At 27.4% G+C, this 115,343-nt stretch carries 84 protein-coding genes, 1 tRNA gene and 1 other RNA gene (2 of these 86 only partly in view); 36 read left to right on the top strand and 50 right to left on the bottom strand.

Translation table 4 applies throughout. The annotated features are described in order from the left end of the window. The 7 genes from AC0B4T_RS01990 to AC0B4T_RS01960 all read left to right on the top strand — a co-directional run. A protein-coding gene (locus AC0B4T_RS01990; RefSeq protein ID WP_465102910.1) for an MIP family Ig-specific serine endopeptidase crosses the window boundary here: on the top strand, window positions 1-692 show its 3' end. It extends 1,324 nt beyond the left edge of the window; the window shows 692 of its 2,016 coding nt (coding positions 1,325-2,016); its start codon lies off the left edge, out of view; the stop codon is at window positions 690-692. Beyond that, window positions 692-3,175: an Ig-specific serine endopeptidase MIP gene (mip, locus tag AC0B4T_RS01985; RefSeq protein ID WP_465102909.1), complete on the top strand. Its 2,484-nt coding sequence runs from the start codon at window positions 692-694 to the stop codon at window positions 3,173-3,175. Before AC0B4T_RS01990 ends, mip (AC0B4T_RS01985) begins: the two co-directional genes overlap by 1 nt. A gap of 29 nt (window positions 3,176-3,204) precedes the next feature. Continuing rightward, entirely contained in the window at window positions 3,205-5,637 is a 2,433-nt protein-coding gene (mip, locus tag AC0B4T_RS01980) for an Ig-specific serine endopeptidase MIP (protein WP_465102908.1), read from the top strand. 83 nt (window positions 5,638-5,720) lie between these two features. Further along, window positions 5,721-6,419, top strand: a complete 699-nt coding sequence (locus tag AC0B4T_RS01975; RefSeq protein WP_465102907.1) for an NERD domain-containing protein — start codon at window positions 5,721-5,723, stop codon at window positions 6,417-6,419. Next, on the top strand, window positions 6,403-8,553 hold the full coding sequence (locus AC0B4T_RS01970; RefSeq protein WP_465102906.1) for a helix-hairpin-helix domain-containing protein: 2,151 nt from the start codon (window positions 6,403-6,405) through the stop codon (window positions 8,551-8,553). Before AC0B4T_RS01975 ends, AC0B4T_RS01970 begins: the two co-directional genes overlap by 17 nt. Before the next feature lie 37 nt (window positions 8,554-8,590). Next, window positions 8,591-10,417 (top strand): tRNA uridine-5-carboxymethylaminomethyl(34) synthesis enzyme MnmG, encoded by a 1,827-nt coding sequence (mnmG, locus tag AC0B4T_RS01965; protein WP_465102905.1) that lies wholly within the window; start codon window positions 8,591-8,593, stop codon window positions 10,415-10,417. After that, window positions 10,417-10,851 carry a 23S rRNA (pseudouridine(1915)-N(3))-methyltransferase RlmH gene (locus tag AC0B4T_RS01960; RefSeq protein ID WP_465102904.1) on the top strand — a complete coding sequence of 145 codons (435 nt, stop codon included), beginning with the start codon at window positions 10,417-10,419 and terminating at the stop codon, window positions 10,849-10,851. The genes mnmG and AC0B4T_RS01960 overlap by 1 nt, the downstream gene beginning before the upstream one ends. A 23-nt stretch (window positions 10,852-10,874) precedes the next feature. On the opposite strand, the gene AC0B4T_RS01955 is transcribed toward AC0B4T_RS01960, so the two are convergent. Next, window positions 10,875-11,594 (bottom strand): class I SAM-dependent methyltransferase, encoded by a 720-nt coding sequence (locus AC0B4T_RS01955; protein WP_465102903.1) that lies wholly within the window; start codon window positions 11,592-11,594, stop codon window positions 10,875-10,877. Between the two features lies 1 nt (window position 11,595). Continuing rightward, window positions 11,596-13,320 carry an LppA-related lipoprotein gene (locus AC0B4T_RS01950; protein ID WP_465102902.1) on the bottom strand — a complete coding sequence of 575 codons (1,725 nt, stop codon included), beginning with the start codon at window positions 13,318-13,320 and terminating at the stop codon, window positions 11,596-11,598. 207 nt (window positions 13,321-13,527) lie between these two features. On the opposite strand from AC0B4T_RS01950, the gene rpoB reads away from it, so the two are divergent. Together rpoB and AC0B4T_RS01940 are read left to right on the top strand one after the other, a co-directional pair. After that, the gene (gene rpoB / locus AC0B4T_RS01945) at window positions 13,528-17,151 is read left to right on the top strand and encodes a DNA-directed RNA polymerase subunit beta (protein ID WP_465102901.1); all 3,624 of its coding nucleotides are present in this window, start codon (window positions 13,528-13,530) and stop codon (window positions 17,149-17,151) included. Continuing rightward, window positions 17,144-21,586: a DNA-directed RNA polymerase subunit beta' gene (locus AC0B4T_RS01940; protein ID WP_465102900.1), complete on the top strand. Its 4,443-nt coding sequence runs from the start codon at window positions 17,144-17,146 to the stop codon at window positions 21,584-21,586. Before rpoB ends, AC0B4T_RS01940 begins: the two co-directional genes overlap by 8 nt. Before the next feature lie 67 nt (window positions 21,587-21,653). Here the strand turns inward: AC0B4T_RS01940 and AC0B4T_RS01935 are convergent, their stop codons facing one another. Next, window positions 21,654-22,115: an NUDIX hydrolase gene (locus tag AC0B4T_RS01935; RefSeq protein WP_465101559.1), complete on the bottom strand. Its 462-nt coding sequence runs from the start codon at window positions 22,113-22,115 to the stop codon at window positions 21,654-21,656. Window positions 22,116-22,135: 20 nt separating this feature from the next. Then, an RNA gene (gene ffs, locus AC0B4T_RS01930) (signal recognition particle sRNA small type) lies at window positions 22,136-22,229 on the bottom strand. Between the two features lie 166 nt (window positions 22,230-22,395). Here ffs and AC0B4T_RS01925 point away from each other — a divergent pair. The 3 genes from AC0B4T_RS01925 (at window position 22,396) to AC0B4T_RS01915 (ending at window position 25,748) form a co-directional block, all read left to right on the top strand. Continuing rightward, window positions 22,396-23,433 carry an NAD(P)-dependent oxidoreductase gene (locus AC0B4T_RS01925; protein WP_465102899.1) on the top strand — a complete coding sequence of 346 codons (1,038 nt, stop codon included), beginning with the start codon at window positions 22,396-22,398 and terminating at the stop codon, window positions 23,431-23,433. Beyond that, window positions 23,426-24,460 carry an aquaporin gene (locus AC0B4T_RS01920; protein WP_465102898.1) on the top strand — a complete coding sequence of 345 codons (1,035 nt, stop codon included), beginning with the start codon at window positions 23,426-23,428 and terminating at the stop codon, window positions 24,458-24,460. The genes AC0B4T_RS01925 and AC0B4T_RS01920 overlap by 8 nt, the downstream gene beginning before the upstream one ends. A gap of 106 nt (window positions 24,461-24,566) precedes the next feature. Then, window positions 24,567-25,748, top strand: a complete 1,182-nt coding sequence (locus AC0B4T_RS01915; protein WP_465102800.1) for an IS3 family transposase — start codon at window positions 24,567-24,569, stop codon at window positions 25,746-25,748. A gap of 127 nt (window positions 25,749-25,875) precedes the next feature. On the opposite strand, the gene AC0B4T_RS01910 is transcribed toward AC0B4T_RS01915, so the two are convergent. Beyond that, window positions 25,876-27,024, bottom strand: coding sequence for an IS3 family transposase (locus tag AC0B4T_RS01910; protein WP_465102614.1), 1,149 nt, complete (start codon window positions 27,022-27,024; stop codon window positions 25,876-25,878). A 226-nt stretch (window positions 27,025-27,250) separates the two neighbouring features. Here AC0B4T_RS01910 and AC0B4T_RS01905 point away from each other — a divergent pair, with 226 nt between their 5' ends. Continuing rightward, window positions 27,251-28,432 carry an IS3 family transposase gene (locus tag AC0B4T_RS01905; protein ID WP_465102897.1) on the top strand — a complete coding sequence of 394 codons (1,182 nt, stop codon included), beginning with the start codon at window positions 27,251-27,253 and terminating at the stop codon, window positions 28,430-28,432. Between the two features lie 184 nt (window positions 28,433-28,616). On the opposite strand, the gene AC0B4T_RS01900 is transcribed toward AC0B4T_RS01905, so the two are convergent. After that, on the bottom strand, window positions 28,617-31,043 hold the full coding sequence (locus tag AC0B4T_RS01900) for a putative immunoglobulin-blocking virulence protein (RefSeq protein WP_465102896.1): 2,427 nt from the start codon (window positions 31,041-31,043) through the stop codon (window positions 28,617-28,619). 178 nt (window positions 31,044-31,221) lie between these two features. On the opposite strand from AC0B4T_RS01900, the gene AC0B4T_RS01895 reads away from it, so the two are divergent. Together AC0B4T_RS01895 and AC0B4T_RS01890 are read left to right on the top strand one after the other, a co-directional pair. Beyond that, on the top strand, window positions 31,222-32,088 hold the full coding sequence (locus tag AC0B4T_RS01895; protein WP_465102895.1) for a hypothetical protein: 867 nt from the start codon (window positions 31,222-31,224) through the stop codon (window positions 32,086-32,088). Window positions 32,089-32,371: 283 nt separating this feature from the next. Next, a complete protein-coding gene (locus tag AC0B4T_RS01890; RefSeq protein ID WP_465102894.1) occupies window positions 32,372-32,755 on the top strand; it encodes a hypothetical protein in 384 nt (127 codons plus the stop codon). 325 nt (window positions 32,756-33,080) lie between these two features. Here AC0B4T_RS01890 and AC0B4T_RS01885 read toward each other — a convergent pair whose 3' ends face one another. The 10 genes from AC0B4T_RS01885 to AC0B4T_RS01840 all read right to left on the bottom strand — a co-directional run bounded on the left by AC0B4T_RS01885 (window position 33,081) and on the right by AC0B4T_RS01840 (window position 41,354). Next, window positions 33,081-33,689 carry an IS30 family transposase gene (locus AC0B4T_RS01885; RefSeq protein ID WP_465102893.1) on the bottom strand — a complete coding sequence of 203 codons (609 nt, stop codon included), beginning with the start codon at window positions 33,687-33,689 and terminating at the stop codon, window positions 33,081-33,083. A 37-nt stretch (window positions 33,690-33,726) separates the two neighbouring features. Then, a complete protein-coding gene (locus AC0B4T_RS01880; RefSeq protein ID WP_465102743.1) occupies window positions 33,727-34,875 on the bottom strand; it encodes an IS3 family transposase in 1,149 nt (382 codons plus the stop codon). Window positions 34,876-34,896: 21 nt separating this feature from the next. Continuing rightward, on the bottom strand, window positions 34,897-35,568 hold the full coding sequence (locus AC0B4T_RS01875) for a hypothetical protein (protein ID WP_465102892.1): 672 nt from the start codon (window positions 35,566-35,568) through the stop codon (window positions 34,897-34,899). A 406-nt stretch (window positions 35,569-35,974) separates the two neighbouring features. Beyond that, window positions 35,975-37,288: a 23S rRNA (uracil(1939)-C(5))-methyltransferase RlmD gene (gene rlmD, locus AC0B4T_RS01870; RefSeq protein WP_465102891.1), complete on the bottom strand. Its 1,314-nt coding sequence runs from the start codon at window positions 37,286-37,288 to the stop codon at window positions 35,975-35,977. Beyond that, the gene (gene rsmD / locus AC0B4T_RS01865) at window positions 37,272-37,814 is read right to left on the bottom strand and encodes a 16S rRNA (guanine(966)-N(2))-methyltransferase RsmD (protein ID WP_465102890.1); all 543 of its coding nucleotides are present in this window, start codon (window positions 37,812-37,814) and stop codon (window positions 37,272-37,274) included. The genes rlmD and rsmD overlap by 17 nt, the downstream gene beginning before the upstream one ends. A gap of 47 nt (window positions 37,815-37,861) precedes the next feature. Further along, on the bottom strand, window positions 37,862-38,473 hold the full coding sequence (gene nusG, locus AC0B4T_RS01860) for a transcription termination/antitermination protein NusG (protein ID WP_465102889.1): 612 nt from the start codon (window positions 38,471-38,473) through the stop codon (window positions 37,862-37,864). Between the two features lie 22 nt (window positions 38,474-38,495). Then, window positions 38,496-38,708 (bottom strand): preprotein translocase subunit SecE, encoded by a 213-nt coding sequence (gene secE / locus AC0B4T_RS01855; protein WP_465102888.1) that lies wholly within the window; start codon window positions 38,706-38,708, stop codon window positions 38,496-38,498. Between the two features lies 1 nt (window position 38,709). Continuing rightward, window positions 38,710-38,862, bottom strand: a complete 153-nt coding sequence (rpmG, locus tag AC0B4T_RS01850; RefSeq protein WP_465101577.1) for a 50S ribosomal protein L33 — start codon at window positions 38,860-38,862, stop codon at window positions 38,710-38,712. Between the two features lie 44 nt (window positions 38,863-38,906). Beyond that, the gene (locus tag AC0B4T_RS01845; protein ID WP_465102887.1) at window positions 38,907-40,640 is read right to left on the bottom strand and encodes an MnuA family membrane nuclease; all 1,734 of its coding nucleotides are present in this window, start codon (window positions 40,638-40,640) and stop codon (window positions 38,907-38,909) included. Window positions 40,641-40,748: 108 nt separating this feature from the next. Continuing rightward, window positions 40,749-41,354: an FMN-dependent NADH-azoreductase gene (locus AC0B4T_RS01840; RefSeq protein ID WP_465102886.1), complete on the bottom strand. Its 606-nt coding sequence runs from the start codon at window positions 41,352-41,354 to the stop codon at window positions 40,749-40,751. Window positions 41,355-41,610: 256 nt separating this feature from the next. Here AC0B4T_RS01840 and AC0B4T_RS01835 point away from each other — a divergent pair, with 256 nt between their 5' ends. Continuing rightward, complete coding sequence (locus AC0B4T_RS01835) at window positions 41,611-42,759, top strand: IS3 family transposase (RefSeq protein ID WP_465102885.1); 1,149 nt, start codon at window positions 41,611-41,613, stop codon at window positions 42,757-42,759. Window positions 42,760-42,882: 123 nt separating this feature from the next. Here AC0B4T_RS01835 and AC0B4T_RS01830 read toward each other — a convergent pair whose 3' ends face one another. The 8 genes from AC0B4T_RS01830 to dnaE all read right to left on the bottom strand — a co-directional run bounded on the left by AC0B4T_RS01830 (window position 42,883) and on the right by dnaE (window position 52,206). Then, a complete protein-coding gene (locus AC0B4T_RS01830) occupies window positions 42,883-43,653 on the bottom strand; it encodes a hypothetical protein (protein ID WP_465102884.1) in 771 nt (256 codons plus the stop codon). Between the two features lie 246 nt (window positions 43,654-43,899). Further along, entirely contained in the window at window positions 43,900-44,901 is a 1,002-nt protein-coding gene (gene gap / locus AC0B4T_RS01825) for a type I glyceraldehyde-3-phosphate dehydrogenase (RefSeq protein ID WP_465102393.1), read from the bottom strand. 153 nt (window positions 44,902-45,054) lie between these two features. Then, window positions 45,055-45,915, bottom strand: coding sequence for a methionyl-tRNA formyltransferase (fmt, locus tag AC0B4T_RS01820; protein ID WP_465102883.1), 861 nt, complete (start codon window positions 45,913-45,915; stop codon window positions 45,055-45,057). After that, window positions 45,908-46,804, bottom strand: coding sequence for a hypothetical protein (locus AC0B4T_RS01815; protein ID WP_465102882.1), 897 nt, complete (start codon window positions 46,802-46,804; stop codon window positions 45,908-45,910). The genes fmt and AC0B4T_RS01815 overlap by 8 nt, the downstream gene beginning before the upstream one ends. After that, window positions 46,797-47,768 (bottom strand): replication initiation and membrane attachment family protein, encoded by a 972-nt coding sequence (locus tag AC0B4T_RS01810; RefSeq protein ID WP_465102881.1) that lies wholly within the window; start codon window positions 47,766-47,768, stop codon window positions 46,797-46,799. Before AC0B4T_RS01810 ends, AC0B4T_RS01815 begins: the two co-directional genes overlap by 8 nt. Before the next feature lie 70 nt (window positions 47,769-47,838). Continuing rightward, window positions 47,839-48,375: a nucleoside/nucleotide kinase family protein gene (locus AC0B4T_RS01805; protein WP_465102880.1), complete on the bottom strand. Its 537-nt coding sequence runs from the start codon at window positions 48,373-48,375 to the stop codon at window positions 47,839-47,841. Window positions 48,376-48,377: 2 nt separating this feature from the next. Next, window positions 48,378-49,274 (bottom strand): 5'-3' exonuclease, encoded by an 897-nt coding sequence (locus tag AC0B4T_RS01800; RefSeq protein ID WP_465102879.1) that lies wholly within the window; start codon window positions 49,272-49,274, stop codon window positions 48,378-48,380. Further along, on the bottom strand, window positions 49,264-52,206 hold the full coding sequence (dnaE, locus tag AC0B4T_RS01795; RefSeq protein ID WP_465102878.1) for a DNA polymerase III subunit alpha: 2,943 nt from the start codon (window positions 52,204-52,206) through the stop codon (window positions 49,264-49,266). Before dnaE ends, AC0B4T_RS01800 begins: the two co-directional genes overlap by 11 nt. 263 nt (window positions 52,207-52,469) lie before the next feature. On the opposite strand from dnaE, the gene AC0B4T_RS01790 reads away from it, so the two are divergent. Next, complete coding sequence (locus tag AC0B4T_RS01790; RefSeq protein ID WP_465102877.1) at window positions 52,470-54,080, top strand: hypothetical protein; 1,611 nt, start codon at window positions 52,470-52,472, stop codon at window positions 54,078-54,080. A 78-nt stretch (window positions 54,081-54,158) separates the two neighbouring features. On the opposite strand, the gene AC0B4T_RS01785 is transcribed toward AC0B4T_RS01790, so the two are convergent. From AC0B4T_RS01785 to AC0B4T_RS01770, 4 genes are read right to left on the bottom strand one after another with little or no spacing between them, the layout of a single operon-like run. Continuing rightward, complete coding sequence (locus AC0B4T_RS01785; RefSeq protein WP_465102876.1) at window positions 54,159-55,796, bottom strand: MHO_4530 family protein; 1,638 nt, start codon at window positions 55,794-55,796, stop codon at window positions 54,159-54,161. Window positions 55,797-55,798: 2 nt separating this feature from the next. After that, a complete protein-coding gene (locus AC0B4T_RS01780) occupies window positions 55,799-58,006 on the bottom strand; it encodes an ATP-dependent helicase (RefSeq protein ID WP_465101592.1) in 2,208 nt (735 codons plus the stop codon). Window positions 58,007-58,014: 8 nt separating this feature from the next. After that, window positions 58,015-58,647 (bottom strand): RDD family protein, encoded by a 633-nt coding sequence (locus AC0B4T_RS01775; RefSeq protein ID WP_465102875.1) that lies wholly within the window; start codon window positions 58,645-58,647, stop codon window positions 58,015-58,017. A gap of 3 nt (window positions 58,648-58,650) precedes the next feature. After that, the gene (locus AC0B4T_RS01770) at window positions 58,651-59,673 is read right to left on the bottom strand and encodes a glycosyltransferase family A protein (RefSeq protein WP_465102874.1); all 1,023 of its coding nucleotides are present in this window, start codon (window positions 59,671-59,673) and stop codon (window positions 58,651-58,653) included. Window positions 59,674-59,850: 177 nt separating this feature from the next. On the opposite strand from AC0B4T_RS01770, the gene AC0B4T_RS01765 reads away from it, so the two are divergent. Beyond that, window positions 59,851-61,038 carry a phosphoglycerate kinase gene (locus AC0B4T_RS01765; RefSeq protein ID WP_465102873.1) on the top strand — a complete coding sequence of 396 codons (1,188 nt, stop codon included), beginning with the start codon at window positions 59,851-59,853 and terminating at the stop codon, window positions 61,036-61,038. A gap of 48 nt (window positions 61,039-61,086) precedes the next feature. Here the strand turns inward: AC0B4T_RS01765 and AC0B4T_RS01760 are convergent, their stop codons facing one another. From AC0B4T_RS01760 to AC0B4T_RS01725, 8 genes are all read right to left on the bottom strand, one after another. Further along, window positions 61,087-61,350, bottom strand: coding sequence for an HPr family phosphocarrier protein (locus tag AC0B4T_RS01760; protein ID WP_099309444.1), 264 nt, complete (start codon window positions 61,348-61,350; stop codon window positions 61,087-61,089). 66 nt (window positions 61,351-61,416) lie between these two features. Then, a complete protein-coding gene (locus tag AC0B4T_RS01755) occupies window positions 61,417-62,853 on the bottom strand; it encodes a phospholipase D-like domain-containing protein (RefSeq protein ID WP_465102872.1) in 1,437 nt (478 codons plus the stop codon). A 102-nt stretch (window positions 62,854-62,955) separates the two neighbouring features. Next, entirely contained in the window at window positions 62,956-63,738 is a 783-nt protein-coding gene (locus AC0B4T_RS01750) for a Nif3-like dinuclear metal center hexameric protein (protein ID WP_465102871.1), read from the bottom strand. A 1-nt stretch (window position 63,739) separates the two neighbouring features. Then, entirely contained in the window at window positions 63,740-65,161 is a 1,422-nt protein-coding gene (locus AC0B4T_RS01745) for an RNA polymerase sigma factor (protein ID WP_465102407.1), read from the bottom strand. Between the two features lie 9 nt (window positions 65,162-65,170). After that, window positions 65,171-67,036 carry a DNA primase gene (gene dnaG, locus AC0B4T_RS01740; protein ID WP_465102870.1) on the bottom strand — a complete coding sequence of 622 codons (1,866 nt, stop codon included), beginning with the start codon at window positions 67,034-67,036 and terminating at the stop codon, window positions 65,171-65,173. Between the two features lie 9 nt (window positions 67,037-67,045). Next, the gene (locus AC0B4T_RS01735; protein WP_465102869.1) at window positions 67,046-68,407 is read right to left on the bottom strand and encodes a glycine--tRNA ligase; all 1,362 of its coding nucleotides are present in this window, start codon (window positions 68,405-68,407) and stop codon (window positions 67,046-67,048) included. A 54-nt stretch (window positions 68,408-68,461) separates the two neighbouring features. Further along, window positions 68,462-68,938: a hypothetical protein gene (locus AC0B4T_RS01730; RefSeq protein WP_465102868.1), complete on the bottom strand. Its 477-nt coding sequence runs from the start codon at window positions 68,936-68,938 to the stop codon at window positions 68,462-68,464. Further along, the gene (locus tag AC0B4T_RS01725; protein WP_465102867.1) at window positions 68,898-70,541 is read right to left on the bottom strand and encodes an MAG5620 family putative phospho-sugar mutase; all 1,644 of its coding nucleotides are present in this window, start codon (window positions 70,539-70,541) and stop codon (window positions 68,898-68,900) included. Before AC0B4T_RS01725 ends, AC0B4T_RS01730 begins: the two co-directional genes overlap by 41 nt. Before the next feature lie 101 nt (window positions 70,542-70,642). Here AC0B4T_RS01725 and ychF point away from each other — a divergent pair, with 101 nt between their 5' ends. The 8 genes from ychF (at window position 70,643) to AC0B4T_RS01685 (ending at window position 81,518) form a co-directional block, all read left to right on the top strand. After that, window positions 70,643-71,743 carry a redox-regulated ATPase YchF gene (ychF, locus tag AC0B4T_RS01720; protein WP_465102866.1) on the top strand — a complete coding sequence of 367 codons (1,101 nt, stop codon included), beginning with the start codon at window positions 70,643-70,645 and terminating at the stop codon, window positions 71,741-71,743. An 88-nt stretch (window positions 71,744-71,831) separates the two neighbouring features. Continuing rightward, a complete protein-coding gene (locus AC0B4T_RS01715; protein ID WP_465101604.1) occupies window positions 71,832-72,185 on the top strand; it encodes a PTS glucose transporter subunit IIB in 354 nt (117 codons plus the stop codon). Then, window positions 72,185-75,925 (top strand): AAA domain-containing protein, encoded by a 3,741-nt coding sequence (locus tag AC0B4T_RS01710; RefSeq protein WP_465102865.1) that lies wholly within the window; start codon window positions 72,185-72,187, stop codon window positions 75,923-75,925. Before AC0B4T_RS01715 ends, AC0B4T_RS01710 begins: the two co-directional genes overlap by 1 nt. 20 nt (window positions 75,926-75,945) lie before the next feature. Then, window positions 75,946-76,293, top strand: a complete 348-nt coding sequence (locus AC0B4T_RS01705; protein WP_465102864.1) for an ArsR family transcriptional regulator — start codon at window positions 75,946-75,948, stop codon at window positions 76,291-76,293. Further along, on the top strand, window positions 76,271-78,037 hold the full coding sequence (locus tag AC0B4T_RS01700) for an ABC transporter ATP-binding protein (protein WP_465102863.1): 1,767 nt from the start codon (window positions 76,271-76,273) through the stop codon (window positions 78,035-78,037). The genes AC0B4T_RS01705 and AC0B4T_RS01700 overlap by 23 nt, the downstream gene beginning before the upstream one ends. Before the next feature lie 2 nt (window positions 78,038-78,039). Next, window positions 78,040-79,887 (top strand): ABC transporter ATP-binding protein, encoded by a 1,848-nt coding sequence (locus AC0B4T_RS01695; protein WP_465102862.1) that lies wholly within the window; start codon window positions 78,040-78,042, stop codon window positions 79,885-79,887. 559 nt (window positions 79,888-80,446) lie between these two features. Beyond that, window positions 80,447-81,316, top strand: coding sequence for a DegV family protein (locus AC0B4T_RS01690; protein WP_465102861.1), 870 nt, complete (start codon window positions 80,447-80,449; stop codon window positions 81,314-81,316). Next, window positions 81,309-81,518: a hypothetical protein gene (locus tag AC0B4T_RS01685; RefSeq protein ID WP_465102860.1), complete on the top strand. Its 210-nt coding sequence runs from the start codon at window positions 81,309-81,311 to the stop codon at window positions 81,516-81,518. Before AC0B4T_RS01690 ends, AC0B4T_RS01685 begins: the two co-directional genes overlap by 8 nt. Window positions 81,519-81,586: 68 nt before the next feature. On the opposite strand, the gene AC0B4T_RS01680 is transcribed toward AC0B4T_RS01685, so the two are convergent. From AC0B4T_RS01680 to lon, 11 genes are all read right to left on the bottom strand, one after another. Further along, complete coding sequence (locus AC0B4T_RS01680) at window positions 81,587-83,662, bottom strand: transglutaminase domain-containing protein (RefSeq protein WP_465102859.1); 2,076 nt, start codon at window positions 83,660-83,662, stop codon at window positions 81,587-81,589. Between the two features lie 75 nt (window positions 83,663-83,737). Beyond that, window positions 83,738-86,323, bottom strand: a complete 2,586-nt coding sequence (mip, locus tag AC0B4T_RS01675; RefSeq protein ID WP_465102858.1) for an Ig-specific serine endopeptidase MIP — start codon at window positions 86,321-86,323, stop codon at window positions 83,738-83,740. Between the two features lie 9 nt (window positions 86,324-86,332). Further along, window positions 86,333-87,724, bottom strand: a complete 1,392-nt coding sequence (locus tag AC0B4T_RS01670; RefSeq protein ID WP_465102857.1) for an MSC_0618 family F1-like ATPase beta subunit — start codon at window positions 87,722-87,724, stop codon at window positions 86,333-86,335. Then, window positions 87,724-89,253, bottom strand: a complete 1,530-nt coding sequence (locus tag AC0B4T_RS01665) for an MSC_0619 family F1-like ATPase alpha subunit (RefSeq protein WP_465102856.1) — start codon at window positions 89,251-89,253, stop codon at window positions 87,724-87,726. Before AC0B4T_RS01665 ends, AC0B4T_RS01670 begins: the two co-directional genes overlap by 1 nt. 8 nt (window positions 89,254-89,261) lie before the next feature. Continuing rightward, window positions 89,262-91,433 (bottom strand): MSC_0620 family F1-like ATPase-associated subunit, encoded by a 2,172-nt coding sequence (locus AC0B4T_RS01660; protein ID WP_465102855.1) that lies wholly within the window; start codon window positions 91,431-91,433, stop codon window positions 89,262-89,264. Beyond that, window positions 91,426-91,884 (bottom strand): MSC_0621 family F1-like ATPase epsilon subunit, encoded by a 459-nt coding sequence (locus AC0B4T_RS01655; protein WP_465102424.1) that lies wholly within the window; start codon window positions 91,882-91,884, stop codon window positions 91,426-91,428. The genes AC0B4T_RS01660 and AC0B4T_RS01655 overlap by 8 nt, the downstream gene beginning before the upstream one ends. Continuing rightward, a complete protein-coding gene (locus AC0B4T_RS01650) occupies window positions 91,884-92,780 on the bottom strand; it encodes an MSC_0622 family F1-like ATPase gamma subunit (protein ID WP_465102854.1) in 897 nt (298 codons plus the stop codon). Before AC0B4T_RS01650 ends, AC0B4T_RS01655 begins: the two co-directional genes overlap by 1 nt. Further along, complete coding sequence (locus AC0B4T_RS01645; protein ID WP_465102853.1) at window positions 92,780-93,298, bottom strand: MSC_0623 family F1-like ATPase-associated protein; 519 nt, start codon at window positions 93,296-93,298, stop codon at window positions 92,780-92,782. The genes AC0B4T_RS01650 and AC0B4T_RS01645 overlap by 1 nt, the downstream gene beginning before the upstream one ends. A gap of 3 nt (window positions 93,299-93,301) precedes the next feature. After that, window positions 93,302-94,819: an MSC_0624 family F1-like ATPase-associated membrane protein gene (locus AC0B4T_RS01640; protein ID WP_465102852.1), complete on the bottom strand. Its 1,518-nt coding sequence runs from the start codon at window positions 94,817-94,819 to the stop codon at window positions 93,302-93,304. Window positions 94,820-95,037: 218 nt separating this feature from the next. After that, the gene (locus tag AC0B4T_RS01635) at window positions 95,038-96,507 is read right to left on the bottom strand and encodes an amino acid permease (protein WP_465102851.1); all 1,470 of its coding nucleotides are present in this window, start codon (window positions 96,505-96,507) and stop codon (window positions 95,038-95,040) included. A 1-nt stretch (window position 96,508) separates the two neighbouring features. Next, window positions 96,509-99,148: an endopeptidase La gene (gene lon / locus AC0B4T_RS01630; RefSeq protein WP_465102850.1), complete on the bottom strand. Its 2,640-nt coding sequence runs from the start codon at window positions 99,146-99,148 to the stop codon at window positions 96,509-96,511. Window positions 99,149-99,432: 284 nt separating this feature from the next. Here lon and nadE point away from each other — a divergent pair, with 284 nt between their 5' ends. The 8 genes from nadE (at window position 99,433) to AC0B4T_RS01590 (ending at window position 109,169) form a co-directional block, all read left to right on the top strand. Next, window positions 99,433-100,224: an NAD(+) synthase gene (gene nadE / locus AC0B4T_RS01625; protein WP_465102849.1), complete on the top strand. Its 792-nt coding sequence runs from the start codon at window positions 99,433-99,435 to the stop codon at window positions 100,222-100,224. Window positions 100,225-100,233: 9 nt separating this feature from the next. After that, window positions 100,234-100,968, top strand: a complete 735-nt coding sequence (locus AC0B4T_RS01620) for a YebC/PmpR family DNA-binding transcriptional regulator (RefSeq protein WP_465102848.1) — start codon at window positions 100,234-100,236, stop codon at window positions 100,966-100,968. Next, the gene (locus AC0B4T_RS01615) at window positions 100,968-101,999 is read left to right on the top strand and encodes a ZIP family metal transporter (RefSeq protein WP_465102847.1); all 1,032 of its coding nucleotides are present in this window, start codon (window positions 100,968-100,970) and stop codon (window positions 101,997-101,999) included. Before AC0B4T_RS01620 ends, AC0B4T_RS01615 begins: the two co-directional genes overlap by 1 nt. Window positions 102,000-102,630: 631 nt before the next feature. After that, window positions 102,631-103,812, top strand: coding sequence for an IS3 family transposase (locus tag AC0B4T_RS01610; RefSeq protein WP_465102846.1), 1,182 nt, complete (start codon window positions 102,631-102,633; stop codon window positions 103,810-103,812). A gap of 140 nt (window positions 103,813-103,952) precedes the next feature. Continuing rightward, window positions 103,953-105,953: a GGDEF domain-containing protein gene (locus AC0B4T_RS01605; RefSeq protein ID WP_465102845.1), complete on the top strand. Its 2,001-nt coding sequence runs from the start codon at window positions 103,953-103,955 to the stop codon at window positions 105,951-105,953. Then, entirely contained in the window at window positions 105,934-106,395 is a 462-nt protein-coding gene (gene rplI, locus AC0B4T_RS01600; RefSeq protein ID WP_465102844.1) for a 50S ribosomal protein L9, read from the top strand. The genes AC0B4T_RS01605 and rplI overlap by 20 nt, the downstream gene beginning before the upstream one ends. After that, a complete protein-coding gene (locus tag AC0B4T_RS01595; RefSeq protein ID WP_465102435.1) occupies window positions 106,382-107,866 on the top strand; it encodes a replicative DNA helicase in 1,485 nt (494 codons plus the stop codon). Before rplI ends, AC0B4T_RS01595 begins: the two co-directional genes overlap by 14 nt. 7 nt (window positions 107,867-107,873) lie before the next feature. Next, window positions 107,874-109,169 carry a CNNM domain-containing protein gene (locus AC0B4T_RS01590; RefSeq protein ID WP_465102843.1) on the top strand — a complete coding sequence of 432 codons (1,296 nt, stop codon included), beginning with the start codon at window positions 107,874-107,876 and terminating at the stop codon, window positions 109,167-109,169. 24 nt (window positions 109,170-109,193) lie between these two features. Here AC0B4T_RS01590 and AC0B4T_RS01585 read toward each other — a convergent pair whose 3' ends face one another. The 3 genes from AC0B4T_RS01585 to AC0B4T_RS01575 all read right to left on the bottom strand — a co-directional run bounded on the left by AC0B4T_RS01585 (window position 109,194) and on the right by AC0B4T_RS01575 (window position 114,049). Continuing rightward, the gene (locus AC0B4T_RS01585) at window positions 109,194-111,614 is read right to left on the bottom strand and encodes an MAG1360 family OppF-related protein (RefSeq protein WP_465102842.1); all 2,421 of its coding nucleotides are present in this window, start codon (window positions 111,612-111,614) and stop codon (window positions 109,194-109,196) included. Between the two features lie 3 nt (window positions 111,615-111,617). Continuing rightward, entirely contained in the window at window positions 111,618-112,619 is a 1,002-nt protein-coding gene (locus tag AC0B4T_RS01580; RefSeq protein WP_465102438.1) for an ECF transporter S component, read from the bottom strand. 245 nt (window positions 112,620-112,864) lie between these two features. Continuing rightward, a complete protein-coding gene (locus AC0B4T_RS01575) occupies window positions 112,865-114,049 on the bottom strand; it encodes an IS30 family transposase (RefSeq protein WP_465102841.1) in 1,185 nt (394 codons plus the stop codon). A gap of 354 nt (window positions 114,050-114,403) precedes the next feature. On the opposite strand from AC0B4T_RS01575, the gene AC0B4T_RS01570 reads away from it, so the two are divergent. Together AC0B4T_RS01570 and AC0B4T_RS01565 are read left to right on the top strand one after the other, a co-directional pair. Then, window positions 114,404-114,477, top strand: a tRNA-Trp gene (locus tag AC0B4T_RS01570). Between the two features lie 291 nt (window positions 114,478-114,768). Continuing rightward, window positions 114,769-115,343 carry the 5' portion of a hypothetical protein gene (locus AC0B4T_RS01565; RefSeq protein ID WP_465102840.1) on the top strand. 19 nt of this gene lie beyond the right edge of the window, so 575 of the gene's 594 nt are visible here — the first part of the coding sequence; its start codon is at window positions 114,769-114,771; the stop codon falls past the right edge of the window.

Genomic DNA, 115,343 nt, shown 5'->3' with positions numbered 1-115,343 from the left:
TCGCTGTTGAAATCAAATATTCTTCATTAAATAATTCAGAACATAAAGAATTGAAAGACCACATTGATAAAGCAATTAAATCATTTGATGATGATTTAAAATCGTTAAAACATGATGGAGATACTTTATACATCCCATTTGACTATGCTTCTTCATATCAAAAAAATAATCGTAGAGCTTTAAAACCTGAAAGAATTTATATTGGTGGATATCCTAAAGCTAGTGACCTTGGATCTGTATTTATGACTAATACTTCAACTGATTTAAACCACGATATTACATACAGAAATAATACATTCACAAACAATTTAACAGTTTCACCTGTATTTGATTCAAAAAGAGCAACAGTTCCTTTTGGCTACAGTTTCAATGTTGATAATTCTTCACTATACTATGGTGCCAGTGGTTCAATGGTGCTTAATGAATATGGAGTTCCTGTAGGTATTTATTCAACAGTTGACAATACTGATGGTGCATCAGATTTATCAAAACGTGGCGGATTTATCCAGTTAATTATGACCCAAGATAATCCAGCTACAAACTTTGCATACAATCTTATTGATGGAAGTGATAAATCCAAATATCCAAAACAAGAAAAATCATATCGTCAAAATCTTGCTAAACTTACAACTTTAACATCTAAATACCCTAAAACAGCTTTATTCCCTGAAGGAATAATTAAAAACAGCTAATGAAAAAGAAATTTTTTCTTAATTTAGGTTCAATTTTAAGTATTGTAAGTTTTGGAGCATTGGTATCTTGTAGCACAAGTGACCCAGTGCAAAACCCCGAACCTGTTAAACCAAATCCTGATCCAGGCAATGACACAGGACAAGACTCCACTGGAACTATAAATACTAACGGTGATTTTGAAACCTTTAAGACATCAATTGCTAACAAAACTTTTAGTGATTTATTTAAAATAACTGGAACAAGTTTTGGTTTAGATGATATTAAAGCTAATTTTACTAAAGACCAATTCATTGAAAAAGTTGTTTCTGGTGATTTAAAGGTTACTTTAAAAAATGATGATACAACGTTAAAAATCGTTAATGCTATATCAGTTGAAAACCAAAATAGAGCTGCACTAATTTTTGCTTATAAAAATAATTCAAATAACTTAGTTCAATTTGATATTGATGGCTTTCTTGACAAAAATAGTAATTCACTATCAACAAATAACAATCAACCAGTTAGTGACTGAACAATCTACCGAGAATCAACCCAACAAGAGCGATATGATCAAGACATGAAAGCATATGATCAATTACTCGCAAGTGGAGCACAAGCCCGTGAATTAGGTGCAACAACTCAAACCAAAGAACAGTATGATAAATTAGCTAAAGAATTAAACTTAGCAAATTATGATCGCTCAAACTTATTAGGTTTTACCATTCCTAAATATGATGCAGATGGAAAGGTTTTAGGTCTTGACATGAAACTGCAAGAACAAGGTAAAGCAGATTCATGAGTTGATAGTTATGGAAGAATTAAAGGTTTAAATGCTGGTTTAGCTCGGACAATTACTAACCAAACTTATGCTAATATGGCCTTATCTTCATATAACCTTAAATTAACAAACTGAGCCGTTTCTGCTCATGAAGCTGATCGATTAATTGCCAAAGAAATTTTCGTTCCAGATCCATTTGTTCATGAATATTTAATTAAAATGTTGTCAAATGAGGAAATTAAAAGTGACTTACTTGAAAAATTAAAGCGTAATTATGATGATGCCGATACAGTTGTGGTAATTCACGATAAAGCCTTTGAACAATTAGCTTCTGAAATTGGGCTTTATCCTGCACGTCAAAGATATGAAGATGAATTCAATAAACACAGAAGATCTTTATTAATTGACAAAATTAATAAAACAGTATTAGATAAAAAAATTAAAAATAAGCTTATTTCTACTGTTAACCACGCAAAAAGAAATGAAAACTTTAACCATTTACAACATTTATGAGAAAGTTTTACACCTAATGCAGGTACCGCTTGAATTATGGACTATGAATTGCCAAAAGATGGTAAATATCCAACTAAATGATATTTTGCAACTAACCTGCACGTCATTGATGCAATGGACCAAATTCATTTTAAAAACTTTCAATTAACTGTTTTACATGAAGAAATGACTTCACTATACAATAAATTACGTACAATTCCATTAGATGATCGTTTCAAATCATATGACTTTAATGACGATAATTCAAAGGCAATTACAAGAATTTTTGATGGCCGCGATTATTTAACTAAGGATCCAGTAGATTTTTTAGCTGACAAAACTTTTGATAAAAAAGAATTTATTGATATTGCAATTTTTGAAATAGACTTTGAAAAAACCAACTACACAGAAGAAGATATTAAATTTATAACAAATAATTATGCTAATAAAGATGATCGTAAGATCTCATTTGTTAACTATGATTATTTAAATCAATATTCAAAAATTGATATACCTTTAGCTACGCGTAATATTGAAGATCTTAAAAAATATGATAATTTATACATCTTAGGTTATCCAAAAACTAAAACAGATCACTTTGAAGATTACTTTATTGACCAATATGAAGACAAGACTCTTTATGAACAACAATGGTTTACATATAGTTTATGAACCAATGCTTCTTATGACCTTTATAAAAAACCAGGACCAACTGATGATGAAAAATCTAAAACAACTTATGAATTAGGTTATGGACTTTCTTACACCCTAGGTTATCGTACATTCACTGATAAACCTGGAGTTGTTGATCAGTTTATATCTGCTCCAATCATTGGATCTACTCCATATACCTCACCACAAGATGATAAACAATATGTCGCAATGAACCTAGCTTATGCACCACGTCGCTATATCCCAGGAGGAGGTGCAAGTGGTTCGCAGGTAAGAATTCAAGATAACAAGGTTGTTGGAATTTTCCACAGTGTTAATCAATATGCAGGATCTGGACTTGCGGCCGCTTTCAGAAGTGATGGGTTTGATTATAAAGGGTTATATGGTGAATATAATTTACCTCAATATGATGTAATTTATGGCACGGGTAAAGATCAAAAAAATTCATATCGAAATGAAATGCTTAAAGCAGGTAAAGGAAATACTTGATTATTCAAAAATGGATTTAATTTAGAAAATGTTCCTGAAGAATTTAAATTTAAGCCAACAATAAATAATTAATAAACATAAAAAAATACAAATGAGGCAAAATGAAAAAGAAATATACTTTACTTTTTTCTTCACTTAGTTCTTTAGGATTTTTAACAACTGCTTTATCATGCACTAATAAAGAACCTACTCCTGAAGATGGCAAACCGAAAACAGGTGATGCAAACTCCAAACCAAAAGAAGAATTAACCTTTGCACAATTTTCTGAATCTCTTAAAGGCAAAGACTTTGACCAACTTTTTAAAGTAGAAGGTTCATTTGTTGATCCAAATAACTATAAAGAAAACTTTAATAAAAATGATTTTTCTTCAAAAGTTGTTACTGGTGAAGTTAAAATAAATTTAAAAGATGGTAATACTGACCTAAAAGTTTTAAATTCAATTGCATCAGATACTGATAATAGTGTTGAAATTATCTTTATATATAAAGATAATATTAACGATACTTTAAAATATCGAGTTAATGGATTTAAACAACAAAGTTATATTATTCAACCACCTAAAAAATCTGATTCAGAATGGAGTAAATATCTAAATGCAACTCAGCAAGAGCGTTATGAAAAAGATATGGTTGATTATGATAGAGGCCTTGCATTAAATACTGAATTAAGAAATACAAATATTACACAGGAAACAAAGGCTCAATTTGATGCGAAAGCTAAGGAATTAAATTTACCTACTTACGATCGTTCAAATCGCTTAGGAATGACTATCCCAAGTTATGATGAACAAGGTAATTTTAAAGGTTTGGATTTAAAACTAACTGAAACAGGTAAGGGTTCTTCATGGGTAGATTCACATACTAAAGAAAGTCATCTTAATAAAGGATTAGCACGCACAATTACAAATGAAACATATTCAAATATTTCGCTTCAATCCTATCAATTTAAAATAAGTAATTGAAGTATTTCAAAAGATCCTAAGCAACGTGCTATTGCTAGTGAATTATTAAAAAACGATGCAGATTTAACAGTCTTTATCAATATGATTAATAATGCACAAGAAAAAGAACGTATCCTAGGAGTTTATTCACGCCACAAGGATAATCAAGGTGTTGTCAAGCAATTAATTGAACAAACCTTTAACTTATTAATTGCTGAAAATGATTATCAAGAAGCTGTAAAAAAATACCGTGATTATGTTAAAGGTCACCAAGATAAAGTCATTGCAAGAGTAAAAGCAAATACTGAATTACAAGAATCAGTTAAAGAAAAGCTAATTTCGAAAATTAGTGAAGAAGATGACTTTAATAAACTACAAAATTATCCTAATACTCATTCACCTTTTTCAGGAACGGCCTGAATTATGGATTATGAATTAACTAGCGATGGTTCATATCCAAAGAAATGATATTTTGCAACTAATTTGCACGTCATTGATGGTGCTAATGATGCATTAGATAGTTTTCAATTAACTGTCTTAGACAAAAATACTCCTTCTTTATACCAAAAATTACAAACAATTCATTTTGACGATCGTTTCAAATCTTATAATTTCTCAGATCAAAACAAAGAAGCTTTTAGCCGTATTTTTGATGGAAGAGATTATTTAAAATTAGATCCAAAAGACTATATTGCAGATAAAAGTCAAGATTTAAAAGAATATATGGATTTTGCAATATTTGAAATTGACTTTAGTAAAACTGATTATACTGAGGAGCAAATTAAAGCATTAACCAATGATTATGCTAATTTAGAAGATAAGAAAAAAGTTTCATTTGCTAATTATGATTATTTATCAAAATATGAAAAAATCGATTGACCTTTAGCCACAGATGATTTTAAGAGTGTTTTAACAAACTATGATAATTTATATATTCTTGGTTTTCCAGCTACTCAATCACAAGGCTTTTTAGACTTTTTCTTAGATAATTACCAAGATGAAAATTTACTAAGTGTTGCATTATATACATATAGTTTATGAACTAATGCAGCTTATGATTTATATCAAAAGCTGCCAACTAAAGATGAACGTTCACAAATTGTATATAAGTTAGGATATAATTTATCTTACAACCTTGGATACCGTACTTTTACAAATAAGCCTGGAATTGTAGATCAATTTTTATCTAATCCAGTTACTGGAAGTGGCCCATATCGTTCAAGTCATGATAATAAACAATATGTAGCAATGAATTTAGCATACTTGCCTCGTCGCTATGTACCAGGAGGCGGTGCTTCAGGATCATCAGTACGTACTCAAGAAAATAAGGTTGTTGCCATCTTCCATAGTGCCAATTTAACAGCATCAACTGGTGTTGCAGCAGCTCTTCGTTCAAGTGGTTTTGATTATCAAGGATTATATGGTTCATACAATTTACCTCAATACGACGTAATTTATGGAACTGGAAAAGATCAAAAAAATTCATACCGTGATGCGATGCTTAAAGCAAACAAAGGTAATACTTGATTATTTAAAAATGGTTTTGCATTAGAAAATGTACCTGAAGAATACAAATTTGCAGATGCAAATTAACATCTATAATAAAAAACATTTAGTTCAACTAAATGTTTTTTATCCTTAATATTTTAAAATATTTGTTAAAGTTAGGAAAAAATATGAATCAACAACAATTTCTTATCATAATAATAACATTAATTACACTCTTTTCAATTGGGATTATAATTTATTTTAGTTTATTTGTTTTACATAAATATATTCATAATATAAAAAGTAAGAAAAAAGGTTTTTTATTTGAAGATTCAATTAATAATAAAATTAAAAAAATACTTAAAAATACCAATTTTAATTTTATCCCGGGTGGAGCTTATAAGTTTGATAAAGTATTATATGAAGTTGATTCGATCTTTTTTAATGAATCAATGTTAGTATGCTCTGAATACAAATACTTTCAAGGTGTTTTATCTGGTGATGCAAATGCTCCTGAACTTAATTTAAGTAAAGGAAAAAACAAAAAATTTAAAACCAAAAATCCAATAGTACAAAACGAAATACACATTAAGAATATTTTCAAAACTACAAATAAGCATATTTCATATGCATCATTAATTGTTTTTCCCGATGAATTAAAACTAGAAATAAGTAATATTCCACAACATGTAATTATTGCTAATATGAGTAATCTCGAAGCAAAACTTTTAGAACTAAGTCACGAAGCAACTAAATTACCTCAAAGTATTAATATCAAAGAATTTAATAATACACTGAAAGCATTTGAAATTTCAACTTTAGCTGAAAAACTATATTTTAGAAATAAAGTTATGAAACAAAGGAGAAAATATGAATCAAAATCTTAATATCGCCCAAAAAAGTATTCAAACAACAGCAAGCGAACTATCATTAACGACTAACCAAGTAAACTTAGTATTAGAGATGCTTTCTAATGGTGATACTGTACCATTTATTGCCAGGTATCGCCAAAATGTCACAAAAGGACTAAACGAAGAACAAATTTATCAAATTGACAAATTGTATAAATATCACGAAGCATTAAACAAACGTAAAGAGGCAATTATCAATATCTTAGATGAAAAAAAACTCTTAACTGATGAATTATTAGCAAAAATAAATCAAATTACATCTAAAAGTGATTTAGAATCATTATATGAACCTTTTAAAGTAGGTAAAAAAACCAAGGCCACTGAAGCAATAAATTTAGGATTAGAACCTTTAGCATTAAGTATTTTTAAAAATAAAAATCCAATATTTAATATTACTCAAGAAGCCTCTAAATATTTATCTGATAAAATACCAAATATTGAGTTTGCATTAGAACACGCTAATTATATTATTGCCCAATGAATTTCACAAGACACTCAAATAAAAATTGAAATTAAAAAGCGCATTTATACTTATGGAATACTTAAAACCAATGCTAAAAAAAATAAAAATGATAAAAAAGAAAAATTCAAACTTTATTATGATTTTAAAATGCCCCTTAAATATTTAAAAAATCATAATGTTTTAGCTATTAATAGAGCTGTTAATTTAAATATTGTTTCATTATCGTTTGAATATAATTTTGACAATTTTGTTTCATATATTTTGTATATGGTGGATCGCAAAAAAATCAATCATAAGAATTTAAAACCAGCAATTATTGATTCTTTAAACCGTTTGATACTTCCATCAGTTGAGCGCGAAATTTTCAATGAATTATTTTCCAAAGCCGAAGCATCTGCAATCGAAATTTTTTCTAATTCAGTTGAAAAATTATTAAATACTCCTGCAATTGATAATGTTAATGTTTTATCAATTGACCCAGGCTTTAAAAATGGTTGCAAGGTTGCCGTATTAAATAAAAATGGAGATGTTTTAGAAGTTAATAAAATTTTTCCAAACGAACCTTATAAAGATATAGAAAAAGCACAGCAAATTATCCTTAAAGCAGTTCAAAAGCACCAAATTGACATAATTGTAATTGGTAATGGAACTGCATCAAGGGAAACTGAAAAGTTTATTTCTGATTTAATTGCCAAATATAAGTTAACTAACCTTAAATATACAATTGTCTCTGAAGTTGGGGCTAGTGTTTATTCTGCTTCAAAAATAGCTATTGAAGAATTCCCTAATTTATCTGTTGAAGAACGTAGTGCAATTAATATTGGGAGAAAATTTTTATATCCATTAAACGAATATGTGAAAATTGATCCTAAATCAATTGGGGTTGGCCAATACCAACATGATGTAAATCAAAAAGAATTAGACAATTATCTAACTTTTAAAGTGCAAAAAGTAGTTAATAAAGTTGGAGTTGATATTAACCTGGCAACCAAAGAAATTTTAACTTACATTTCAGGACTTTCAAATAAACATGCTCAAAATATCGTGCAACATAGGCGTGAAAATGGTGATTTTACAAACCGCAGCGATTTATTAAATGTTAAAGGTATTGGTGAAAAAACCTACGAGCAAGCCGTTGGTTTTCTAAGAATTTTTAATTCAAATAATTTTTTAGACAAAACCATAATCCATCCCGATTTATACCCCCTTGCCTTTAAAATAATCAAACAATATAACTTAGAGCCTAAAGATACTGGGCTAAACCTTGAGCATTTAGATATGGAAATGATTGCTAAAGAGTTTAATGCTGATTACTATGATGTTAAATTAATTTTAGAAGCACTGTCAACAAGTGTTCAACCAATTAAACGCGATAAAACAGGCTTTATTTTAAAAAGTTCGATTATTAATTTTGAGGATTTATCAGAAAACCAAGAAATAACTGGCTTTATTGAAAACATTACTGATTTTGGAATTTTTGCTTACATCGGATTAAAAGAAAGTTTATTTATTCCAACTAAAGAGTTAAACCTTACAAATAATTTAAGTCAATATGAAACTTTTGCCCCTGGCCAACTAATCAATGCTATTATTACTGTTTTAGATAAAGACAAAAAACGTATTAGTGGAAAGTTAATAAGTTATTAACCTTCTTAATTAAATATTTGGTAAAATTTAATTAATTATGAATAATACTAAATACGATGCAATAATAGTTGGTGGTGGCCATGCCGGAGTGGAAGCAACCTTTGCTTTAGCAAACAAAGGACATAAAGTTGCTTTAATATCATTTGATTTAAATAAGTTAGCAATGATGCCATGTAATCCATCAATTGGAGGACCTGCCAAGGGAATAATAACGCGGGAAATTGATGCATTAGGAGGGATGCAAGGATATTTTTCGGATCTATCCATGATTCAAATTAAAATGCTTAATGAATCAAAAGGTCCAGCAGTTCGTGCATTAAGGGCACAAATTGATAAAGAAAAATATTCTTACATTATCAAACAAGCCCTTTTAGCTCATCCAAATATAACTTTAATCCAAGCAACAGTTGAAGAAATTTTAGTAAACAAAGATAAAGAATTTTATGGTGTAAAATTATGAAGTGGGATGATGTTAGAAGCAAAAACAGCTGTTATTACTACTGGAACATATATGAACTCACGTATTTTAAGGGGACAAGATATCACAATTAGTGGTCCGGATAATCAAAAAACTACCCCTAAATTAAGCCAATCGTTGTTAAACCATGGTTTAGAACTACAACGTCTCAAAACAGGAACACCCCCTCGAGTTTATGCATCTTCAATTGATTTTAGTCAAGTTGAAAAAGAAAACTTAGATGATACATATTTAACTTTTTCAAACCGTTCTGGAGTTAAATTAAATGAGCAAATTTCATGTTATTTAACTTATACTAATGAAACAACTCACCAAATTATCGAACAAAATATTAATAAATCTTCAATGTATTCAGGTTTAATCGAAGGGATAGGACCAAGGTATTGTCCAAGTGTTGAAGATAAAGTAATGCGTTTTAGAGATAAAAATAGGCATCAAATCTTTTTTGAACCTGAAACAGCTGATGGAAGCATTATTTATGTAAATGGATTGTCAACTTCAATGCCAATTGAAGTTCAAGAAAAGATGCTTAAAACAATTCCTGGTTTACAAAATGCAAAAGTTCAAAAATGAGGTTACGCAATTGAATATGATGCCCTTAACCCTTTGCAAATTTCAAATACTTTAGAATCAAAAATAATTAAAAACTTATTTACTGCAGGTCAAATCAACGGAACTAGCGGTTATGAGGAAGCTGCTGCTCAAGGTTTAATTGCAGGTATTAATGCAGGTCAAAAAATTGAACAAAAGGAACCACTTGTTTTAAATCGTTCAGATGCTTATATTGGTGTTTTAATAGATGATTTAGTAACTAAAGGAACTAAAGAACCATACAGAATGCTTACTTCAAGGGCTGAATATCGTTTATTATTAAGAAATGATAATCCTGATATTCGCTTAGCAAAATATGGATATCAAGTTGGGCTTTTAACTAAAGAGCATTACCAAAATGTTTTAAATAAATATCAATTAATTGATCAAAAAATTCAAGAATTAAATACTAAATTTGTTTCATCTAAAAGTGAATTAGCCAAAAAATATCAAATTGAAAACGGAGTTTCACTTCTTAAGGTAATTTCACGTCCTGAAGTAGATGCTAAAGATATTTTAGGCGATTTTGAATATAAAAATGAATTAGTAACTATTGTACGCCTTGATGGTTATATTAAAAAACAAGAATCTTTAGCACAAAAAATGGCTAAATTAGACAATTTTAAAATACCATCTGATTTAGATTATAATTTAGTTACAAATTTAGCCACAGAAGCTAAGCAAAAACTCATGCTTATAAAACCTACAACAATTGGACAAGCATCAAGAATTTCAGGAATTAACCCTTCTGATATTCAAATGTTAATGTTTTATATTTCAACAAAGAAAAAATAATGAAATTAAATATTATAGCAGTAGGATCATTATCTAAAGAATACCAAGTTATTTTTAATGGTTACTTAAAAAAAGTCAATTACTTTGCTAAAGTAAATGTAATTGAAATTAAAGAACAAAAAATCGATAATATAGAATTAAAAAAAAGCAAGGAAACACAGTTAATTTTTGAAAAAATTCCTAAAAATTCCATGGTAATCTATTTATCATTACATGGTAAAAAAATGGATTCATTCTCCTTTTCAAGTTATATTACTGCCCTTGATAATATTACTTTTGTAATTGGTGGATCAAACGGTGTAATTGAAGATAAATTTACAACTAAAATAAACTTCTCAGATTTAACGTTTCCACACCAATTATTTAGGATAATGTTAATTGAACAAATTTACCGAGCGTATACAATTAAACATAATATTACTTATCATAAATAAAAATAGAGTAAATTAAATTTACTCTATTTTTTCAATATTCAAAAATTAGTATTATCAGAAAATTCAAGTACTTTTTGCGATTCTTTAAAATATTTATCCCGCTCGAGTATTTCTAAAATTTCAAAATTAGTATGGTTTTTAATTAGATTTCTTAATTCATTAGTTGAATATAAATGCATAAAGTCTCAAAATCCTTCTTCATTTTGAAATACATAATCGCCATATTCTTTAAATTGAAATTCAGTACAATTCATAAAGTTAGTTTGATATCTTTGATGATATTCTAATTCATTTCGGGTATGTGCTGTGAATATGTAAATGCCCCCAGGTTTTAACACTCTGTATATTTCTTTTAGTGCATTAATTCTGCTTTTGAAATTAACAATTCCAGGCCAACCATTAAATGAAAAAAAGACAAAATCAAACAAGTTATCACTAAAAGATAAATTAGTTGCATCTTGGTGATAAAACATAATATCAAACTTTAAGATTTGATTAATTTCATTACATTTATTAATCATTTCTTTGGATATATCTACACCTTTTATGTTTTTTCAACCAAGCTTATATAATCAAAAAGTAGTTCTTCCGGTCCCGCATCCTAAATCTAATATTTTAGAATTTTTAGCAACATATTTATTAATTAAAAATTCTTCAGATTTCCATAATCCTACGTCTAAAATACTCATAGCATATTTATCAACTGTTTCTTGATTACTAAAGGCTCTTTTAGAATTATGCAATTTACTCCTGGATTAACTGATACGTAAAAGATTTAGTAATCCCTTCAGTTGCAAATTCAAAGGAATCTAAATTAGTAAACCCAGATGAAATAAATGGTAATAACGAATATTCTATATTAAATTTAATTATGAATTTGCCTTCATTTAATGATAATGTTACGTTAGATATATTAAGGTAATCATTATTAAATTTAGTTAAAAAGGGGTAAATTGAATAATTTCCTTGAAAGGCAAAGGTATCAGTTATTTTTAGTAAGTTATTTATATTTGATACTTGATAAATATCATTATTCATATCAAAAACTAAAGAATTAAATAAAGCGTTTTTTAAAGTCTGCTGTTCAAAAGTACTAAACTCGCTTGTTATATCAGTTTGACCATTAATTTCCTGATTAGCATATTTAGCAAAAATATCCTCATTTAGTTTTTTGGCTAGTTTTGTATATTTTTTTAGATTTATATTAAAATCTTCAGAATTAATTGCAAATTTATAATCATTAATGTTTTTATTAAATGATGCAAAATTATCAAAACTAATTGTTTTAGTTACGTCTGGGTATTTATTTTGTTCAACTGATTCAGAGCGATCGAAAATATCAATTTGCAATGTTAGACTACCTTCTATATCATTTGCATTAATGCCAGATATTTTAAAATTATATTTTTCTTGATCTTTTTGATTAATTTTTAAGAATAAATAAGGAAGTGAAGGGTTAAAAACAATATTAGGATCTTTAAAATATTCATTTTCTTTTTTATTTGCAAGTGATTCAAAAGCATAAGTACTTGCAAGAGAATTTTTTTTAAGGTTAGTTTGAACTTGATCATTTTTATTTCAAAGTAAAAAAGCACCAACTAAAGATGGAAAAAGATTTAAAAAATTATTATAACTTTTAGTTTCTTGTTTTGTAATAAAATCATATTTTGGATTACTATTTTTAGGTGAACTTAAAGTTTTAAATCCGCTTAAAGAGTATTTTAAAACTTTAAATTTATCAGTATTCTTTAAAGTAAATTTAAGATTTATATCTTTAATTGTTCCTTTTTCGTTATCTATATTTAATAATTCATAAGATTCTAAAATAATAGTATATTTTTGATATATATCACCTGGGACTTGTAATAAACTTATTATTGAATTAGAATTATCTTTTATAAATGTTTTATAAGATAATGCATCGTAATCTTGATATTTTTTGATATTTAAATTAATATTCAAATTTAAAGTATTTAAATCACTAAAATCTGGTTCTTTTAAAGTATCTAATCCGGAATCTTTTTCTGGATCTGAATTGTTATTTTCATCACCAGGTTTACTAGGCTTATCGTTATTTTCTATAACGTTATTATTTTTATTAATATTTTCATTATTTTTGTCAGTATGGTTTATATTTGAAGGTGATGTGCCTAGAATTGTATCAGTTTCATTTGCAGGATTTTGAGAATTATTATTTGCTACATTATTATGTTTCGAACTTGGATCCTCTTGTCTTTTAGGTGCTTGTTTGTCTTCAAATGGCTTATCTATGTTTTTTTTAATATCATCAGTTTTAACAACTGAATTAATAGTTTTTTCTTTTTCTGGATCTTCCTTTTTGCCTATTATTGCAGGGGGAATATCTGGTTTTTTAGGTTTATTTTTATTGACATTATTACAAGAAGCAACTATTACAAGTGGCATAATTGTAAGTAGGGATTTTACTAATTTGGAATATTTAAATTTCATAAATTAATTATAAACCTTTTCAAAATTTTCTAATAATTTTTTTATATCAAAAACAATGAATAAAAAACAAATAATTTTATTTACTAAATTTAACAAATATAGTAAAATTATATTACTTTTGTAATATTTTAATTTATTATGCAAAAGTTTATTTTATTTTTATAACATTTTTTATAAGCAAAAACATAAAATTAAGGAAGGTCTTGTATGAATCAAAAACCAAAATATACAATTCGTAAATTTGGTCCAATTACGCAACGCCGTGATTATTCAGTGACTAAAAAATCATTAAAATTAGAAAATCTTTTAATGAGTCGGAAAGATAGTTTTGATAACTTCATGAAAAAACGTATTAATGAAGTTTTACTCGAAATTTATCCAATCATTACCGGTCAAGTAAAGCTTGACTATATTAAAAACTCTGTTGAAATTGAATATCCGTTTAAAAAGATAACAAGCGAAACAGAAGAAATTAATAAATGTAAAGCTAAAGGAATTAACTACAGTTCAAAGGTTTACATTTATCTTCAAAAAGAAAATATTAATACTGGTGAAATCCAAAAAGATAAAATTCTTTTAGGAGAAATACCATACATGACCTCTGGTGGTAGTTTTATTATCAATGGTTCTGAAAAAGTTATTGTGAGCCAGTTAGTAAGATCCCCTGGAGCTTACTTTGGGGTTGGCGTGCGGAACAAACAATCAGACGATCTTTTTAACAAACTTGAAATTTTACCAAAAATAGGTTCGTGATTTGAAGTATCGCATAAAATAACCTCATCAACTCTTGATCCTGTTAAGGTAAAATTAGATCGTAACAAAAACATTCAGCTAGGTACTTTTTTAGCTTACTTTGGATTTACCCAAAAACAACTTCAAAAACTTTTTGGTCCAAATGATTTACTTGATGAAACAATTAAAAAAGATAAAATCTTAGAAAGATATGTTGACGATAAAGATGAATTAGTTGCAGCGGCACAAGAAGATATTTTTAGAACAATACGAAAAGGTGATCGTGATACACAAGATGCTAAAAAATCATTATTACCTGGTATTTTATTTGACAAACGTAGATATAACTTATCTGATGTTGGTCGTTATATGCTTAATAATAAACTTTCATTAATAGACCGTATTACTAACACATATTTAGCTCAAGACATTAAAAACAAAAGTGGTGAAATTTTATTCGAAAAAGGAACTTTTATTACTTTTGAAAAAGCTAAAGAAATTCAAGAAAATTTTAATCAAAGATTTATTAGAACTGAAAAACTTGATCTGGACCCAGAACATGTATACTATAAGTTATATCGAGCTGAATTAAATGAGAAAAATCCAAATACTGTTTTTAATAATCCTATCTTAAGAAAAAGAATTAAAGTTATTAAGGTTAAAGTTTACCCAAGTAAAAAATGAATGAATGATCCAGAAAAAGAACCTGTTACCGTTATTGGTAATGACCCTTCAGCAATTGAACACCACTTATTAATCTCAGATATTGTAGCAGCTGTTAGTTACTACTTTAACTTAACAGATGGCCTTGGGCAAGATGATGAACCTGATTCATTAATTAACAAGCGTGTTGTTTCAGTTGGTGAATTGATTGAAACCCAATTACAAATTGCATTAAGTAAACTTGAAAAAACAACACGTGAATCAATTGGTGCAAAAGATGTTGAGAAGGTAACTGTTAAAAATGTTACTAACAACAAATTAATTACAAATCAATTTAAATCTTTTTTTAATACTTCTAAACTTTCACAATTTATGGATCAAATTAATCCTTTATCTGAAATATCTAATAAGCGTCGCGTAACTTCTTTAGGGCCTGGTGGTCTTAATCGGGATACTGCTCAATTTGAGGTTCGGGATGTACATTCAACTCACTACGGGAGAATTTGTCCAATTGAAACACCTGAAGGTCTAAACATTGGGTTAATTTTAAATTTTGCTACCTATTCACAAATTGATGAAAAAGGATTTTTAAAAACTCCTTATTTCAAAGTTAATAATGGTGTAGTTGATTATAATGATGTACATTATTTAAACCCTCGCCAAGAATTAGGTTATTCAATTGCACAATCATCGGTAAATGTTGATGAAAATAACCGTATTATTGATGATAATTTAACCATTCGTAAAAACTATACTTATGTAAATGGTAATGGAGGGGACGTAGACTTTGTCGAAGTTTCATCAAGACAAATTTTATCAGTAGCTGCTGCCGGAATTCCTTTCTTAGAAAATGACGATGCAAACCGTGCCTTGATGGGATCAAACATGCAACGTCAAGCTGTTCCGTTATTACAAGCAGAAGCTCCATTAGTTGCTACTGGTATAGAAGCTGATATAGCTAAATATTCATCATATAACTTGCTAGCTAAAAATGCTGGTACTGTTACCTATGTTGATGGATCACATATTCACATTCAAAGAAATGAAACAGGTATTACAGACAAATATTCTCTTCGTAATTTCGAAAGATCTAACCAAGGAACTATAATTCAACAAATCCCATTAGTTCGAGTAGGAGATGTTGTTGAAACAGGTGACATTTTAACTGATGGTTCATCATTTAAAGATGGTGAAATGGCTTTAGGTAAAAACGTTTTGGTTGGTTTCACAACTTGAAATGGATATAACTTCGAAGATGCTGTAATCTTAAATGAAAAAATAGTTCGTGATGATGTCTTTACTTCAATTCATATCGAAGAACAAACAATTCAATTCCGTTCATCTAGATCTGGAGATGATATATTAACAAAAGACGTGCCAAACGTTTCAAAACATGCACTACGTCATTTAGATGAAACTGGTATTGTTAAAGTTGGTTCAGAAGTATATCCAGGAGACGTATTAGTTGGTAGAGTTTCCCCTAAAGCAGAAGAAAACCCTTCTCAAGAAGATAAATTACTATACCAAATTTTATCTTTAAAAGCACCAACAGATAAAGATACTTCATTAAAAGTTAAAAACGGACATAACGGAACTATTACACACGTTGAAGTTTTATCACGTGATAAAGGTGATATTTTAGAAGAAGGAATTGAAAAAATTGTTAAAGTATCAATTGCACAAAAACGTAAAATAAAAGTCGGAGATAAAGTTGCCGGTCGTCATGGTAACAAAGGTGTTGTGTCAATTGTATTACCTGAAGAAGACATGCCTCACTTAGAAGATGGAACACCACTTGATGTAATGTTAAATCCTCAAGGGGTACCTTCACGTATGAACATTGGTCAAATTTTAGAGTTACACCTTGGTATGGCAGCTCGTAAATTAAATGTTAAATTCGTGTCTCCGTCATTTGATGGAGTAAAAAAACCAGATATTGAAGCAGCTTTAGAAGAAGCTGGTCTTGATAAAACTGGTAAACAAATTATTATTGACCCAATTACAGGTCGAAAATTTGATAAACCAATTTCAGTTGGTGTTATGTATATGTTAAAACTTAACCATATGGTTGATGATAAAATGCACGTACGTTCAGTTGGTCCATACTCATTAATTACCCAACAACCACTAGGAGGTAAGTCTCAAAATGGTGGTCAAAGGTTTGGTGAAATGGAGACTTGGGCCTTAGAATCATATGGTGCTACAAATATCCTGCAAGAAATTTTAACTTATAAATCTGATGATATTTTAGGTCGTAATAACTTATATAGTGCTTTAGTATCAGGAAAAGAAGTCCCAACACCAGGTGTTCCAGAATCATTCAACGTGCTTAGTTATGAATTAAAAGGTCTTGGTATGAAATTAGAACAAAGTTTTGAGAGTCCACAAGACGAAGATCAAATAATCCAATATGAAACAGGAGGGGAAAGTGAATAACGCAACTGTTAAACAAAATCAAAAAGATAAAATTCGTAAAATCACACTTTCTTTAGCAACTAAAGAAGATGTTTTAAAATGGTCGCACGGAGAAGTTACAAAAGCTGAAACAATTAATTATAAAACCTATAAAACTGAACGCGACGGTTTGTTTGATGAGTTAATTTTTGGTCCTACAATAGATTTTAAATGTCCAATTTGTGGTACCAAATACAAAAAAAGTGATGTTAACTCAACATGTTCTAAAACTCCTCAATGTAAAAGATATAATCCAGAAATATTACCTAAAATTTCGCGTCGTAGCAGAATGGGTCATATTCACTTACATACTCCAGTTGTCCACTTTTGATTCTTTAAAATTGATCACTCAGTTATTTCCAATTTGCTTGGCCTAAGAGTTGAAGATGAAAAACAAGTGGTTTCAAAATCAGATTTAGAAAAATTAATTTACTATAAATCACATATTGTGTTAGAGAGTGGATCATTAAAATCACTCAAGAAAAATACAATTATTGATATTAACAAAGCAGCTACAATTTATGAAGCTGCTTTAGAAGAATTAAAAGAATTAAACAAAGATGACGAAGAAGCCTCAGAAATTATTATTGAAGCTTTATATGAACTACGCGATTATGCTCAATCTCAAGATGGTAAAGATTATGGTATTGATTTTTACCAATATAACGATATTATTAAAGAATATTCAGATGCTTTAATTGGTACAGGTTCGCAAGCTATTGAGTATTTATTAACAAACTTTGATAGCCATAAAGAACAACAATTAGTTCAAGAACAAATAGATAAAATTAATTCAGAAATCAATAAGCAAAAAGATGTTTCTGTTTCAAAAATTCAACAACGTCAAAAATTATATAAACGTTTAACAATTATTTCATCATTCATTCGTTCTGGCCAAAAACCAACAGATATGTTAATCTATGAATTGCCAGTTATTCCTGCTGATTTAAGGCCACTGGTACAACTTGATGGAGGAAGACATTCAACTAGTGATATTAATGAATTATACCGCCGGATCATTATTAGAAACTCACGTGTTGAAAAATGGCATGATACTGATGCTCCTATGTTAATTAGACAAAATGAATACCGTATGGTCCAAGAAGCTGTTGATGCTTTAATTGACAATGCTCGTAAAAAACCAACTCCAGTTTCTTCAAGGGATAATCATCCTTTAAAATCAATTTCAGACAGTTTAACAGGTAAAAAAGGTCGTTTCCGTCAAAATTTATTAGGTAAACGTGTTGATTATTCGGCTCGTAGTGTAATTGTTGCTGGGCCATCGCTAAAAATGTACCAAGTAGGAATCCCTAGAGATATTGCTGCTAAATTATTTGAACCATGAATTATTAAAGATTTAATTGCAAAGGAAGAAAGTGTTACAAGCATTAAAACTGCTAAAAAACTAATTGAAAATTTAGATCCAAAAATTTGACCGTATGTTGATGAAGCAATTAAAGGTCGCCCGGTGTTGTTAAACCGTGCTCCTACCTTACACCGTTTATCGATTCAAGCCTTTGAACCGGTTTTAATTCGTTCTAAAGCAATTAAATTGCACCCATTAGTAACAACGGCTTTTAATGCCGACTTTGATGGGGACCAAATGGCAGTTCACGTGCCAATTTCTGAAAAAGCGGTTCGTGAAGCACAAGAACTAATGTTAGCCTCAAAAAATATTTTAGGTCCAAAAGATGGTGAACCCATCATTAATCCTTCACAAGATATTATTTTAGGAATTTACTATTTAACCATTGAAAAAACAGGTGATCAAGCAAAGGGTGAAGGAAATTACTATCAAAACTTTGAAGAAATGATGCGCGCTTATGAACGTAATGATATTAGTTTACATACAAGAGTTGTATTACCAATTAGTAGTTTAAATAAACCTAAATTATTAAAGCAAACAACTAAACCATACATCTTTTCTACAGTAGGTAAATTCATTTACAACAACGTATTGCCAAAAGAATTTGAGTTTATTTTTGGTAAATACGTAGAAAAAAGTTATGTTAAAGCCTCTAATGGCGAAACTAAGGTTTCAACTAAAGAAGTAATTCATACTTCACTTGACGCATTAGATCGTTATACTTTGGAATATGGACAAAACTTTAGACAAGTAATTGCAAATGTGGACCTAAACTTAGCTTTATCTAAAAAAGATACCGCTAAAATTATTCATCAAATTTACAAAGAATATGTTTCTGTTATTACAATTGAAGATTTAGCAAGTGTAATTAACAATATTAATAAAACTAATTATAAAGACCAACTGGAAGCTCTTAATGCTTTAGTTGATTATAAAGGTGAATTATTACCTGATACACATGCTAAATTATTAAATAATTTTATTATTGAAGAATTTGACAAATACACTTTTTCACATTCTCCTAATGAATCATTAGAACAATTAGATTGAACTTTAGAACAATATTCAAAAGCCTTAGAAACTGTTTGGTTTAAATATTCCAACTACGTTGCTGAAATTTTAGATAATATTAAAGAATTAGGATTCCATTATTCAACTATTTCAGGAATTACTATTTCAATGAATGATGTTAAAACTTCTGAATTAACTAAAGATTATATAAAAGAAGGTGATGGATATATCGCTGAATTAAAAACATATTTTGAAAATGGTTATTTAACAGATGATGAACGTTATAAATTAACAATTGAAAAATGATCAAAAGTCAAAGATAAAGTCGAAAAATCCCTTAAGGAAATAACTAATTTAGAAGTAGATAATCCATTATTTATGATGATGTCTTCTGGGGCTCGTGGAAATACTTCTAACTTAATTCAGCTGGCCGGTATGCGTGGACTGATGTCAAACAACACCAAAACATTAAAAGCTGATGCTGAAAATGAACGTGTCGTACGTTCTACCATCGAAATCCCTGTTAAGTCATCTTTCTTAAATGGTCTTAGTGCCTACGAATTTTATTCATCAACCCATGGTGCACGTAAAGGACTTACCGATACAGCACTTAACACTGCTAAATCTGGGTATTTAACACGTAGATTAATTGACGTGGCACAAAGTATTGTAGTACGTGAAGAAGACTGTGGTTCAGATTTTGGGTTTGTCGTTAAAAATATTAAAGATACTAAAACAAATGTTGTCATTGAATCCCTATACGAAAGAATTGAAGGAAGATATACAAATAAAGCCATTTACGATAATGATGGTAACTTAGTAATTGCCGCGAACAAATTAATTACACCTCAAATTGCAAATTACTTAGCTAATGAATTAAAGTTAGAAACTGTTGATATTCGTTCAGTTTTATCATGTCACACCAAAAACGGGGTATGTAAGGTTTGTTATGGAAAAGATTTAGCAACCAACCGTGTTGTAAATATTGGTGAAGCCGTTGGTATTGTAGCTGCTCAATCAATTGGTGAACCTGGAACTCAGCTAACCATGCGTACTTTCCATACTGGAGGGGTTGCCGGAGTTGAAGATATTACTGGTGGGTTTGGTCGTTTAATTGAGTTGATCGATGCTTATGATAATCCATGAGGTAAAACAGCCGCAATTTCTAAATGAAATGGTACTATTACAAAAATAGAACAAATCTTAAGTAAGGATGCCAAAAAATTTGCTGACTTAACACAAGTTACAATTGCAACAACAGACGATCAAGGCAATTTACTTAATGAATTTGTAACTGGATCAACTACTCAAAGATTAAGAGTAAAAGAAGGAGATAAGGTTGTTCCTGGTCAAAAAATCTTTGATGGTCCAATTGTTTTAAACCAATTATTAAATACCACCGATGTAAGAACTGTACAAAATTACTTACTTAAAGAAATTCAACGACTATACCGTCTCCAAGGTATTACAATTGCCGATAAATATATTGAAATTATTATTTCACAAATGTTGTCAAAAATTTTAATTATTGATCCAGGTGATTCAAGATTATTTAGTGGATCATTAGTTGATACTTATGTTTACCAAACTGAAAATGCTAAATTATTAGCTAAAGGATTACGTCCTGCATATGGTAAACCAAAAATTTCTGGAGCTAAACAAATTCCGCTTCAATCTACGTCGTTCCTAGCTGCTGCTTCTTTCCAAGAAACAGCAAAGATCTTAGTTAATTCATCAATTGGTAAACGAATCGATATGCTTGAAGGATTAAAAGAAAACATTATTTTAGGTCAAAAAATTCCTGCTGGAACTAACTCTAATTATGAATTAAAAGGTAAATATGACATTCGTAGTTTTGCTTCATATTTCCCTGATAAACATAAAGAACCAGAGCCAACATTTACTGAAGAATTAAGAGCTGAAATAGAACAATTTTCACTTGATCAAATCATTGAGGATGTTGAAAATGAACCAATGCAAGAAACTTATGATTTTGATTTAGATTACAATGAAACTTATGATGAATTCGAAAATAACTAAAAGTTTAATAAACCAAGATGATCTTGGTTTTCTTTTTATATTTTAAGTATAAAAAGAAAACCAAATACTATGATTTATTCAAAGCATTTGGTTTATTAAGGTATTTTAAAATTGATTGGGGAACAAAATTTATATTTTCTAAGTCTTGTTCATTAACCCATTTAAAATATAGTCTTTTAGTTGGAGTTTCACAAATTTCAAATTCATCATTTAACATATGCTTGGGCATGTTTAAATTTACCTCAAAATAAAAACAAATTTCATGCACGTTTGCTTTAAAAAAGTCTGAATAATAAAAAGTTTCTTCGTGAAATAATTCCTTAATTGTATTGGGAATAAGTTTTAATTCTTCAAATATTTCGCGTTTAAGGGCATTGCTCGAAGTTTCGCCAAATTCAATTTTGCCCCCGGGTAAATAAAAATATGTACCATTTGGATTTTTTGATAATAAAATTTTATTATCATGTTTAACTAAATAACCAACTCGTAATTTAAATAAAAATTCATTATTTTTAAAAAATATATCCATAAATTACTCCTTTATTAAAATATAAAAAAGACCACCTGACACAATACTTCTTCATATGGCTGCTATATCTCTATCCTGACCAGGTTAGTAGGTTATTGTTCAAATGGCTTTATAATTATATTATATTTTTAAAATTTGTAAACAAAAACATCAAAATATTCATTAACAATTTTCGTTATAAATTCCGCATTTTTTATTTACGTTATAGGCATAATTTTATATAATTTTAAATAACTTTATAAGTTATTTTAAATTCACAAAATTAGAAATAGGAGACAGAATGAAAATAGCATTTTTTGATGCGAAAGATTATGACATAAAATATTTTGAAAAGTATAATGAAAGCAGACACCAAATTACATTTTTCAAAGAAAATTTAAACCTTAATACTGCTTCTTTGGCCAAAGGATATGATGCAGTTTGTGCCTTTGTTAATACATACGGAGATAAAGTAATTTTAGATGTTTTAGCAAAGTTGGGGGTAAGACATTGATTTCAAAGATCAATGGGATATAATAAGATTGATATTGCAACAGCTAACAAATTAGGAATTAATGTTTTTAGAATCTTTAATTACTCAGCTGAAAGCATTGGAGAATTTGCCTTTGCCGGTTTATCAGCACTAAATAGAAATTTAATTCAAGCAAATAAACGAGTTGAACAATACAACTTTTCTTTAAACGGATTAGATGGTAAATGTATTGCAAATTCAACAGTTGGAGTAATTGGTTCTGGAAAAATTGGGCAAACATTTATTAAAATTGCCAAAGCAACTGGTGCAAGGGTATTAGTATTTGATGCCTATGCACAAGAAAACTTCCCTGATTTAGCTGCAAAATTAGAAATTGAATTTGTTTCATTAAGTAAATTGCTAGAAGAGTCAGATTTCATTTCAATTCACTGTCCATTGCTACCATCAACAAAATATTTATTAGACCAAGCTGCAGTTGATAAAATGAAAGATGGTGTTATTGTAGTTAATACAGCCCGTGGCGAAATATTAGACTTAGAAGCAATTATTAAGGCTCTTAAATCTGGAAAAATCCGTGGCTTAGCAACTGATGTGTTAGAGCGCGAAGAAGGAAGATTTTACGAAGATGTTTCAGCTCGTATTGAAGATTTAAAGAGCTTAGATCCTCAATGAAAAGAATTAATTGAAATGCCAAATGTGTTAATTACCTCACACCAAGCATTTCTAACTGATTTAGCCCTTACCCAAATTGCTAAAGTAACGTTAGATCATGCAGATGCAGCGCAAAATAACAACTTTGAAAATGCCTTAATTATTTTAGAAAATGGAAAAATTAAAAATGGATAAACAAAAGCAAACCTTAAAAACTCAATCGGTCTTTAGTTATTTTAAATTAACCAAAGATAAACGTTTAAATGCAGAAAAACCAAAGGATCCAAAAACTTGATTAATTCATGGTATTTCTGAAATAATTGGTACAATTTTGCTTTCATTATTATTAGCAGGCCTTAGTACCTTTATTAAAGATAAAGATGGGCACCCCATTATTATAGAAGAATATTTGATTCACCCAGTCTTGGTTGGTTTCTTTGCGGGTTTTGTGGCAGTTGGATTAGTATTATTTATTTTTCTAAGATTTAGTTGTGATTTAAATCCGGCTGTTTCAATTACAAGATATTTAAATGGGACAAATGATGGTAAATATACTTTATTTAAAATCTTGATGCAAGTAATTGGGGCTTTTATTGCAGGTGCAATTATTTATGCAGTTGGAAAGGCAAACGTAGGCGATACTTATGTTGCTAATGCACCAATTAACTCACTAGTAGCTGCTAAAAAATCATTTTCACCTTTTGTGGTTAAAAATGGTGAAGGATCAATAATGGCCTCAGGCTCAACATGAATTTTCTTCTTTGAAATGATTGTGACAGTTGTATTATTAGTACCAATTTTTTCACCAAGAATTGATAATAAATACCGTGATACATTTATTATGGCAATTATTTCATTTAGCGTTTGAATGGGAATATTAACTGGGTCTGCTGCAATTAATCCAGCCAGAGGTTTAGCACAGCAATTACCGAATTTATTATTTGAAGATACCTATTCAAATGGCTTTGCTGCTTACACAAATAACCTTGGCATTTCTTGAACTTTAACAAACCCAAGTGCACAAGCATATAATGGTATTTTAACTGGAACTTTTGCAATGTTGCTTGGTACATTGTTAGCACCATTTTTATACTTATTTGTGCAAGGCTTTACCGAAAAATACTTTAACCCATTTGTTATTAAATTGATCAGTTTTAAAAACTATAAAGCACAAAATATGATAAAACCAAGTCTACAACAACATGAACAAAATAAAGACTAACTTAAAACTTAGCTCATAAAGCCGGACAGAAAAGTTAACATGTAAATGTTAGCTTTTTTGTTACCATTCGTTGGTACCAACGAAAAAATTTTTTGAAAGGAAAATTATGTCAAGACATTTAAAGAAAGAAGAATTTGCAAAAATATATGAAGAATATCAAAAGTCAGGTTTCCCAGGTGCTTTTCGGGCTATTTACCAAATATCACCAGGAACAAAAAACTTACAAAGAAATAGTGTAAAAGTTAGAATTAATAAAATAATTAAGTATTATAATTTAGGTATGGAAGACTTATTGCAGACAAAGAAAGGCGAAAACCGCAAAAAAGGAAGTGGCAGTCCTAAGAAGAAAAGAGAACCAAATTGAGATATTTTTGATCGTGATGATTTGTTACAAATAGCTAAAAGATATTATGAAATTACCAATGAATTACCCAAAAGTAAGAAAGTTATTGAATTAAAAAGTTTTAGCATAAGTTATGTGAAGCTTTCAGAAGTTTTTGGCATTTCTAGGCAAACAATTTCTAAAACTCATAAGATTAAAATTTCACAAAAACTCCCTAAACATAGTGATGTAATTGAAAAATCGTTCATAGAAACAAAGTCAAGATATGGAAGGCTAAAGCTAAGTGTTTACATATCTCAAAAATACAAAATAGATATAAACGAACGTTCTTTAGGGAGATATATGAACCTTTTAGGCCTAAAATGTAAGCTTAGACAAAAATCAAAACGAAAAGAAATTAAAAATGTATCTTCACAAATTGATAACTTCGTAAATCGTGATTATAACGATCAAAACAATCGAAATATTTATGCAACTGATGTTTCATATATAAAAGCACCAAAAGACGTGTTAGAATCACACGTTTATTTGTCTGCAATTTTGTCTCATAAAACTAAACAAATTGTTGGTTTTAAATTATCAAGAAGTAATAATCTAGAACTAGTTTTAGACAATTTAAATTCATTAAAACAATACAAACCCAAAAATTTTATCATTCACTCAGATCATGGCTTTCAATATACACATCATCAATATATTAAAGAAGTTCAAAATATTGGTGGCGTTGTTTCGTTATCAAGAGTGGGAAATTCACTTGATAATCGAGAAATTGAATATTGGTTTGGGATCATTAAAACCGAATTATTAAATGATTTAGATTATTCCAAAATAACATTCAATGAACTCAATGATATGATACAAGAATATGTAGTTTGGTATAATAACGATCGAATTCAATCAAACTTAAACTGAAAAACGCCAAAGCAATTTGCAATGGCATTATAAGTTACTAAAATGTTAAATTTTGCTGTCCATGTTTATCATGTAAACTGGGAAATTTTTTTCGGACGGTTTAACCTTCCCCAACCATACCATTTGGCTAAGCCAAACGGAATGCTTTGGGAAGGTTTTTTTATCTTATTCTTTTATAATTATATCAGTTTATAAATTCTTTGATTTTTTGTGATAATTCAATAAAAGTAAGTTTTTTACAGGTTTGATCAAAATTTGGGAAAATTTCACTTTTAAGAATTGAAAAGAAATACTCAATTTCACGATTGTCAAGACTATTACCAATTCTTGACATTGATATTTTACCTTTTAGTGATTTTATTTTTTTAGTATATTCGACCGACGAATAAGCAGTTCCATGGTCAGAATGTAAAATAAAATTATTTTTGAATTTTGTATTACTGATATTATTCAAAATTAGTTCAGTATCATTTCTAAGTGATAATTCATAGGTCACAAACTTAGTTTTATGATCAATAATTGCAGATAAATAAATATGATTTTGTTCAATATCTTTTGGTGCTGGTATGTAGGTCACGTCTGTTGCATATATATTATTGTTACGTGAATTATAATCTCTTTTTACTAAATCAGGTATTTTAATACTAGTATTTTTAGATTCCTTGGTTTTACGTTTTTGTCTAACAAATGTTTTCAAATTAAGCTTTTTCATATAATTTCCTAGGGTTCTAGGATTTATTTGAATATTATATTCTTGGAAAATATATTTAGCAAGTCTCCTTCGTCCATACCTTTCTTTATTTTCGACAAAACTTTGAAAAATTATTTCTTTGTGTTTAACCTTTAGTTCTTTAGTCTTGTTGTTATCTTTCAATTTCTCGTAATATGTAGATCTTGAAACACATATCATTTTAGATTTTTTAGTATGTGAAAGATTCTTGATTTTCTTTATCTTTGAGATATCTGCATCAATATTATTTTCATTAAAAATTCGATAGTAGTATTTTATAACTGCATCTTTTTCATCATCTTTAAGAGTATCAATTCATGTATAATCGAGAACTTTCTTTTTCTTTCTCCCAACACCTTTATCTTTCTTAGGTGATTTACCGCTTTGTGATTCTATGTTCATATTTAAATTATACAGTTTTCTTTTCTTTAACATATTTCTCATTGATTCTTTATTTCAGTATACTTTTCTGATATCAAAACAGAAATTATCAAATTCTGCCTTCGTTATTCCCAGGTTCAAATATTTATCGTATAAGTCAAAAATTTTGATTCATTCTTTAGTCTTTAAATGCCTCATAACTACCTCTCTTTCTTTATATTAAAAATATTCGGATTTTGTCCGAATATTTTTTCCCTGTCTAATGGCTAAGTTTTTTTTGTTTAAATTACTTATTAATCACCGGTAATAATTAAATTTCTTATAATTCTTATTTTAAAGCCGGACAGAAAAGTTAACATGTAAATGTTAGCTTTTTTGTTACCATTCGTTGGTACCAACGAAAAAATTTTTTGAAAGGAAAATTATGTCAAGACATTTAAAGAAAGAAGAATTTGCAAAAATATATGAAGAATATCAAAAGTCAGGTTTCCCAGGTGCTTTTCGGGCTATTTACCAAATATCACCAGGAACAAAAAACTTACAAAGAAATAGTGTAAAAGTTAGAATTAATAAAATAATTAAGTATTATAATTTAGGTATGGAAGACTTATTGCAGACAAAGAAAGGCGAAAACCGCAAAAAAGGAAGTGGCAGTCCTAAGAAGAAAAGAGAACCAAATTGAGATATTTTTGATCGTGATGATTTGTTACAAATAGCTAAAAGATATTATGAAATTACCAATGAATTACCCAAAAGTAAGAAAGTTATTGAATTAAAAAGTTTTAGCATAAGTTATGTGAAGCTTTCAGAAGTTTTTGGCATTTCTAGGCAAACAATTTCTAAAACTCATAAGATTAAAATTTCACAAAAACTCCCTAAACATAGTGATGTAATTGAAAAATCGTTCATAGAAACAAAGTCAAGATATGGAAGGCTAAAGCTAAGTGTTTACATATCTCAAAAATACAAAATAGATATAAACGAACGTTCTTTAGGGAGATATATGAACCTTTTAGGCCTAAAATGTAAGCTTAGACAAAAATCAAAACGAAAAGAAATTAAAAATGTATCTTCACAAATTGATAACTTCGTAAATCGTGATTATAACGATCAAAACAATCGAAATATTTATGCAACTGATGTTTCATATATAAAAGCACCAAAAGACGTGTTAGAATCACACGTTTATTTGTCTGCAATTTTGTCTCATAAAACTAAACAAATTGTTGGTTTTAAATTATCAAGAAGTAATAATCTAGAACTAGTTTTAGACAATTTAAATTCATTAAAACAATACAAACCCAAAAATTTTATCATTCACTCAGATCATGGCTTTCAATATACACATCATCAATATATTAAAGAAGTTCAAAATATTGGTGGCGTTGTTTCGTTATCAAGAGTGGGAAATTCACTTGATAATCGAGAAATTGAATATTGGTTTGGGATCATTAAAACCGAATTATTAAATGATTTAGATTATTCCAAAATAACATTCAATGAACTCAATGATATGATAGAAGAATATGTAGTTTGGTATAATAACGATCGAATTCAATCAAACTTAAACTGAAAAACGCCAAAGCAATTTGCAATGGCATTATAAGTTACTAAAATGTTAAATTTTGCTGTCCATGTTTATTTAATGAATATTTATCACATTGAGATAGAAAAACAACCATAAAATTGTATGCACCTAATTTATTCAATTAAATGCATTTATTGTGTATTTAGACTAATAAAATTTATATATAAAAACAATATGCTTGTACACATATTGTTTTTGTTAATTATAAAATGATATATTTGTCATCCTCAACTTCATACCTTGCATTAAACCCAGCAGATTTTAAAGAATCTAGTAATGCTTGTTCCCCTGCTTGAACAATAATTTCGGTGTTTGAATTAAAGGTTCCATCACTATTATTTAATAAAGTACGTAAGTTGCCAGCACCTTCTGCATTAAGTTTTTCACCTTTTCCAGGTTCTAGTGCCCTCATCATTATCTTCTTGGTTTCTTTACCATTGCTAAAGAAGATCTTGCTTGGATCACCTGGCTCGCCAGTAATTAGAATTTTGCTAAATTGTGCATTGTTCATTTCAAAGGCAGATACAGATCAAATATCTGAATCATTGAATAATTTAATTCTACGTAGTTTACGAACAGTACTATTATTTCCTAACACGTCTTCAAATACCATACCTGCTAATGTTTTAATACTTGGCGCATTGCTGAAATCTAAGCCAAGAGGCCATGAGTTTCCATCCCTTTGACTATCAGGCTTGTTACCACCACCTCAACCACCTTGGAAGATTCTTTCGTTGTTTCTAGCTCAATAAGCCATTCTTAAGCCATCGTTAATGATTGTTAAATCATATTTTCCATTAACGATAACGTCTTCTTCATCAAAGGCTAAATTGTCAAAACTAATTCGAGAATAAATTCTTTCTTGGCTATTTAAAGCACCTCATGATATATTGTAATCATCCATGTTAACTCAAGCAACTTTATTTAAAGCCCATGGATTAAATGCCCAGTCATTTGCTAAAGCATTTAATTTTTGGTCTGTATACATGGCTAATTCATCAATTTCTTTGCCTTTAATATATTTTAAAGCAGTTGTATTTTTTGATGCGAAGAATAATTCAAGCATTGGCAATTTGTTTGGTAAAGCAGCAAAGATTTTATCCATATCTTGGTTTGCACCAACTCTTCCAATACTTTTAATACGATAACCAGTAATTTTAACATTATTTTTTTGAAGTCTTTCAATTAATGCTTTAGCATTTTGATATGCTTTTGGTTGTTCAACATCAATTTCAACAACAATAGCTTCTTTGAGTTTTCCTTCTTCAGGTTTATTATTAGTAAACCTATTAATTGTGATACCATGAAATCCTGCAATTAAATCAGCATATCCATTTTGTTCAAATTCTTGGTTTGCCCAAGTTTTAGTTCAACCGTTATAATTACCTAATCTTATGTCATCAGAATTACGACCAGGCCATGTTTCGTTATTTCATAAAACACGACGATTTTTATTATCGTATTGGATTCTTAATTGAACATTGTTAACTGGTGGTGAATAAACATATGATTCTCATTCACCATTTTCATTAACTCATACTTGTCCGCTTTCTGAAATTACATAACCTTCTTCGAGGTATTTTTTAACACGATCGCTAACTTTATTAATTTTAGATTGATCAATATGCATTAAAAGCAATAATTTACCAAGAGGAACTTCAACATCTTGATTTGCAAGCGGAGGCCGGTATTTGAAGATCTTTGTCATGTTTCACCATTTATCAAAGTTTTTTAAACCAGTTTCATCAAGATATTCTTTAAGTTTTTCAGGTTTTTCTAAAAGTCTAAAATACCTTGCATATAAGTTACCTAATGATTCAATAGCACCATCCCCATTACGTTTAAAGAAATCAATTTGAGCTTCAATATCTAACTTTTCATCATGTAATACTTCATGGAATGAAGTATTTGAATTTTGGAAAAGTCAATCTGCATCTTTAGCGCCTTTTTGCGATCTTTCCACAGAAATTTTAATATTTGCTTCCGTTAAAGCATTATAAATACCTTCAACTTCTTGAAATTCATTTTGATATGCAATCCGGTTCGCAATTCCACGATCTCGATCATATCTTTCAGTTTTAGGGGGATTTAAATATGCAATATCAGCTGTAAATTTAATACCACCTTGGTTAATTTCTTTCCGTTCGCGACGTTGCACTCTTTCATAAGGTTCTTTATCCGGTTCAGGCTTTACCTCAATTGGAGTTTTTTGAATTGGAACATCGGGTTCAACTGGTTTAGTATCTTCTACTGGCGGAACAGGAGTAGGAATTGGCAATGCATCTTCTTCTAATTTAGGAGGGTCCACTGGTTTAGGTTCCTCTTTTTTATCATCAATAATCTTTGGGGGATCTGGAAGTATTGTAAGAGGCTCTTCAACTTCTTTAGGAGGAGTTGGTTCAGGTTCTCTTGGTTTACGATCTAAATTTGCATCATAAGTATTTGGATATGAATTCTTAGGATCAGCAGTATTGTTGTCTAAGAAGGTATTAACAGTTTGTTGCACATTATACTTATGACTATTTTTAGAATCTATTTGCAATGATTGCACAGTTGTAAAAATAGTAGTTATACCCATTGCAGAACCAAGGGATATTAAAACTATTTTGTATTTTCGTTTAAGTCTCATATTTTGTCCTTTTTGTATTTTCCTTTAATTATATTTATATTATAACATTATATATATATATATATATATAAATATTAATATATAAAATTTGGTATGTGTCCAATGACAACTATTTAGGTCCATATATAAATCCCATGGAAAGTGAACTAATTTAATTAAAATATGGTATAAATTATTTATGAGAATCAAACATAACATAGATAAGTACAAAAACTTAACAAACTACGAACTAAAAAAACAGCAATCTCTCATATTAATTGCTACAAATATTGAAAAATCTTTATCGCAACTTAGTTTAATTACAAACCTTAGTGTGTCAACTGTAAAAAGATATAAAAAAATAATAAAAAGTAATCAAGAAATTTACATCAGTCATAAAAATAAAAATCAACAAAGAAGTTGCAAAGTTACAGATTCAGAAATTCAATTAGTGTTTAAAGATTATTTAAAAACATGTGAAATTATTTTAAATAGCATTCTAACAAATAACCAACTTTCGTTTAAAAGTTATTATTATTCAGAATATGGTTCTTTTATAAGGCAAAAAATTTCTTACAAAACTTTGGTAAGAAGATTCAACCAATTAGGATTATTTAACATACATACAACCAAAAGAGGAAGAAAAATAGCAAAATTATCAAAGAAAAAAACTTCACAAGAGACAACATTGCTATTAAAAAAATATTATAAACAAATTAAACAAAATGAAAAACAAAGACAAGTTTTGGGTCTAAAGAAAAATTTAGAATTTGGTGAAATTGTTGAAATCGATGCTCAGCTTGAACCATATTTAAAAAATAATAAACCATTCTATCTTTATCATGCAATTGATGTTGCCACTGGAACATTATTAGCAGCATGATTTGAAGAACAAGAAACAACATTAGGATATCAAAGACTGTTAGAAATAGTATTTAAGAAATATGGATTTCCAAAGAAAATTTATACTGATAAAAGAAGAACTTTTTGGGGAAACGAAAACGCACAAACAATTTTTGAAAAAGATATAAATAAAAAAAGGAATAGAAGTACTCAGTTCATCTAATCCCAAACATAAACCTCACGTTGAGAGATCTTTTAGAACATCATTAGATCAATACCCATTATTAATTCATGAAAACGGATATAAAGATATTAATGATTTAAAGCAAAATAACGAAGTATTTCAAAATTATTACAACACGAGGAATAAAAAAATAATTTCTAAACATAATGTCTTTCAAAAAGAAGGAAAGAAAAACGGCAATTGAGCCGTTGATTTAGAGATTAATAGAAAAGTTTTAAATGGTGTTGTTAGATACCAAGGTAAAAACCTTGCAGCTTTCGATATGCATGACAAAAGGATTATATTTCCTTATAATTCTGATGTTGTGTTAGTACATTGTTCTGATGATAATTTGTATTTTAAATATAATGGAAAAAAATACTTTGCCAAAGAACCTAATGGAAAATATCTAAGCTTTACAGAAATGTGAGCTCTTGAGAAAGGTTTAGATTATTCTATCCCTGCCGTTGGAAAACTAGCATTTATCCATAAGAAAACAAACTCATTTTTTAAAACTCTTGAATTATACATCTCAAAGTTTAATAGTGTCTCTGTGAATGCACAAGGAAATAACCTTGAAGCCAATAAGATTATGGCCGAGTATTTAGAGATACTTCGAACATTACACAGAAGCATCAATGATGAAATAAAAATTGATGCATATTAATTTTAATATTTTTTAATAAAAAAGAGAATAATAAAAATAGAAAACACGGGCGCGTGTTTTCTGGAAGTTTTGCTTACTTTTTCAAAAGTAAGGCCCCCTTGATTGCAATCAAGGGCGGAGGGGTTAAAAATCTTTTTGCTGTTTTTTGGAAAAGTCACTTGCGAGATATTAACAAAATAATTGCGTTTTAATTTTAACATAAATTTTACATAAAAAATGTATGAGAAAACAGAAAACACGAAAGTGTTTTCTCGTCGGTTTTGCTTACTTTTGCCAAAAGTAAGGCCCCTTTGATTGCAATCAAAGGCGGGGGATTAAAAAAATTTTAGGTTATCTTATATTTCCGGACAACTTGCCGATAGTTATTTATTTTTTCCATCATATAATCAATTTCTTGCTGAGAGTATTTATCTAAGCTTTTTCCTTTGGGGATGTAATACCTAATTAAGCGGTGCATATTTTCTATTGAACCTTTTTGTCATGAACTATATGGTTGGCATTTAAATAATCTTTCAGTTGGAATAACCTGGTGCAATAAGACATTTTCACTACCGTTATCTACTGTTAAAGTTTTAATGTCTAAGTTGTGTTTCTTGATTAGTTTGACAAGTGTTTGTTTGATAGCTTTGGAGTTGCGTTTTGAGAGCATAGCATAAGACATTCTGGTTTGCCGTTCAATTATGGTCACAATACAATATGTATCATTGATTTTACCAATAACGGTGTCTAATTCAAAATGGCCGTGTTCAGAGCGATCATTAATATAAGCTGGACGTTTTGAAATTTCTGTAGCATATTTTAATGTTTTAGGTTTGGTTTGCTTCTTCTTCCTTATGCCATATTTGCCTTCAGATTTTTTAACAATATGGTCAAAATCAAGGAAATAAACTGGGAAATTTTTTTCGGACGGTTTTACCTTCCCCAACCATACCATTTGGCTAAGCCAAACGGAATGCTTTGGGAAGGTTTTTTTATCTTATTCTTTTATAATTATATCAGTTTATAAATTCTTTGATTTTTTGTGATAATTCAATAAAAGTAAGTCTTTTACAGGTTTGATCAAAATTTGGGAAAATTTCACTTTTAAGAATTGAGAAGAAATACTCAATTTCACGATTGTCAAGACTATTACCAATTCTTGACATTGATATTTTACCTTTTAGTGATTTTATTTTCTTAGTATATTCAAGCGAAGAATAAGCAGATCCATGGTCAGAATGTAAAATAAAATTATTTTTGAATTTTGTATTGGTGATATTATTCAAAATTAGTTCAGTATCATTTCTAAGTGATAATTCATAGGTCACAAACTTAGTTTTATGATCAATAATTGCAGATAAATAAATATGATTCTGTTCAATATCTTTTGGTGCTGGTATATAGGTCACGTCTGTTGCATATATATTATTGTTGCTTGAATTATAATCTCTTTTTACTAAATCAGGTACTTTAACACTAGTATTTTTAGATTCTTTAGTTTTACGTTTTTGTCTAACAAATGTTTTCAAATTCAGTTTTTTCATATAATTTCCTAGGGTTCTAGGATTTATTTGAATATTATATTCTTGGAAAATATATTTAGCAAGTCTCCTTCGTCCATACCTTTCTTTATTTTCGACAAAACTTTGAAAAATTATTTCTTTGTGTTTAACCTTTAGTTCTTTAGTCTTGTTGTTATCTTTCAATTTCTCGTAATATGTAGATCTTGAAACACATATCATTTTAGATTTTTTAGTATGTGACAGATTCTTGATTTTCTTTATCTTTGAGATATCTGCATCAATATTATTTTCATTAAAAATTCGATAGTAGTATTTTATAACTGCATCTTTTTCATCATCTTTAAGAGTATCAATTCATGTATAATCGAGAACTTTCTTTTTCTTTCTCCCAACACCTTTATCTTTCTTAGGTGATTTACCGCTTTGTGATTCTATGTTCATATTTAAATTATACAGTTTTCTTTTCTTTAACATATTTCTCATTGATTCTTTATTTCAGTATACTTTTCTGATATCAAAACATAAATTTTCAAATTCTGACTTGGTTATTCCCAGGTTCAAATATTTATCGTATAAGTCAAAAATTTTGATTCATTCTTTAGTCTTTAAATGTCTCATAACTACCTCTTTTTCTTTATATTAAAAATATTCGGATTTTGTCCGAATATTTTTTCCCTGTCTAAAATAAGGGTATTTTTTAATTATTTTATAAATTGTACTAGGTGAGGGAGCAAATTCATCAGGGGAGAATTTTTTAAAAGAATTCACAAGATAGGTAACTGATTTCTTAACTTCTTTTTGCTGCAAATTCTTTTTGTTTCTATTTTTATTGTATGTATTAAGCTCACTATACCAATATTTTCTGTAGGCCTTTCATTTCTCTTTAATTGCATCACTTACAAAAAAGAGTCGCGAAAACGAATAGCCTAATAAATGTTCGTATAGTTTACTAAAATTAAGGGTTTTAACACGCATTACTCTTTTTGAACACTTAGGACAAACATAACGATTTTGTTTATCTAAACTAAGTGGTCTGCGATTTGTAATAATTTGGATTTTACTTTTTATACTTCGAATGTCTCTATCAAAAATCTTGGTTACTTCTTGGATTGAGAAGCCTTCAGAAAGTTCTTGTAAAATATTATAAAGTTGTTCTAGATCGATTTGATCTGATCGTAATTTTCGATGTGCCCCAAGAGCTCCTTGCATTTTCAAGATAGTGTTGTAATTCTCTTCAATTTTAAAATGTTGATATTTATTTTCTTTTCGATATTTGTCAAAAACACAAATATATTTTTCTAAATTTTTCATATAATTTTAAGGTCTCCTTTATTTTTTGAAAAATTATTAATACAACTATTTTATTACAAGGCAGACAAAAACAATGTCACATGCAAAAAAACTTGCATGTGACATTTCCATTTAATATATCTTTTTTTGCGACAAAGGGATCCATAATATAAATCAAAAAATAAAAAAATGATTAACCCCAACAGTCTGGGCAAAATATTAAAAAAGTAGTGCAAAAAAGTAGTTATTCTACAATATATATATATATATATAAAGAAAAACATAAAAAGCTTGATATTACAAAATAAAAATTAACTTTTATATATTGAAGTTATTGCTAAAAAATGGGCAGCCTAACCAATGTTTACATTAGTTTGGTGCCCATTTAATATAATTTCTTTTTTAAGAATAATAAACTTCTTATAGCTTATTTAGTTAGTAAAGCTACACATTCAATATGTGCTGTATTTGGAAACATATCAAAAGGTTGAATTCAGTTTATACTATAACCATTATTTAAAAAATCTTTTAAATCTCTTACTAAAGTTCTCGGGTTACACGAAATATAAATTAAGGTATTTATATTGTTTTGACTTAGATAATTAATCAACTTAGTATTTAAACCACTCCTAGGAGGATCAATGATACTTAAAGTATTTTGATCAATAAAAGTATTCAAAATATGTTGCGATTTAAAAATATCTTTAGCAATATATTTATGTTTTAAATTGTTATTTAAAACATATCTTTGAGCATCATTAATAGCTTCTTTAGTAATATCAATTCCTAAAACTTCTTGATTATCTTTAGCAATTAAATTAGAAATAATTCCAACCCCACAAAATAAATCTAATACTTTGCTGTATTTAGTATGGTTTATTTCTTTAACTAAAGTAAACATTTTAAAAGCTATTTCACTATTAACTTGGAAAAAAGAGTTAAGATTTAAATTAAAGGTTTTATTTAACAAAGAAATTTGAAATTGATCTTTGCTTGCAAGTTTTAAATATTGATTATTTTTTAAAACATATATTTCAATTAAATTGTCAATTAAGAATAATTCATTAATTAAATTTTTAGGTAAATCATAACTTGGTTCAAGTTCAAAACCTACTTGAACCAAGTTAAGATGATTTATTCTAATTAATATTGTTTTAAAAAAATTTAAATGCATTAATTTATCATTGTAATTATAAAAGTTATTAATGGTTAGTAAAATCAATTCTAATACCTTATTTAATTCTAAATTATTTAAACTTAAATTTGAAGTATCATAACTTAAATCATTAGCATCTTTTAAATAAGAAGCTAATGATAATTTATTATTAACTATTAAAAGCAAAAATTTAGCCTTATTTCGGTAATTAAAAACTTGGTTTGCTTCAATAATTTCTTTTAAATTTATTCAAGCAAAATTGCGTTTAAATAATGAATTTAAATATCTTTGTTTAAACTCAAGCTGGGCTTGATAATTTAAATTAGCTAATGGCATAGCATCTAAATTAGTAAATTGCTTATTTGCCCTATGCTTTGAATATTGCAACATTTCAACAATTATCCCAACACAATATTTAGCATATACCTTAGTAATTTTAACTTTTGCTACTTCATTAGGGTAAAAATTACTAACTAAAATTGGTTTATTATTAATACGGGTTGTGCCTAGTCCTTCATAACTTAGTTCTTGGCATGTTAATTCTAAGATTTGACCAATTGTTATTTTTTTATCGTTTGGCAACATAATAGACATATATTTTTCCATATTTACGTTCTTTATAAATATATAAAGAAGCAGGAATTATAATTTTAGAAATGTTATCTGTTTCTAAAATTATTTCTCCATCATTATTTAAAATATTATTTTGGGATATTAAGGTTAATGCTTGGCTTATTAAATCATAATCTTGATAAGGAGCATCAAGAAAGATAAAATCATATCTTTGTTTTTTAGTTAATAAAAAATCAAGGGCATTAACTTGGTATAAATTAGCATTTTTAATTCCCAATGAAGAAAGGTTGCCATTAATGATTTTATAAGCATCCTTGTTCTTTTCAACAATATCAGCAAATTTAGCACCTCTGCTTAAAGCTTCAATGGCTAAAGCTCCTGAACCTGCAAATAGATCTAAAACATAGCTATTTTGAATTTTAAATTGTAATGATGAAAAAATTGCTTCGCGAACCTTATCAGTTGTTGGCCTAGCAATTTTAAAATCAGGGTAATTTATTTTACGATTACGATATAACCCACTGATTATTCTCAACATAATAACTCCTTTAAAAAACACAAATTCAAAAATTTGTGTTTTACTTATTAATCTTTGTCCTTTAGTTTAACAATTGTATCAATTGAAACAGTAATTTCTTGTTCTTTTCCATAACTTTCAAATTTTAAGGTTACTTGTTTTTCATTATTATTAATTGAAGTAATTTCTCCTTCATGTCCAGTATAAACACCATCGATAATTTCAACTATATCACCAGGTTGATAATAACCAAAAATATCTTCACCAGCTTCAAATGAACGTCAATAGTCTGCTTCAAGTTTAAACATTTTTTTAATTTCTAAAATTCCAATTGGAGTTGGTTTTGCCCCTTTTCCAGATGATCCAATTAGTCCAGTAACATATTGGGTGTTACGCACTAAATACCATGCTTCATCAGACATATGCATTTTAGCATAAATGTATCCTGGATATAAATTTACTTTTTTAATCTTGTATGGTAAGCCTTCTTCTTTTTTTTGCCACTCACGTTGGGTTAAAGTTGGTCTTTGAAATATTTTAAATGCAGAGCCTTCATTAGCATTTAAATCAAAATCTTTTAAGATATTTTCAGCTTCAATCCGGTTGTTTAGCGATTCAATAACCGCATCTTCTTTACCTCTCATTGTAGAAATAACATATCATTTAAATATAGTTTCCATATAATCTCCATCTACTTAATTATTAGTTTAATGATAAAACTGACCACAGTTCAGTTAGTCCATAGGTTACTAATGAAACAAACACAGTGAATAAAAATGCAAATACAATTGTCATTATAAAATTTTTCTTATTAGTTTTAAAGTCAGGTCAACGTACTCGTTTAATTTCCTTAACTAACTTTCTAATTCAATATCTTTTTGGTTTTTTGTCTTTAACTTTAATTAATTCTTCCACTTTAGACCTCTTCTTGATGTAAACTATGTGTAGCACAATGAATGCAATATTTTTTAATTTTTAGACGTTTAGGATTGCCTAAACTTTTATTAGTATAGTAATTTTTACGTCTACAAAGTTCACATGATAATGCAATTTTATTTGTATTTTTCATAAATGTTATTTTACCATAAAATATCCATTATTTGCATAATTAAATTAAGGGTTTTTTACCTTAATTAAAGCATTAGCAAAAGTATGGTCAGATAACTTTAAGGCTAATTCTTCTTTTGTTAATTGTGAACTAGATTTTTCTTTAATATATAAATCTAAATACTTTTGATAATCTAATTTATTATTGAATACATTTTTTAAATCAAATTTAAAATCTTTTGCATCCAAAGCTTCAAATTCATCATTTGGATCAAAAGCAATAAATTTATCATATGGATTCACATAACGCTTTTTGGAAAATGATGTTTTGTAAGATTCAATATCATTTTTAGATTGGGAATTTTTATATCCTAATTCGTACTTTTTAGATAAATAATAATTATTTGATTTTATAAAATGATTTTCTTTAATATTGGTATCACCATTAAAAATAACTAAATCTTCTAATGTTTTACTTGGATAAAAACCTTTTAGTTTTTCAAAAGCATTATGGATGTCCAGAAATTCTTTAACTTCCTGGTCTCCTTGCGAGCTTCATTTGTATCCATCAATTATTGGGCTTAATATTTCATTATACTTACGGTTTGCTCCTGGACCATCTAAATGACCATTAATAATTCAAAATTTAGTAGTAGAATTTTTTACTTTCCAATATGACATTCATAATGGACGAGTAAAAACAACATTCTTACCTTCAAAATCTTCAAAACCACTATTATCGAGTTGTTCAAAACTATTAGCATTATATAAAATACCATATGATTCTCAAACAGCATGAGAATCAAGACGATCTTTTGATTTTAAGCCCTTAGGACTTTTAGCTAACTTAAAGTTCAAATTATATTTTTCATTTAAAACTTCAACCAAAGTACTTACACCATTAAATTCCTCGTAATTAACTTCTTGAACTGAAATAAATTGCAATTTTTCAAGAGCAATTATTTCTGCTAATGCTTGAATTCTAAAATCTTCTTTTGTGATTTTTTTATTACCGAAATTCTGAATATTTCAGGTTGATATTTTAACGGAGGTAAGTAAAGGAAGACTTTCTTCAGGTTTATTTGTTAAAGATTTTGTGCTATTTAATAACTCATTATTATTAAACTTGTTTGAATTTTGTTTTTTTGTTTCTGCAACTGAATCTTTATGTATATTTGAATTTTCATTTTTAATAACATCTTGTTTTGTATCAGCATTTTCAATGTTTTTATCAATGTTAAGATTTTCTAAATTATTTGTTTCTATTGCTTTTGGGATAAAAATCTTTTGTAAATATGTTTTATTATTTAAAACATATTTAATAGTTAAAACTCTAGTAGTTTCATCAAATGATGTATTAACAAAATGCCCCTGGGGATTATATTCTCATGGAAGGTTGCTTAGATCTAGATCTTTTCGAAATTTTAGTAAGGAATTTCTTTTATTATTGCCAAGAGCTGGCATTGTCAAATGAATTTTATCAGTTTTACGACCTTGTTTGTTTTTTGTTCAACCATATAATCTCATTTTACTAAATTTAGTTTTTTGCTTAGTTTCATATTCATTTTTTAAATTATCAAAGAGCTGGCCAATATTTTTTTGATCTTCTGGCAACTCAAAAATATTTTCAAAATTTAATTGATCTTTGCTTATTTCATTATCAGAGCTAACTTCAATTTTTTTAGGTTCTTTATCATCAACTAACTGTGGTTCTTTAGTAATATTTGTACAACTGTATGTTACAAAAGATAAACTTAATAATGTGCTAAATCTGAAAAACTTTTTAAAAAACTTACTCATAAACTTACCCTATAAATAAATTTTATTAAATCTTTTGGTATTTTTTTAAAATTTTTATAAAAACCATTTAAGGCACATAATGTGCATTAAATGGTTTAAAATAGCTAATTATAAATTGCTTTTTATTTTGTTAACTAGAGTTTTAATCTCTTCTTGAATGCTTTGCACATATTCACTTGGTCTTAATTTAGCAATTTCAGTTGTTTTAGTACCATAAATATCAAAGTTATAAATCGCTTTAGCTCCAAGGAAATTAAAAGTTCCTTTTAATCATTTAATATGGTCACCTCATGGATAAATTCCAAAACTTGAGCCTTGTGCACCAATCACTAAAACATTCAAATTAGTTAAATATCCAATTGCATCATTGGTTGTTGAATATTTATATGAAAAAGTTTTTTCAGCAACTGCAATTGCATCGATAAAACTTTTTAAGGCTGCAGTTGGTCCAAAATTAATCATTGAAGTTGAAATAACTAATAAGTCTACTTGCTTAAGTTTATTAATTCATGTATCGCTGTCAACTTCTTGTCAAAAGGTTTTTAAATTACCATTAGTAAGAATCTTTTGTGCAAAAATGGTTTGATTTAAATTAAATTCCTCTATTGCATATTCTTCTTGGTTAAATAATGATTTAACATAGTTTAGAGTTTGTGTTGAATATGATGAATCACTTGTATTAAGTGATCCATTTATAAATAGTATTTGTTTCATAAATGCCTCCGTTTATTTGTGTCCTTTGTATTATACAATAAGATTTAAAGAATCTTTAATCTAAAAATAAACAAATAACCATTTAATTAAGGGTTAAAAAAATATTATTAATAAATTCTTATTTTTTCTAACTAAAAATTTATAAATAAGAATATTATGATAATTAACTTAATATAAAAAGTTAACATTTTATAGACAGGGAAAAAATATTCGGACAAAATCCGAATATTTTTAATATAAAGAAAAAGAGGTAGTTATGAGACATTTAAAGACTAAAGAATGAATCAAAATTTTTGACTTATACGATAAATATTTGAACCTGGGAATAACCAAGGAAGAATTTGAAAATTTATGTTTTGATATCAGAAAAGTATACTGAAATAAAGAATCAATGAGAAATATGTTAAAGAAAAGAAAACTGTATAATTTAAATATGAACATAGAATCACAAAGCGGTAAATCACCTAAGAAAGATAAAGGTGTTGGGAGAAAGAAAAAGAAAGTTCTCGATTATACATGAATTGATACTCTTAAAGATGATGAAAAAGATGCAGTTATAAAATACTACTATCGAATTTTTAATGAAAATAATATTGATGCAGATATCTCAAAGATAAAGAAAATCAAGAATCTGTCACATACTAAAAAATCTAAAATGATATGTGTTTCAAGATCTACATATTACGAGAAATTGAAAGATAACAACAAGACTAAAGAACTAAAGGTTAAACACAAAGAAATAATTTTTCAAAGTTTTGTCGAAAATAAAGAAAGGTATGGACGAAGGAGACTTGCTAAATATATTTTCCAAGAATATAATATTCAAATAAATCCTAGAACCCTAGGAAATTATATGAAAAAACTGAATTTGAAAACATTTGTTAGACAAAAACGTAAAACTAAAGAATCTAAAAATACTAGTGTTAAAGTACCTGATTTAGTAAAAAGAGATTATAATTCAAGCAACAATAATATATATGCAACAGACGTGACCTATATACCAGCACCAAAAGATATTGAACAGAATCATATTTATTTATCTGCAATTATTGATCATAAAACTAAGTTTGTGACCTATGAATTATCACTTAGAAATGATACTGAACTAATTTTGAATAATATCACCAATACAAAATTCAAAAATAATTTTATTTTACATTCTGACCATGGATCTGCTTATTCGTCGGTTGAATATACTAAAAAAATAGAATTGCTAAAAGGTAAAATATCAATGTCAAGAATTGGTAATAGTCTTGACAATCGTGAAATTGAGTATTTCTTCTCAATTCTTAAAAGTGAAATTTTCCCAAATTTTGATCAAACCTGTAAAAGACTTACTTTTATTGAATTATCACAAAAAATCAAAGAATTTATAAACTGATATAATTATAAAAGAATAAGATAAAAAAAACCTTCCCAAAGCATTACGTTTGGCTTAGCCAAATGGTGTGGTTGGGGAAGGTAAAACCGTCCGAAAAAAATTTCCCAGTTTATTATGTTAACTTTTTACTAAAATTATTTACAGTTATTATTTAAAATAATTTTTAAATTCATCATTGTATCAACTAATAAGTTTGTTCTTGTATTCTCACGATGAAGCAGAATCTATATTAGTAGCTTGTGGTTTTAGCATTTTTACAGTAATAGTTTTATTCTTTGGTAACGCAAAAACAGCTCATGTTGAATTTGTTGGTGGAAGATTTACTTCATCGATGTATCTTTCTGGTTTAATGATATTTAACTGGATATTATTATCATATTCAAATGGCACTACAAAGTAGTAATAAAAACCTAAAGAACCATCATCATAAATATAAATATCATTAAATTTTAAAAATTCATATACATCTTGGTTTTTAAGATAAATTCTTTGAAATTCCTCTCGTATTTCCGTATCGTTTATTTTTAAATCTTGACTGTTATTTAGTTGTTTAAACCTTTTAATAATAATTTCATCAAAATCTTCTTTAGTCTGTAACTTAATCAAAACATCTAATTTTTTGCTTGATCCAACTGATTCAAAAAATTTAAAGTTTAAAACATAATTTTTAAATTTATCTTTATCATTTCGAATAGCCTCAGGAATAAATTTATTTACAGTTGCAAAAGATAAAAACTTGTCTTTAGCTCTGCTATATATAGAATTTAATTCTTTTTGCAATCTAGTTCGAAAATTATTTTGAAAATCTGGGTTTTGTGTGTCTTCTTTATGTCGCGAATTTACACTACATCCAATTATTGATAATGGTAAAAGCGAATATAAAACACCTAATATAAATATTTTCTTAACTTTTATCACGTTTACCTCTTTTTATTTTATTATTAAATTATAGCACAATACCATTAAATTTGGTGGTAGTATATTAAATTTAAGGTACACCTGTTACTCAAAAAAAATATACCATAATAAATAAATTTAACTATTCCAAATATAATTGGGGCTTATAACTAATATATTTAGTAATTATTTAGTTTAAAAAATTTTTATAATTAATAACACCATAGCACAAGCTATGGTGTTATATTTTGTGTAGTTTAATTAAAACTATTTATCTAAGTTAGCAAAGTAAACAACTGTTCTAACTAATTGTGATACATATGACATTTCATTGTCGTATCATGAGAATAATTTATATAAGTTACCTTCAGGTGTTGGTTTTACTGTTGTAAGTGCTGAATCAAAGATTGAACCATGTGATGAATTAACAATGTCTGAAGAAACGATTTCTTCTGTTTCGTATTTCATTGTTTCGTTAGCAGCAGCCTTCATAGCAGCATTTAATTCTTCAACAGTAGGTTGTTTGTCTAAGAATACTGTTAAGTCTACTAATGATCCAGTAATTAATGGCACACGAATTGCAACACCATCTAATTTACCACTTGCTTCTGGAACAACTAATCCAATAGCTTTAGCAGCACCTGTTGATGTAGGTACCATGTTTGCCGCAGCAGCACGTGCTCTACGTAAGTCTTTGTGAGGAGCATCTTGTAATCTTTGGTCTCCAGTATAAGCATGGATCGTAGTCATGTACCCTGATTTTAAACCAAATTGGTCAACAAGCACTTTAACCATAGGCGCTAAACTGTTTGTTGTACATGATGCAGCTGAAATAACTGTATCGCTTGCATCTAAAATATTATGGTTTACATTGTAAACAACTGTTTTAACATCTTTGTCTGATGGTGCTGAAACAACAACTTTTTTAGCTCCAGCTTTAACGTGTTTTTCAGCTCCTTCACGTTTAGTAAAGAATCCAGTTGATTCAACAACTAAGTCAATTCCTAATTCTCCTCATGGTAAGTTTTCTGGGTCTCTTTCAGCTAAGACTTTAATTTCTTTACCATTTACAACAATTGCACCTTCTTTAGCTTCAACAGTAGCATTTAATCTACCAAATGCTGTATCAAATTTTAATAAGTGAGCTAATGTTTTAGCATCTGTTAAATCATTAACAGCCACAACTTCAAGGTTTGACCCTGATTCTAATAATCTACGGAAGAATAATCTACCAATTCTTCCAAATCCGTTAATTGCAACTTTTTTCATTTTGTCCCTTCTATTATAAAATTAAAATTTAAAGTATATATTTTAAAGTGTAAATGTAAAATTTCATTTTTTACTGGTTTATTATAATACAAATTTTTGGTTTTTTATTAGTAATTCACAAAAATAATTAAATAACCTGGAAATGTTTCCAGGTTATTTTCATTGAGATAATTTAACTCGTTTTTTAGATTCGTATTGGTAATCAGTTGCATACAATGTTCCATCTCTAAATCTCAGTTCTAAAGAATTAGGAATTTTAGTATAACTGGCATAAAAGATTTTAACTCGTTTGTTATTTAAATATAAGTAACACCCTGGATTTGAAGAATATGCTCTAATTTTATTAAAAGCTTCCGTTGCTGTTAACTGATTACTTAGCAATGCATCTTCTTTAAGTAACTTAGGTGATAAAGTAACTAAACTTTCGTCTTGTTTTTCAGGATTGATTTCATTGTTAATTAATTTAGTTAATCAATTTGTTATCTGCATTTTAGCTAAATTAGACACTTTTTGAAATAATGAATCAGAAGTATCTAAATCACTAACTTGCAATGATGCTTTAAAAAGCATATCTCCAGCATCCATTTCTTTAGTCATATAAATTAATGTAATACCCGTTTCACAATCTCCATTTAGTAAACTATGTTGCAAAGGAGCAGCCCCTCGATATTTAGGTAATAATGAGCCATGAATATTAATTGAGGCAATTTTAGCTAAATCTAAAACTTTACTTGGGATATACTGCCCAAAAGCACAAGTTAGCAAAATATCATAATCCAAGGATTTTAATTCCTCATAAATTTCACTTATTTTATTAGGTTGAAATAGAGGAATTTGATATTTTTGGGCTAATAATTTTGTAGGAGTAGCTTCAAGCTTATAACCTCGGTTAGCTGGTTTATCTGGTTGCGATACAATAGCAACCACATTAAAATGTTTGATTACTTCTTCAAAAACTGGTACTGAAAAATTTGGTGTTCCAGCCAGAACAATTTTAGATGTATTTTTACTCATGATGGATTCATACCTTTTCTTTTGATAATTGATCAATTAAATAAATAAGTTTTTTAGCAAGTGGGCCTTTGGGGTCAATATTTTCACCACTTGGTGATTTCTTAAAAAGTTGTTTGCCTAGCTCATTAAAATTGTAATATGAACCAAAATATGTTTTGGATTTATTTTGGAGCCTTTGACTTAATAAAGGTAAAAAGAAACTATCTAAAAATCATAAAGATAGTTGCTTTAAACCAATTTCATCAAAGATTAAAATATCAACATTAACTAAGTCTTCTAACAAAGAATCAATGTCTAAATTTGATTTATTAAAACTACGTTTAAGTTTATCTTCTAGTAAATTAATATCTAGATAGGCTACTTTTTGATCGTTAATTGCATAATAGTTTGCAATTAACGATAAAGTATAAGAGCGTTTGGATTTAATTGACCCAGTTATGTATAAAGTTTCTAAATTTGATTTTTTGTTATACAAATCTGTTAAATATTCATAAATATCTAATTCGTCTTGAAATAAACTTAAAATAGCTTTAGTTAAAAGATCATCATTTGAATATGTATTATAATCTTTAAATAAGATATTTGTTTTTATTTTAAATTCGTTTGTTAAATTTGTAGCACTGAGTTGTTTGCCAAAAACTAGCTTATTTTTATGATTTCTAGCAATTGTTGTTTGTCAAACTAAATTAGTTTTATGGCTTTCTTGTTCTAAAATTAACATTTGGGGCAAATATGTGAAAATTTCTTGGTCATTTAAATTGTGTTTTCGAATAAGGTTTGCAAGAAATTTATTATTTTTTAATTTTGTAATTAATTTATCTTGATCTATATCACTACTAAGTGCTTGATTGACTTTTTTATCATTAGTCGAAAAATTAAGTTTAGACATTTTTTAAACCTTTTAAATAATCATTTTTTAAAATTAGTTTTTCTTCATACATTTTTTTGGTACGGGTACTATTTTTAAATTTACCATCCAGGTATGCTTCAACTTCACTAAATTCATTAAGGTAAGTATCAGATAATTCTTTAATTAATAAATTAACATATTTAGGCCATGTATCATTTTTATAACGCTTAATACTGTAATAAATTACTAAGTTTAAGGTTTTAGATTCCTTAAACACATTACTTCATGTTTCTAAAAAACCTTCATTTAATTCAAAATTATCATTGTTAGTCATTTGCATAATAAATTCACTAGGCCTAAGTTGCATTAATGCTTGATAGTCATTAGCGTATTTAATGTTCGATACTTCTAATTTAGTATAAACTTCACGTTGTTTAACAATATTTTTAATTTTATCTTCGTTAATATGATCTTGACCTGTTTTAAGATAAAAATTCTTAACAATATTTTGTGAATTAGTTAATGACTCTTGGAAAACATTAAAGAAATTAGCTGAAATATCTTCAAAAGCAAAATTATTGATAACAACTTTATTTGGAAGGCTTGTTAAACGCTTAAAGTTAGCATCACCAACTTTTTGCTTAATCATTTGTGAAATAAATGGATTTTTAATAATTTCTTGCCCTTGTAATGGTTTATGTAATTCCAAAATAATTGTTGCACTTTCATTATCTTTGTAAGTATTAATTAAACCTAATGCTTCAAGTTGCATCCTAGCTTGGTGCAAATTTGTTTCATTAGTATTTAATAATAAATTTAAAGTAGCAAAACTATACGGTGTAACGAGATCATTGTTTTTAGCTAAATCATTTAAGTATTCATAAAGTAAAATACTTAAATGATCTAAAATAGGTGCATAATATTTACGTAAATTACTTAAATCAGAATTATAAATAGTTGTTTTAAGTGAAATTTTAAAATAGTCAAAATCTAAAAAATTCATAATGATTACTCCTTTTTAGTTTAAATGCAAAACAATTTTAAATAATATTTATAAATTTAAAAGATAATAATTATTTCTTAGGGTAAACTAATGCTTTTTCCCAAGAGATATCCACAACCTTTAAATTATTAAAAAGTTCCTTATTTTGCCAATTATAAGTATTTAAAGTATCTAATTTTTTTATTAAATCAGTTTTTCCATATTTTTTATTTAAAAAACTTTTTCGCTTTATTTCTGGAATTTGTACATGTCAAACTTCGCTAAATAACGTCATTATTTCTTTAGGTGCCTTAAATAAAATTGGATATTCTACAAAATCATAGTTATGATTTTGTAGGTGTATATAAAGTTCGATATTTATTAAATTTTCTAAGATTTGCAAATTGTGTATATCCAATAAAATTCATGTTTTAATTTTTTGTTTATCTAAACTATTTTTTGTTACCAAATCATACTTTACTAAATTTTTTACCTTTTTTACAAAATTAATATCTTTATATAACAATGTAACAAAATGATCTACTTCTAAAACATGATATCCTTTATTAAACAATAATTTTAAAATCCTGCTTTTGCCAACACATATTTTACCAACTATTGCAACCATTTTTATTTTTTATTTAAAAAACGTTTTAGTTCTAGTTTAAATTTTTCTAATTCTAATTCATTTAAATAATCTAATGCATTATCATAGTTTATATTTAATAAATAAAAATCAATATCTAAATTTAAATTTTGGACATTAGTATTAATTTTAGATAATTCGTAAGATAAAAGGCCAGAATCTTTACCCTTGCTTAACTTTTCAATAATGCTTTTGGATTCGTTTAATTGCCCTAATTCTAAAAGTTGATAAAGATTTTCAAAGTTATTATAAGCTCCAATTAATTTTAGTGCAGTTTTATCCCCAATTCCTGGAACTCCAGGTAAATTATCACTAGTATCACCTTTAAGTCCTTTAAATGTAGTTATTTGGCTTGGATTTAATTGATAAATTTGATAAAAATTATCTAAATTAACAATAGAAATATCCAAACCTTTTTTAATAATATATGAAGTATTTAAATCCACTAATTGTAATAAATCTTTGTCTGATGAAAAAATATATTTTTCTCCAGACATTTTTTTACAATATGTTCCAATAATATCATCAGCTTCATCTCCTATTTGTTCAATTCATTTAATATTTAATAATGTAAGTATTTTTTTTATATAATCAAATTGGTCAAATAATTCTTGCGGTGCTTTAATTCTCCCTGATTTATACTCAGGAAAAATGTTGTGCCGCTTTGTTTTGCCATGTGCATCAAATGCAATCATTAAATGAGTTGGTTCAATAAATTTTAACAACTTAATTAATTGTGATAAAAAAATTGCAATTGCATTTGTAGGCACTCCATTTGAATTACGTAAAATTTGAGTTAAATCTCCGCGGTAAGTGGCATAAAAGGATTGAAATAGTAAATAATTTCCATCAATTACTAATGAACATATATTATTCTTCATAAATTAATTCCTCGATATCTTTCAAATTATAATATTTATCATCCTTTTTTAGTATTAATACTCGAACTGTTTTAGGTAATTCCTGAGTTAACCATGAAATCAATTTAGTATTTCAAGTTGAAGCTATTACTGCTTTAGAATTATCTTGTAATTTAAAATTCAGTTGATTATCTTTTTTACCTTTGCTAACAGATAAAATTTTTACTTTAAGCCAATTTGCTTGACCTTGTAAATTTAATAAGCAAATTTCATTTCGTTCATTTTGTAAATTAGAAGTATTATTAATTTTTAAAAATTCATGGCTATACATTGAGCCAAGTAATTTAATTTCTCATTCATTTTCAAATTCAATATCCTGAATGACTTCAGTTAGTAAGTGATCACCAAGCTTATGAACACTAATAAATTTATTTAAATACTCAAGTGGGTTATCTAATTTTTTAGTTTCAGATTTAAACAATTCATAATAATCAAGGCAAATATCTAAACTTGCTAAAAGCATTTTAACATTACCAAATACATTAAATGCGCCAGCTTTAATTAATGTTTCTAAAATACTTTCTCCAAGCCCAGCAACTTTTAACCTTAATCATGCGGAAATAAAACTAGTAAATAAACCGCCTCTTTGGCGTTCATTAATAATTTTCTCAATAGCAGCTTGCCCCACTCCTTTAATTAAGGCAAAACTTAAATAAATCTCATTATTTTTTATTTCACATTCAAAACTAGAAATATTAATGTTTGGAATTTTAGTGGGAATTTTAAACAACCTTGCTTCATCAACATAATTTTTAATAGTTTGCTGATCAACACCAGTATTTGACAATAAATACTTATAAAAAATCATTGGAAATCTTGCTTTGTAATATCCTAATTTATAACTAATAAAAGCATACGCAACTGCATGAGATTTATTAAATCCATAATCAGCAAATTTTTCTATCTTAGCATAAATTGTGTTTAAAGTTTCCTTGCTAAATCCATTTTTTAGTCCACCTTCAAAAAACTCATCTTTATATAATTTAAGTTCTTGTTCTTTTTTCTTAGAAATTGCCCTTCTAAATAAATCAGCTTTTGAAAAGGACATATTAGCTACATCTTGGACTATTTGCATAATTTGTTCTTGGTAAACAATAATTCCGTAAGTATTTTTTACAATATTATCATATAATGGGTGGATTTTATCAATAAATAATGGATTAATTTTATTTTTAGCATAAGTTTTAATATATTTACTTGGCCCAGGTCTAAATAAAGCTAAAACGGCATAAATATCATCAAATTTATCAATAACCACTTCTTTAATTGCCTTGCGCATTCCAGGTGATTCAAGTTGAAAAATACCATCAGTTAAAGTTGAATTTAACAATTTAAAAGTTGGTAAATCATTAAATAAAGCAATCGAATTATTAATTACTTTGTCAAAATGCAAATCTTTTGGAATTTCACTTTCTAATTCATTAATAAAAGTTAGATTTTTTAAACCTAAAAAATCTATTTTAATTAATCCATATTGTTCTAAATTATTCATTGTCATTTGTAATTGGTTTAGTTTAAAATTACTTTCTTGTACAGGGACAATATTAATTAAAGGTTCATTGCTAATAATAAAGCCGGCTGCATGAATTCCTAATTGTCTTGGTAAACCTTCAAGGCGCGATGCTAAATAATGTAATTTAGGATATTTTTGTGCATATAAAGCATATCTTTTATTATTAAGCGCAGCATGTTCTAATGAAAGATCATGCATTGATAAACAAGCCGAGATTGCATCTAATTCGCTGCGTGGTATATTTAAATATCTTCCAACATCACGTAGCGAATTTTTTGAAGCCATAGTTTGAAATGTCGAAATAAAGGCTACTTTATCTTGCCCGTATTTTTTAGCTAAATATTCAAAAATTAAATCTCGTTTGTTGTCTTGAATATCAATATCAATATCCGGCAAGCCAACTCTTTCTAAATTTAAAAATCTTTCAAACAATAAATTAAATTCAATTGGATTTACTGAAGTTATACCAATTAAATACGAAATTAATGAACCTGAAGCAGACCCACGGCCAGGACCTATTAAAATATTATTATTTTTAGCATAGTTAATTACATCTTGAATAATTAAAAAATAATCAATAAACCCAATTTTTTTAATTACTTTAAATTCAAAGTTAATTCGTTGATCAACTAATTCTTTATCATATTTTTTAATAATTTGATGATAACGTTCCCCATTTATTAAATTAAGTAATTGTTCTACTGAATTATTTGAATATTTTGGTAATTTAAGAGACGTATCAGGTTTAAAATTTTCAATACTATTGACAATGGATAAAATATTATTATATACTTCATCACTAACATCAGAAAATTCACCTATTTCATAATATTCACTATAAATAGTATTGTTTTCTTCTAAATTACCAATTTTATTTAAAATTGGTAATAATTCATTATCATCAAAATATAAAATCTTTTTAGTAGGAGCATATACTGTTTGATATTCTTGCATAGTTTTGGCATTTAAATAAAAATTACCTAAATATTTATCTAATTTAATATTCTTAGCTTTTGCTCCTAATTCAAAGTGATCAATTAAAAATATATTAGGATCATCTAAATCATAATATGAAACTTCTGCTTGAGTGCTTTTAGCTAACACTAATTCTTTTAATTTTAAAAAACCAGAATTATTTTTAGCTAAAGCAATAATTTGAAAACCTTCTGTTAGTTTTAATTCAACCCCTAATATTAATTTAAAGTCATATTCATTTTGAAAATTTCAATAAAATTGTAATGCATGGAAATTTTCAAAATCAGTTAATGTTAAATATTTAACTTTTTTTTGCTTTGCAAGTTTAAATAAGTCGTTAAGTCTAATTGTTGAATTTAAAAACGAATATTCAGTATTAGTATGTAAATAAATAATATCTTTCATGGTTTAATTTTATATGATTTAGCATTAATATAAAATTAAATTTATAGAATAATTAACTTTTCAAGCAAAATCCACTGTTTTAGAATTATATTTAGTACGTTTTTTTTTTTTTTGCATGTAATTTATATAAATGTAATAAAATATATACAGATATTTTAAAATTTGCTTTTACTCCTGAAATAAATTTTAAATATATCTAGCAAAAATTTACATTTTATTTAAATTTATTAAGATAATCAAATATTATATGAAAAGGAAGATTTATGAAATTACGAAAATTTTTATTAGTAACAACTAACTTAGTCTCAATTACCGCTGTTACTGCTGTTTCATGTACAGCGCCTCAGCCTCAAAAAAGACAATTTACTATTCAAAATGTTAGTGAAATTACAGTAACTCAAACAAGTGCTGAATTCACCGCTAAAATTACTGGTCTACAAGGAACAGACCAACTTAATGTAAAAGTTAATGACACAACTCATAATTTTACAGTTTCAAGTTTAAACAAACCAGCTGATAATGAATATAAAATTACTATTACTGGTTTAACTAAAGAAACTACATACGAACTAGATACCATCAAGGTAAACAACGATACATCATTTAATGTCAAACGTTCATTTACAACCTTAACTGATGTAACAACCACTCCTCCAGGAACCGAAAACCCAGGAACCGAAAATCCAGGAACCGAAAACCCAGGAACCGAAAACCCAGGAACCGAAAACCCAGGAACCGAAAATCCAGGAACCGAAAATCCAGGAACCGAAAATCCAGGAACCGAAAACCCAGGAACCGAAAACCCAGGAACCGAAAACCCAGGAACCGAAAACCCAGGAACCGAAAATCCAGGAACCGAAAATCCAAGGGACACCACTCCTCCAGTTCAGGAACCTGATTATAGTCAAGCTGGAGAACATTTAGAAAATGTTACAGATGAAGGACTAGGTGAACGTTTTGATCAGTTATTAAAAGCATATTTAGAAAAACCTGCTAATAAAGAAGAGGGAAAACTAAAACAAATGCAACTTTATTATGGCCCAACAAGTGATACCAATAATCAAGTATACTTATCAATTCAAGGATCTGGCGGTAAACCTGAAACAGCTATTTTAAAAATAAAAGCAGACTGAGATGTTAACAAATTAGAAGGTACCGCTAATTCAACTAATAAAAAATTATATTTAGCTGAATTTAATTCAGAAAATAGAATTTTAACTTTAAAATATAAATATGATGGAGAATACTTCCACATCACAACTTTAATACCTAAAGCTAAAACTGCTGAAGAAAAACAAAAAGAAGAAGATGAAAAAGCATACAAGCAAGTGCAAGATTATGTAAAAAGTGTAGTAAAAAGTGCTGTTTTCTCACAAACTGATGGTAGTTCAGATAATAAACCAACTTTAACTTTAACCTTTAATGTAGATATACAAAATAATGCTGAAAGTCAAAATGAAAACAAAAATTCTGAAGAATATAGCAAAGAATTTGAAAATTTTGCTTACTTAATTTCTGAATACCATACTGTGCACCTTGAAATTGAAGATACTAATGGTCAAATTTACTCTGGATGAGAAACTTTAATGGATCCTGAAAAACAATATGGAGGGATGACCTATAATAATAATAATCCAGAACGTAAAATCGAGTTTAGAATGTACAAAATGGAAAAGAAAGACGAAAATTCAGCTAATACAGAGGAAACTCCTCAAGAACACACAACTAAAATAGATAATATCAAAACTATTAAAGCATGATTACGTAATCCTAATTTTGCATATGAATTCGCATTCTATGAAATAGATGTTACACAAAGTGAAACTTCTAATAATTCAGCCCAAGCAGGGGGTACACAACAAGCTAGTATTTAATCCTTAATCAGGTAATTAATCTACTTAACACTAAAACACAACCAAGATTTCTTGGTTGTGTTTATTTTTACTTTTAAATTATAGTTTAGTAGGTATCTTTTGGTCCATTATATCTAAAGTATATTTTAAATCTAATTTGCAGTAAATTAAATCTTCTAAACCTTGCGGTATAGTTTCATAAATCACTAAAATATTCTTTGCTTTAGTTAATTGTAATAATCGATAACATGAAAAGATGATATTTCACATTTTTAAATTATTACAAATATCTTTACTTAAAACTATTAGTTTTAAGTTATTTAATGAATTAATTAAATTATAAATACTTTTATTTATATTAGTTAAATAAATACCATATTCATAATTATTATTAGAATAAATTGCTATTTTATTATTAATTTTTTTATAATCAAAATAATCGCCCTGTGAAGTTAATAAACACATAACTTTAGCACCGTCTATTAAAAAATCATTGCGTAAAAAGTCTGCTTGCTGTATTTTATAAATTAGATTAAGATTTTCTTCTTTGGCATAGCTATCAACATAATCAAATCAAAGATTTTGATATTTATATGCTAGTGTTGGTATTAAGTCAAAAAAATCAATTCATTCTTGCTTAATTAATTCATTAGTAATAGACACTTTAACTAACGATAAATTAACTTTATCATTAGTTAAATATGTATTGATTACTTTTTGCCTAGATAATTTAAATTTTAGTGCATTAGCATTTAAAGTCTTATATAAATTTAAATTCTTACTAAAAGTTTGAAAGACTTCTTCTTTTAAAATTGTTGGATTTAAATTAAGGTAATTATTTGGGGAATTAGAATAAATCATATTATAAAGTGAATAATTTAATAATTCTTTAAGGTTATGTTTGTAATATAAGGTATTTAGCGAAGGATATCTAAAAATAGTAAATTTATCAAAAAATGGATTAAGGCCATATTGGGTATTTAAGGTAGTTATTTTTTTCAGTAAGTGTTTAAAACGATATTTGCTTACTTTTTTAACTAAAAAAATTAACGTATCCTCATCTTTAACAATCTTTCAATTTTTGCCTTTTAAACCTAAAGATTTAATAATTAAAGATATTTCATTTTTATAAAAAATAGCATTATATTTTTCTAATTTTAATAAACCACCTATAACTACAAAATTTTTCCAAGCAATTTCACTTGCTTTATCACTTAAATCAGGTATTTTAAAAATTTGTTTTTTACTAAAAACTTTTTTCCAGGTTATTGTACAAAAAAACTTATTTGCAGCAATACTTCTTATAGTCATTTTGACAACATGTTTTTTTAAAAAATAACTTTCTAATTTAAAAATAAATCAAGTTATAAAATGATATTTTTTAATAACAAAATTATTAAATTTTATATCTAGTTCATGTGTTTCTTTATGATTAAATGGATTGTCTAAAAATTTATTCAAATTGATTTGAGTATCTGGTTCAAAATAAGCTAAGAATTCTTTTAAAGAACCATATTTAAACATACCGACTGTTGTTTTTTTAACATCTAAATTAGTTGCAAAATATGCATTTTTTTTATTTAATCTAATTACCCTTAAATTACTCATATCAATCTCATAATGCATGATATCCCATGAGGCATGAAAATACATATAAATGCAAACCAGAATTGCAATAAGTAAGAGGATAATTAAAAGAAAGATTGTAAGGAAAATAAAACCATAAAAAATGGCCATAATTACCTACTTAAAAGCCTAATTGCTGGGTGGGTTTTATTTAATTTTCGTGTTACTTGATCTTTATGGAATAAAACTTCAATATCATTACTATTACCTACCTCAATAACTTCACCTTCACCAAAAGTAATATGCGAAATAATATCACCAACTGCTATTTGTTCATTTTTTAATACAACATCATTATATGATTCGGTATTTAAAACAAATTTAGTTGGATCATCTAATAAAATCGTATCACTCAGGTTAATCCCCATTTCACTTAAAAAAGGTGAAGGTACTTTAAATTTATCAAGTGAGTAAACCATTCCCCGTGATGATGATATAAATAATTTTTTCTTCGCCCTGGTAATAGCAACATATGCTAAGCGCCTTTCTTCTTCTAATAGTTCACTAGTGCTTTTACCCTTTGAATTATTAATAAAATCTCCTTCATCATAAATTCTAAAACTGGGGAAAACTCCATCACTAAGTCCAACTAAAAAGACATTTTCATATTCTAAACCTTTTGATGAATGAATTGTCATTAAAGTAACATAGTTAGTTTCATTATGATATTCATCGCTTACAGAAAGTAAACTTACCATATTAAGATAATCTTCTAAAGTTCCGCCAACATTATTCTTTTCCCAATTATCAATTGATTTAATTAATTCTTTTACATTTTCCTTAGCTGTCCCACGAAGGTTTTTATCATTTTTTATACTTTCATAATAACCTATTTTTTCTAAAAATGCATCAAGGGCGCGGCTAATTTTAAGTTTTTTAGTTTCAATAGCATTTTTATATAATAAAATAGTTTCCAAAAATGGTTTAAGTTTATTTTTGAGAAAATCAACGCCAAATTCTTTAGGATTCAATTCTTTAAAATGATCGCGCAGAGCTCAAAACATGGTTTTATGATGACTAGTTGCAAAATCTCTAATTCTTTGTAATTTCACTTCGCCAATCCCCCGGCTCGGCACATTAATAATACGCTCAAGTGAGATTTGATGTCCATCAAATAAAACCCTTAAAAAAGCAATAACATCTTTAATTTCGTCCCTTTGATAAAATTTAACTCCATTAATTAATTTATGGGGAATGTTAGCTTCGATTAAAGCTTGTTCAAAAGCCCGCGAATAATAATTAGATCTAAATAAAATTGCAATTGAGCGCAATGGATTTTTTTGTTTTTTCAATTCATTTATTTTTGTGACAACTCATGCAGCTTCTGCTTCTTCATTATATAAATGTTGGTATTCTAAATCAGTCCCATCCTCATTTTGTGTTACTAAATCTTTACTGAATCTAATATTATTATGTTTAATTAATTTATTAGCAGCTTCCAAGATTTTTTTAGTTGAACGGTAATTTAAATCTAAAATAACAGTTTTAGCATCAGGATAATCTTTATCAAAATTTAGAATTAAATCAACTTTTGCACCTCTTCAGTTATAAATGGTTTGATCAGGATCACCAACAATTGTTAAATGTGTGTGATCTGTATAAAGCATTTTCATAATGTTATATTGCATAGATGCAGTATCCTGAAACTCATCAATTAAAATATATTTGAATTTTTTCTGATATTTAGCTAAAACATCAGGACGCATTGTAAAAAGTTTATAAGTTTGAATTATTAAATCATCAAAATCTAAAGAACCATTAATAGCTAATTCATTTAAATATTCAATATAGATTTTATTCAAAATCGAAGGTTTTTGTTCCTTAGATAAGACTTTTGCAAATTCTTTAGGGTCTTCTGAATAATTCTTGGCTCAAGAAATATATTGCGAAGCGGTCTTATATGGAATTTCTGTAGTTGTAATTCCTAAAGATTTATAAATCTTTTTTAAAATTGTATCTTTGTCTTGTTCATCAATAATTTGAAAACTTGTAGGATATCCTAACTGGCGAATGTCCTTGCGCAAGACATCAGCGCAGAAAGAGTGGAAAGTCTTAGCATTAATTTTTCCAATATCTTGTTGACAATAATTCCCAATTCTTTGCACTAATTCTTGAGCTGCTTTATTAGTAAAAGTTACAGCTAAAATTGACTCGACTGGAACATTTAAATCATTAATTAAGTATGATACTTTTCTGGTTAAAACTTTTGTCTTTCCTGAACCAGCTCCAGCTATAATCCGTAAGGGGGTATCAAAATAAACAACGGCTTCACGTTGTTTTTCATTTAAATCACTTAATAAATCTATTTTTCTTAATAGCATGTTTCCTCCTATTTATAAATAAATTTTCGGCGTATATTTTTTTGGGGCAAGAATTTAAGTTCACTAATTACTTGCCTAATTTGTTTATCTTCAACCACTCGGGTTTCGGTTAGTAAATCAATTAAAATTAAATTTCGCTTGGAAACCAGCAGCATAAAGTACCCTGCAATTAAAATAAAAAAATGCATAGTTAATAAAGTAGTAATGATTCTCAACACAATCTGATGATATAAATCATTTCGTAAAGTTATTTGTTTTTGTTCATTTCACACAAAACTCTTATGGCTTAAGAAGGATAATGTAATGAGTAAAATCACGAAAAAAAACCAAGTAATAAAATAATTATGTTTAAAGATTGAGATTTTGGAAAATTCCTTAGTTTTTGAATTAATGATTTTTAATTTGCAAATCCACAAACCAATTGTTTTACCATTAAATAAAACTGGAATTAATTGGTAAAATAAAGCAAGAAAAAGCCAGATTAAAACGACCCCGAAATAAAAAACACCCGCACTAGGCAAGTCATTTGGTTTTTTTGTAATTCTTAAAAGATAAAATGATAACAATACTAATGAAAAAAAACAAATTAAATCAATAATATTTGCTAGCAATCTTTTAAAGAAACTTGCATTTTTATACACTTATTAACTAAGTCTCTTTAAAATTTTGGTGTTTTTTAGTTTTGAAATTGGCAGAGATAATAAAATAATTTCATTATTATTTCGTAAGAAATATGGGTTGGTAATAAAATAATTTTTAGATTTATATTGCAAATCAAGCGTTTTAATTATTTCAAAATGAGCTTCAAAGACTTTTGGATTACGTTTTTCTCAAATATCTTCCTTAGTTTTATAGATTCGACGGTACATAAATTTTGTTTCATTTAAAAAACCAGTTAAGAGTAATTTAATAAAATAATATTTTGCATAAACTAATTCATCATTAAAGTTTAAATGTTTAATTTGAACAATGTTTTGTAAATTATCAAAAGAAGTTAAAAAGTTTTTGGTAATTAATCAAATATCAGTAGGAAAATATTCAGCAAACATTTTATAATCTAAATATGTATACGTTTTAGCCTCTAAAAATAACATATAATTTAGTTCAAGACACAATTTATTATTATTAGCTGTTTTAAATTTATGACCAAGAATTTTATTTGATAAGCTTTTTTTGATAATTTTATTGAAAATAAATGGATAAGTATAGGCAAAAGTTAATTTATTTTCTTGTAAATTAATCTTGCGACCCTCGACCACTCTACCTGTTGGTTTTCAAGTAATTGAACCATTTATTTTTGGTTTAAATTCCAAAATATCGACTTTAGTTTGCTCAATTGCTTGAATCATTCTTTCCACATAATGTTTTTTTATATATTGAATATCACAATTAAAAACAACAGAATATTCACCTGAAATTACCCTGTAAGCATTAAGTAAACTTTCTTGAGCAGTGCTTTGTTTTGAGTTATAAATAAACTTAAGCCTCTTACCAAAAGAAGCTTGATATTTTCCCAATTCTTTGATAATTTCTAAATTTTTTGAATTTGCATTGTTTAAACACAATACTACTTCAAAATCTTGACTAGTTTGCTCTTCCAAAGCTTCAAAATAATATTCTAATTGTTTTAAATCACTTGGTACGATTGATATTAATGATAATTTCATACTAACCACCCTTAGGTATTAATATTTTACCATAAAACTCAATTTTTTTAATGGGATATTAAGACATTTCATCCCATATCTAGCCCTAAAAATATTTACTATTTTTTTATAGTTTTAAATGTTATCTTTATGAAAATAATTTATAATATTTACGTATTATAAAATTAGGAGGATTACATGAAAAATACAATTGACAATTTACAACTATCTGGCAAAAAAGTCCTAGTACGTGTTGACTTTAATGTTCCAGTACAAGATGGTATTATCACATCAACAAAAAGAATTAGTGCAGCATTGCCGACTTTATTAAAAGTCTTAAATGATGGTGGAAAGTTAATCTTACTTTCACACCACGGGAGAGTTAAAGAAAATTCTTGCCTTTCAAAACATACTTTAAAACCAGTAGCTTTTGGATTAGCTCGTCAACTTAAAAGACCAATTAAGTTTGTCGAACAAACTAAAGGCCCAGTCTTAGAAAAAGTTATTAACGAAATGAAACCTGGGGATGTAATTTTAGTACAAAACACACGTTATGAAGATTTAAACGACAAGGCTGAAAGTAAAAATAACCCTGAACTTGGTGCTTATTGAGCATCGTTAGCTGATGTTTTTATTAATGATGCTTTTGGTACAGCACATCGTGCACATGCTTCAAACGTTGGAATTGCTAAAAATATCAAAGAATCTGCATTAGGTTATTTAATGGAAAAAGAAGTTTCATCTTTAGAAAAAGCTCTTAAAAATCCTGTACATCCATATGTTGCAATTATTGGTGGAGCTAAAGTATCAGATAAAATTAAGGTACTTGAAAACTTAATTAAAATTGCTGACAAAATGATTATTGGTGGGGGGATGGCTTATACATTCCTAAAAGCTCAAGGCATTAACGTTGGTAATTCATTAGTAGAAGATGATTACTTGCCGCTTGCCAAAGACTTTTTAGCAAAATACAAACATAAGGTTATTTTACCAGTTGATCATGCTGTAGCAACCGAATTTAAAGATGTTACACCCGAAATTCAAGAAGTTTCAGTTAAAGAAGGCTACATGGCACTTGATTTAGGTCCTAAATCTATTAAAGCTGTACAGGATGCCTTAGTAAATGCAAAAACTGTGGTTTGAAATGGACCTATGGGTGTTGCTGAATTTGAAAACTACAAACATGGGACTCTTGCAGTTTGCAAAGCAATTGCAACTTTAAAAGATACCTATACTGTTGTTGGTGGCGGAGATAGTGTTGCTGCTGTGGAAAAGCTTGGTATGGAAGCAATGTTTTCACACGTTTCAACTGGTGGTGGAGCGAGCCTTGAATTCTTACAAGGAATTGCCCTTCCTGGTATAGTTGCAATTCAAGATAAAAAATAATTCAAATAAAAAAGGACTTGAGAAATCAAGTCACTTTTTTATTATTTATTAAATTAATTGGTGGTCTACAAGAGCTTTTTTGATTGCATCAATAGCTTCTTGTTCATCTTCACCTGAAGTTTTAATTGTAATTTCTGCGCCACATTTAATTCCTAGCGCCATAATATTCATAATTGACTTTAAATTACCTTCACGTCCTTCATATGATAATTTTGCTTCTGATTTAAATCTAGCAGCAACAGCTGTTACCAATGAAGCAGGACGTGCATGTAAACCAATTGGGTCAATTATTTTACATTTCAATTCTTTCATATTATGAACCTTTCTATATCTAATTAATTATTTTCTAATAAATGCCAACTATAATTATACCACAAATTAAATTAATGTTTTAATTCAATTGAAAAAGAAGTTTTCAATTTTATTATATTTACGTTCAATATTCGACATTTTGTGAAAATTAATACATTTTTTATCATATTTTCTAAATAACGTTTTTAAATCTTCGACAATCTCACCTTGCACAATATCAACTGTTTCATATTGCGAAAACATGCTGCGTGGATCTAAATTATTAGTTCCCAGTCAACCAACTTCACCATCAATAATTCCCATTTTCGAATGTAAAAAATGATCAGAATAAATTTTTACTTTTAACCCAAATGGAATATAGCGATTTAATTGGTTTAAACCAGTTTTATAAACAAGTTTTTTGTCTGGCAATCCGGGAAAATAAATAGTAATTTGCACCCCGGTTTTTAATGCTATTATTAACAGTTTTTCTAAAGAACTTGTTAATGTAAAATATGGAGTTGCAATTTTAATGCTACTTTTTGCATTTGATAAAGCCAAAAGTAAAAAGTCTTCAATTGTGGAGTATTTATAATTTGGAGAATCAGCTACCAATAAAGCCCTGGAATTATATGTTTCTTCTTGGTGTGAATTATATGTTAAATAATAACTTAAATTATTAATTTTTTCTTTCGAAATTAAACGTCATAATTTGAAAAATAGCAACACATAGGAATTAATATAAGGTCCTTGCATAATGTAATTAACATCAATTCAATGACCGTATTTTGGAGATAATGATCCATATTCATCTGAAATATTATTTCCGCCAGAAAATACTAATTTGGAATCTATAATAAAGAATTTTTGGTGGTTTCGTGTAAATGATGAAAAATTTATAAATGGATAATAAATTTTACCAATCATTCGAATTTTGATTAAATTTGTTTTAATTAAATTATTAATGTATTTACGTTGTTTACCAATTGCCCCAAAATCGTCAATTAGTCACTTAATTTCAATGCCTTGCTTTTGTTTTTGTTTTAAAATTTCAATAATTTCTTTTGCTATTTCGCTATTTTTAATTATGTATGTAACAATGAAAATACTTTTTTTAGCTTCTTTTAAACTTTGAATTAATTTTTGATAAAAATCATATCCTTCTGATATTAAACGAATATTTGCATCATACATTAATGTTTTACGTTTTAAAATCATTTTTTGAATAATAGGGTTTGTCGAATTATGAGTCGATGCATTTATATCTGAATAATATGAAATTTTATATTCGGGTAATTCTTCTAGTTGCCTTTCAAATTTAGATTTTAAATCTAAACCAAAGACAAAGAAAATAATATGACCAAAAATAGGCACAAATAGCACTAAATATAACCAACTAAACTTAGCCTGGTTATTTCTGTTTTGAGCATGAATAATAAAAGTTGTAATTACATTAAGTAAATAAATAAAAATCAGTAAAAGCCAAATTAGGTCATTATTAATAAAAAGTGTAAGAAAAATCATGCTAGCAAAATATCCACTAGAAATTAATAATTGGAGAATAAAAATTAAAATTCGCTTAATTGTAAACTTTCTAGACATGAAAACCTTCTTTAGTATTTATTATTAAATAATGTTTTTATATGGTAATTTTATTGCTTTAAAATAAATTTTATCTTTAGGCAAGATTTGCTCTAAGTCTTGCATAATTTGATATGCAAAGACTTCTTCACACTTATGCGGGATTTCTAAAACATTAATTTGTTTTTCTTGGTAGTTAATTCATTCATTTCATTTTAAATCACTAGTAATAAATAAATCAACTTTTAGACTGGAACTTAGTTTGTTAATATCATAAATGGAACCTGATCCTGCTAAAATAGCTACTCTCTTAAATTCTTTTAATTGATTTGGATCAAAATTAGACCTTAAGGTATTTTGATAATTAAATTTTTCCTTAATAATCTCAATTAAATTAACACCAGCAAGATTATCAAAAACAACTCCATATAAAGTTGGAATCATCCTTAAATTATATTCATCTAATCCTAAATATTTAAAAACTTGGTGCGAGGTACCTAAGTATGCTATATCATAATTAGTATGTAAAGAATAAACGCTAATATTATGTTCTTTTAATTTGGAATTAATTTCTTTTTTATACGGAGCACTTTGATATTCTTTACCCCAAGAATCACTAAAAATAAATGGGTGGTGAGTTAAAATTAAATTACACTTTAACTCAATTGCTTTGTTTAAAACTTCATTTGTTAAATCAATTGCTAATAAAGCACCAGTAAGTTTGCTTGAAAGTTTGTTTTTTACATTTAAACCAGAATAATCTCAAGGTTCAGAATCTTTTAAAGGGTATAAATCTTCTAAATATTCAATTACTTGTTTTACAGTCATATTAATAAAAATCCTTTAAAATATTTCCGTATTTTGGGTCATTTCTTAATTTCTTAAGAATTTTATTTTCAATTTGCCTAATTCTTTCTTTTGATACATTATTTCGAGCAGCTGCTAAAGCTTCAAGGCTATGCACTTTATAAGGAACACCGTTTTGGTCAACTCCAATTCCATAACGCTTAGAAATTAATTCTTTTTCATCAGGTTCCAAACGATCAAGCATTTTTTGTAAAATAACACTTAGCTCATCTTTTGACGAATGATCGATTGGGCTAACAATATTATCATCTTTAACAAAATCACTAAATTGTGAATCATTTTCTTTACCCACTTGTTTATCTAATGAAATAGGGTCAGCATTTATTTTACGAATGTAACGAACTTTGTCTGTTGTAAATGCACCTCCGATTCTTTCTGCAATTTCTTCATCAGAGGGTTCATAGCCTAGTTCGTGACTTAATTCACGTTCTACTTTTGAAACTTTATTAATTGTTTCAACCATGTGCACTGGAACTCTAATCGTGCGAGCTTGATCAGCAACTGCTCGAGTAATTGCTTGGCGTATTCACCAAGTAGCGTAAGTTGAAAACTTAAATCCTTTATTAATATCAAATTTTTGAGCAGCTTTAATAATTCCTGAATTACCTTCTGAAATTAAATCAATAAAAGACAGACCACGGTTTTTATATTTTTTAGCATTATTAATTACTAAACGTAAATTACGATTAATTAAAGTATCGCGGGCTTTTTTACCACGAAAGCCTCCTTGCATCATGCGGCGAGCTAACTCTTTTTCTTCAGCTTCTGTTAATAACTTACCATATTTACCTATCCAACGCATATATCATTTTACAATGTCATTAGTTTCAGTAAGTTTATTATATAAATTCTCAGATTTTTTCTCTTCAACATTCAATAGTTGCTCGCCTAGATCAAAATCATCATCGTCACTAAATTCATCATAGTATGTTTCTGAATCATCATCAGAATATTCATCGGAATCTTTTTCTAAATCTTCGTCATCTTGTTCTTCATCTGATTCATCATCAATATACAAATCATCATCATTGCCATCTTCTAAGTCACTAAAATTAGGTTCTTCAAGTTCAATTTTATCTAATTCGTCAGTTATCGATTCTAAGTCAAATTCGTTAGTTTGTTTTTTTATTTTTTTAGAGTTATTAGATACTTCTTTTTGGAAATCTTCTAAGAAAACTTCATCTAAATCTCCAGAATCCTGTTCGTTGGTTAAAATATTTTCTTCTATTAGTTGGTTAAATAATTCATCCATTTGATCATCTGGAACATCTAAGTTTTGTTGGTATAAAAAATCCATTACCTCTTCTTGAGATAAACTAGATTTATTTTTCTTTTTCATATCATTGCTTAGTAAATTTATAAAAGTCTTAAAGTTAGATTTCATATTTTCTCCTTATAATTTAATTTCTTTAAAACGTTTTAATTCTTTAATTAAATTATTATAGTTTTTTGTGCTTGGGGTAATATTAAACTTGCGATTTTCATCATTATGAGAATTTAATAATTCTCGTATTAATGGAGTCAATGCAACTTTCCCACTTTCTTCTTGCAAAGTATTTTGTATCTTATTAGTATAACTAAGATAAAATTCTTTTAAATCATCTTCAGGAAATTGTTCATTATAAGATTTAATCAAATCAAAAACTTTGCGGTGCATTTGTCGCTTTATATTATGAACTAATTCATTACTTTCTGAACTGGGGTCAAGTTCTAAATACGTAAAAGTACTTGATTTAATTTCATTAAAAGCATTGGCTAAGTTTTGTGGTTTACAATAAAGAATACTTGAATTATCTAATTGAAAAAAGCGTTTTGCAAAGTCTGGTTTTAAAATAAAGTAAATTAAGAATTTAATTCTAATATTATTGGCCATAAAATCATTAAATTTACTTTGATTTAAAATTTTCGAATTATGTATGTTATATGATTCATAATATGTCTCATAATCCATGTTTATAAAATTATTTAATTCATGTAGTGGCGAGGATGGTGTTGTTAAATTTTCCAGTAAATCATAATTAAATTCATTTTTAAATTTAGAGGCAAAATAATTCTTTTTATCATAACTTATTAATGATAAAAACTCTTTAACATCATCACTAAATTTTTTCACGTTCTTGAAATCAAAAACTTCTTTTAATTTGTGTAAATCAAGATAATAATCATAAATAAAATCAATAAAAGATTTTTTTTGATCTAAAATGTGTTTTAAGCCGTGTGGACCTTCACTATTTAAAATTTCATCTGGATCTTTATTTGCAGAATTATATGCAACATAAACTTCTTGCACTTGATTACGTAATAAAGTTTTTAAAGATTTTAAAGTAGCATTAATCCCTGCTAAATCATTATCTAAAAATAAAGTAATTGAATATTGTTTTATTAATGAAACATGATGATTGCTAAGAGCCGTCCCCATTAAAGCTACAACATTACCAAAACTAGCTTTATCAAAGGCAATAACATCCATAAAACCCTCAACAATAATAATTTCCTTGGTATTTTGAGCCTCTTCTAAAGCATTATAAATGTTATATAAGATTTTGGATTTATTAAACAAGATTGTTTCAGGTGAATTGATGTATTTAGGTTTGCTATCTTCATCTAGCGCCCGAGCACTAAAACCTACTATTTCATTAAATTCATTTTTAATTCCAAAGGTAATTCTGTTCCAAAAAATATCATGTAATTCATTATTAATAAGCCCAGCTTGCAAAATTAGCTCATTTGAAAAATTAGCAGATGTATTTAAATATTCACGTAACTCATGATAAGGAGCATAGCCAATATTAAATTTTTTACGTATCTCAGGATCAAAAATCTGGCGCTTTTTTAAATATTCTTGGGCTTTTATATTACTTGTTGCTTTAATTTTAAAAAATGAATTAGCAACATTTAAAAGCTCTAGCAACTGAATTTCCTGTTCAGTTTTAGTCGCAATATTTTGAGAATTAATGTGAGATAAATCTAAATTAAGCGATAATTCATTAGATAAATATTCAAGTGTTTCAAGGTAACTTTTATTAAGATGTTTTTTAATAAAAGTTATTACATTACCGGATTCTGAACATGAAAAACATTTATAAATACCTTTTGATACAGAAACTGTAAAACTAGGGTTTGAATCTTGGTGAAAAGGACATAAACCTAAATAATTATTTCCTTTTTTAGTTAAGGAAATAAAATTAGAAATAACTTGTACTATGTCTGCTTTATCTAAAATTTGTTGGTTGATTTCTTTAAAATTTATTTGGTTCATTTTTATATTCTATAAGTACTTAAATATTTGATCTAGATCAATTCTAAATTGTTCCATTGTATCACGATTTCTTAAGGTAAAAGTGTTAGTTTCTAATGAATCGTAGTCAACTGTTAATGATCAATATGTCCCAATTGCATCCTGGCGGCGGTATCGTTTACCAATTGAACCAGCTTCATCATAAACACATGAAATTCCTTTATCAACTAAAAAAGACATAATTTCTTTGGCTTTAGGACTAAGTTTTTTAACTAATGGCAAGATGGCAACTTTATATGGAGATAGTTCTAAAGGAAATTTAAATAAGATTCTAGAATCTCCATTATCAAAATTTTCTTCATGATATGTATCAAGTAAAATTGCATACATTAAACGGTCTAAACCAATACTTGGTTCAATCACATATGGAGTAATTTTTGTATTTGTTTCCGGATCTAAATAAACTAAGGATTCACCTGAAGCTTGCTCATGAGATTTTAAATCATAATCACTGCGATTGGCAACTCCAAGTAATTCACCTCAGCCAAATGGAAACTTAAACTCAATATCAGTTGTTCCTTTTGAGTAATGGGCCAATTCTTCAGGTTCATGATTACGAATTTTAATGCTTTCTTGCTTAATGCCTAATTTTAAAATAAAATTTTGAGCTTTATTAACGTAATAATCAAATCAATAATCAGCTTGATCTGGAAAACTGAAAAACTCTAATTCCATTTGCTCAAATTCTCTGGTCCGAAAAATAAAGTTGCCCGGGGTTACTTCATTTCTAAAACTTTTACCAATTTGGCCAATTCCAAAAGGTAATTTAGCCCGAGTAGAGCGCAAAACATTTTTAAAATTAACGAAAATACCTTGGGCAGTTTCAGGACGTAGATAGATTTTATTTTTACTTCCTTCAACGATTCCTTGCTCAGTTTCGAACATTAAGTTGAATTCTCTGATCTCACTTCAATTTGTTTTAGAACCTTCATATTCAAAAACATTATAATCTAAGAATTCTTTGAGTTCCTTTTTTGTCATTTTTTCAGGAACTAAGGTTGGATTAACTTCTTGAGTTATTTTGTCCGCTCGATAGCGCTTACCATTTATTTTATTTTCAATCAATGGATCACTAAAATTTGATACATGTCCACTAGTAACCCAAACTTGCGGATTCATCAAAATTTTAGAATCAATTAAAAAATTACTGCTTTCTTTTAAGATAAATTCTTTTTTTCATAAATCACGAATATTATCTTTTAAAAGTGAACCTAAGGGCCCATAATCTCAAGTATTGGCAAGGCCACCGTATATTTCACTACCTTGAAAAACAAACCCGGAAGACTTTAAATGATTTAAGAATGTTTCATTAATTTTACTGTAATTATTCATATGAGTTTCATTATACCAAAAACAAAAAAATCTAATAATAAATATTATTAGTTTTTAAGCGTAAGTAATAATGATATTAATTACAAAAATTATGGTTCATAAAATTAAATTTAAAACATAGCCAAAGGAGGTTTTATAATAAAAGCTATTATAGTAATTGTCTTGTAATTCTTTTTGTTTATAAAAAATTTGTTTTTGACTTTCTGACATTTCCATAAGCTTTTTTTGCTCTTTAATTTTTGTATTTTTAGAATTAATGTTTTTAAAATTATTAATCGTTTTATTTAATAAGCCCATTTTTAAACCATAAGCCAAAAGCGCACCTACAAAGGTAATTATAATTGAAGTGTTTATAGAATTTAAAAATTTATAATTATCATAACGGTGTTGCACAATAAAATCAATTAAAACAACTAACCAATAAAATATAAAAAATAAACTTAAAATAAAATAAGTTTTTCTTGCTTTAAATTGAAATTTTAAATATTCTTTAAGAATTTGTTTTCAGGTTCATTTTTGTTTTTTTTGCATTTTTTGTCTCTTTTTTAAATTTATTTAAGTTTTTAATAATTACTCATTGTAAGAATTTGTGGATTATTCTTACTAAGAATCTCTTTGTTTTAGAATAGTTCATTGCTAATTCGGATTCAAATTTTAGAACAAGGTTTTTTTTGTTAAAATCATAAAAAGCATACATATAAAAACTATGCTCTTTATACTTAAAAGTAACTTCTAATAAATCATGTTGCTCACGATTTTCAAATTCATGTTGCTGGATTTTAGTAAGTTTAATAGACTTTAAAAAAACTTTGCCCACTTCAAAAATATTTAATGCTTCCAAGGCTTCATAGTATTCAAAATTAACTTCTTTGGTGCTTAAAGAAAAATTAAATTTACTTTCAAGGGTTTTAAGATACTTATAACCAAAAAGATAATTGTTGTTTTTATAGTCTAAAAACATTTTAGATAACTTTAAAATAAAGTCAAAATTTGAATAATTTAATTGGTTACCTAAATTTGCAGAAAATTTATTATGAGTGTAACTAAGTAAAACGTTATTAGTCCCTAAGGCAATATTTTGATTATTATCATAAGGTATTTTAAAATTTATTAAGAGATTGAGAATAAATTTTGGTACATAAAATGGTAAATAAACTTGGTTTAATTCAAGGCTTGAATCATTTTTTCAAGTTAAAAAATTATAGTTAATAAATAAGTAAATTAAATCTTCTTCTTTTAGGGTAATATACCTACTTTTAACTTTAGCATAAATTTTTAACTGTTTTGCTTCATTAAGATGAATAATTAAATCCGTTTTATGTTTGCCAAAATTTAAATCCAAAATAGTAAATAGCATTTTATTTGAAATATTTCTTTTATATATAACAACTTTATAACTAGAATTATTCAAAATTCTTTGTAAGATAAATAAATCTAGAGAATTAGATACAATAATACTAATTTTTAATGTTTTGTTTAGTTCAAAATCACCTGTTTTTGATGTAAAATTAGTTTTAAAATTTGAACAGTAAAGTTTAAGTATTTTATCAACATTAATAATTGTTGATTGAGAACTTGGTGATAATAAAAATAAATTATTAATTTTAGTAAATTCACTTAAGTAAAAAATATATTCTTGCAATTTTAGATCAATCTTATCTTTAACTAACTTCAAATAATATTTATTTTGAGTTTGATTATAACTTAAGAAGATTCCATTATTAATACCAGTAGTTTCGATAGTTTTATAAAATAAAAATTCATTAATGGTATCATAATTATGAGTAAAAACTTCAAACTTTGCTTTGTTAGCATAACGTACTAATAAGTTTTTTAAATTTTGGCCTTGAGCATTCCCAAAATCAGTTGCAATTAATATTTTTTTATTTTTGTTACTTGATAGATTTTTCAAGAAAATTGCAAAAATACTCAGGCAACTAAATGGATTTAAATGGTCTAAATTAAATTTATTAATTCCTACAAATTCAATGCCATAAACTGTACTTTTAGCCTTGCTTACTAAATTATCAAAATCCGTATGGTAATGTTTAATTTCGTTATCAAATTCCTCTAATGTTGAAATTGATTCATTATTATAAAAACTTCTTCAAATATTTAAAGTACTAAAGGCCATAAATCTCCTGATTATCCTAATATTTTTTTTAATTTTACCAAATTTAAAGTAAAATAAATAAAATACATTTTTATAAATAAATTTTTTTAGTTAGGAGTCTTATGTCATTAAAAGCCGGAATTATCGGATTACCCAATGTAGGTAAGAGTACTTTATTTAGCGCCTTAACCAAAAAACAAGTTGAATCTTCAAATTATGCCTTTACCACAATTGAACCAAATATTTCAACTGTTCCATTGATTGACCCGCGCCTTAAGCAAATTGCAAAATTAATTAATCCAGATAAAGTTGTTTGAGCTACTTTTGATTTTGTTGATATAGCTGGTTTAGTACAAGGAGCTTCAAAAGGTGAAGGTTTAGGTAATAAATTTTTAGCTAACATTCGCGATGTAGATGCTATTATTCATGTTATTAGATGTTTTAATGATAAAAATATATTACATGTTGCTAACTCAATTAATCCAGTACGAGATAAAGAAATTATTAATTATGAATTAATCTTGGCAGATTTAGAAACTATAAATAACGTTTTAAATAGAGTTTCTAAAAAAGCGAAATCTGGGGATAAAGATGCAATTATTGAACAAAATGCTGCTTTAAAAGTAAAAGCATCATTAGAACAAACTATACCAGCACGTGAAGCACTCTTAGATGAAGCAGAAACAAAATTCATTAAAGGTTATAATTTATTAACCTTTAAGAAAATTATTTACGTTGCTAATTTAAATAGTGAACAATTTATTGATTATCAAAATGATGAATTATACAAATCACTTGAAAGTTCTTTAAAAGACCATGAACAGTTAATCCCAATTTCAGCTGAATTAGAAGCTCAATTAAGTATGATAGAAAATAATGATGAAAAACTTGAGTTATTTACAATTTATAATATTCAAAGTAGTGGGCTTGACATTTTAACCAAAGCTGCTTTTAAATTATTAGATCTTGAAACATATTTTACAGCAGGGAAAATCGAGGCAAGAGCTTGAGTTTATAAAAAAGGTTGATCTGCTCCTAAATGTGCGGGGGTGATTCACAGTGATTTTGAGAAAAAATTTATCAAGGCGGAAGTGATAAGTTACCAAGATTATTTAGAATATGGTGGAGAATTAGGTGCAAAAAATGCTGGTAAACTACGTCAAGAAGGTAAAACCTACATTATGCAAGATGGCGATGTTTGCCACTTTAAATTCGGAAAATAAAAGCAAAAAAACAATTTGCTTTTATTTTTTAATTGCATATATTAACATTATGTTTTAAATTTCTGTATTTTCTAGTATCATATTAAATATGATAAATAATAAATGGAAAAGAATTATTTTAATTATTGTTACATTTGGTTTAATACTTTTAAAGTGAAAAAAAGTAAAACATGAAAAAAATACTATTTACCAAGTGAATAATCCTCCTTTTGAAATAACAAAATTAATCGAAGCTTTAGGCATAAATAATTACATTATTAAACAATATAAACCTTCAAGAATTGAATTAGAAATTAAAGATATTTCATTAGTGAACTTAGAAAAAATCAAAAACCTTAAGGGAGTTAGTGGACTATTTGTGAAAAGTAATTTAATTTCAATAATTTTAGGTGTATATACCAAAGCAACATTTGATGCATTACAAAATAGTAAAGGAGCATAATGAATACAATTGACATTAAATATACAACTATTTTAAATAATTTGCTTGATGTTGAACCTGGAGATCCTGCAATTTTTACCCGAAATAATCGCAAAGATTATTTAGATCTTAAAGATCTTATTGACCATGAACAATACCAAGCAATTATAAACAATGAAACATTTAATATTTCATTACTAGATGGGGCTTTATTAGCTTTAAAAAAAGAAATTGAATTATCAAATTCATTAGATGAACTTACTTATATAGTTAAAAGCAAAAATATCCGTAAATTAAAGTTTGAACGCTTTTTAAATGCTAAAACTCATTTTAATGAAATTAAGAAAAATATTCTTAATATTATTCAAAGCAAGATTCATAGTCAAGTTACTACCTTAAAGCAATTATCAGTTAAGGCCCATGAATATTTGGAAGAAACTAATGTTTGACCATTACATATTGGATTCTTATTTATAAGTTTGAAAATTGAAGATAAAGTAATTTATGCACCATTATTCTTTAAAGAAGTTACTATTAATATTAAAAATGGAAAACCATTTTTAATAAGTGAAGGTGATATTAAAGTTAATGAAAAACTATTATTCTTTTTTCAAAGTAAAGATATCGCCTTGCACCTTGACAAAAATTTAAATATTAATTCAATGAATGCATTAATTACAATCTTACAAAAAGATTGGGAAAATTTATTTACATTGCCAGAAGAAGTATTTGGATCATTCGAAAATATGGGTGAAAGCGAAATTCAAAATGAAAGTTTAATGTTTCACCCCGGTGCCATTATTGGTATTTTTGAACCATTGGGTGGTTACTCACGTGCAAGAATGAAAGAAATCATTGAAAAAAAAGAATTTGATGAAATTTTAAAAGTTAGTTTTAACAAGAATATTTACCAAGAAACAATCACCAAAACAATAAATAATCCTAACTACACAATTTTTAAAATTACACCTTCAAACTTATCTCAAGACAAAGCAATTGTTTCATCATTAAATCAAGATACGATTATTTGAGGTCCACCAGGGACAGGCAAATCACAAACCATAGTTAATTTAATCACTAATATTTTAATTTATAACAAAACTGCTATAGTTGCTTCGCAAAAAAAGGCTGCCTTAGATGTTATTAAAGAAAGAATGGGTATTTTGCAATCATTTTGCCTTTTTGCTTTAAAATCTAAAAATATCAATAAAAATAAGTTTTATGAACCAATTATTAAATACCTTGAATTATTGGAAAATTTCAAAAATCCAATTAATTCAAGCGAACGAACACCCATTATTAGTCAACAAGAACAAAAATACATTTATTTAATAAATGATATTTTAACAAATAAACATATTCAATCAATCCTAAGGGCTTATTATTACTTAGCAAAACATAAACAAGATCCAAATTATATAAGCGATGTTGAAATGTTAATTAATTTACCAAATGATATTTTATACCCTGAATATGAATATTCCCACGGTCAAATTCTTGAAATTTTGAAAAAAGAAAACAAAATAAAATGATTAACCTTTTTACCAAAATATCGCAAGCTTAAAATTGTTGCTGAAAATATCGAATCACATATACCGAAATTTGATGGAAGTTTTTCAGATTTAATCACTTTTTTTAATGAATTACCGCAAAATTCTCTGGATAAAGAAACCATTAATAAACTAAATGAAATTATTGAATTAACTAAAAATTTAAAATATCAACAATTTATTTGAGACCAAAAGATCTTACATAAAATTATTTTAGAACGAATCTACAACCGCCTTACTAAATTAGATGAAAATGATAGCAAAGAATATCAGGAATTTGCACAGCATGTACGCATTAAAAACCTAGAACCGCAAAAATTCATGAAAAAATTTGCCAAATTGCTAAAAGTAATTTATCCAATTATTGTAGTTACTCCTGACACTGATTTAGCACATTGAACTAAAGGCGAAATTGACTATGCAATCTTAGATGAATCTAGTCAAATTTTTATCGAAAAGGGACTACCAATTTTATATTTAGCTAAAACTAAAATTTTAGCAGGAGATCCAAAACAAATGAGCCCAAGTAATTGGTTTGGTCGTCGCAGTACTGATGATAGTATTTTTGGAAAAGTTGAATCAATATTAGATTATGCTTCATCTCTAAATATCACTAAAATTTTATTAGATAAAAATTACCGTTCAAATTATTCTGAACTAATGTCTTTTTCATCAAAACATTTTTATAACTCGCAATTAGATGTGATTGATACAAACGCTGATAATATCAATGATGCAATTGAAGTATATCAAGTAGAAGGACAATGAAAAGACCAAAAAAATGAAGTTGAAGCTTTAAAAGTTATCGAAGTCTTAAAAACAAATTTAAAAAAATATAATAAAATCATTATTTTAGCTTTTAATATACAACAAAGTGATTATATTAACAATTTATTGCTTAATAAATACCCAGAGCTTTATGATGATATTACTGAAAATAAAATTATGATTCGTAATGTTGAAAATATCCAAGGCCATGAAGCTGACTTAGTTATTACTACTGTATCATATGATAAATTTACAAGGTTTTCTTCAACATCAATTTGTAAGCCAAACAGTGGTAAAAATACTTTAAATGTAGCGATAACTCGCGCAAAAGATAAAATGATTGTTGTTAAAACAGTTAAAGCATCTGATATTAAATTACCTGAGAATTATTCTGAAGATTTAGAAATCTTCAAAAAATGGTTGCAATTTTTAGAAAAAACCAGTATCCAACGTAAACAAGATGTTTATGACTCCCTAAATCAAAATGATAATCCGGTTGATGATTTACAATTATTTGATTTAAAAGCTAATAAACAAAAAATTATTAGTAATTTAGAAAATTCTAAATGATTTATTGAATTAGTAAAAAATAGTATTAATAAATGCATATCCAACCAAAATCAATATGAAATATTTGAAAATTATATTGTTGGTTCTTTGAAAATAGACTTACTAATTACCAAAAATCAAAAACCTTTTAAGGCAATTATTTTTGATTCCTTTACTAACTTAAACAACGAAACATATATGGATATTAGAGACCAATTCCGTTTCTTAAAATCCAAAAAATATGATGTACACATAATCTCACCTATTTCATGAATTCATCAACAAAATGAATTAGAATATTGATTTAACAATGAAGGAAATCAAGAAAATAATAAAGAACTAAAACCAAGTTTAACCTACATTTTGAACAAAGGTGAATTAGACTACTTTTTAAAAAATGAAAATAATGCACAAGTTGAAAAACAATTAGAAAGTGCAACTTTTGCAAATCAGTTAAAAACAGTTGATAAAGAAATAGAAAAAGTAGTTGATATTCAAAATATCAGCCAGCATGTTGAAAACACTAAAATTAAGAATGAAGTTATACAACAAAAAAACGTCCAAAGCCTTGAACAAAAAATTTCAAATAACCAATCTCCAAAACAAGATGAACAAGATCTAGCAATTCAAATAAATGAAGATGATTATAAAGAAGATGGCGATCAAGATATTCAAGCAAGTGAAAAAACCACAGACATTCAAAACCAAGATTTTGAATATTATGATTTTTCATTTGAAGATGATATATTAAATAAACCAAATATAGAAAATGAAAAAACTTTAGTTAATGATCATCCAATCAACGAAGATGAATTACGTAAAGAACTTGATTTAATCATAAATTCAAATGAACCAAATCAAAACACTAACAATGAAAAAGAATTGAAAAATTAAACTAAGAGAAAGATATTTGTATGTATGAAAATAATTCACTCAACTTAGAAAATATCCTGGGTTTTTTATCCAAAAAAATTAAAAAAAATATCATCATGCATTTATTTACGTGCCACGAAAATGAATGTGATGTGATGACAATTGTTAATGTGTTAAATGCAAAGCAATCTAACATTTCTAAGCATTTAAATGATTTGAAAAAAGCTCAAATAATTTCAGCTAGCAGGAAAGGATTGTATTCATATTATTATTTAAATGATACTTTTGTTAAAAAATTTAAACCATTGCTTAAATCAATTTATCAAATTGATTTAGAGCGAAGTTATGAATGTGAGTGTATTAGAGATGGCCACGACGTTGAAAACTAAAAATAAAATTAAAATTTGAGATTTTACTAAAGGCATTAGGTTTTTAATTTTCGTAACAATAGCCCTTATTTGTATTCAAATCATTTTGGAAGTTATGACTCCAAGGTATGTGCAAAACATTATTAATATTATTTCGCTAGATAAATGAGAAGGACAAATAACAAAACAACAAGCTATTTATCAAAACGCAGGTTACTTATTTTTATTTATTTTTTCAACTTTGTTTATTTCAGTATTTGTCCAAGTTGTTTTAGTATCTAAATATCAAACACAGTTTAGTGCAAATATTAAAAATAAATTATTTGAACAAATTCAAAGTTTTTCACCACAAGACTTAAACCACTTTTCAGTTGGAACAATCTTAAACCGGTTAAGTAATGATGTTGGTTCAATGGAAAGAACTCTGCAGTTAGGAGTTACATCTGTTGTTCGCTCGATCTTTATGTTTTCGAGTGCCTTATACTTTTCATTAAGTGAATCAACCCAATTATCATATGTTTTTCTCATTTCAATTCCAATTTGTTTTGTTATGTTTGCAATTATGTATATTGTACGTAAAAATATCCGCAAACTATTTAAATATAATGATCAATTTAACCAGAAATTGCAAGAAAACTTACATTCTTTAAAAACAATTAAAGCTAATGTTACCGAAGATTTAGAAACTAAAAAAATTCAAGATCATACTCAAAAATTAATGAAATCTAACTTAAAAATTGTTTTAGTTAACTCTTTCGGTGAAACTTCATTTATGACAGTCATTTATATGTCGTTGATTTTATTAGCTACTATTGGTGTTAATTTATTTTTAAATAATAAAATAGATGTTGGGCATATTGTTTTATTTGGAACATATATTTGAATGATTACTTCTTCATTTTTAGGAATTTTAAATATTAGCTACAATATTTTTATAGCAATCCCTAGTTCAAAACGACTCAGCGAAATATTAAACCACAAAACTCAAATTAAAAATGTGGCAAATCCTATTAAAGATTTTATAATCCAAAAAATTGAATTTAAAAATGTTTCATTTAAATACCAGCAAAATAAACAAAACACTTTATCTAATATTAATTTTATTTTAGATAAGCATACTTCATTAGGAATAATTGGTAAAACAGGCGAAGGTAAAAGTACTCTAGTTAACCTATTAGCCCGCTTTTATGATGTTACTGAAGGCCAAATATTGATTAATGATATTAATATCAAAGAGTATGATTTAGATAGATTGCGTGAAAAAATATCAATTGTTTTCCAAGAAAATATTTTATTCTCAGGGACGATTAAATCAAATTTTACCTCAATTAAGAATAATGTAATTGATAAAGAAATTTATGATGTTTTACAAAAAGCACAAATTTATGACTTTGTAATTAATAGTCCAGAACAATTAAATACTCTAGTTAATCAAAAAGGTTCAAATTTTTCAGGTGGTCAACGCCAAAGACTAGCAATTGCCAGATCATTAATTAAAAATCCTGATTTATTAATAATGGATGATGCAACTAGTGCATTAGATTTTAAAACAGAACAAAGCATAAAAGAAACAATTAATCAAATTGATAATTGTCTGAAAGTTATTATTTCGCAAAAAATTAGTTCAATTAAAGATTGCGATAAAATTATAGTATTAGAAGATGGAATGATTAGCAATTTTGGTAATCATGATGAATTACTAGAATTAAATAAGTTTTATAAAGATATTTATTCATATCAAAATTCAATTATAGAAAGTTTTTAATTATGTATTCAAAATATATTAAACATGATAAAAATTTAGTAAAGCGCATTTTTAAACTTCTGTGATCTAATAACAAGCTAATTTTAATCTTAGGGATCTTTCTATTTTTAGTTGCTTCAATTGGAATGCTTTATAACCAAATTTTTATTGGTAAAGTTATTGTTGATCTTGTTTTAAAAGATTATTTAGACCCAAATGCTATTAGAGATCCAAAAACTTTTAATTGACATTTTTTTACTTTAGTAATTGTTTTGTCAGCATTACTCTTCTTATTTGCAATTATCTTTAAATTCATTGGAACTTGATTTTTAAACTTGGTAACATTTAAAACAACTAAAAAGATTCAAGATCAACTTTACTATAAAATTCAAAAATTGCCAATGGATTATGTAAATAAAGAAATGAAGGGCTCAATCATTGTTGCCTTTACATCCGATATTGAGACTTTAAAAGGATTTTTTAGAGATGTAATTCCCAATATTCTAAATTCAATTTTAACTCTTTCAGTTTCAATTATTATGATGGTAACTTTAAGTTGGCAATTAACCTTAATTATGCTTTGTTTCTTAGCATTAATTATTGTTTCATCATATTTTATTATGAAACATTCTAAAAAAGCTTTTGGAAATGAAAGAAAGCAAAATGCCATTGTAACAGCATTTGTTGAAGAATCTCTTAGCAGCTTTGCCACAACTAAAATTTTTAATAATTCAAACCAGATTGTCGAAAAGTACCATAAACTAACCAATGAGCACAAAAAAATAAGTCACAAAACTTACCGCTTATCTGGAATGTTATTTCCTGTATCATTTAACATTGGTTTAATTTGTTATGGAACAATTGCTGTTTTTGGATCAATTTTATTTGTTCAAGGTAATTCAGCTGGTCTTGGTTTAACAGTTGGTACTTTAGTTTCTTTTACTCAATTTGCCAAATCATTTGCACATCCTGTGTCAACAATCATGATGCGAGCTAACGATATTTTAAAAGCCATTGAAGGCTCAAAACGTATCTTTGGGATTATAGATCAACAAGATGAAGAAGACCAAGGTGAGATTTATCTCAAAGAAGAAAATGATAAATTTTATTGAGTTAATAAGCAACAAGATAAACTTGCAAGTTATCAAGGTTTAATTGAATTTAAGAATGTCTCCTTTGCATATGAAAATATTGCTACCATAGATAATATTAGTTTTACAGTGCTCCCAGGTCAAAAAATTGCATTAGTTGGTAAAACCGGGGCAGGTAAAACAACAATTGTTAATTTACTTGGTCGCTTTTATGAAGTTAGCAGTGGCGAAATTTTAATTGACAATATTAACATTAAATTAATCAAAAAAAGTTCCTTAAGAAAACTTTTTGGCTTTGTACTCCAAGACATTCAAATCTTCACAGATACAATTGAAAATAATATAACCTATGGAGCAACTAAACCATTTAATGAATCATTATTACAACAAGCAATTGATAATTCAAATTTAACAACCCACATAGAAAAAATGCCACAAGGTACAAAATCATATTTAATGAATCATAATTCAAGTTTATCCCAAGGACAAAAGCAATTAGTTTCCATAGCAAGGGTAAATTATCAAAATCCTCACATTATTATTTTAGATGAAGCTACTTCAAACATTGATTCTTTAACTGAATTAGAAATTCAAAAATCAATGGATAAATTAACTAACAAAACGACAACAATTTCAATAGCCCACCGGCTAAGTACAATAATTAACTCAGATTTAATTTTAGTTATCGATAAAGGTAAAATACTAGAAAAAGGAACACACAGTGAATTATTGCAAATAAATGGTAAATATACGCAAATGATACAAAGTTCACAAACTTAAAAATAATAATTTTTATCTTTTTTTAAAAACTCACACTAGTTAGACAGGGAATATTCAAATAAGCAAATTATTTATACTTGTTTAGTCGGCGTGAGTTTTTTACTATTTATCCAGGTATGCTTTTAAATATGAATAATTATATCAATTATATAGGTTTTAATAATCTTCATTTTTTTGTCATCTACTATTTGAAATATTAATTTTTTTATTTAATAAGGTAAAAATTACAAAGTTATTGATGCTAGGCACCGCTTCGCGTTTATATCAGTTAATATTATTGTTTATAATATTTAGTATATCTTTTTTATCATAAAAAAAAGAATGCATTAATCAACACCAAACAACTTTGGTGATATCAGAGTAATTTGCATAAATATAAATTTTGCTATCCTATAAAAAACAATAAGCATCTTTATTATTTATTTAAATTAATATAAATAATTATATAACCATAAAGCCTAAAATTACCTTATGTTTTACATAACTATTTATAAAATTTTTAATCTTAATAATATATTTAATATTTAGATTTATATTTATTTTATGTTAAAATTACTTTATGAAAAAATTAGGAATTATATTAGATGCTTTTTCTTGTTTAACAAAGCAACAAGCACAAGAATTAGGTTACAAATTTTTACCCTTACAAGTAGAAATTGATGGAGTAACATACCTTGATGGTATTGATGATCGCCAAGAGTTATTAGAAAAAATTTCTAAAGCTAATAAAGTTTTAACATCATTGCCAAAACTAGATACAATTGAACAAATATTAAAAGATGCTTCGGAAGAATTTGATGATGTAATTTTTGTGGGAATTTCTTCAAAATTATCAGCAACTGCTAACACAGTTCGTACAATTGGGCAAGAACTTGGTAATATCCACGTTATGGAAAACCATTTAATTGGGGATCAAATAACTAAAACAGTTGATTATTTAAAACATTTATATGAACAAAAGAATTATACAATTCAACAATTATATGAAGAAATGGTGTGAATTAATGAATCATCTATAACAAACATTGTACCTGAAAATATTGATCACATGATTAAAGGTGGTAGACTATCAAGTTTTAAAAAATTCGTTTTAACTAAAATACCAATGTTGCCTATTTTAAGTTATGAAGAAGACGGTAGTGTTAAACTAGCAAGTTTAAAAAGAAATATTACAAAGGCAATCCAAAAAGTTATTGAGGGCATTGTGGAGTATTGTGAAGAACAATCATCTAAAATTAAAGATAAGAAATTTGTAATCACTTTTATTCATGGTATTAAGCAAGAACTTGTAGATATTGTAATGAATAACAAATACTTTAAAGTTAATCCTCAATCAATCTTCTTAACACCTTCTGTAATTGCTGTTCATACTGGCCCTGAAGCAATAGCATTAAGCGTAATGCCGGAATTAAAATTTGATAATGAATAATCGAATAGATAAAATTGAAAAAGAAAACAACCAAATTCAAGAAATAGAGCAAATTATAAAACATCACCAAAAAAATAGTAATTTAGATAAATATAAAAAAATTAAATTTCATTTAATCTTTTATTTTAGTATTATTTCAATTATTCTATTGTTAATAGTTATTGGTGTTATCTTTTTCTTCTTATACAAATATACTGTGTAAAGTTTCTATGGAGTATATCCTAGAAACTTTTATTAAAAATAACATGGCCTTAGCCATGTTATTTTAGTTTATTTTTCAATTTTAAAACCTTTTTTCTTTAAAATATTTAAAACAGATTGATTCATTTTATCTTGTACTTTAACTGTAAGGTTAGAAACATTCCATAATGAATCTTCTTTAAGTTCAGTTAATGAGGAAGGTAAATGAATTTTTCTTAAACTTGTTACACTATTTACAAACCATTGTGGTAATCTAGTGACACCTTCAGGTATAATGATTTCATTAATATTTTTCAGTTGTGCAAAGGTATGTTCTTTAAAATTGGCATTTTTATGTACCGTAACAGTTGGGCCAATATTATTAGGAACAAAAACTAATCTTTCAAAGTTATTAGTGTATAAAATGCCACCATAAGATGCAAACCAATAACTACCTGGTTCTACGTTAATTTTTTCTAAATATGGGTTATTGAATGATTGTTTTCAATCTTGAATTTCACGAACTGTTTTAGGTAAAGTAAATTCTTTATTTGTAAGTTTATTAGGAATAACTAATAATTTAGTCATCTCTTTGTTGTATAAAATACCATCTTTAGCACTAAAATGCTTATTATGAGGATTAACAGTAAATTCAACTACTTCACCAGTTCCGCCAGCATAATCAATTTGCTCGATATGTTCACCAATGTATAATTTTTTGCTTTCCTTTAATGCTTGTGATGAAATACTTGTAACTTTTAAATCATTAATATTATCAGCATGTTTTTGATTTTGATCCGCATTTTTGTTTTTATTACCATTAAGAGCAAAGCCACGATAATATTTATATTCAAAGCCATCTTTTACATATGGCGAATTTAAAATTTCAAATGACCTATGGTCTTTAGCAAAATCATCATTTGTCTTAGCGTAGTAACTTTGGCCCCAAGTAGCATCAGAATGGAAAAATTCTTTTTTATCTTCGTCAAAAACAATATTTCATTGGTGATATCCATATTTTGATCAACCGATCACAACTGCACTTTGGACATTTAAAGAATCAAGCATTGCTTTGTATAGGTTGCTAAAACCACCGCAAACAACTATTAATTTATTCATAGCTTCAACAGGGTCAATTGAAGCAGTTTGATCTGCACCTTGTGCATATTTTAAATTAGCTGTAAGTCAATCAAAAACAGCTTTTACTTGATCCATTTTTTTATCTTTTCCTTTGGTAATATCTTTTACTTTATCATCAATAATCTTGCGGTTTTTAGAAATTCCGTCTTTTCCAAGTTGCTTGATTAAAGCTGGGTCATTGTCATCATAGTACCTTTTAATTTGCTCGGCACTAAGGAATTTTAAATAACTCATAGCTTCTAAATTAATTTTAGCATTTGCAGGTACTTGGTTAGAATAATTTAATGAAAGCAAATCTTCTCTTTTTCCTTTACCTTCTTTATGTTGCAAGTCAGATTCAGTATATGAAACCTCGGGTGCTGATTTATACTTACTTTTAGCTTCATTAAAAGATAAAGATAATTTATTATATTGTTGCTTATATAAATCTTCTGAATTTACTGGGTGATTTGTAACTAAATAATAATTAGTATCATCAATTATTTGATTTAATGAATCTCTGTACAATTCATACTTTAACTCAGACTTTAATTCATCTTTTAAAAATATTTGAACTTCAGTTAATAATTGTTCATATTGTTGTTGGTTTTTATTTGCAGGTTTAGCAGGTTCTTCTTTTTTTGGAAACTCTTGCTGAGATTTTGAAGGTGGAGATGTAACAGTATCTGATTTTTTTTCTTCTTGATCTTTAGAACCTGGATTAGTATCTAACGAATTAGTATTTTTCTCGTTTTCACGTTCCTTTTGTGTTTTTGTAGAGTTCGGGTCATTTACTGGTGGAGGTGTTGGATCAGACTTGCCAGGATTTGGCTCAGTCTTTGGTGTTTCAGGGTTAGGATTTGTTTCCTTTGTTCCAATAACTGGTTCTTTAGTCGGATCTTTTGGCGCTGGGGTAGGATCACTAGGTGTGGGTGTCGTTGTTCCATTACCTGCTCCTGGTTCAGGAGCAGGTGCTGTGCAACTAGCAATGGCAAAAAGCGGAGCAGTTGCACCAAAAATAAGAAATTTCTTTAGTTTTTTATGCATAATATTCCTTTCTATATTTATAGAATTTATAAAAAAACGAATTTTTATGTATATATTATATAAGAAAATTATATTTTATTTATTAAATTTAAATTCTTCAGGAATATTATTAAAACCTGTAGGGAATAAATTAGTTTTAGAATCAGGGTATATTTGACCCATAGCTTGGCGATATGAGTTAATTTGAAGATTGCCTCCTCCATATATTAAATCGTATTGTGGTAAATTATATTCTCCGAATAATCCTTGGTAATTAAATCCTTCTGATCTAAAGGCCGCTAATAAACCAGTACGAGCAGCAGAGTTTCCAGAATGGAAAACACCAACAAGCTCATTATTTTGATTTCTAAATGATGTCCCACTAGCTCCACCATATGGAACATATTGCTTAGGTAAATAATTTAACCCATACCCAATTAATTTATCATTTCCTGAAACATAAAAGTCTTTACCAGTATGAGTTGCAGTTAAAAAAGCATCAGTAAGTCCTGGTTTATTAGTAAAAGTACGATAACCAAGTGAACTAGATAAATAATTACCTAAATCTTTATAACTTTGCTCATATTCATCTTTATGCCAATAAAACTCAGGGTTTGAATTTGTTCAAAGCGAATATGTATCCATTCTGGTACGGTAATTTTCACTTTGATTTGCACCTGATCCATCTTCATTTAAAAAGAAATAATCTTCAAATGATAATGGGTACCCAACTGAATATAGTTCGTTCCCTTGGTACTGTTTTTTAGTTTCATTAGTTGAAATTAGTTCGCGGTCAATTTGAGAATAGTCTTGTAAGTATGATTTTTGTAAAAATTTAATATGTTTATCTTTGGTGTTTGCATAATCATTAGTAATTAGTTTTGCAAATTCATCAGGTTTATTCTTGATTTGATCATATTCATAATCTAAATTTGAGCTAGCATTTGTCGAATAATCATAGGCTCAAACATTATCTGAATTAACGTGGCTAAAATCAAATTCTAGCACTGCAAAATCCACAAATTCTTCTAAATTTTCGTATTTTGCTTTTTGTTCTGGAGTTAAAAAATCAGCAGGTTTTGAAGATAAAAAGTTTTTTCCTTCAAAAACTTTTTTTACCATAGATTGAGCAACACCATTTCTAAAAGTAAATTGTTCAAAATCTATATCAGTGCTTACTGCGGAAAATTGTTTATCTAAATTAATATTATTTTTTAATTTAGCAATACTTACATTCCGAGTTTGTCTCGTAAAATTATCTGCAACGTGTAAGTTAGTTCCAAAATATCATTTAGTTGGATATTTCCCATCCTCAGAAATTTGATAATCTAAAATCCACATTGTTCCAGCAGAAGATTGAGTTGATCCTTCCACTGGATTAGTAAATTGTACGCTATAAGTCTGCATTGCTGCCGTTTTATAATGTTCATTAACTAAAGTTCGTGCAAGGCCACTATATCTCCATTGGAAACGCCCAATTGAATCCGCACGTTCAGGTCCTTTTTCAATTTCTCCACCTTCTTGCATTGCCAGACCTAAAAATTCTCCATTAGTGTCATATTTTGGTAATGTAAAACCCTTAATATAAGAAGATTGATATGTATCTAAACCTAATTCTTTAGCTTTTTTATCAAAATTATTTATTGCTTCTTTGTTAGAAGCAATATTTAAATCTAAGCGGTAATCAAGGGGCGAAATTCCTTTAAATTGTAAATGTGCCATCAAACTATTTAAATATAACACATTATCCATTTCATAACGTTGTTGATGGTTTAAATGTTTATATAAAACATAATCATGGTTTAAATGCTCATGGTTTTGAGGATCGTTTTTATCATATGCATTATTTTTTTTACCATCAATTGGGTTAAATTTAAGTCCAGTAATAAGTTTAGATCTTGTAAATACCTCGCTTGGATTTGTTTTATTTGTAAAAGTAATAATTAAATTTAAAGCTCCTAGTCAATCAGAAATATTTTGGCCTTTTTGGTCTACAAAATAATCAAATTTTGTAACATTGTAATTATATAAATTGGCATTTTGACCTTTAACATTAATTTCCAAATCCGCTAGTTTTAAATCAGTTGGATAAATATCTTCAAGTTTCTTTGAATCATTAGAATGTTTTGTAATTTCAAAGTCAACATAACCTAGTTTGTCAGTTTTAAATTCTATGGGCTGCGCTATTTGCTCAGAATGATATTTAACAGTAGTATCTTCATAAAATAACTGAGCTTTAGTTAAAGAACTGAGTGAGTTAGGCACTTCAAAACTTCCGGCATATACTCCATATGAAACTGATCCATTAACTAAGTCAACTTTAACAGTATCATTAAGTAAAATATGGAATTTACCACGTTTTAAATCTTTTTGGTTTTGGGCATGGAATCAAAAATCCACTTGACGTGAATAAGGATCAAGTTGCACTAAATTAAAATGGTTTAAACTTTTAGTGCTAGTAACTTCTGGCGATTTTTGGGTAGTATTATTACCAGGATTTTTTGGTTGACTATCATTATTATTATCTGGATCATTTACAGCTGGCGGCAGTGGAACAGGATCAGGTTCTGGGTTTGGTTTTTCTGACTCTTTTTGTGTTGGATTGCATGAACTAAGAAAGAACAAAGGACTTATAAGTGATGAAACACTAATAAGTCCCTGTAATATTTTTCTTTTTCTCATTATTTAAAATTAACTATATTGCATTGATGATTCAAGTTCTTCATCAGTAGGAATAGTTAAGTTTGATCCAACATATTGGAAAATTTCAGGACTTTGTTTCAAGTATTTTCCTTCAAGAATTCTGATAACAGAGTCAACTGTTTCGTTAAGTGGCACAAAAACCCCCGGTGATTTAGTAAAGTGTTCAGTCATGAAGAAGTTTTGAGTAAAAAAGTTTTCAAGTTGTAAAGCTTTTTTAACTGTGTTTTTACTTTCATCATCCAGTTCATCAAAACCTAAAATTAAAATAACGTCTTCTAAATCCTTGTAAGCTTTTAAAATTCTCTTAGCCTCAATAATTGCATCAAAGTGTTTTTTGCCTAATAATTCAGCAGTAACTGAGTTGGATTGACTAGCTAACGGATCAAAAGCAGGGAAAATATTTTTAGCAGATTGAGCACGAGATAAAACTAAGTTTCCATCTAAGTGGTTAAATACGGCAACTGCTGATGGATCTGACAAGTCATCCATTGGTAAAAACATTGTTTGGAATGAGGTAATTGATCCATTTTCGTTTTTAAATAAACGATCTTCAACTGCCGCAACATCACTTTCTAAAGTAGATTGATATCCACCAACTGATGGACGTTTTCCTAAGGTAGCACTTGTTTCATTTTCAGCTTGTAAGAAACGGTAAATATTATCAACGAATAAAAGCACATCTTGGTTATGTTGATCTCTTAAGTATTCGGCAGCTGTTATTCCAATTGGCACAATTGACATACGAGCACCAGGTGATTCATTCATCTTAGAAATATACATAACTGATTTGTCCATTAGGTTTGAAGATTTAAGCTCATTGTATAATTCAATTGCTTCCCTTGAACGCTCACCTGAACCAATGAAAATGTTTGATGTATTAGGTGATTGACGGTTAATGTTGAAAATCATTTCCTTCATTAAAACTGTTTTACCAACACCGGCTCCACCAAAAATACCGATTTTGTATCCTTTGACAATTGGAATAAAGAAGTCAATTGCTTTAATACCAGTTTCAATAAATTCAAATTCACGAGTAAGGAAACGAGTGTTATTGATAGTTGAATTCATTTCAACTTTAAGTGGAAGGTATTCTTGTGGTAATAATGCTTCACCTCTAAATGAGTAAATGTTATTAAGCGAGTCTTTACCAACTGGAACCATAAAGCTATGTCCAAGGTTTGTAACAACATCGCTAATTGAAATTTCTTGTGAACTATAAATTACAATAGCTCTAACAGTAGTATCATTAAGCACTCTTTTTACTAATAAATAAGTTGCACCATTATGTAAAGTTAATAAATGGTTTACTTTTGGTAAGTTATCTTTAGAAAATTCTATTTCAAGAACGTCTGACCATAAACTTAAAATTTTTCCGTTCATTATTTATCTCCTAATTTCATTGCTAATTCTTCAAGGTAACTTTCTTCAAAGTCAACAAATTCATGGTCAATGGTTATATCTCAATTATAACCATTATATTTAGCATATTGTTTTAAAGCTGATGCAAAGAAAGTTCTTACTAAGGCATCATCATAAACTTCAGTATCATTAATAATCTTATTATATGCATTTTGTGCTTGATCATTAGTTTGAATTAATAAATCAATAAATTGCAAGGCCCTTTCCTGGTCTTTTATGCCGTTAAATAATCCCCATGAGATTAATTTAGAAGTAAGCAATACTGTTTTTTTAGAATAAATTGCAAAGCCTTTTTGATTAAATAATTTTTCAATTAACTTACCTTTGTTTAATAGTTCAGTAGTCTCTTTGTTAAATTCGTAATCTAACATTGAAAGTTTTAAGTGACGTTTGTATTTTCTATATGCTTTACCAACTTCGGCAGCTACTTTAGTAACGCTACGGCTTTGCACGCTTGATCCAGTACGCGAAACAGATAGATCAATGTTAATAGCTGGCAAGATTCCTTGTGAAAATAAATCGGCACTAGTTACAATTTGACCATCAGTAATTGAAATGATGTTAGATGATACTAATGAGGTAATATCTCCATCAATAGTTTGTAAAATTGGCAAGGCAGTAATAGTTTTTCTATTTTCAAAACTTCCTGAACGCTCTAAAAGTTGTGAGTGTGAGAAAAAGGTATCTCCTGGCATAGCTTCTTTACCAACTGGACGGTCAGTTAAAAGTGCAATTTCACGAATAATGTTTGCATGTTTTGTTAAATCATCAAAGACAACCAAAACATCATGTTCGTATGATAAGTTTTCAGCATGTGCCATTCCTATGTATGGTGCAAGGTATTGTTCAAAAGCACTTGTTGAAGACGCATCGATAATAATTGTATTTTGCATTGCTCCATATTCACTTAAAGTACGGTAAATTCTTGAAATTGCTTCACGTTTTTGGCCAACTGCGACATAAATTGATTTAACACCTTCCTTAGCTTGGTTAATAATTGTGTTAATAGCAATATGTGTTTTACCAGTTTGACGATCACCAATAATTAATTCACGTTGTCCTTTACCAATTGGTATAAGTAAGTCAACTGATACAATACCAGTGAATAACTGATCTTTAAGTGTTTTAACTGACATTAAGTCGTGGGCGAGTTCAAAAACTTTAGCTCCTGTTGGTTGTGTATATAAATAGTTTTTCTCAGGTGTTGGAAGTACTTTGTTTCCAAAAATGTCAATAACATTTCCAAATAAATCACTTGGTGTATCAACTCTAGCATCATCATTTTCTAACACAATTTCAGCACCAATTTTAAGTTGAGCTTCTTTTGTATTAGCTAATAAAAAGGCTTTGTTTGCTGTCGCATTTATTAACATTAATTTAACTTCAGTATTATCTAATAAATGATAAAACTGTCTTTGTTTATATGGGAATTCCCCAGTAACTTCTACTATATAATCAAATATAGATGTAATTGTTGGATTTTTATTCATTTTTCCTCCTATAATCCTAAAATATGTAAGACAATACCTACAATAATTGCAACAACAAATGATGTTGCTAATAAAATTGATAATTTTCTATATTGTTTTCAACGGTCTGTTGTAAATGCTTTTATAAGCACAAAAATGTTTGCGATGCTTGCTATAAGTCCCATAACTCAAAGCGAAATTCCAAATCCCATAATTATGCTACCATTAGTCTTAACTTCTTGGTTATTACGTTTAATAATCTCTTTATATGCAGCTTGTTGCTCACCTTCAGCAGAGTTAGACACTGGTTCTTGAGATTGAATGTTTTCTTGGGCATTAGCACCAGCTGGAATATTTGGTTGAGTAGATTGGCTTTGCGATGTTTGAGTTTCACCAATTACTTTTTGTAATAGCAATAATTCTTCAGAAACTATTTTAATATTTTGAATGAATCTTTCATACCATTTTGTAACATTAAATGTTGAAAGATCAGTTGATTTTCTAAGTTTATAAATTTTGGTTTCTAAGTTAGAATAAAAGGTGTTGATATGTTTAATGTCAATTCCTTTTTCTTTTAGTTGACCTTCTAATTTATCGTTACGAGTAATCCGATTTTTTAATAACTCTTTTTTACGGTTTAAAGCATTAACTAACCAATAATAGTAAGGTAAGTTATTAATTTGCGAAGTTTTCATTGAAGCTAAGGTTAACTCAGTTAAGTTATCTTCAAAACCAGAGCTATTTAAAACTGTTTTAGAAACTTCATTTAAGGAAATATCATTTGCATATGCATTTTGTACAGCTTCATAATTTTTAATAAATGATGCAGTGTTAATTAATTGCACACCACTATTAACAATTTGAAATAAAGCATCAGATAGTTGATTACTTTCAAGATTTGTATAGTTTATTTTTTCATCAATTCCTAATGACTTATATAAGTCTGTAAATAATTTTGAAATTGTTTGGTAAGTTAATTCGGTTAAAGCCGCAGTTTTTTTATTATTATGAACTTTTACTTCTGCAGTATAAGTTCTATTCTTATCAACTTCAACTGTATCACTAAGTTTTACTTCAGCAATATATTTATCACCTTCTTTTTTAACACTTTGTACAGTATATTTATATCTAGTGTTAACAGGGTTTTTAAAGAAGAAAATTTCGTTATTAGAAGCAAATTTTTCAGCTATGTCACTATCATCCATCTGATGCCATTTAAGTTCAGGAGATAAAGGTGGAATCCCTTGTGAGATCTCTTGAGTTTTAACTGGATCTGTTGGTTTATCTTGATCTGGATTATCAGGATTATCTGGATCAGGTGGTTGTTGCTGTTGATGTTGTTCTTGCTCTTCTTTTGTTAATTCAATATTTTTTTCTAAGTCAAACTTAGAAATTCTAGGTTTAAATTTAGAAACAATATATTCATCTCATGAATTATAACCTTGTGGTGGTTTAATATCATATCTATTATCTTTTGGATCTTCGTTAAGTGATAAAAAATAATCTTTATCAATTTCTAGGGCATCTTCTTCTTTATAAATTAATTTATTAAATTCTTCTAATAAACTTTTTCCATATTTCCCAAGAGATTCTTCTAATTTTTTCTTATCTCATGAGTTAACTTGATCTTTACCACCATCAGGTACTTGAAAAGTTGTTCCTTCACCTAATGGAGTTTTATAATCAGTTGGGTTAGTTGATCCAACTCAAACCCCATTAAAATCTTCATTGTTATATTTAATGTTTGAGATATCAACGTTACGCTGGGTTCCAGCCACTAATGGGAAGATAATATTTAAATCCTTAGCCGAAGGATTTGCAATAATTTCATCCTTATTCTTTTTGAAAAAGTTTGAAAGAATGTTTAAGTAAGTAATTTTACTTAATTTCTTTTGAAAATCTGTTTCTTGAGTATTAATTCTTTGTTTTTGGTCGTCAACTCATGAAATAAAGTTGTTAACCGCGTTAGTAACCATTTCTTTAGTTGCATTTTCAGCAATTTCTTTAAATGAGTCGAAGTCTTCAGCATTTTTTGGTGGGGTTTGTGGAGCTTGTGTGCCTCCAGGATTTTGTTGCTCTCCCCCAGTTCCTGGGTTAGGATTTTGACCTTCACCTGGAGTTTGTGAAACTAAAGCTAAAGGTGCAAGTAAAGTTGGCGAAAGGGCTAATAAGTTAAACAGTTTTTTGAATTTTTTATTCATGGTTATTAACCTCCTCTAAATTCAATAACTTACTCATTGATAGTTTAAAGATTTCGTATTCTAAAAATTCTAATTCGAGTACTTCTTCGATTGATCAACCAATAAATTGGTTTGAAACTAAATCTGATACTCGTTGTTTTTTAGTAACCAAATCATTATTTAAAGCAATTTTTTGCTTTGTTTTTTTGTAAAAGTTAGGTTTTGAAAACGTTTTAATATTCATCATATTATCATGCGTAAGAAAACTCACATTCTCTAAGAACATAAAAAACGTGTTTTGCAATGTATTATTAACAAATTTTAATAAAAGTCTTGGGTAAGAACCAATTGAATTATCACCTAGTTTAACTCATGTATCTTCATCATTACTATTAATAAAAACATCATAATCATAAATGTTATCTTTCTTTTTATTGTTTAAGAAAGTTATCGAAATTTGTTTAAATGCCATTATTTGCCACCTTCCTCAAAAATAGTACGTTTTTTCTTGGTTAAGAAAGTTATTTCTTCAATTTGCTTTTCTTGTTTTACGCGGTTAATACGTTTAGTTAATAACAATAATTCATCATCAAGTTGTTTAAGTTTTTTATCAATTGTAACTAAATTGTTTTTAGCTGCATAAAATGATGATTCAGTAATAAGCGAATTAATAGCATTTTCTAAGAAAATTGAAATTTGTGACTCAATAAAATTTTCAATATTTGGATAAATTTCCGCAAATGATAAGAATTGTGAGTTTTGATCTACTCCAGATTCGGTATGTAATAATTTTGCTACGTCGAATGCTTCAAGTGGCAAGACTGTAAATACGTCTTTAAAGTTTTTGTTTGAGTTAAGTACGAAGTTTACTTTTGTATAGTTATTTTCGATAAATAGTATTTTAATTGTTTTAGTTAATAAAGTTGTTAAGTTCTTAAATAATGTATTTTCAAAATGTAATAATTGATTAAATTTATGTAGCTGCGCAAATGATTTGGCACGTTCTCCAATAGTAATCAAATCAATTTCGGATTTTTTAGCTCTTGCTAAAATTTCATTTTCATATCTTGTATATGATTCAGTACCATATTTTTGTTCTTCAGTAATATAAACATAGAGCTCTCTTGTTTTATGAAAAAGAAATTTATGAGTTGTAGGTTTGGAATCAGTTATAAAGTTATTTGAGATAGTATACTTAGATTTTAAAAACTTTAATAAATTAGAGTTAAGCAAAGCACTATCTAAGTAAAATGATAATTTTTTTGTTAAATTAAGGATGTTAATTAACAAAATATTTTTATCATTATTTACTTTTAATTTTATATTTTCTAGGTTCTGTTTCTTTTGGACTAGTTCCTTTATGTGCATTATTCAACTTTTGAAGTTACTTCTTGGTTAAAAAATAGTTTTAATGAATCAGGACCTTGAAAAATAAGTGTGTTAGGAATAAGCTCTAAATAAAAACCTCTTGAGATTAATTCGCTAATTTCTGTATTAAATGCTGTTAAAAGATTATTAATAGCATAATCTTCCTCATCAGTCACAAAATTAATCACATGATTATCTGAAAGGATTTCACCACTAGCAATTAGTGGAACCATTGTAACTTTTGAATATTTTAAATTTAAGTTAAACATAATTGTGAAATCCTTAAATTGAATATTGTGGCGCTCTCTAACAGCTTTTTCTAATCTATGTTTAATTGTTTTAAATTCAGGCGATTTAAAACCTAAATTATTTAACAATAATGGTTTGCTAATTATGGTCTCAAAAGATAAAATCTTAGAAGCGTTTTGTTCATAAACAGTTTTATATTGTTTGTATAAATCAAAAAGACCTTCTTCATTGATTTTTGGTGTTTTTTTAAATAATGTTGTTTTTCTCATATGCTAGTTTCCCTTCTTTAAACTAAATCTTTTTTCTTTAAATATTCTTAAGGTTACAAGAGTTTCTAACTGTAATGCTTGTACTACAAATAATGTAAATATTGAAGCTGCATATACAATAACGATAATTTTAATTACTGAAATTGGGGTTGGCACTGAAACCAAAACATAATTGTTATTAATTAATAATTGGTGGTTTAAACCTAAGATTAATAATAAAATAATTTTGAATGAAAAGATCATTACTAACATGATAAATGTTAACTTGTTAATAAATTTATTTACTAGTATGTAGTGAGTAAATGTGGAAATTGATAAAAGACTAATTACTAATAAATTAATAATCATAAAATTAGAATTTTCAAATTGAATTACAGATACCATAAATGGTAATCAAATTAATAATTGCGCTATTGAAAATCTAATAATTAAATTTGATGGGTTTTTTGTCTTAGTGTATTTTAAGTATGAAACTAAGAAATATAATCCAGTTGCTAGAATTGCTAATAGGATAATAATCCCATTGTTAAAATTATAAGTGGCTTCGGCACCTAAAATCGCAAATTTAGCAGGATCTTGCAGTAAAAGTGTTGCTAATCACACTGTCACTAATAAAGCAAATACAAGTGCAATTAAGAAAGAATCTTTATCTTGATGTTTGTAAATATTCTTTTCTGATAATTTTTGTAATTTAATTACGTTTGATCCGATGATTAAGAATATTACGAAAATAAATGAAACAGCAATAATAGCTAAATTACCAAAACTTTTAATATTAAATAATTGATCAACAAAGTTTCAATATTTTTGTTCATTTCCTGTTGTGTTTCTGAATAATCTTGCCCCATTTGCTTTTGAATATGAAACTCAAAGCAACACATTAAATAACACAAAAGTAGTTAATATAACTTGGGAAATAACCTGAATAATTAAAGGTCAAGTAGACTTATATAAAACAGGGTCTGACTTTCTTTTAATTAAAAAGTTATATATTTCAAAAGCAACGTTAATGAATAATAAGGGAATTAAAATATAAATTAATTCTAAGTATTGATATGCTCTAAATTTTACTTCCGCACCATTATCATTTTTGGTTAAAATAAATGTGTAAAATAAAATTAATGAAACAAGTGATAACAAAAAGTATAAAACATAGAATATTGAATAATGTTTTAATTTTTCTTTTTGCGTATTAATATTTGAGTAATTTTTGAAAATACTAAATAAAAATACAAACATTAAAATACTAAACCTTATTAAGACAACGGCATTGTTTTCTTGCTTTGTAATCGTTTCAAATGAAATAAAATCTTGCAAGTTTGCACTAGTGCTGTTAACTTTAATTAAAGTTGCTGGGAATAATGATTTGTCAAGTGTTAAAAATAGCGACAAAGCTCCAGCAAAAAAGAAAAGAATTAAGATAATTTTATAAATAAAAATTCATTGGTTCTTCGATTTAGAACTAATTTTAGAATTATAATTAACATAAATTCTTTTCTTCTCAAATAATTCATTTGTCATTGAATTTACCTCCTATATATTATTACATATTTAATTATACTTTATATTGTTAAATTCTGTATGCATAAACCTACAAACATAATATATTTTCATGCCTTGAATACAGCCTTAAAAAATATTTTTAGCTGTTTTTTTTTTTTTTTTTAGGAACTAAGTCGTTATAAAAGTCCTAAATCCACCTTTAAAATCACTAAAAAACCCTAGCTTAAACTAGGATTTTAGTGATGATATAAAATTGCTTTTTGTTTCATGTGTTTAAGTTTTTGTTTGTATTTATAATATGAATAATAGCGAATTAAAGAGCCCGAAATTAAGAATGCAAGGTATCCAAAAATAGTAAAGATCACTTCACTAGTTAAACTAGCACCAAAAATACCTGGTACAAAAAATGTAATTAACAAAAATGATGCTCATATAATTCCAGCAACATATGCCATTTTCTCTCAAAGAGGTATTCTTGTAATTTTTTTCTTCTTTTCCAAGATAAAGGCGACAATAAAGGTCATGATATCTTCAAGTAATAAAGCAATTGAACTCATGTTAATTACAGCATCAAAATAATCGCCTTGTTTTTCTTTGGGGGCTAGTAATACAATTAAACATAAAACAACCATTGATACAAGTGTATAAAAGGCAACAAAAATAATTGCTTTTTTGTATTCGTTATTTTTGTTCTTTAATGCTAAAGATTCAACGATTAAATTATCTTGAGCCAGTGGCACTAATTTTCGTGCACTTGAAACAGTTTGAGTTATTTTATAACCAATATCTCCAGATATAAAACCAACCACAAAGATGATTAAACCAAAAATTCCTAAAGATAAATTATAGTATTCATGAAACTTTTTATCAATAAATGCTTCGCGTAGTCCTAGCATTACAGAATAAGCAATCATGTAAAAAACAAAAACTAACCCGATTGCGCTAAGTAAAATTACTCTAAAATTTTTAAAATGCACATCTTTGGTCATAGCAGCCATGTCTTCAATTCCTGCAAAAGCAAAGATAAATAGTAGAGTACTAGAAAAAATAAGTTTGGTGCTGATATTTTTAGAACGCACAAAACTTTCATGGTAACCTAGATTTGTAATTTGGGTAATTAGTAAAATTAGTCCAAGTCCAAGGGCTAACCATTTTAAAATTGAACTTGCTAAAATTACTTTTTTACTAAGTTTTAAACCAAAAGTAGAAATAATAATTAAAATCCCAAATAATAATACTGCTAAGGGTCTAATAATTCAAATAATTATAATTAGGTTAGGTGTATTTGGGCTAAGAATATCTTCAATAATTCTTGACAAAAGCAAGGGCGAAATTGAAGATAAAATTGGTGATTGAATAAATTGGTTTCAGCCAATAAAGAAAATAAAATTACGTTTAAAAGAGCGATTAAATCTTTGATGCATTGATAATTTTGAATTTTTCTTCATTGAGTAAGTGTGATTTGTTATATCATCATCTATATTTCTGGCAAAGGCATATGATCCTCCGTAATGATCGCTATATACGTTGGATAAACGGGAAAATACTAAGGATGTTCCCAAAACAGTCAATAAAGATAATACAATAACAAGATAACCCCAATAACCAAGATTTAAAACACTGGTTATTGTGGTTATAAAACCTAAACCAACGATGAAGTTGATTGTAAAAAGTGTAAATGATTTGGCAGTAAAGTGCTTGCCCATACTATTCTTTAATTACTTTTAATGGTTTTTTCTTGTTGAAAATTACGTTGTATATTTCTTCGTAATTTTTAACAGGAATGTATGTTAATGTATTTTTTATTTCAGCTGGTATATCCCTTAAATTATTAATATTACCATATGGAATAAATACTTTTTGAATATTTTTTTGGTTTGCTGCAAAAGATTTTTCTTTTAATCCACCAATATCTAAAACTTTACCACGTAGGGTGATTTCACCAGTCATTCCATAAATTGGTGGAACTGGGAATTTTTTCAATGCAGAAATTAAGGCAGTTGTAAATGTTACACCTGCACTAGGCCCATCTTTAGGAACGGCGCCTTCAGGAACGTGAATGTGAATTGTATGTTTGTCAAAATCAAATCCACTAATACCAAATTTTTCAACATTAGAACGAACATATGAGACAGAAATTTGAGCAGATTCCTTCATAACTTCTTTTAATGATCCAGTGATTTTTATCTCTTCTTTTCCAGGGAAAATATTAACTTCGATCTGCAATGATGAACCACCAGTTGAAGTATAGGCAAGACCATTAACGGTTCCTGGTTTTTCTTCTTCAATTTCTTTATTTTTCTTGTAAAGAGCTACTCCTAATAAGTCTTCTAAGTCTTCAATTTCAACAGCATGATGTTTTGGTCAATCTTTTTGTTTAGTTTCTAACAATTTAACTGTTAATTTACGTGCGATTTTATCTAAAATACGTTTTAATCCCCGTACACCTGCTTCAGAAGTATAATGTTGAATAATATATTTAAGTGTTTCATCACTTAGTTGCAAGTAATCTTCAGGTAAAGCAACTTGTTGCATCGCTTTAGAAAGTAAATGTTTTCGAGCAATATGAATTTTTTCCGTTAAAGTGTAAGATGAAAGTTCAATAATTTCAACACGGTCAATTAAGGCGTGCGGAATACTTTCATAATAGTTTGCCGTTGCTATAAAGATTGCTTTAGATAAATCATATTCATGTTCAAGATAATGATCTTGGAATTTAGAGTTTTGTTCTGGATCTAAAACTTCCAGCATTGCACTAGCTGGGTCTCCTTTATTAGTTGATGCCATCTTATCAATTTCATCAAGTAAAATAACAGGGTTTGAAACTTCTGCTTTTAAAATACCTTTAATAATTTTTCCAGGCATCGCACCAACATATGTGCGACGATGACCCCTAATTTCACTCTCGTCATGGACTCCTCCTAAAGAAATTTTTACAAATTTACGTTGCAATGATTCAGCAATTGCTTTAGAAAGAGAAGTTTTTCCAGTACCAGGAGGACCAACTAAACAAATAATCGGAACATTATTGAATTCTTGAACTTTTTTATTATCTTCTTTAAATAAGTTTAAATCTACTTCTAGTTGATTATCGAGTTTGAGTTTTTTAGCAGATTTTCTCTCATTATTTTTTTGGTTAATAATAACTGCAATATATTCAACAATTCTTTCTTTAACTTTATCTAATCCATAGTGATATTTTTCTAAAACTGCGCGGGCATGTTTAATATCTAAAAATTCTTTTTGTGTTTTTCTTCAAGGTAATTTTTTTAATGTGGAAACAAAAGTTTTTGAAATTGAAGCTTCTGGGGAAGCTGGCATCATTTCGCTTGAACGCTTATTTTCTTCTGTAATTAATTTTTTAACTGAATCAGGATAAATTTGTGCTTTAGTTTTATCGCGTAAGTCATTTGCATATTCATCTTCCACAATTGGAACATTAATATTTGCTAGCTCTTCTTGTAAAATTTTAACCTTTTCACGAATTATGAATTCCTTATGTTGATTAGATACTTTTTTATTCATATTTTCTTGAACTTGTTTTGAAATTCCGGCAGATAACCCTAAAAATTCACTAATACGGCGTAAAATTTCTTGTAATTCTGATATTGAAAATTCATGATACATTGTTCCACGATCAAAATAATCATTATTTAAATATGAAATAGCACTTAATAAAAATTCTTTAGTACTTTCAAAACCATGTTTTTTAAAGTTATATTCAGTATATTTACCAACTAATTCTTCAAGGTAGTTAATTGAAGCATATTGATCAGAAAGAGGTTGATTAATAAAGAAAATTTCTTCAAAAGTTTTGCTATTATCAGCATCTCTTTCAATAGGGTTTTGTAATGATCTAAAAATGTCATAATATCTCATTAAATCATTTTCGTTTTGAGATGCATTTAGATCAGTAAATAAGTCTAAATCATCACGTTCACCAATTACACCAAATGAAATTTGACCTAGATCATATTTTTGTGCAATTTCTTCATATTGGATTTGTGGATAAAACTTATATGGAGCCTTTTGATCGCTTTCGTCGTATACAATTAAACCAATATCATCTACATCAAAATAACTTCTTGATTTAAAAATTATTTTATGTCATTTGCCATTTGGGGTGTTTACTTCAGCAATACGTAAAAATGTTGCTAAAATAGCACGCGAATCAATGGTATTTTTTTCATCATGATAGACGACAACAAAACTATCACCTTTTTTAAATCTTTTAAAAGCAAGGTGATCAGCATTATTAAAAAATTCTTGCTCTATAATTGCACCAGGTACACAAGCTTTCTTTTTATCTAAGATTAAGGCACTTAATGTTAATTTATTTTCTTTCATATTTCTCCCATAATTCTGATTTTAATAAATATTTTTTTCGGAAATTAAAATTTAATTAAGTTCCAAAAAATCAATATACTATTATAATGTTAAAAGTTATTTTTTATTAAAAACAACTTTTCAAATAATTTTAAATAAAAATTTTTATATTTCATTATTATACATTAAAATATTAAAGATCTAATTAATAAATAATTAAATATAAAATCTAAAAATTACAAAAACCGTAAAAAGTATACTTTATATTTAATTTTATATATTAAAATTTCCAAAAAAGGAGTAAAATGAGTAAAATTAGTAAATATAATAATTTTCAAGTAAGTTATGACCGCGAAATTGCATTAAAGTACTTAAAGAAAATTCAAAGCTTCTTAAAGTCTCGAATGCTAAAGGCAAATGCAAAGGGATTTGTAGTTGGAATTAGTGGCGGAGTTGATTCTTCATTAGTTTATGCAATTGCGAAATCAATTATGCCTAAATCCACCCTTGGTGTTGTTATGCCAATTAATAATATGATTCAAAGTGATTTAGATCATATTAAATTATTAGAAAAAAACTTTAACGATACTTTTCAAAGAGTTGACTTAAGCAAAACTTTTGAATCTTTATCAAACCAACTAAATTTAAAAAATGATTTAGCGATTGCTAACATCAAACCAAGGCTAAGAATGAGTACATTATATGCCCTAGCCCAAGAGCATAATTATTTAGTTTTAGGAACTGATAATGCTGATGAAGTTTTTATAGGTTACTTTACCAAATTTGGCGACGGCGGAGCCGATTTATTACCAATTTCAAAACTTACCAAAGGAGAAGTTAGATTTTTGGCAAGTTTGTTAAATGTTCCAAACCAAATTATCAACAAAACACCAAGTGCCGGACTATGAGAAGGTCAAAGTGATGAACTTGAACTAGGTTTTAGTTATAATCATTTAGATTTTTATTTAAATCATTATAATAATAGAGAAAAATTAGTAGAATTTTTAGATAGAGAAACTATCGATAAAATAGAATATAAACATAAAATAACACAACATAAACGTGATAAAATATATACCGTTAGAAACATAAAATAGGAGAAAATTATGGCAGGACATTCACATTCAGCAAATATTGCGCACCGTAAGGGTGCACAAGATGCAGCAAGAGGAAAAATATTCCAAAAACTTTCAAAAGAAATTTTTGTAGCAGCATCTCTAGGTCCAGATCCAGATATGAACCCAGCTTTAAAATTAGCAATTACTAAAGCTAAAGCAAAAAATATGCCAAAAGATAATATTGAAAGGGCTATTGCGAAGGCTAAAGGTTCTAAAAATTCAGAAACGTACACTGAATTATTATTCAATGCTACAGTAAGTGGTGGAGCAACTTTTATCGTTGTTACTTTAAGTGATAATGTAAATCGTGTTAAATCAAATATTCAGGCATATTTCAACAAACAAAATGCAACTTTAGGAAAAACTGGGCAATTGCCATTTGCTTTTGATAAAAGAGGTGTTATTGAATTTGAAAAACAAGATTATTCAAATGATGAAGTAACTTTTGTTGCCTTAGAAAATAATGCACAAGATGTACAAGAGACTGATGCTTCATTTATCTTAACTTGCTCACCCGAAAACTTCAGTAATTTAAAAAATGCCGTTGAAGCAGCTTTAAGTGTTGAAAACTTCACCCAATGTGAAGTAACATATATTCCAAATATGTATGTTGAATACGATTCAGAAAAAGAGAAAAAATTGCTTGAATTTGTTGATAAACTTAAAGATGATGACGATGTTCAAGAAGTGTATCATAATATTGAAATTAAACATAACTTATAATGCGTTGAATCGAAACTTTATATAACTCTTTATCAAATAACTTAAATAATGAAATAATTGCAAAACTTCTTTTAATTTTAATATTTTTAGCAGCAATGCTTCTAATACCAATTTTAATTTCATTATTCTTACCTTTTTTAAATAAATATTTATCCAAAAAATCATTTAGTATTTATGTATATGCTTTTTCGACAGGTTTTTTTATTGTCCTAGCAACCTTTGGGTTTTTACGTGAAGCGCTTGAAAATTCATATTTATTTGTATCTAAAACATTTGGACGTGACTATAGTAAAAGCGCATTATATGGATATAATATTTTGTTTGTGGTTGTCGGTTTAATAATTGGACTTGCATTTGCTTTTTTTATTAAATTTGTTTTATCATATCAATTTAACAAAAAACTTTTGACACATAAATCGCTTAGTGTTTTTGTTCATGATCATAGTGATGATCATGAACATCATCAGCACATTCATGAAGATTATATTTTTAATTCTCAAGATAAAATAGACATTGCCAATTCGACAATATTTAAAAAAACAGAAGCAAAACTAAAAATAATCGCTTTATTATTACTTTTAACTCACCGAATCCCCGAAGGTTTGTTATTAGGTTACAACCTCAGTTTATTTACCCCAAATGAAATTGGTGAAGTTAACTATTCAATTACATTTGCTTACTTTTTTTCATTAATTATTCATTTAATACCTGAAGAAATTGTTTTTTATATAAGGTTAAAAGAATCTGGCTATACGCCTATTAAAGCACTATTATTATCATTCTTAGGTTTGTTTTTATTTTTGCCTTTTATGGTAATAGGCATGTTTGCAGGTGGCTCAATTGATTACTCTGGTAAAGCAATGTTATATGCAGGAGTTGGTGGAATATTTATTTTCACATCATTAGTGGAATTTTTTCCCGAATTTTACCACCAACATTTTAGTAAACATAAATGATTAATTACATTGGCAATTTTATTTTTAGGAGTGATTATTGCTACCTTAATCCTTTCTTTTCACGAACACAAATAAAAGATCATTAAGATCTTTTTTTTACACAAAATAAAGCCATAAAAGTGTAGAATAACTACTTTTTTGCACTACTTTTTTTAATTTTTTGCCCATTCTGTTGGGGTTAATCATTTTTTTATTTTTTGATTTATATTATGGATTCCTTTGTTGCAAAAAAAGATAACGAAAAAACAAAGAAAAAAATTTTTTTCTTCTTTGGCAACTAAATTGGAAAATTTATATATTTTTTGATGTTTTTACTGTCTAAAAAATTAAGATATAATTATGTATATTATTAAATTAACTATAAAATTTCAAAATGAAACAAAAAGATTTTTAAACCCCCCCCGCCCCGCCCTTGATTGAAATCAAGGGGGCCTTACTTTTGAAAAAGTAAGCAAAACTCCCAGAAAACACGTGCACGTGTTTTCTATTTTTATTATTTTCTTTTTTATTTATTAAATGGAAATGTCACATGCAAGTTTTTTTGCATGTGACATTGTTTTTGTCTGCCTTGTAATAAAATAGTTGTATTAATAATTTTTCAAAAAATAAAGGAGTAAAGCCGGACAGAAAAGTTAACATGTAAATGTTAGCTTTTCTGTTACCATTCGTTGGTACCAACGAAGAATTTTTTTTGAAAGGATAAATTATGTCAAGACATTTAAAGAAAGAAGAATTTGCAAAAATATATGAAGAATATCAAAAATCAGGTTTCCCAGGTGCTTTCCAAGCTATTTACCAAATATCACCAGAAACAAAAAACTTACAAAGAAATAGTGTAAAAGTTAGAATTAATAAAATAATTAAGTATTATAATTTAGGTATGGAAGACTTATTGCAGACAAAGAAAGGTGAAAGCCGCAAAAAAGGAAGCGGCAAACCTAAGACGAAAAGAGAACCAAATTGAGATATTTTTGATCGTGATGATTTGTTACAAATAGCTAAAAGATATTATGAAATTACCAACGAATTACCAAAAAGTAAGAAAGTTATTGAATCTAAAAGTTTTAGTATAAGTTATGTTAAGCTTGCAGAAGTTTTTGGCATTTCTAGACAAACAATTTCTAAAACTCAAAATATTAAAATTGCACAAAAACTCCCTAAATATAGTGATGTAATCGAAAAATCGTTCGCAGAAACAAAGTCAAGATATGGAAGGTTAAAACTAAGTGTTTACATATCTCAAAAATACAAAATAGATATAAACGAACGTTCATTAGGGAGATATATGAACCTTTTAGGCCTAAAATGTAAGCTTAGACAAAAATCAAAACGAAAAGAAATTAAAAATGTATCTTCACAAATTGATAACTTCGTAAATCGTGATTATAACGATCAAAACAATCGAAATATTTATGCAACTGATGTTTCATATATAAAAGCGCCAAAAGATGTGTTAGAATCACACGTTTATTTGTCTGCAATTTTGTCTCATAAAACTAAACAAATTATTGGTTTTAAATTATCAAAAAGTAATAATCTAGAACTAGTTTTAGACAATTTAAATTCATTAAAGCAATACAAATTCAAAAATTTTATCATTCACTCAGATCATGGATTTCAATATACACATCATCAATATATTAAAGAAGTTAAAAATCTTGGTGGTATTATTTCGTTATCAAGAGTCGGAAATTCTCTTGATAATCGAGAAATTGAATATTGGTTTGGAATCATTAAAACTGAATTATTAAATGATTTAGATTATTCAAAAATAACATTTAATGAACTTAATGATATGATACAAGAATATGTAATTTGGTACAATAATGACCGAATTCAATCAAACTTAAACTGAAAAACTCCACAGCAATTTGCTATGGAATTATAAATAACTAAAATGTTAAATTTTGCTGTCCATGTTTAATTGGACATTAAGATCTTTTTTTTACACAAAAGAAAGCCATAAAAGTTTAAAAATGTTATAATATAAATTATTAAGTATTTATATATAAAGTAAAGGAAGTAAAAATGAAATTTAGTAAAAAATCATTAATTTGACTGATTCCTGGGATACTTTCACTATTGCTAAGTATTATAATAATTTTAACATCACTAAATGACTATAATAAGGCAATTGTTTCTGCTATTATTTCGGTTGCAATTATTTCGTTATTAACAATAACAATTTTGATTGTTTATTGGGGAGCAAGAAATTTTGCCAAAAACAAGAAAATAATTGATACTTCATTTAATAAAATTTTACATGATATTTTAGACCAAAATAATTTTGGGATGTGCATTTATAATACTAACCATGAAATAATTTGAACTACAAACTATATTAAAACAACATTTGGTCAAGATTTTATTGGAGTGAATTTAGCCAATATGATTAAAACTCTTGATCCAAATTTAGTAAATAATAAATTACCTTTTGATAAATACTTATTAATTAATTTTAAGGATCAATATTTCCAATTGCAAATTTTTCCAACAGAGCATTTATTAATTTTTCGTGATGTAACGAGTGAAAATATTTATAAAATTCAAGCACAAGAACAAATGCCAGTTATTGGTGAAATTGAAATTGATAACTATTTGCTATATCAGTCAATTTTATCTGACGAACAATTATTTAAAATTAATAGTATTTTAGTAACTGTGCTAAATGAATATAGTCAAAAGTATAACTTTATTTATCGTCAATATACAAATGGTAAATTCTTGATTTTTACAACTGAAGAAAGTATTCATAAATTAATTAACGAAAACTTTAATTTATTTTTTAATATAAAAAATGTTCTTAGTGATAAATTAGTTAAAAAACTAACTATTAGCGGAGGATTTTCTTATGGATGAATATCACTAAAAACAAAAATCGAAAAAGCCAAAAACGCTTTAACTCAAGCTCAGTCCCGTGGTGGAGATCAAATAGCTATTCAAACAAACTTTGTACCAACTTTTTTCTTAGGTTCAAATACTGAAGTTTTAAAAGATAATTCAAAAACACGTATTAGGTATCTGGCAGAGCAATTAGAACAAAAACTTTTAGATGAAAGTATTGATCAAGTTTTTATTTATGGTCACCAATTAGCAGATTTAGATGCTTGGGGTGCCGCTTATGCTGTTTATGAACTAGTTAAACATTTTAAAAAGAAACCTTATATTATTTCAGACGCTTTTGATTCAACTACTACTCAAATGATTAAAGATTATAAAATTCCCAAAAATAACATTGTTTATAATTCTAGTTTTGCTTTAAAAAATACCAATATTAATTCACTAATTATCTTTGTTGATGTGGCTGATCCTGAGCGAACTGATAATCCAAAGGCAATTATAAATGTGAAACGTGAAAATATTTTTATACTCGACCACCATCGTTTATTAAAACAAACTGATTTTGCACTAAAAACTAATTGTTATGTTGAAACAAGTTCTTCAAGTACTTGCCAAATCGTGACAGAAATTCTTACCTTTTTAGAAAATAAGTTTGTTTTATCTAAATTAGCAGCTCAAATGTTACTCAATGGAATTATGCTTGATACAAGCCAATTTTCAAAATCAGTAACTTCAAGTACCTTTGCAGCTGCATCATGATTGCAAAGTCAAAATGCTAGTTCATCTCAAAGTGTTGAAGTATTAAAAATAGACCACAGCACTAATGATAAAATTCAATCATTGATTGAAAATATTTACGAAATTAAAAAAGGGCATTTCTTAGCATATTCTAATATTGAAGCCTCGAATGATGAAATTTCAATAGCAGCAAATGAAATCTTACGTATCAAAGGAAGAATTGCTTCCTTTGTTATTGCTAAGTTAGAAAATAAAAAAAATATCTATAAACTAAGTGCAAGAGGCATTAATACAAATGTTCAAATTATCTGCGAGGCTGTTGGAGGAGGAGGCCACTTTAATGCAGCAGCCGCAACTAGTCAAGAAGATTTAGAAACATTTGTTGATAATGTCAAACATGCTATAACAACCGCAGGGAGATTAATTAAAAATGAAAGTAATATTAACTAAAGATTGTAAAGATGGTAAAGCAAATACCATAATTGAAGTATCAGCTGGATACGGAACCAATTTTTTAATAAAAAAAGGTTTTGCAGTCGCTTACAATGAAGCCAATTTAGCTAAATTAAATAAAGTTTTAGATAATTTAGTTGCTGACGAACACGAAAAACGTTCTCAAGCGCACGAATTAAAATCTAAAATAGAAGATTTAACATTAAAATTCCAATTATCAGCAACGATTGACAAAAATGGGAATTTAAATGTGCATGGTTCAATTTCTACTAAAGATATTGATAAAAAACTTAAAGAGCTAGGCTTTAAATTGCCTAAACATGCATTACAAAAAATCCACCTAGTTTCACATGGAAATCATGAAATTAAAGTTTATATCTATAAAGAAATTGAAGCAATCTTACGCATATTCTTAAACATTACTAATGAAAAAAAATAGAAAAAAACATATTTGAAAATACCATAATTTTGAAAGTTTTGAATTTTTAAATAACCAACAAACCTTATTCAATGATGATTTAACCGAAAAAAGTGTTTTAAACTTAATGATGGATGATGCAAATAGACAACAGACGGCTTGCCAATATTTAACTGGTGAACACTTTTATCATGATGATAATAGACAACTTTTCGAATTTATTAATGAAAAACGTAATAAAAACATCCATGGAGTTGGGGTTTTTAACGATTATTACGAAATTCAGGAATTTGTTGAAGCTGAAGACTTAAAACACAAATACCCAAAAGTAACTAGTGCTTTAATTAATGAAATTAATTCATTATTTGCTAATGCTGATAATTTTTTAGATAAAATTGAGCAATTAATTGAATTGCTCAAAATGCGTAATTTAGAAACTTTTTACCAAGCCTCGCTTAAAGCCTTAAACACTAAAAAAAATTTAAACTTTCAAGATTCAGTTCAAGATTTTACCACCTTCTTAGAAGAAAACTATTCTTCATCTTTACAGAATAGTTCTTTTATTCCTTTTAATGAAGCAACCCAAGAATTTGAAGAATTAATATCACAAGGACTAGTGAATGATACTAACGAAGGGTTAAAAACTGGTTATGATTTAATTGATAATTTAATTCAAGGTTTTAAGCCAGGACAATTAATTATTTTAGCAGCAAGACCCGGGGTAGGTAAAACCGCCCTTGCATTAAATATAGCTAAAAATATTACCCAAGAAGAGCAAGTTGATGCACAAGGACAAATTATTAGGCCATACAGTTGTGCTTTTATTTCATTAGAGATGCCTTATACTGAACTAACCACCAGGTTTTATTCATCTTTAGCTTCAATTAACCTTGGTAAATTACAAAAACCCAAATTATTAGAACAAAACGATTTAGTCATTTTAAGATCAGTTATTTCAAGGAATAAAAATATTACTAATTTACATTTTGATGATAATACTTCAAGCAAAATTTCAGATTTAGTTTGAAAAATCAAGCAATTGCACAAAGAGATACAAACCACAAATAAAAATGGATTGAGTTTATTGATTGTTGATTACTTACAATTAATCTCAGGCAGTGAATTTAGTGGTAATCGTCAAAATGAAGTAGCACAAATTTCAAGAGCTTTAAAAGTTTTAGCAATTGATTTAAAAATTCCAATTTTAGCTTTATCACAATTATCAAGAACTGTTGAAAGTCGCGAAAATAAAAAGCCCCAATTAAGTGATCTAAGAGAATCAGGAGCCATAGAGCAAGATGCTGATATTGTAATCTTTTTAAGTCGAAATCAAACAAAATTAAAACCAGATAACAATCAAGACCAATTCAATAGTTTTAATTCACATATTCTAACTGATTTATCCATTGCTAAAAACCGTAGTGGACCAATTGGAGAAGGTGAATTACTTTATGAAGGTGCCAAAGTAACCTTCTACGAACGAAAATATTAGGAGAATCATGGACATATACTCGAGGTATGCCTCAACTCAACAAGCAACATCCACTTTAACCAACCTACCTACCTTAAATATTCCACTTTTTGTAGGTATTATCGTTGGGCTATTACTCTTATTTTTATTAAGTGCAATTTATAGTGGTTGTGAAACAGCATATTCATCATTATCTGCGGTTAAAATTCATGAAATGAAAGAAAATAATGAAAAATCATCTAAACTCATTGAAAAACACCATAAAAGATTTAATCGCATCTTAACAACTATCTTAATAGCCAATAATTTAGTTAATGTAGCTTCTGCCACTTTAACATCTTATATGCTAGGATTATTACTAACTAATGAAACAAGCCGGTTAATTATCTCAATTTGTTTAGTAACTCCTTTGTTGGTTTTATTTGGCGAAATTACTCCCAAATTGATTGCAAAGAAAAATCCCAAAAAATACTTACAATTCTTTAGTTGGTATATTGATGTTAACTTTTGAATTTTTTGAATTCTTACATGGCCTTTTTCAAAACTAACAACAAGGGTTTATGTAACTAATTCTGAAGAAGATCTAAAAAGTATTATTAACTTAGCCCAAGAAGAAGGAGTTCTGCAAGCAGGCGAAAGCATGTTAGCACAAAAAGCCTTAGACTTAGACTCAACTAAGGTGTCTTCTCACTATATAAAACTAAAAGATGTTACATCTATTAGTTTTAGATCATCTGTGAAAGAAGCGCATGAGATTTTCAAAGAAACAAATTATTCGCGTTTGCCTGTTATGCATGGTGGTCAATTAATAGGTATTTTATTATTAAAAGACATTTTTCACTTGCAACGGGGGAAAATTATGAATTATATTAAAAGAGTACCAAATGTGTCAGCTAATTCAATTTTATCAAGCGCACTAGAAAAAATGCGAGCCGAACGTGCCCAAATGGCATTTGTAGTTGAAAATAATTCTTCATCAAATATTATTGGTATTATTACCATTGAAGATATTATTGAAGAAATAGTAGGTGAAATATATGATGAATATGACGATGATCATAAAATCTATGAAATATCATTAGAACGAGCACGAATTAATGAAGACGTTAAAATGAGCAAAGTTTTTAAACAATTAGAAATTGATGAAGACTTACTTAACGAAAATGAATTAGACATGTATTTATACCAGTGATTGACTAATAAAATTAATAAACCAAAACTGTACAAAAATTCTCGTTTTGTATTAGATGAAACGATAGCTTTTAAGGTAATAGAAAGTCAAAGCAAGCAAAAAACCCCTGTTATCGAAATAACAAAATTATAAAATTCGGTTTTAAAACCGAATTTTTTAATAATTTAAGTCATTAATAAAAATGTTAAAATTATCATTTCTATCTTTAATTAACCATGCCCAATAATCTTTCAATAAATCTCGGTTGTTTTCTAAGTAATATAAACTTGGCATATTTTCTATTTGATCAATTGAAAAATCTAGTTCTATAACAGCATTATATAATTCAGAATCTTGAACATCATCTTCAGATCCTTCTTGCATATTTACTGTTTTTAATGTTCACAAAATAAAGTTAGATCAATTAATAAAAATATAATGATATTCATCCTTAGTTATTCTAAAAAAACTAAAATTAATAAAATTAGCTTTGGAATGATTATCTTGTGAATAATCTATATGATTACTAATAATTAAACTTTTCACAGTTGGATTAATTGGATTAGCAAGAATATTTTGGGTATACCCAAGTTCTAACAGGGTATAGTCATTAAAAACATAAATTTCTGGGTAATATTTAGTTAAATATTTAAAATCATGAGATATAAAAACATAATTAAAATTATAAACTTTTGCAAGGTTTATTAAAATGTTTTGGATTTGATCCTTATAATCATTATTTTCGCTTATCTCAAGATCATTAATAAATATGAATCTAGGTTTTTTTAATGATTGAAACCCTAAATTTAATTTAAATAAATTTAAGGTTGGTAATAAATTACAATCAATAAAATAATCAGATAAATTTAATCCAAGCGACCTATAAACTTCAATAAATTTTAAAATTGAAAAATATAATTCTTTAAATGTATAATTAGCTTTATATTTAGAAAGTATAAAATTAGCTATTTTATCAAAAAAGTAAAAACTAAAGTTAACAATGTGATTTAAATATCTCTTAGATTTAATTTCATCTAACAAGTTACTTTGTTTTTGATCAAGTTTCAAAGCAAAAGCAAGTTTAGATAGATATTTGTAAAATCTATTAGTGAGATTTTGAAAACTTTTTAAATTTTTTAAAATACGTACTAATTTTAGTTCACGTGCTTCTAATTTTTTTTTGAATAATTCTAATGCTTTACGTTGTTCCCATACTAATTGAGCATTCTTAGTTTTTATTTGTTCAGCTAAATGTAAAATATGATTATTATCTTTATATTTTTTTTGTTTTACTAAAAACGAGTTTTGAGCTTGTTTTTTATATTTTTCTAATTTTTGAATAATATTATTAATCTTATTTTTATTATTTAAAGAGATATTATAAAAATTGGTAAAGTTAATATTAAGTTCATACCTAATACTCTCTTTTAATAATTTAATTTGTTTATAAAAATTAAATTTGTTTGAACTAGGAATAAATGGAATTTTTTCGAAGAATGAATTAAGTTCTTCATTAACTAGATTATCTAAATCAAAAATTAAATCCTCTTCTAAATATTCAAAATGTGATTTATTTTTAGTTCAAAAATTTATAATATTATTTGTTAAATATTTATTTTTATATAAATCAAATTTTGCTTGAAAATTATTATTATTTGTGTTTTTAAGATAATTTCTAATAATTCTTAATTTTTCTTTTTGCTTTTTAATAATAGTACTAATAAACTTTTGGTTTTTAATTTTAAGAGCTAAGTGATATTTTTTAATAGCTTTAAGTTCTTGATCAAGAGCTTTTATTTTAAAATCATTATACACATGGAGCAAGGTTTTATTATGAATTTTTCTAATGTAAAAAATGTCTTTGGTATATTTCAATATTTTTAGCTCTTGGAAAAATAATTCATTACTTTCTAAATCATGAAATAATTTTTGTGAACTAAGATTTAACTCTCTAAAAAATTCAATAAATAAATCTGTTAGTTCTTCTTCATAATTCTTAATTCAAGCAAAAGCATCATTAAGCATTAAATCAATATTTAAAGATGCTTTATTTTTATAATTATGTCTTTCAATAAATAAATCTAGTAAACGTTTAAATTCTTTCCCTGTAGCTTGCAATTGATTAGCGAAAAAGTATATTTTAGGAAATAAGTAATTTTTAGTATTTAAGGAATATTTTGTGTCAAAAATATTTTTGCTTTTGTTCGCAAGTTCTTGCTTTGTAATTTTAATACATTGTTTTCAAAATAAATAAAACGAGTTTTTAGTTGTTTGTTGTAAAGATAAATTATTTAAATCTAAGTAGGCAAGGTGTTTATAATGATCTTTATGGCTTTGGTAAGTTTGTAAGTCATGGTCATATGAATATAAAAAAATATTTGATTTTTGATCTTTGGTTAAAAGCTTTTTTAATTTATCAAAAGTCAAATTTTTATTTTGGTAGGGAATTAAAAACCCTGTAGCTTTTTTATCTAAATAAATTTCAGGAATATAAATATCATGTTCTAAATTTTTATCTTGAAATTTAGAAATTCAAAATTTACTTTTTTTGGGTTTAGCAAAGATATTTGAAATAATTAATAAATTTTTATCTTGCATTGTTTATTTATATGATAATTCAGAATTTTTGTTAATTAATCCACTAATAATTAAATATGCAAAATAAATTACAAAAATATTGAAATAAATTTTAATTGGGCTGAGTAGAACATGTTGAGTTAATCAAACAAACACATCTTCTTTGTTAGATCCACCAAATGAATATAAGTCAGCATATGATAAAATTGGTAAATTTGCTAATTCCAAAATTGCACTAAAAGAAATGATTGGTAATAAAACATTGTAAAACTTTGGTTTAAATTTAAATCTACCAAAGATTACAAAAACTACCATTGTTAACGAACCAAACGACATTAAAGCAAGTAAAATATTTTTATCCTTAATAAATGAACGATCAATAACACGTTGCGGAGAATAAAACACAATTGATAAGACAATTCCTAAAGATAAAATTAAAAAAGCAAGCGAAACAAATAAATTCACATTCATTAAAGTTTTTTGACTTTTATTATTAATAATATTCTGAATCTTTTGGTCATATTTTAAAATTAATAAAGAATATTTATTAATTTTATCTTGGTCATTATCCAAAACTGCTTTTTGGTATTTTACTCCAAGCAAGTTAATTTTTTTATTTAATTTATCTTTAGCATAATTAGATTCAAAAGCCTCTTTTAAAAAGTATAAGAAGTAAACACTAAAAACTCCCGGAATAAATCCATTAACGCCAGCAGCTACTGTATAGAGTAAATTATAACCCACGGGGGGGACAAATAAGATAGATAAAAAATCACTAATTAACCCAACGAATAATCCTGTCCAAGGTCCAAAAATAAATCCGGTTATTTTTATTGGTAAACTAATAAAACCAATCTTAAAAGAAGGAATAATGACAAATGGCATAATTTGTACAACCACAATCGAAAAACTTACCGATATTGCAATTAAAATTGAAACAAAGGCCATTTTTTTTAAGGTTCACCTTGGAAAAAATGATATGTCATTTAAATTAAATTTCAAGATTTTATTAGACACTTTTTTCATGCTCATATTATACCATTTTGTTGTAAAAATTTATGTTAGTATTAATTGCTAAATTAAATTGTTTTTTGGAAAAGTCACTTGCGAGATATTAACAAAATAATTGTCTTTTAATTTTAACATAAATTTTACATAAAAAATGTATGCGAAAACAGAAAACACGGCAGTGTTTTCTCGTCGGTTTTGCTTACTTTTGCCAAAAGTAAGGCCCCTTTGATTGCAATCAAAGGCGGGGGATTAAAAATTTCTTAGGTTATATTATATTGCCTTACAACTTGCCGATAGTTATTTATTTTATCCATCATATAATCAATTTCTTGCTGAGAGTATTTATCTAAGCTTTTTCCTTTGGGAATGTAATACCTAATTAAGCGGTGCATATTTTCTATTGAACCTTTTTGTCATGAACTATATGGTTGGCATTTAAATAATCTTTCAGTTGGAATTACCTGGTGCAATAAGACATTCTCACTACCATTATCAACAGTTAAAGTTTTAATGTCTAAGTTATGTTTCTTGATTAGTTTTAGAAGAGTTTGTTTTATAGCTTTGGAGTTGCGTTTTGAGAGCATAGCATAAGACATTCTGGTTTGCCGTTCAATTATCGTCACAATACAATATGTATCATTGATTTTACCAATAACGGTGTCTAATTCAAAATGGCCGTGTTCAGAGCGATCATTAATATAAGCTGGACGTTTCGAAATTTCTGTTGCATATTTTAATGTTTTAGGTTTGGTTTGTTTTTTCTTCCTTATGCCATATTTTCCTTCAGATTTTTTAACAATGTGGTCAAATTCAAGGAAATAAGGGTATTTTTTAATTATTTTATAAATTGTACTAGGTGAGGGAGCAAATTCATCAGGGGATAATTTTTTAAAACAATTAACAAGATAGGTAACTGATTTCTTAACTTCTTTTTGCTGCAAATTCTTTTTATTTCTATTTTTATTGTATGTATTAAGTTCACTATACCAATATTTTCTGTAGGCCTTTCATTTCTCTTTAATTGCATCACTTACAAAAAAGAGTCGCGAAAATGAATAGCCTAATAAATGTTCGTATAACTTGGTAAAATTAAGGGTTTTAACACGCATTACTCTTTTTGAACACTTAGGACAAACATAGCGATTTTGTTTATCTAAACTAAGTGGTCTGCGATTTGTAATAATTTCGATTTTGCTTTTTATACTTCGAATGTCTCTATCAAAAATCTTGGCTACTTCTTGGATTGAGAAGCCATCAGAAAGTTCTTGTAAAATATTATAAAGTTGTTCTAGATCGATTTGGTTTGCTCGTAATTTTCGTTGCGACTCAAGAGCTCCTTGCATTTTCAAAATAGTATTATAATTCTCTTCGATTTTAAAATGTTGATATTTATTTTCTTTTCGATATTTGTCAAAAACACAAATATATTTTTCTAAATTTTTCATATAATTTTAAGGTCTCCTTTATTTTTTGAAAAATTATTAATACAACTATTTTATTACAAGGCAGACAAAAACAATGTCACATGCAAAAAACTTGCATGTGACATTTCCAATTAATATGCTAAATTAAATTAGTTTATTAATAGTTATCAAATGTGTAAAACACGAATATTTAGATATTATTATGATTTTTAAAATGAAAATTAACAATCTCAACTCGTTTTATATGTAAATTAAAGATAATATATAGTTAAATATATTATTAAAACACTTTCTGATAAATATATATAATATCAAGCAGCAAATAAAATACTATTATTAAATTTATAATAATAGTATATAATTATATTAGTAAACGGGGGTTTAGTATAATGGCAGTGCTACAGTCTCCAAAACTGCAAGTAAGGGTTCGATTCCTTTAACCCCCGCCATATAATACAATAAGTTTTTTATTCTTAATTTTAAAAAGATAGAATTAAATCTATCTTTTTTTATATTATTAACTCAAAGACCTAGTATCTTCAGCCCTTAGCGATTATGAAGCATTAAATGCCGATAATAAAACAAAGCTTACTAGTGAAAAACTATTATTAGAAAAATTAAGTTCCCAAGTTACTAAACTTGAAACCTTAAAAGCAGAAGTAACTAGTGCTTACCAAACTAGAATTTTAATCCAAGAGAAAAAACAAGAGTTTGAAACAAATGTTAATGACGATAAAACCTTGGTTCAATATAATGAGCTTAAAGATTCAATTGAACCTTACTTAACATCAATTTATGAAACTACCAAACAAAAAATAACTAGTGAGCTAGGAGATACACCCGAAGCTAAAGAATTATTAACTAAAGCTGAAGAAATTAATAAAAAACCATCTTGAAATGATCAGGAAATGAAAGATCTTGAAAAAGAGGTGGAGAAAGCTAAGGAAAATGCTGGGGAATTAAAAGCAAAAAGAGAGTTTATTGAGTCTGTATTAATAGCAAAACCTGAATTTGAATCAACTAGGCAAGAATGGAAATTTAAGTTAGTTACTGATAATAACAAAATACAAGAACTACAAAAAAAATATACACATTTTGAAATTCAAATCACTGCCGCAGATGGAGATATTTTAACTGAGACTAAACAAATCTTCAACTATAGTGATGCTACTTGAGGAATTAAAACTGAAGGAAGCGACTACGTCCTAAAAGTTAAAACAACTTTCACAAACACAAACACAAAGACAAAGCTATATCCAAAAAGCTGAACCATATCATTGCTTAACATTGATACTGGGGAAAAAGTTGTTTGAGA

The organism is Mycoplasma sp. 10961 (assembly GCF_055523525.1).
This window is presented reverse-complemented; position numbering and strand designations above follow the sequence as displayed.